The organism is Amycolatopsis sp. NPDC114503 (genome assembly GCF_055633655.1).
The window spans coordinates 388,163-503,505 of the sequence record NZ_JBVKDT010000003.1 but is presented as its reverse complement, the minus strand read 5'-3'; the positions used below and the strand labels follow the sequence as shown (position 1 = coordinate 503,505).

Below are 115,343 nucleotides of genomic sequence, written 5' to 3'. Positions count from 1 at the left end.
GCCGTTCCGGCTCGCCGAAGGCCATCCGGTGCCGCCCCCGCAAACCCCGGTCAGCAACCCGCTCGACGAAATCGCGGGACAGCTGGCGGATCCGGCGCGGCCGGTGTTCAGCTACCGCAGCACGGCTCCGGTCGACCGGTGGCGGCTGGTCGTGCTGAACGGGTTCGACGGCGCGGGCTGGTCGGCCGAACCGAAGCTGCGCCGGCTCGGCCGGAGTCTCGACGGCGTTCCCGGCGCGCCCGAGGTCTCCGCGGAGCTGAGCGTGCCGCCGCTGTCCGGGCCGTGGCTGCCGAGCCAGCCGGGCCTGACCAGCGTGACCGGTGCCGCGCCGCTCGTGGACCCCGGCGCGGGCGTCCTGCTGTCGGCGTCCCCGGGCGGGCAAACCGATTACCGGATGACTTGGTCAGCACCGGAAGCGGACGCGAAGTACCTGGCCACGGCACCGGTGGACGCAGACGCGCCGGGCGGCCTCGGCGGTGTCGGCGCAGTGCCCGACGACGTCGCCCGGCTCGCCTGGACGGCGGTGCGCGGATTGCGCCCGACGTTCCAATCCGCGTTGCAGCTGCAGCGATTTCTCCAGCAGAACTACCAGCTCGCGGTCGGCGACGACCTGCCGACCGGGGCTTCCTGGCCGCAGCTGCGGCAGTTCCTGACCGTCTCGAAACGGGGGACGAGCGAACAGTTCGCCGCCGCGTACGTGGCGCTGGCCCGGATCACCGGCATTCCCGCCCGGCTCGTGGTCGGCTACCGCGGCGCGGACACCGCCGGGGCGCACGTCGTGCACGCCGGAGACGCGCTGGCCTGGCCGGAGGTTGCCGTCGCCGGGGTCGGCTGGGTGCCGCTGGACCCGACGAAATCCGCGACCACGTCCGCCAAGTCGTCCGGACTGGCGGGCGCGGCCGGACGGGCGCAGTCGCAGCTGCCGCCGCTGGAAAAGCTCCAGCCGCCGGTGGCGCCGCCGGGCAGCAAGCCGGAAGCCGCCGCGTCCGTTTCCGGAACTGGCAGCTGGCCGTGGTGGATCGCGGCGGCCGTGGTGCCCGGGCTGATGCTGTGCGGGCTGGTCGCCGTGCCGTTGGCGAAGCTTCTCCGGACGAGACGCCGGCGTCGGCGTCTGGGCAAGGACGCGATTTTCGGTGCGTGGGCGGAAGCCCGGGACCGGCTGCGTGCGCACGGGGTCGCCTACCGGGTGGGCATGACGCCGCGCGACCTGGCGGAATCGGCGGGGTCGGAGCTGGGGGAGCGGGTGCGCGAGCCGGTGCTGAGGCTGTCCGGCGTGATGGATTCGGCGCTGTGGTCGCGATTCCCGCCGTCGGAGAGCGCGGTGGGGGTGGCGTGGATGGAGATCAGGGAACTGCGCCGGGCGCTGGCCGGACGTCCTTGGATGAGCCGGGTGCGCGCGGTGTTCGATCCGCGGCCGTTGTTCCGGAGGTCGGCTTAGCCCAGACGCCGCTGCCTCTTCACGTCCGTGAGGGGAACCCTGAGGGAATCAGATTCCTTCAGGGTTCCCCTCACGGACCGCATTTCCCGAGGCCCGGCGCGGTGGCGGTCGTCAGGAGGTGCAGACCGCGCCGCGGATCGGGACCGGAGGGGTTTCGTAGACGTGGCTGCCGTCCGTCGCGCGGATCTGGAAGCAGTACTTGCGCGCCGGATCGACCGGGACCGACATCGTGCGGTTGCGGTTGGCCACGAGGACCATCGGCGGGATGCGTTCGGCCCCGACGACGACCGCGAAGTCCAGATTCCCCTCGGCGGTCCAGGTGAGCTTGATCTGCGTGCCCAGGTCGGCGGGTGTCGCCAGGGCGAGGTGCACGTCCGGGACGGGGGCTCGTTCGGCGGGCGGGTGCTGGCCTGACGACGGCGCGGTCGCGAGGGGGAGCGCGGGGCGGGGGTCCTGCTTTGAGGTCAGCATCGGGACCGCGATCAGCGCACCGACTGCGGCGACCAGCCCGGCGGCGAGGGCGGGCCACCAGGCGATGCGTGGCAGCTTCCGGTCACGGCGGGGTTCTTTGGTGTCGTCGAAGGTGTGGAGGAGGGTTCGGCCGGGGGTGGGGGTTGGTGCGCTGGGGAAGTTGGCGGGCTGGTGCGGAGTGCCGGTTGGGCTGCCGGGTTGGTGGGGGGTGGTGAAGCTGCCCGGTTGCTGGGCGGGATTGGCCCAGCCGGAGGGTTGGTGCGGTGCGGCGGTGGGACCGCCGTTTGGTTGTTGTGGTGCGTAGCCGATTCCGGGCAGTTGCGCGGTGGGGCTCTGCTGGCTGCCGGGTTGCTGCGCCGCGCCGCTCGAACCGCCGGGTTCGTGCCCGGGCGCGGCGAAGTTGCCTGGCTGCTGGGCGGGGCCGGGCCAATCGCCGGGTTGCTGCGCCGCGCCGCCGAGATCGGGCAGGTGGGCGATGACAGATTGCGGTGCCGTGCCGCCCGGAGCGCCGGGTTGCTGTGGTGACGCGGCGAAACTGCCAGGCTGCTGGGCGGCACCGGACGAACCGGACTGTTGCGCCGCGCCCAACCCCCCGGGTTGCTGCTGGGCCGCGGCGAAACCCACCGCCTGCGACGCCGCACCAGACCAGCCGCCGGGTGTCGGAGCGCCGGGCTGGTGTGGAGAGGGCGCGAAATCGCCGTTCCGCGGCTCAGACCCAAGCCACCCGCCCGGCGACGGCACCCCGCCGAACCCGCCCGGCCGCGCTGCCGTCCCGAATCCCACCTGCTGCCCGTGCCCCGCGAAATCGTCGAATTCCACCTCGGCCGGGGCGGCGCTCGCCCGGTACAGCCGCTCCAGCGTCTCCGCCACCGCGGCCGGGTCCTGCGGGCGGTCCGCCGGGTCCTTGGCCAGCAGCCGTCCGATCAGGTCGGTCAGCGCGGGCGGCGTGCCGGGCACCCGGATCGGCGGCACGGGATCGCGGAAAACCTGCAGGATCCGTTCGGCGCGCTGCTGTCCGGTGTGGCGCGGGAACGGCGACGAACCCGTCAGCGCCGTGTAGAGCACCGCGCCCAGGCCGTACAGGTCGCTTGCCTCGGAGAGGGCGTCGTCCCGCAGCGTTTCCGGTGCGACGTAGTCCACCGCGTGCAGGGGGTCGCGCGGGAACCGGCGGCGCAAGGCCAGCCCGAAATCGGCTAGAGCGAGTTCCCCCGAACGGCGCAGCAGCACGTTGTGCGGCGTCACCCCGCCGTGCACGACACCGACCTGATGCGCCGCCGCCAGCGCGGCCGAGACGGTCCAGCCGACGGCGAGGACGTCGCGCACCGGCAATTGCCCGTCGAGCAGTTGCGCCAGCGACCGCTGGCACAGCTCCATCCGCACGCCGAGCCGGCCGCCCGACAGTTCGCCCGCCTCGTCGACCGGCAGGATCGCCCGTTCGCCGCGCACGGCGGCGAGCGCCTTGCGTTCCCGGTCGAACCGGGCCGTCGTGTCGCGGTCGAGGACGCCGTCGAACACCTTGACCGCCACGTCCTCGCCCGCCAGCCGGCCCGCGTAGACCTTGGCGACCGGTCCCTCGGCGAGCAGCCGCTCCTCGCCCACCCCGATGCTCATGGCTGCCATTCTCCCCTGTGCGGGCGCGTCCGGCGCAACGCCCGGGCAGGTTCCTGCCTCGCGGGCGCGTGTCATCGAAACCTCATCCGCCGCGACCTAGTTTCGATCCCGTCACCACAGCTTCGGCGGCCCGGCGCCGCCTGGAACGGACAGGAACCACCCATGGACATCTGGCACATTCTCGCCAAGCCGATCCTCACCGGCCTGATCATCTTCGGCGTCGGCTGGCTCAGCATGACCGTCCGCAAGCGCCGGGTCGCCCGCACGGAAGCAGCCGCGCCGGCCCCGGTCGAGGACCGCTCGCAGGCACTGCTCCGGCAGGCACAGCAGTTCGACGCCGAACGCGACCAGCTGGCCGCCCGCGGACAGGACGCGCTGGCCAAGGCGCGAGCGGCGGTGGACAGCTGGCAGGAACTCGCGCAGCTGCGGCCCGGCCGCTTCCAGCCCGAACTGCAAGCCGCTTCAGCGCGTTTCGCCGAGCTGAGCGGGTCCGCTCGCCCGGCCTGAAAACCGAAGGGGGAATTCCGATGCCCGCCGCCTTGTGGACCGGCCGTCGCGCCGAGCCCGCCACGGTTGCCGCTGATGTCGCCGCGACCGTGCAGAAGGAACTCGGCCTCGCCGCCGCCCCGGCGGCGATGAGCTTGCCGGGCAACAGCACCGGCGTCCCGGCAGGCAGTCTCCTGCCGCCGCGCGAACGCTTCAGCGGCATGCCCGCGCCGACCGACTGCTTCGTCTACCTCGACGCCCAGCAGCCGCGCCCGTTCGAACTCCGTGTTGCGGTCATGAGCGGCCGCACGGCGGTGCGCCGGGCGCTCGGCCTCGGCGCGCTGGTCTACGCGGTGCCGCTGCGCCTGCCGAACCCGGTCCGGGTTTCGCTCAGCGCGCCCGCCGGGAAGGGACTCGCCCCGTTCGAGGGCGATCCGGCGGTCGCGGGCCTGCTGAACGCCGACGCGGAGCTGCTCGAAGCCGCCAACCGCCTGTCGAGCACCCGTGCGGGCCAGACGAAAACACTGCCGAGCGGCACTTCGCACCAGACCTGGGACGTCGATCGCCTGCTGATGATCACGCCTGGTGCGGACGGCGCGGTTCTGGTGGTGCGCACCCTGCACCGCATTGTCTCGTCGGGTTGGCAACTGCGCGCGGACACCGTCCTGGACTTCGCGGCCCGGCTCGAAACCGCACTTCGCGGAGTGCGTGCCTGACGCGACCCATCGGCCTGCCCTTGCCCCGGGAAACATCGACGGGGCAAGGGCATTGCCGTGTCCATGATGTCCTTTGTGGACATACAACGAACCGTCCGGACGGGCGGCAGGTTCCTGCCTCGGTTCCCCGCGACGGCGGTTCCCGGAGGAAGGTGAGCGCATGCAGACAGCCGGCTTGATCAGAGTCACGGTCGCCGCCCCGAAACGACGGATCGACATGGCGCTCCCCGAGCACGCGAGTGTCGCGGAGCTGCTGCCGGGCCTGCTCGCCCGCGCGGGCGAAGGGCTGGCCGACGACGGCGCGGCGGGCGGCGGCTGGCAGCTGCGCCGTCCCGACGGGGCGCGGTTCGACCTCGGCCGCACGCTCGCCGGGCACCGGGTGCGCGACGGCGAGGTGCTGCATCTGCTTCCGGCGAGGGCCGACTGGCCGGAACCGGAGTACGACGACGTGGTGGACGCGATCGCGACCGGCGCGAGCGGGCTCGGCCGGGCGTGGGGGCCGCGGCACACGCGCACGGCGGGCCTGGCCGCGGGCGGTGCGACTGTCCTCTTAGGACTTGTCACGGTGCTGCGTGCCGGTGCGCCGTGGACCGGTCCGGCGGTGTGGTCGCTCGCGGTCGCCGGGCTGCTGCTGGTCGCGGGAGTCGTTCTCGCTCGTGCGGCCGGCGACGCCGGGGCGGGCGCGGTGCTCGCCGCCGCCGCGTTGCCGTTCGCGTTCCTCGGCGGCGGGTTGCTGCCGGCCGGGACGCACGCGTTGACCGACCTCGCGCCGGGGCAGGTGATGCTCGCGGGGGTCGCGCTGACGCTGGCGGCCGTGGCGGGCTACCTCGGGGTCGCGGCGGCCCAGTCGTGGTTCGCCGGCGCGGCTACCGCCGGAATCTTCGCCCTGATCGGCGGTTTCGTCGGCGCGAGCGGCGATTTCGCGGCGTACCAGGCAGCGGCCGCGCTCGCCGCCGGACTGCTGGCACTGTCCATTGTGTTCGCCCCGCTCGCGCTGCGGCTCGGCAAGGTGCCGATGCCGGTGCTGCCGCGCTCGACCGCTGATCTGGTCCGCGACGATCCACAGCCGCCGCTCGACCGCGTGCACGCCGCCGTGGCCCGCGCGGACGGCCTGCTCACCGGCATGCTGGCCGGCGCGGCCGCGGTGGTGGTGTGCTGCGAAGCGCTGCTCGTGCACGACGGCAGCGCGGCTTCGGTGACGCTGGTCGCGGTGGTCTCGGCCGGATTCCTGGTGCGGGCCAGGCTGTATCCGACGCTGCGGCAGCGAATTCCGTTGCTGGCGACGGGAATGGCCGGGGCCGCGGCACTGGCGGCCGGACCGGGCGCGGGGCTGGCGATGCCGCTGGTGTCCTCCGGGGCGATCCTGCTCGCGGCCGCGGCGGCCGTCGTCGCGGCGGGCCTCCTGTTCAGCACCCGCGCGCCGAACCCGTATCTCGGCCGGTTCGCGGAGTATTCCGAGATCCTCCTCGTGTGCTCGCTGGTGCCGATCGCGTGCTGGGTGCTCGGGCTGTACGGCTACGTGCGCGGGCTGGGGGGCTGAGGGCCGTGGCGTCGAAACGCGATCAGCTCCAGGCTTACCAATTCCTCGTCCAGCGCGCGATTTCCGCGCTGGTCACCCGGGAGACCGACCCCGAGCAGCCTCCGTTCCGCCGCTCCGGCGCCGCCGCGTTCGCCGGCCTCGCGCTGGCGATCGTGTCGCTGGCCTGCGTCGGCGTGTACGGGATGATCGTGCCGGGCGGCAACGATTCCTGGCGCGGCCAGGCCGCGGTGATCGTGGAGAAGGAGACCGGCACGCGGTACGTCTTCCAGAACGGCAGGCTGTATCCGGTCGCGAACTACACCTCCGCACTGCTGGCGCTCGGCCAGCACGCGGCGACCGAGCAGGTGTCCGGCAATTCGCTGGCCGGAGTTCCGCGCGGGCCGCGGATCGGGATCCCGGACGCGCCGGACGCGCTGCCCGGCCCGGACCGCCTGCGGACCGGATCGTGGTCGCTGTGCTCGACGCCCGCCCGCGACACGGCCGGGAGCGCGATCCAGGAATCGGTCCTGCTGGCCGGGGCCGAACCGGGCGGCGGGACCGGATTGGCCGACGCCGCACTGCCGGTGCAGCTCGTGTCCACTGGGGACCGCTACCTGCTCTGGCACGGCTATCGGCACAAGATCACCGACTACGGCACGGTCGGCACCGGCCTCGCGCTGACCACCGCCTCGTGGGCGAGAGCGGGACAGGCCTGGCTGGACGTCGTGCCCGAAGGCGCGCCGATCGGGCCGCTCCCGGCCGCGCAGGCGGGCCGCCCGTCCAGCGCTGTCCCCGGGCGCTCCGACGTGGTGACCGGCTCGCTGCTGGTCGTGCACACCGCGGGCGGCGGCCAGCAGTATTACGCGGCGGAGCCGGACGCGCTTCGCCCGATCACCGAACTGCAGTACCAAATCGAGCTGGCCGACGCTCAGCTCGCGCGTGCCGCCTACTCCGGTGCGCAGCCCCGCGCGCTCCCTCTCGCTCCGGCTGAAGCAGCCGCAGCCCGTCAGCTGGACCCGGTCCCGGCCACCGCGGACGCCGCGCCGGTCGCCCGTCCGCAGGTCGCCCGTCTGTCCGATCAGGACGCCACGCTGTGCGCGGTCTACGCCCCCGGCGCTAGCGCGCCGCAGCTGATCGTCGGCCCGGAGCTGCCGCCGGAAAACCGGCTGTTGTCGACCTCGGGCCGATCCGCCGCCGGCACCCCGCTGGCCGATCGCGTCTACGTGCCGCCGGGTTCGGCGGTGCTGGTCGAGGCGATGCCGTCGGCGCAGGCCGCGTCCGGCACGCTCACCCTGGTCACCGACCTTGGCCGGCGGTATCCGCTGGCCCGCCCGGACGTCGCGAAGACGCTCGGCTACCCGTCGGCCGCGCCGGTGCGGCTGCCCGGCGGGCTCGTGGCCCGGCTGCCGGAGGGACCCGGTCTCGATCCCGCCTCGGCGATGCGGCCCACCGTGGCCGGGTGAGCGGCCTATGCTGGCGCGGCAACGACCGTGAGCCTGGGGGGTTGTCATGCCGGAACGTCGTGCTGGACAGCGGATTTCGCGGGCGGCCGTGCTCGGGATCGCGCTTCTCGGACTGGCCGGATGCGGTTCGGGCCCGCAGCCCGCCGACAAGGTCGGCGCCAGCTCGTCGGCGGGGGCTCCTTCGTTCCTCGATCCGGTGCGGGCCGCCGGTCTGGCGAAGGGACTGCGGTTCCGGCCCGTCCTCGCCACGGCGGAGACCGCGTCCGCCGGCACGCCACCGAGCTCGCCGGATCGGCAGAGCACTGACCCCGCCGTGCAGCAGCGGACGCTGCAGAGTCTCGCCTGCGGATCCAGCCGCCCCGATCCGCTGACCGGCGAGGACGACGCCGGTCTTCCTCTGGTGACCTGTGACCGGTCGAGCGGTACCAGGTACCTGCTCGGCCCCGCGGTCCTCGACGGCTCGGCGATCAAGTCGGCGGGCCTGAACGACGCGCCGCGGAACGACGTGTCCACCGTCGACGTGACGTTCACCCCGGACGGCTCCGCCAAGTGGGCGGAGCTGACCGCGAAGAGCGTCGGCAAGCAGATCGCGATCGTGGTGGGCACGCGGGTCATGGTCGCGCCCTCCATCATGCAGGCGATCCCCGACGGCAGGGCGGAGATCACCGGTTTGCGCGACCGCTCGGAGGCCGAGGACCTCGCCGACTGGCTGAACGGCCACTGAGCGGCGGTTCAGCGGGTCTCCCTCGGATAGCGGGCCTCCCACTGCGCCGCGTACCGGGGATCAGCCTGCGGCGGATGCGCGGAAAAATGCCAGAACGCGTCGCCCGCAACGGTTTCCACCAGATCGCGGGACTCGAGCCGGTCCAGCCACTCGGCGGGCAGCCCGGGCATCCCGTACCGCGCGCCGAGCGCCGCACCGGCCAGGGCGCCGGTGATCGCGCTGCGGCCGGAGTGGCGGATCGCCGACACCAAAGTCCACCGCGGGTCGAAGAACCGGCGGAAGACCGCCGTCATGCTCCGGCCGACCGCGTCCGCGGCGGTGTGCCCGGAGCCGAGTGCGTCCAGTTCTTCGTGGTCAGCCCGGATCAACTCGACCCGCGCCCGGGCGGCGTGCGCCAATGCCCCGGCGACCGGGCCGGACACCGACCCCGACGCCAGCATCTGTTCGACGTGCACATGCGGGGGCAACACCGGATCAGCACGCCGGAACAGCCGCGCGAACAGTTCGGCGATCGCCGCGGCCGCGTCGGCGGCAGGACTGTCGGCACCGGCGCCCGCGGCGAGCAGACGGCCCGCTTCGGCCGCGGTGCGTTCGTCGGTGTCCGGTCCGCCTCCGCACAGTGCGGCGGCCAGGCCCGGGACGAGGAAACTGACGTCATCCGGCGCGTCGGGAACCCGGGAGCGCAATTCTTCGACCCGCGTCAGCCAGCCGTCGACGGTTTCCGTGTCCTGCCAGCGACGCTGGGCACGAGCGCCGGTCTCGCGCAGGTCAGGCAGCCCTCGCAGCAGACCGTCGGTGTGGAAGAGCAACTGCGCAGTAAGCGGTCCGATCCGCTTCGCCGGTTCCGGGGCGATCTCGCCGACGGGCGAGCGGTCCACGGAGAGCCCGAGCGATTCCCCCAGCGCGAACCCCACGAACGCGCCGGCGATGCGGTGCCACTGGAAGCCGACGCCGTCCGCGTCCTGCCGGAAGAACTTGCCCGAACCCGTCGCGTGCGGGCGAATGCGGCCGAGGGAGTCGTAACCGGCGGTCAGCCCGTTGGCGGCGAGGTCCGCGGGCCATTCCTGTCCCGCCGGCGCGTCGAGGTCGCCGGGACCGACGCCGTTGTGCCGCTCCCAAGCCCGGCCGACGACGAACCTCTCACACTCCACTTCGGACAGTTCGAACCCGGCTGCCCGGGCCTTCGCGACTGCCTCGGACAATCCGGCCAGCGGCTCCGTCAACCCGAACCGCTCGCCGACCGTCCGGGCGGTTTCGGCCACCTGCGCCGAGTGCTCCGGCGAGACCTCCACGACGCGCGGAGCCGGGCGCAACTGCGGCCACTCGCCGCGCGCCTGGGCCAATTCCGCGGCGGCGAGCCGGTCGGTCGGGAAGGATCCCGGGTTGATCAGCAGTCCGGCGCCGGGGAAGTCTTCGAGGATGGACAGCACGTCGGCGCGAAGCCACTGCGCCGTGCCGACCGGCAGCCTGCGCCGCGAGCTGTACACCCGCAGGATCGTCCGGTCGTCCTCCCACTGCTGCTCCAGCGGCAGCCCGCGGCCGGGGTCGAGCGGCACGAGCACCTCGGCGTTCAGCAGCCCGGCCAGGTAGCGGGGCCGGTCGTAGCGGCCGGTCGACGCGCAGCCGAGCAGGTACTCCAGCGGCGTGTCCGCCGTCGGGTACCCGAGCCGTTCCGGGCCCTGCCGGTATTCGGGGTTGATCCGGATCTCGCCGGTCGGCGCGCCGTCGGCGTATTCGCGCCAGGCGAGGACGGCTTCCTCCGGAACGCCGAGGTAGGCGACGCCGCTGCGTTCGAACTCGGGTTCCAGGACTTCGCGCCAATCCGGCTCCCCGCCCGCCGCCACCGGCGAACTCGGGAGCCGGCCCTCCGGGCTGAGGTCGGGCTGCCGCAGCGCGCCGTCCTCGCGCACCACGAGCGCGGGCTGCGGGACCAGGGACGCCAGCCAGTCGCCGGTCTCCAGCGCGCGGGCCGAGTCGTAGGGCACGTACCAGCCCTCCGGCACGCGCAGCACGTGCTCGCGGTCGACGCGCACGGCGTGCTCGCCGGCGGTCAGGTCGGCGGGCGTGCCGGTGCGCAGCCACTGGTCGACCATCGCCGCGGCTTCCGAGGCTTCCAACGCTGCTCCTTCGTCTGTCACCGGTAGTCCCTCGCCAATCCGTCGCGGCCGTTCCAGATCCGGCCGGTCCATTGCTGCCCGCCGATCCGGCCGAGCCGCTGGACTTCCTCGTGCCGGTCCCGGGCTTCGTCGGCCGCGTGCTCGCTCATCCCGCTCGCCCGGAGCATCCGCACCAGCCACCCGGGATCGATCGCCCGGATCCGGGCCAGCACCTCGGCGTCGAGCGGCCGGTTCAGCCACGTCGCGACGAACGGGGAGTTGATCCCGATGAGATCGTCGGCGTAGTCCGGGAAATTCTGCCCGTTGTCGATCGCGACGACATTCCCGTCCTTCGACAGCGCCTTGCAGTCGGAACTGGCCCCGACGTAGCCGAGGTACGCCATTTCCTGTTGTTGCTCGATCGGGTAGGCCGAGACGTCGAGCGCGGGGGAGAGGCCCTCGATCCGGCGCTGGGCGGAACCGGGACCGCGCGGGCCGTCGACGTGCGCGGTGACCGGCACGACGTCCGACCCGGCCGCACGGGCAAGGCGGTACATCGCGTTCTCCCGGAAGCCTTGCCCGCCATGGGGAATCGGCACGGCCAACGAGCGCGATTCGCCCGAGGCGGGCTTGTAGATGGCTTGCGAACCGTCGGCGTAGGTCAGCCAGTGGGTCTCGTTGGCGCTGGCGAGATTGTCGCCGAACTCGACGTGGCCGACTATCTCGGCGGCGGCCAGCACCGCCTCGTCCGGGTCCGCAAAGGACTCCGGTGAGGCGGGCGGCGCGGGCAAGCCGCGGCGCAGGGCTTCGTCGAAGAGTTCGCGCTGCCTTCGGCGCAGGACCGCCGCGACAGCCTCGTCGTGCGGCGTGCTCGGCTGCGTTTCCTCGACGGCACGGGCGAAATTGCCGAGCGCACGAGCGGTCCCGGCCACCTCGTCGATCGCGGTCAGCCCGAGCCGGAGTTCGGCGCGGCGTCCGTCGGGCAGGCGGAGGGAGACCCGGATCTCGCGGTGTCCGCTGGGCTCGGGAGCGGCGAATCCGTCCTCGACGCCGGTGATCCGTGCCGGGCCGTCCCGTCGCAGCACCTCCAGCGCCTGGTAGATCCAGGAGACCCGGTCGAATCGGACGGAGCCGGATCCTGCGGCGCCGCCGGTTTCGTCCGCGAGCCAACGGGCGAGATCGGCGACGGCCGGTCCGGCGGGCAGCGGATCGCCGACGGTTTCCCGGATCGAGTCGAGCGTCTGGGCCTGCGCCGGAGTCGGTGCGAGCGGCCGGGGCGGCGGCGCGAGAGCGTCCTCGCGCAGGATCGCCTCCGGGCCGCGGGCTTCCACCTCGGCCACCGCTTCGGCGAGGATGACGTTCTCTGCCGGTTCCGGGGCAGCCTCGACCTGCGTGTTCTTGGCGACCACGACATCCAGCTTCGCGAACTCGTCGTCCACGCGGACGCCCTGCGCCGCCCGCCATTCCCGCAGGCCGGACTTGGCGCCGTAGAAGAGCGGTTTGACGTCGGTGTAGAACTCGACCCCGCGCCGGTTCGACGGCAGCGGGCCGTTCCACGCCTGTACCGCCGGATTGCTGCCGTGCCGGGGCATCCTGCCCCAGACCTCGCTCGACTCTTCGATCAGCTTGGCCGTTTCCGGGGATTGGCTGCGGCTTTCCAACCGGTGATACGGGCCGTAGCGCGCCGGTTTTCCCGCGTCCGAAGGCGGTCCGGCGGGATGCGGCGCCTGGCGCATCGGCGGCCGGAGCGGGCGGCGCGGTCCGGGCGTCGAGAACTTGACGCCGCGTCCTTCGTCCGCTCCGAGCGTCAGCGGATCCTGGGCGAGGTCCCGGTGCCCGGGTGTCCACATCGGACCGGGTGCGGGAGCAGCGGGCGGTTCTCGGTACGGGCGGCGCAGGTCGACGCCTGGAGTCGGCGCCGGGGCGTCCGGCACGTACAGCTTGCCCGCCGCGGGCTGGTACTCCGGCGGCGCGTCGGGCCAGGGCAGGAAGGCGTCGGTGAACGGCAGCAAAGACAGCCGGGCGGGATATTCCGGCAGGTGCAGCAGTTTGCCTTGCAGCCGGTCGAAGAACGCGATGCCGTACCGGCCGTGGGCGACCCAGCCGAGCTGGTGGTATTCGTTGTCGTGATGGTCCGTCGTGACGATGTGCAGGAGAGCCCTGGCGCCGAGCGGCCGTTCCGCCATCGCGATGATCACGCTGTCGTAGGAATCGTGGCTGTGGAACCAGAATCCGCCGAACCAGTACGCGAGATAGCTCTGGTCCACCCGGCCTTCGCGGTCCCAGGCGGTGCCGTAGGCGTTCGGGTCCGGCCGGTCGTAGCCGGGCTCTGCCTCCCGCACGAAGCGGGCCGCCTGCGATTTCGACACGGTGCCGGCGTCGATCGCGGGCAGGGAATGCGTCCGGGTCGCCCGCGCGAGCGGCGATCGCCGCCAGAGCTGGAACACCGGATGCGTCAGGACGTGGACGGGCGGGCTCTGCTGTTCGGCGGGCAGCGGCGGGAGGTTCTTCCCCGCGAACTGCGGTGACTGCCGCAGCACGTCGTAGACCGCGCGCAGCCGTTTGCCGTGGTAGCCCTCGGTCCGTTCGGCCGGCCGGACCCGATCGAACCCGGCGGGCGGCAGCGCGACCGGTTCCGTCGAGCGCAGCGCGGCGAGATCGACCGGGAGCAGGTGGATCTCCAGCGCCCGGGCAGGCAGCTTCGTGGCGGATCCGATCATCGGGTCGGCGAAGATCGGCACACCGGTGCGCTCGCTGACGATCACCGCGCTCACATGCCGGGCGATGGTGCCGTCGTCGCTGAGCGAGCGGACGGCGACCGCGGCCACCAGACCCTTGCGGCCGGTGAGCGCGGCGATGAGCCGGTCGTACTCGCTGCCGTAGGCTTCCCACGTTCCGCCGAGCCGCTGCCAGAGCGCGGCCAGCGTTTCCGGCTCCGGCCCGGCGGGCACCGCGGTGGTGTCCCAGCCCGCCATGCGGTGGAAGAGGGCGCTCGTCGCGGAGACGCAGTTCGACCGGTACCGGTAGCGGTCGAGCCGGGCCGATCGGTAGTTCGGGTTGATTTCCCGCAGCAGCGGGACTTCTTCGCGCAGCAACGCTTCGAGCACGGCGGCGGGCGCGGTGTCAGCGGTGACTGCGGGAAGTGTGTACTTCCCGTTCTTCTTCCCGGACCAGACCGCCAGTTCGACCGCCTTCCTCGCTTCGGCGAGCTGTTCGGCGCTCCAGGTCCGTGCCCGCTTGGCCCAGTCTTCGGGCACGACGTCGGCGAGGAAGCGCAGTCCCAGCACCGTCCGGACGGGATCCGGCCGGTTCGCGAGACGGTCGGCGAGCAGCTGCCCGGGGCTTCGGTAGTCCGGTTCCGGCAGTTCGGCGGCCGGCGGTTCGAGGCGCGTGAACCGCATCGGATCGCTGGCGGCCTGGTACTCGTCGAGAAGTTCGTTGAGTTCCCGGATCGCGGCCACGGCGAGCCGGGCGGCTCGCGTACGGTCGTGCTCGAACGGGAGCAGCAGCCGCCGCAGTTCGCCGGGAAGCCGCTCGGGCTGCCGCAGCAGGTCGCGGACCTGCCGGGCGAGCTGGCCGTCGCCGCTGTTGCCGTGCCAGTGCACCAGGAGATTGACGTGCGCGGCGATTTCCTCGTCCCGGGGGTGAGATTTCAGCAGCTCCGTCACCCGGTCGACGAGCTGGCGGCTGCGGTCGTGCTCGCGTACGAGGTCTCCCAGCCGCTCGGCGAGCGTTCCGGTGCCTTGGTACTGCCGCACAACGGAAAACAGTCCTTGGAGCAGTTCCGCGTCGGCGGTTTCGTGCTGTCGCAGCACCTCCGTCACGTGCGCGGCGAAGTCTCCCTCGCCGGTGCGCAAGTACTCGCGCAGCGTCGCGTCCAAGTGGTTGGCGAGGAAGCCGTGCTCGTCGCCTTCGTACTGGGTCAGCTGCGCCCTTGCTCTCGCGGAGAGGCGCGGCAGTTCGTCGCGCAGCAAGGCTTGGCGGCGCTCCAGCGTCGGGCGGAAACCCCAGTGTCCCAGTTCGGCATCGACGGCCCGGTCCAGGGCGTCCAGCTTCTCCCGGAGTTCCGTTGCCCATTCGCCGGACCGGAGGCTTTCGTCGGCGAAAGTCAGCGGCTCGAATTCGGAAAGCGGCGTCACGGCGGGGAGCACCGGCTGTTCGCCTTGCTCCCGCCCGGCGGTTTCGAACAGGAGCCGGAGCACGTGCCCGTTGGCCACCGCGTCGCGATCGCTCTGCTGCTCGACCGGGGTGCCCGCGCGGTCGTCGGTCAGGATCTCGCGGATCCGGTAGTACGGCTTGCCGACGATCGCGAGCAGCCCGGCGACGCCCGCCGCGACAGCGCCCCACACTGAGGTGGCGGGCACTCCGGCGAGCACGCTCAAGCCGACCGTGAACCCGCCCACGGTGAACGATTTGGCGCCGATGACCACGGCGTACCTCAACCGGGAAACAGCGGCCTTGCGGGAGACCGGTTTCGGCAGCAATGGCGGCTTCGAACGAATTTCCGCGAGTGCCCGCTCCACTTCGGACGAGCGCGTGCCCGGCTGTGCGTGCGCCGTCCCCACCGCGGCGAGCGCTTCGCCCACGAGGTCCCGCAGCAACAGGTCCCGGTCCCGGATCTTCACCGGCAGCTGGGTTTCCCGTTCGGCGCGCATGCGCATCGCGATCCGGGTCAGCTTGTTGTTGACCTCGCCCACCGCGAGGTGGTTGTCGGCCAACGCGGAGATCCAGCCCGCGACCCCGAGTTTGGCGAGGTCCACGGCGGCCAGGATCTGCAGCGGGGTGAAGTGTTCGAGCAGGGCCTTGAGCGGCTGGAGCGTCGGATGGGTGATCTTGTACAGGTCGGGCAGGTAGGGAAGGAAGCTCGCGACGGCGTCCATCAGCTTCGAACCCGTGACGTGCTCCGCGAAATCCACCGCGGCGCGTTCGGCCGGCACCCGGGACAGCTCGGCCAGCGCGGCATCGGGGATCACGCCGTCGGCGAGCAGGCCCTCGATCGCGGCGCGGGCGTGCATCAGTTGCCGGTACAGCTCTTTGGCGTCTTCGAGGTCGTACTCGTGCAGTTCGCGCCGGATCGCGTCGTGCGCCGCGAGCTCCGCGCCCTTGCGCCGCCGCCGGGTGTAGCCCTCGGCGAGCGGCCGGAACACCGCCGTGCCCACGCCGGTCGCCACGAGCGCGAAGAACGAGCCGGTCGCGATGTCCAGCGGGAACCCGACCGCGGCGGCGGTTCCCAGCGCGACCAGCGGCGGGGTGCTGAACCGGACGATCCGGGTGCGCAGCGGCAGCGCGATGTCAGGTGCGTCGCTTTCGAGCTGCGCCGGGGCCGGCACCCCGGTGCTGAGCAGCGGGGTGCCGAAGTTCGCTTCGTGCCAGCTGTTGACCAGTTCGTGCTGGTCCCGGCCGCGGTCGGTGTTCGCGCGGATCTCGTCGTACTTCTTCTTCAGCGCGGCCTGTTTGTCGCTGGCGATGTCGTAGCGCCGGGTCATCGCCGCGCCCAGCACCGCGGACGTCGCGCCGAACACGAGGTAGCCGATGCCGTTTCCCGGGTGCCCGCTCGCGAAGCCGGAGATCGAAAGCGCGACAGTCATCGCGACAGTGGCGGGCTGCTCGAACACGACTGTGGTCGCGATGGTGAACGCTGTGGTCGGGTAAGCGGTGTCCTTCCGCTCCACGGCGAAGGTGTCCACTACGGCGCGCGCGTGGGCTCCGAGGGCGGCGACGCGGTAGGCGTAGTCCGGCAGTTGCTTTTCCAGGCCCGCGTGTTCGAGCAGGCTGCGCAACTGAGAGATCAGCTGCTGCCGGTGCCGCGGACGCCAGGCCGGGGTCGTGGTGATCCGGTCGCCGAGCACTTCGAGCCGGGCTTCCAGCGCCCGGTCCGCCGGGCCCTCCGGCAGGCGGTCCACGTCGGTGTCCGGGCGGAGCGTTCCCGGATCGCAGGTCGCGGTGCGGAAATAGCGCGTGCCGAAGGCGAGTGCGGCGCGGACGATCTCTTCGACGTCCTGCGTCCGGAGCCGGGCCGGAAGGTAACCCGACAGCACCCGGGTGCCCGGATGCACGGAAACCCCGGTCGATTCGAGGGTAGTGCGCGGCAGCACGCGGAATGCCGCGGTGAAGAGGTGCCGGCCGTCGTGGAACACGTCGTAGCGGAGATCGGGACCGGCGGGCACCAGCAGGATTCCGGTCCGTTCGGCGGCCTTGCCGACCTGCGCGCGGATCGCCGCTTCGACCGCCGTCGCACGGTCGAAACGACGCGCGGGGGTGTCCACCGGAAGACGGTGGCCGATTTCGACGGCGGGATCCGCTACAGGCCAGTGGGTGACGCGGTAGCCCTCGACCGCCTTGGCCGGGCGGTATCGGTCAGCCACCGTCAGCGCGCGGTCGATGCCTTCCGTGCGGACGCCGTCTGCGGCCAGCGCGGAGAAGCGGACGCTGGCGTGCGGATCGTCCGCGGCCATGCCGAGGTAGGACAGCAGCCGCGACAGGTGTTCGCGCATCCGCCGCCGGTCGCTCCGCCGCGTCCCGTCCCGGTCGAGTTCCGCGCCGAGCGCGGCGACCTGCGCGACGTAGCCGAGGTCGGTCGGCGTCGGCCTCGGGGCGGTGCCGGGGAACCGGTCGTGCCAGAAGTGCTGTTCCGGCAGGGAAACCGGGTCTCCGCGCCGGTGCGCCGCGATCAATGCCGCACCGGCGGCCATCGCGTGGGCCATCGGGAGGACGGCCAGGTCCGGGGCCAGCCAGTCGGGAAGCCGGAGGACGACCAGTGGCAGCGGCTGCCCGGCTGTGGGCTCCCGGAAGACCTGGAACGTGATCGGGTTTCGCGGGGAGTACCCGAGGTTCGGGGTGGGGACGACCTGAAAGGCGAACACGGTCCCGGACTGGTCGAGGAACACAGTGTCGTCCGACGGACGGGGGAACGGGCCGTTCTCCACGACGCGCACACCAGCAGCGACGGCCGCGGCGGGCAGCATCCGCCGGGCGATGTCCTCGGCGGTCGGCGTCTGGCGGGCGGCGGGGATCGTGCTGAGCGGCGTGTGGATCTCGATGGCGCCGGTGAGGAGCGGCGTCGCTGCTGCTTCCGCTTCGGGCTGTACGGCGCTGGGCCGGACGGTGCTGGGCGGCTGGGGCACGGCGGGGGAGCGTTCGGTCTCTTCCACCGCGCGCTGCGCCTGTTCGGCGAGACGGAGGTGCTGCTGGTGCCTGGCCGCCGCTTTGCCGGACAGCCATTCGGCGAGTCCCGGGGCGATCGTCGGACGGGGCGGGCCGACAGCGTGCGCGGTCAGGCTGGCGAGGAGGTTCGTCCGTGCGGCGAGGACGTCGAACGCCGAGCCGGGGCGGTGGACCGCGACCGCGTCGAAGCCCTCGGCGAGCAGCTGCTGGGACAGTTCACGCAGCGCTTCGGGATCCGCCGCCGTCACCTCGCCGGTGAGCACGACGAACTGGGGGTGCGCGCCGTTCGCGGCAAGATTCCGCCGCAACCGGGCGAAAACCGTGTCGCGCTCGCCGAGACTTTCCGCCCGCGCGACGACCACGTGATAGTCCGGACCGGTCGAAGTCGCGTCCCGCACGGGGAAATCCGGAAAGGCCGCCGGGTCGCCGTCCGGCCGGACCGGTGCTTCGAAGACCCCGGGCTGCCACAGTTCGCCCAGCCCGTGCCCGTGAAGGGCCAGTTCGGCCAGCACCGCCGCGGCCGCGACCTCCTCGTCCGGGCTCGCGTGCAACGGACCGAAATCCGGGGCGAACTGCCGGATGTCCTTAATGGACACTCCGGCGCTCAGAGCGGCGAACAGCGCGGACGCGGTCCACAGTCCTTGCGCGTCCTCGTAAGCCTGCTTCCAGGGCGGCCGTCCGTCGATCCATTCTCCGAGCCACTGCAGCTTGTCCCGCAGCGCTTGACGCTGATCTTCCGGAATCCGCGCCAGTTCCCGCCCCAGCGCGGCGAAATGCGTGTCCCTCGCTCCGGGTGTGCTGTCGGGCCGGAGCAGCAACGACAGGACGTCGACGGCGTCCTTCGCGGGCAGCTGTGCGATCTGCCGCAAGCCCGGTTGTCCGTTGGCCCCGGCGGCATTCCACAGCTCGGAGAAAACCTTGCCCAGCCAGGGTTTGTCCGAACGTGCCGGTGCCGCGAGCGATTCGGCGCGCACTGCGTCGTCGAGGTGCAGCGCGGTGACCCGAGGTTCCTCGGCGGGCCGGGTCGCGTCGCTGTACAGGACGGCGGCGAAGCCCATTTTCCGCAAGCTGTCCGTGAGTTCGGCAAGATCCGCTTCTCCGGCGTTGCGCCATTCGCGGCTGAGGACGAGGTAAGGCTTCTTCTCGCCGGACCGCTGGTTCTGCAGGTAACGCCGCGCGTTCTTGACCAGCCGCTCCCGGTCGGCGGAGCCGGGACTGCGCAACCGGGCCACGACGACGTTCCGCCGTCCGCCGTCGGCGTGGGAGAAGGAGAACTCGGCCAGTCCGATGGTTTCGCCGTGGTCGTGGACCTGGCCGCGCGGCCGGAAATCCGTCGCGCCGCCGAAGCCGAGCGCGGCTCGCTCCGCGTCGTCGGAAAGGCTCAGCGCGTGGAGGAAACCCAGGTCCGGGCCGACCAGGTCCAGGTATTCCTGAGCCAGCTTCACCGCCAGTTCGTACGCCCGTTCGGCGAGTTCCGGGCTGTCGGCCGCCGCGGACTTCGCGAGCGCGAGCTGTGCCTCGATGCGGTCGAGCAGGTCTCGTCGCTTGGCGAACTCGGCGTAAGCGAAGGACAACGTGGTGAGGACGCCGTAACGCAAGTAGATGCCCGCGGCGCCGTCGGCGGAACTTTCCTCCGGCTCGGCGACCTGGACGCGCACCTGCGGCTTGCCGGCGAGTTCCGCGAGCCGGTCGCCGACGAGAAGCCGGTCCGCTTCCCGTTCGGTAGCGAGGAACCGGAGCTTGTCCGCGAGGCTCGCGTCCTGGTGCGGCAGCCCGCGGCCCGGTTTGCGCACCCGGTTGTAGAGCACCTTGTCGACGATCCAGCGAAGCACGTCGCCGGGGCGGGCTCCGGTGGCGCGGACCAGCGCCCACAGGTCGGCGAGTTCCTGCTCGGTGAGCTGCTCGCGGACCTCGCGCGGGAGGTCGAAACGCTCGTCGGCGTCCTCGTCCGGAACCGGCGGCGATGGCTTCGTCTCGCCGGGATAGTCGTGCCGCAGCGGCACGACGCCGGTGCGCTCGCGGACCGGCCGGGCGACGGTTTTCTCGGCGGGGTAAGGGAAAGCGGCGGGAACTACGGGCGGAACTTCCGGTATGCCGGGCCGCGGGTAGCGCACTTCCGGGACGGACGGGTCGCTGCGGCCGGGGAAGTCCGGCGGGAGTTGCGGAATCGGGGCGGCGGTGACGTCGCCGGTGCGGAACGGCTCGCCCGGCGCCGCGGGTCCTGGGCGCGGATCGGGGGCCGGTGAGCCTGGACGCGGATCGCCGACCCGGACCGGCGCCGGGTCGCCCACCCGATGCGGGTGCGGATCGCCGGCGCCCGGGAACGGTTCCGTCCGCACCGGCGGCCGCGTGGGGAATCCGACCGACGGCCGCACCGGATCCGTCACGATCGCGGGCGCCGGTCCGACGACCGGACCGAGCAGGCTTTCGGCGAAGCTCACCGACTGTCCCAGCCGCGCCCGGGGGAGCGTCGGCTCGGCCCGGACCGGTTCCGGCCCGGCGGACGGCGAGTGCGGGCCGGTGCTCGGGTGCTCCAGCTGGTCGAAGGCGGCGCGGAACTGCGCGCGGAGCCCGCTTCCTTCCGGCGTCGGTGTGTCGGCGAGCCAGTCGCTTACCGCCAGGCGGAAGTCGTGGCGTCCGGCAGCGTCGAGGTTCCCGGTTTGGGCGTCGTGGAGGAGCGTCAGATGCGCGGACAACCCGCCGAAACGAGCCTCTGCGCGGTAGTTGTCCCACAGATCGGGGAGTGCCCGGACTCGGTCCGGAGAGGCCGGAGCCTCGCCGTCCGGCAAGTGCGCTCCGACAGCCTCCGGCATCCGGGTGCCGGCAGGCCGGTTCCCGACAGCCAGCGCTTCGCTCGCCCCGGTGACGACAGGAACCGAGCGCAACGCGGCCCGCGTGCCCGCCTCGCCATCCGAGACGCCCTCGCCGTGCAGGACAGTGAACGTCACCGGCTCCGGTCGCGGTTCGGGAGCCTGCGCGATTGCTTCGTGGGCTTTGGCTTCCAACGCTTTGGCCTCGGCAAGGAGATCGCCCGTCCTCGACAGCACTTCGTCGAACGCCGAGCGGGCCGGATGTCCTTCAGCGGAGGACAGATTGGTCCGCGCCACGAGCGCTTGCTTGAGTTCGGCTTCGCTGAGTTCCCGGTGCGCCATCCGGTCGGCGAGCGCGAGGTGCCGGGACGCCACGCCCTGCTCGGCCAGTTTCGGCAGTGAGTACCCGAGTCCGCGCAGCCGGCCGAGGACGTCGGCGAGTTCGGCCTCGGCGCGCCGGGTCTCGAGGGTGAACCACCGATCGCCCGGCCGAGGTCCGGCGGGGTGGCCGCCGAGCGAACCGAGCAGCTGATCGCCGAGCCAGCCGACGCCGCGGTCGCGCGCGTAGGCGGCGCGCTGGGAGAGTTCCGCCAGTTTCGCCTCGGGCTCGGACAGGAGAACCCGCTTGGCCCGCCCGGCGAACGTCTCCTTCGGCCGGAAGTCCTTGAGCTCGGTCGCCGGTTCGGCCTCGTCGCGGCCCTCGGCCTCCGATTTCGGCGGCGCGGGTTCGTTGTGGGTCGCGGTGGCGGTCTTTGTCGGTCGAGCGGCGGTGTCCGGCGTTGCGGTCGAGCGTTGCGGTGTGGATTCGTTGTGCGGGGTGGCGGTGTCTGGCTCTCGGGTCGTTCGGGCTGGTGCGGGCTCGTTGCGGGCCGCGGTGGCTCGGGTGCCGGTCGGCTGGGTGCTGGTCTCGGGCGATCGGGTCGTCCGCAGCGGCGTGGGTTCGGTGGTGGCCGCAGCGGTTCGTGTCGGCCGGGCACTGGTGTCCGGCGACCCTGCCGTTCGGGGTGGTGCGGTTTCGCTGGGGGTGGCCGCAGCGGTTCGTGTCGGCCGGGCGCCAGTGTCCGGCGTCCCGGTCGCCCGCGCCGCTTCCCTCTGGCTCTGGCCGGAGTCGGACGGTCCCTCCGGCCGCTGAACCGACCCCGGCGGATCATCCGGCGGGTTCTCCGCCTCGGGAGCCCGCTTCACCCCATCAGCCTCGACCGCCTTGTCTCCCACAGCGGGGTCCGGATTCCGCCGTGAGTCGAGGTCGATCACCTTCCCCGCCTTGGACTCCGACGCATCCGCAGTCGTCTCAGCGGCCGAGCGTCCGCGGCCCTCTTCCGAAGCATCGGAAGCGGCCGAATCCTCTCGGGCAGACGCAGACTTCTCCGGTGTAACAGCGCTGTCCTTGCCCGAAGCCGTCCCTTTCGAACCATCGCCCGCCCCAGCGTCCCTGACTGGCGCCGACGCAGGCCCGTCCCCAGACCGCACCGGCGCTCCGCTCGGGGGCGAATGCGGAGCGAGGGTAGCGGTCCGCGCAGGCAGCTGCGCCGGTGCCGAAGACGGCGACCGGACCAGGTTCGTCACCTCCGCCCCGGACGACCCGGCGTCGACCCTCGGGGCCAGCCCCGCGCCGGAATGAACGCCGTCTGTACCGGTGGCTCGCACTTCTGCGTGCTGCGCCGACGCCTGCTGTTCGGCAGAACTGTGCACCTCGGTGTGCTGCGACGTGCCAGTCTGCTCGGCGGAGCCGCGAGCTTCCCCGCCAGAAGGGGCGGGAGAGCCGTGGTCCGGGGGCGGCATCGGGGTGTTCGGGGGACCGCCGTCGGGCGGCGTCGGCAGGTGGGACCGGATCAGGTCGCGGATGGTCGGGTGCTGCTCCCCGGTCACGCGCTCGTAGGTGTTCTTCATGCCGTTCGCCCCGAGCGCGTGCATCCCGCCGCGCGCGGCGCCAGCGATCGCGCCCTGGTCCATGGGGCGATCGAGGAGGTAGTTCGTGCCGGCGCCGGTGATGGCCCCGGACACGCTCGCGCCGGCGACCGAGCCGAGCTGTTTCGCGGTGTCCTCGGACAGTTTCGGCAGTTTTCCGAGGCCCTTGGCCGCGGTGTCGGAGACGAACTTCCCCGCCGTGCGGTTCGCGGCGTGTCCGAGCGCCCCGCCGATCGCGCCTGCCTCGACGGCGTTCTTGACCTTGTCCAGGTCGACGTCCCCGTAACCGCGCCACGAGCTGAACTCCTGGCCCAGCAGATTACCGGCCCCGCCGCCGGCGGCCCCGCGCCCGATGTTCAGCGCCGCCTCGCCGCCGAATTTGAGCGCGCCGAGACCCAGCCGCGCCATCCGGCTGCCCGCGGCGATCTTCTCGACGGCCGCGGCGACCTTGGCCGCGATCTGGGCGCCGAGCCGCGCCGCGAAAAAGGCCTCGCCCGCCGGTCCGGCGATCATCGTGGACAGGGCGAAAAGCGCGACGTTGATGAGGATGTCCGCGACGATCTCGCCTTTGATGTCGGCGAGGTCCTTCGCGTAGTCCCGGCAGGCTTCGGCCAGTTCGTGGCAGTGCCCGGCGAGCTGGGACAGCCCCTCGCCGCCGGACGAACCGTCGAGGAAGCGGTGCAGCGCGTTGTACGCGGAAACGCCCGCGAGGTCGGTCCAGGTGTCGTGCAGGCTCTCGACGTGCGGACCGGCCTGGTCGTGCAGTGCGTTCAGCGCGTCGCGCAGGCGGTCCCAGGCGTCGCCCAGTTTCCGCGCGTCGGATTCGCTGTCCAGCGGCCAGATCGCGTCGATCCAGCCGGCGTGCCGCGAAAGCCAGTCGGATTTGACGCGGATCCACAGCTCTTCGGTCGGTTCCTGGACGTCGCCGGGGGCCATCTTCCCGCCTACTGCCCGGTCTGCGAGGAACGCAGCTCGGCGGCGTTCTTCGCGTCCGCGGTGCGGTATTCGGCGATCTGCCCGACGGCCTGGCCGGTCAGATGCTCGAGGCCGAGCGAGGCCAGCTGCGCGTTCCGGTCGAGGCTCTTCGCCCAGTCGCGGTAGGAATCCATGAACGCCTCGCCGGTCGCCCCGTTGCCGACGTGGTACTCCTGCTGCAGATCGTTCCGGATGCCGCCCAGCGTGTCGTGGTAGGTCTGCCGCAGTTGCGCCAGCGCGCGGAAGACCTGCTCGGTGGCGTCCGGGTACATTCCGGCGTAGCCGCCGGGGTCGGTGCGGTCGACGAGGTGTTCGCCGGGGGCGGGCTTCTCCGGCGGGGCCATCAGCGGCCCTCTCCGGCGAGCTGGCGGTCGAGCTCGTGCAGCATCGGATCCGCGCGCAGATCGGCGGTTTCCGGAGTGGCGTCGGGCGGCAGGAATCCGGACAGGATCGAGAAGGTCTCCTGGCGGGCGAGTTCCGCGGCCCGGTGCACGACTTCGGTGATGTCGGCGGCCAGCCGCGCCGAATCCGGTGCCCGGTAGATCCGGGAGTCCAGGCGCAGTTCGACGAGTTCGCCGGAACCGCCGACGACAGCGGTGACGAGATCGTCGTCGGACGAGGCTTCGGCGCGGACTTCGGCCATCCTGGACTGGGCGTCCCGGATGTCGGCGGCCAGCTGCCGGTATTCCTCGTACATATCGGGCGTGTCCATGCCGGTCCTCCTCGCTTCCGGACGCCAGTCTGGGGCCGCGCGGGCGGCTGTGGCGGATGGTGACCGGTAGCGGCCACGGAGCCGGGAACGAGCGCGAAGTGCCGCAGTATCGCGAGGGTGACCCGATTCCGTAAGGCTTCTGTCGCCACCGTGCTGACGGTGGCGTCGCTCCAGTTCGTCCTCGGCGGCGGCGCGGCGCGGGCCGCACCGCCTGCGGGAGTCTGCACCAACGCCCAACCCGCGCACCCGGAGATCACCGCTCAGCCTTGGGCGCAGCAGACGCTCGCCCCCGAATCGGCGTGGCGGTACACGCGCGGCGGCGGGGTAGTGGTGGCGGTGGTGGATTCCGGAGTGGACGCCGACCACCCGCAGCTGCGCCGACCCGGAAAGGTGTTGCCGGGACGCGATTTCGTGGCGAACCAGGACCTTCCCGGCTCCTTCGACTGCGATTCGCACGGCACCGCGGTGGCGAGCATCGTCACGGCGGACCCGTTGCCCGGCGTCGGCTTCCGCGGAGTCGCCCCGGACGCGACGGTCCTGCCGGTCCGGGTCAGCGACCAGGACCTCACCGACCAGGGCCAGATCCAGCGGATCAACCCGCAGACGGTCGCGAACGGCATCGTCTACGCGGTCGGGCAAGGCGCACGCGTGCTGAACCTCTCGATGTCCGGGACCGCCGACTTCCCGGCGATCCGCGAAGCAGTCGCCTACGCGGTGGCCAGCGACGTCGTGGTGGTCGCTGCGGCGGGCAACGCGCAGCAGGACGCGTCGACGAAACTCCCTTCGTATCCCGCGGCGTATCCCGGGGTCCTCGGCGTCGGCGCGGTGGACATCGACGGGGCGCGGGCGTCCAGCTCGCAGATCGGGCCGTACGTCGGACTGGTTGCGCCGGGCGCGAAGGTGCTCGCGGCGACCCGGGTGGATGGTCATGCTTACGACGACGGAACCAGTTTCGCCACGCCGTTCGTCGCCGGGACCGCGGCTTTGGTTCGTGCGGCTTGGCCGAACTTGTCCGCGCCGGAGGTGATCCGGCGGCTTGAGGCGACCGCCAGCCCGGCGCGGGGCGGGCAAGCGAGCGACGCGTACGGAGCTGGTTTGGTCAATCCGTACCGGGCGGTCACGGACGGGATGAACCTCGCCCCGTCGGCGGGGATTCCGGCGTATCACCCGGCTCCGGAGGATCGGGCCGCGGTCGCGCACGCCGCGTGGGTGCGCGGTGCGGCCTCGACGGCGTCCTGGCTTGCTTTCGGCGGTGCTGGAGTTCTGGTGCTGGCGGTGCTGGCCGTGGTGGTCGTGCGACGGGGCGGTCGTCGGGGGTGGCGAGCGGGGCGTGCCGCGGCTTTGCCTGCCGAGCCGGCGGGGGAGGAGTTGCCGGATCAGGTTTCGCTGCTTGGCCAGTCCTGATCGGACCGTCCTGATCAGACAGTCCATTCCGGACACCAGAAAGCGCGCCCCGTCCGCGAACGGGGCGCGCCTCGCAGTTTCACCGCGTGCGGATCACACCTGCCAAGTGGCAGCGCAGCTCTGCACGCACTGCTGCGACCGGTCCACCGAGTTCGAGGTGGCGCGGCCCATCGCCTGGGCCCGGTCGTTGTATTCGTTGTCCAGCTTGAACTTCTGGCCCATCGCCGCGTCCATCTCGTGCCCGTTGCCGTCGGTGAGGACGCTCGAGAACGCGTCCTTCGCGCGCTGGTACACGTCGCCGAACGACGTCGAGTCCTGGCCGGCGGTCTTGAAGATCTCCTGCGCCTGGCTCTGGACCTGGTCGAAATACATCAGGATCTGGTCGGTCACTGTGGTCTCCCTTCTCCGGTGCGGTGGCTCAGACGGCGCCGAAAGCGGAACCGAACGACCCGGTGTCGACCTGGAAATCGCCGGTCACGCTGAGCGCGCGGCCGTTTTCCGCGTCGTTCTCGAAATACTTGTTCGCCGACGTCGTCAGGGTGTCGGCCAGTCCGTGGCCGCTGGTCGTCAGCCGCTGGTTCTGGGAGAACCGGTCCGGCTCGATGCCCTGGAACATCCGCCCTCCGGCGCCCTTCCAGACGCCTTCCAGCCCGGTGTTCCCGGTGTTCAGGCTGGTGTTGCGGTTCGCGACCTCCTCGTAGAGGCCACGCCAGTTGTCCGCGATCCCGCGCATCTGCGTGGGATCGCCGTTCATGAAATTGAACCCTGTCACAAGACCCTCCATTCGCGGTCCCGGGAACGCGCCCCGGATTTCCCGGCCGCCTCCCCGCTTTCCCGAAGCTAGTTCCTCCGGCGGGCGACACCGGCCCGGCGGCACGTTCCTGCCACGGCCGCCCGCGACGCCCGCCGGGCGCGGAAGATCGGTGCCATGGCGACAGTCCTGGTCAAGCGGCCCGCGCGGAAACCGGCCCCGGAGATGCCGGCCGGCGAGCTGATGCTGCAACCGCCCCCGGCGATCCCGGCCCCGCCGGGACGGCAGTGGGCGCAGGTGTTCACGGTGCTGCCGATGCTCGCCATGATGGCCTCGACGCTGCTGCTCTACTCCGGCAACCTCGGCGGTTCCCTCCGGTTCGTGGTCTACGGGCTGATGGGCGTCGGGATGCTGGGGATGATCCTCACCGGGCTGCTGCAGGGCGGCGGCCCGAGCAAGCGGGAGATGGGGCAGGCCCGCCGAAAGTACCTGCGGCACCTGGCACAGCACCGGGTGCGGTTGCGTCGCGCGGTGCGCCGGCAGCGCACGGCCATGGACTACCTTCACCCGGAGCCGACGGCGCTGTGGTCCCTCGCGGCGAGCTACCGGCTGTGGGAGCGGCGCAAGGACGACGAGGATTTCGCGGTGGCGCGGATCGGTCGCGGTCCGCAGGGACCGGCGCTCGCGCTCGTCGCACCGGACACACTGCCGCTCGAAGAGCTCGAACCGCTGTCGGCGTTGGCGTTGCGGAAGTTCCTCTCCACCCATCGCACAGTCGACGGGCTGCCGCTGGCGATCGCGGTCAACGGCTTCAGCCGGATTCACGTGCGCGGGGACCGCACTGCGGCGCTCGGCATGCTGCGTTCGGTGCTGGCACAGCTCGCCGCGCTGCAGTCGCCCGACGATCTGCGCATCGCGGTGTGCGTGAGCGAGGACCGCCGCGCCGACTGGGAATGGCTGAAGTGGCTTCCGCATTCGCTGCACCCGGCGCGTTCGGACGCTCTCGGCCCGCTGCGGCTGGTGGTTCCGGCGGTGTCGGCGCTGGAAGCGATGCTGGAGGAGGAACTGGGGGCTCGCCCGCGGTTCGATCCCGACCAGCAGGTCAGCGTCCCCGGGCCGTACCTGGTCGTGGTGCTGGACGGCGGCGAGGTCGCCGGATCGGACCACCTGATGACCGGCGGCGGCGTGGAGGGCGTCACGGTGTTCGACCTGTCGACTCCGCCGCCAAGGGTGCCCGCGCGGACGTCCGTGCTGCTGTCGGTCGGTGCCGACGGCGCGCTTTCCAGCCGGACCGCCGACGGCGAAGCGCAGCTCGGCGAGGCGGATTTCCTCGACGGCGCCGCGGCCGAGGGACTGGCGAGGCAGCTCGCGCCGCTGCGGCTCAGCTCGGGGATCCGCGACGCGCCGATGAGCTCCGAACTCGGCCTCGCCGACCTGCTGGGGCTGGGCGATCCGTACGACCTGTCGCCGGAGGACACCTGGACGCCGCGGCCGAACCGCGACCGGCTGCGGATCCGGTTCGGCATCCAGGAGGACGGCGCCCCGATCGACCTCGACCTGAAGGAGTCGGCGCAGGAGGGCATGGGCCCGCACGGGCTCCTGATCGGGGCGACCGGTTCCGGCAAGTCCGAACTGCTGCGGACGCTCGTGCTGGCGCTGGCGATCACGCATCCGCCGAGTTCGCTGAACTTCGCGCTGATCGACTTCAAGGGCGGCGCGACCTTCACGCGGCTCGACAAACTGCCGCACACCAGCGCGGTGATCACCAACCTCGCCGAGGAACTGCACCTGGTCGACCGGATGACCGACGCGATCAACGGCGAGCTGATCCGGCGCCAGGAACTGCTGCGCGCGGCCGGGAACTTCTCCTCGCTGCGCGACTACGAGAAGGCCCGCCAGGCCGGAGCCCCGCTTCCGGAGGTGCCCACGCTGCTGGTCATCTGCGACGAGTTCTCCGAACTCCTTTCCGCCAAGCCGGATTTCATCGACATGTTCGTCCAAATCGGACGGCTGGGCCGGTCGCTCGGCGTGCACCTGCTGCTCGCGTCGCAGCGGCTGGACGAGGGGCGGCTGCGCGGGCTGGAAGGCCACCTTTCCTACCGGATCGGCCTGCGGACCTTCTCCGAGATGGAGAGCAGGGCGGTGCTCGGCGTGCCGGACGCGTTCAAGCTGCCGCGGGCGCCGGGGAACGGCTTCCTCAAGGTGGGCACCGAATCCATGGTGCGGTTCCGCTCGGCCTACGTTTCCGGCGTGCACCGCCGGATCAGCCAGTCCGGCGGACCGGCCGGCCCGCCGGAAGACCTGGTGCTGCACGAATACACGACCGCCTACCACGCGCCCGCGATCGACGCCGGGGACGCCGCCGAACCCGAGCCGGAATCCGACGCCGCGGTCGGCGAATCGCTGCTGGACATCATGGTCGACCGGCTGGTCGGCCGCGGCACGCCCGCGCACCAGGTGTGGCTGCCGCCGCTGGACGAATCGCCGTCCCTGGACGCATTGCTGCCGGACCTGGTCGCGCACCGCGAACGCGGGCTGACCGCCAACTCGACCGAACTGGCCGGTGCGCTGCGCCCGGTCCTCGGCCTGGTGGACCGCCCGTACGAGCAGCGGCGCGATCCGCTGAGCCTGGACCTGTCGGGCGCCGCCGGGCACGTCGTGGTCATCGGCGGCCCGCGGAGCGGCAAGAGCACGGCCTTGCGCACCCTGATTCTCAGCCTCGCGCTCACGCACACGCCGCGCGAAACGCAGTTCTACTGCCTCGATTTCGGCGGCGGAACGCTTGCCTCGCTGGAAGGGCTGCCGCACCTCGCCGGGGTGGCCGGACGGCTGGACACCGGCGCGGTCCGCCGCACGGTTTCCGAGGTGGCCACGCTGCTCGCCCAGCGGGAGCGGCTGTTCGCCGAGCACAAGATCGACAGCGTCGCGACGTTCCGGAAGCGCAAAGCCGCCGGCGAGTTCCCCGACGATCCGCACGGCGACGTATTCCTCGTGATCGACGGCTGGCTGACCCTGCGCAACGACTTCGACCAGCAGGAGGAGATCGTCAGCGACATCGCCTCGCGCGGTCTCGCCTACGGGATCCACGTGGTCGCCGCGTGTTCCCGCTCCTTCGACCTGCGGATGAACGTGCGCGACCTGTTCGCCAGCAGGCTGGAGCTGAAGATCAGCGACCCGATCGATTCGATCATCGACCGGCGCGCGGCGATGGGCGTGCCCGCCGAACGGCCCGGCCGGGGACTGTCGGCGAGCAAGCACCAGATGCTGATCGCGTTGCCGCGCATCGACGGCGGGCACAGCGTCGGCGATCTGCCCGAGGGGATCGCCGGCCTGGTCGCGGCGATCGCGGACGCGTGGCCCGGCGCCGCGGCGCCGCCGGTACGGCTGCTGCCCGGCATGCTGGACTACGGCGAACTCCCCGCCGCCGACGAGCTGAGCGGACCGGACGCCGGGCTGGCGGTCGGCGTCCACGAGCACGACCTGTCGCCGCTGCGGCTGGACTTCGCGAACGATCCGCACTTCTTCGTGCTGGCCGACACCCAGTCCGGCAAGACGTCGTTCCTGCGCACGGTGGCCCGCCGCATCTGCGCGGCGTACACGCCGGAGCAGGCGCGGATCGTGCTGATCGACCACCGGCGAGGGCTGCTCGGCGAGATCCCCGACGAGTACCTGCTCGGCACCGGCACCAACGACGCGCACAGCATCGCGCTGCTGAACGAGGTGGTCACCAGGCTGTCGCGGCGGCTGCCCGGCCCGGACGTCACGCCCGAGCAGCTGCGGGCGAAGAACTGGTGGCAGGGCGCGGAAATCTTCGTGCTCGTCGACGACTACGACATGGTGGCCACGCACCCGAACCACCCGCTCATGCCGCTGCTCCCGCTGGCCGCCCAAGCGGGCGACATCGGCCTGCGCATCGTGCTCGCCCGCCGCACCGGCGGCGCGGGCAAGGGCCTGTACGAACCGGTCCTCAACCGCATGCGCGAGGTCGGCGCGACCGGCGTGCTGATGTCCGGCGACCGGGACGAGGGCCCGCTGCTCGGCGGGATGCGCGCGCAGGTGCTGCCTCCCGGCCGGGGCTGGCTGGTCGACCGGCGCGGGAACAAGGGGCTGGTGCAGCTGGCCTGGTCGCCGCCCCGGGCCTGAACCGAAGAGACCACTGTGGACAGACGAGCGGAAGCAGGAGAGCGCGATGGCACCACCGGACAGAATGGACGGAATCCCGGCCGCGATGGAGCGGTTCGCCGAGACCGCGGGAAGCCTGGCCCGGGTCCCGGTCCCGGACCTGGTGGCCGGACGGGGCAGCGGCGGCTGCGGCAGCATGCTGAACGGCCACGAAACCGTGCTGGACGCGGACAGCGGGACCACCGATCGGCTGTACCGGTTCATCACCCAGTTCAAGGAGACCGTCAACGCGCTGGGCACTTTCGCCCACAACGCGGCGCAGAACTACCACTTCACCGACCAAGCCGCCAAGGATGAACTCGCGAGGGCGGCCTTCGACGACTTCACCCGCACGGCGTTCGGCAAGATGACCGGCGACGGCCTGCCCGCGGTGCTGCCGTCGCTCACGTCCGGGCACGAGCAGTAGGACGCGGGGGCCTGCCGTGACCGACTACCGCAAGATGCTGCTCGGCGACCTCCGCGCCATGATCGTGGCGGAGTGCGACCAGCACGTGCCCTTGCTCAGCGCCGCTTCGGCGATGTGGACCCAGGTTCGTCCCTGGCTGGCCGAACAAGCGTCCGATCTGGACACGATGCGCCTCGCTCTCGCCGACGGCTGGAAGGACTTCGCGGGCAGCGCCTTCGACGCCGAGGCGCTCAAAGTGGTGCGGGTCGCGCAATCCTGGACCGACGAGATGGCGGGCGGGGCCGAATCGGGCGGCCCGCTGACGACCAGCACGACCACCGACCAGATCAGCGCGGCGATCACCGCGCTGATCAACGGGATCCACGACGCGCGGGGCTTCGCGGACGCCAAAATCGCGAACCTGCCGTCGAACGCGTCGAACGACGACGTCGAGCGTGCGCGCAACGACGTCGCTGACAAGCTGGACGCCTTGGCGCCGCTGTACCAGGACGTGACGTCGAAGCTGCTCGCCGCTCCCGGCAGGCAGCTGTCGGGCGATCCGAAGGTCGGGCTGACCTCGTCGTCGGATCAGCCGGGACCGGGTTCGGCCACGCCGGTCAACGGCGGCGGCAACCCGGCGAGCCCGCAGGAAAGCCCGTCCCCGCAGGACGTTCCCGACACCGAGGAACCCGCCAAGGACCCTGCCGGCAACTCGCCCGAATCGCCGCTGGTGACCGCGAAGAACGCGGCGGACGTGGCGAGCAAGCTGCTCGACCTGGCCAAGAATGCGGGCGGAGGCGGGGGAAACGCCGCGCAGGTGCCGAATCCGGTCAGCAGTGCCTTCAACCCCGCTGATCTGTATCAGCCCGCGGATTTTTCCGCGGTCCCGCAACCGGATTCCGGACTGCCGGGGCTCGCTGGCTCGGTCGGCGGCGGGGCGGGAGCGGGAATCGGCGGTGTCGGTGTCGGCGGCGGTCCGGCCGGGGCGGGCGCGGGCGTCGGCGGGGCTGTCTCGCCGAACGCGGCGCAGGCCGGGCTTTCCGCTGGAGCCGCACCCGCCGGGACGGCGACGACGGCGGGAACCGGGAGCACCGGCAGCAGCGGCATGCCGCCGATGTATCCGCCGCAATCCGGGGCGGGGCGGGGAGGCTCCGGCTCCGGCGGGATCCGGCCGGGGGCGGCCGAACAGGTCAACGCCGTGCGGTCGCGCAAGACCGACGGCAAGACCGGGGTGGTGCTGGCCGGACGGGAAACCGGAGGCAAGCGCAGGAAACCGGCTCCGGCGAAGGCTCCCAAGAAGCCGCCGCCGCCGGTCGAGCAGGCGCCCGCCGAAGTGCTCGACGAAGAGTTGTGGCAGGTCGGCAGCGCCGGCCCGGAACGCAGTTACCGAACCTGAGGAGGGGAAAGATGTCCGACGCATCCTTCATCAAGGGGGACCCCGAGGCGATGGCGGTGTTCTCCGCGCAGACCAAGGCCCCGGCGCCGCCCGCGTCGCTGGCCAGGCTGGGGGAGCCGGTCAGCCCGCTGGGCACGGTCGAGGGAATCCTGATGGCCGTGCTGGACAAGGCCGCGACCGGCGTGGTCGGCGCCTACATCGGCAACACCAGCGAGGACATGACGACCATTTCCGCGAAGGTGAAGGCCGCCGCCGCGCAGTACAAGGCGACCGATCTGATCAACAGCATCGACCTGGCGACGTCCACGATGAAGGTGGCCGACAAGGGAATCGGCGTGCTGAAGCAGTTCTCCGGCACCGGGAAAACGCCGAGCACCGGTACTGACACCGGCACGGGCACTGGTACCGGCACTGGTACCGGCACTGGTACCGGCACCGGCGGAGCCTCCTTGCCCGAACACCCGTCCGCCCCGAAATCCGTCTGAAGAGGAGTTGACCGGTGATTCCCTACAACGTGCTGCTTCCCGATTTCCACAAGGCGATGATCGACGCCGAACAGGCGCACATCCCGACGCTGCGCTCCGCGGCGACGATGTGGTCGGAGGTCCATGCCTGGAGCCAGACCGCCGCCGCCGAACTGCGGCGCAACGCGGGCACCGTGACCTTGGCCGGCTGGCAGGACAAGGCCGCGGATTCGTTCGAGGCCAAGGTCGGCCGGTCGATCGCCGACCTGACGACGTGGGGCGATCGCATCGGCGCGTCGCAGGTCTCGACCCACCTGAACGCGCTCGCGGACACCCTGCCGGTGACGCAAGGCCTGGTCGAAGGCTTCTACGCCGAATACGCGGCCACCCGGATGAACCCGCTCACCTGGGAATTGGCTTTGCAGGCCTGGCAAAGCTCCGCGACGGTGATGAACGAGCTGGGCGCGCAGTACGACGGCGCGATGCTGGCCGTGTGCGGGGCGGCGGGCGTCACGAACCCGGCGGACCTGATCCCGAACTTCAATATCTCCTCGGCGGACGCGGTGAAAACAGCGGACGCCGCGGTGAATTTCCTGACCGAGGTGCAAAGCCTGGCTCAGGCGGCGGGAATCGGCGGCGGGTCGGGCAGTTCCCCGGACCTGTCGAAGCTCACCAGCGGCCTGCCCGGAGCCGTCGGCGGCAACGGGCACGGACTGAGTCTGGACCCGAAGGATTGGACGTCGGGGCAAGGCCTTTCGCTCGCCGGGCTGGGCCCGGGCTCGCTGTCGCCGGGCGACCTGGGCGGCGCGCTCGGCGGAATGCCTTCCCCGGCCGGCTCCGCGCCGGTGGCCTCGGGATTGCCCTTCGGAGCGCTCGGTGCCGCTGGCGCTGGGCTGGGTGCGATGCCCGCCATGCGTTCCACCGGGGCGAAACGGAGCAGCGTGGAACCCGAGGGCGCCGCGAACGGTTCCGCCCGGGGCGGTGCCGGCGGGATGATGCCGCCGATGACGCCGCACGGCATGAGCGCCGGAGCCGCCGGAACCCTGCGGCCCGGCAGCGCGGAGAACACGGATGGCCAATCGGCCAACGGACGTCGCCGTTCCACCGCGAACGACGGCGTGACGGTCGCGCTGCGGGGCCGGTCCAATGGCGCGCAGGACGGGTTCGCGGCGCGGCCTAACCGGTTCGGCGAGTCGGGGAGCGGCACCGTGGAACTGATCAATACGGCGGATTAGCGCCGGGCGGTGGCGGCCGGGCCGAAAGTCTCGGTCCGGCCGTCACGCCGCCTGCGGAAAGCGCAGCTCGAAGATCGCCCCGCCCTCGTCCGCGTTGTACACCGACAGCACGCCGCCGTGAGCCTGCGCCACCCACCGGACGATCGACAGCCCCAGCCCGGAGGATCCGCCAGTGCTGCTGAACCGGTCGAACGCGTCCGCGGCCGTCGACGGGTCGATGCCGGGCCCGTGGTCGGCCACGGTGACCGTCCCGCCGTAGACCGTGATGTGCACGATCGCTTCCGCGCCCGGCTGCCTGCCGTAGCGGACGGCGTTGTCCAGCAGGTTGCCGACCGCGCGGCGGATGAGCGTCGGGTCGGCGTTCACCTTCGTCGGGGCTGCGGTCACGGTCACCTGCGCGCCTCCGGTGTGCGCGCTCTCGGCGATGTCGGTGACCAGCTGGTCGAGCCACACCGGTTGCAGGTTCAGCTGTTCGACGCCCGCCGCGAGCCGGGCCCGGACCAGCAGGCTGTCGATGATGCTGCCCATGTCGGACGCCAGTTGCACGGTCCTCGGCAGCAGCGCGGCCCGCTGATCCGGGTTCGCCTGGGCGGTTTCGGCCAGCGCGCGCAGGGCGGCGACCGGGCTGCGCAGGTCGTGCGCGGTCTCGGCGAGCAGCACTTCCTGTTCCTGCAACGCCGCCGCCGCGGGCCGGATCGACCGGCCGGACAGCAGATGTCCGGCGAAGCCCAGCACGGCGATCAGCAGCACGCAGCCGCCGACCACCAGCAGCACGAACCGCGTGTGCGCGGACTGAGTGTCGGTCAGGTCGGCGACCGCGACGACTGCACCGAGGTACTTCCCGGACGGGTTCAGCAACGGCTGCGCGTGCACCAGCACCGACCGGCCGTCGGTGCTTTGCTGGTAACCCTTGACGGGGCCGCCGGTGTGGATCGCGTCGGCGGCGAGACCGTTGAGCACGCCGGTGTCCATCGGCACGCAGGAGCGGCCGGACAGATGCGGCCGGAAGGTCTGCGCGCCGCCGGGCAGGATCGCGAACTGGGGGCAGTCGGCGTTCAGCAGGTCGCTGTTGACGAGCGCGAAGCTGACCACGCCGCCGTCGTAGCCGACCAGCCTGCTGACCGACGACGTGACGCGGTCGAGGCTCGCGGTGACCTCGGCGGTCCCGCGATCGGCGTCCTCGTTGACGACGATCCAGGCGAGCACGATCAGCCCGATCGCGTTCATCGTGGTGAACAGGGCGGTCAGGACCCAGCGCAGCCGGCGCAGCCGGTCGGCGGCGGAGCCGTTCACTGAGCGCCGAACCGGTAGCCGAGACCGCGCACGGCGTGGATCAGTTCCGGTTCCCGCAGCTTGCGCCGCAGCCGCTTCACCACCGCGTCGACCGGATTGGACTTGTCTCCCATTTCCTCGGGAGCCGCGGCCCAGCAGTGTTCGAGCAGTTCGGCCCGGCTCACCGCCTGTCCCGACCGGACGAGCAGGTACTCCAGCACGGCGAACTCCTTGTTGGACAGGGTGAGCAGCACGTCGGCCCTGCGGACCTCGCGCCGCGCGCAGTCCATCACGAGGTCGTCGTGGCGGAGCACCGAGGGCCGGTCCGACCCGCTGCGCCGGCACAGGTTCAGCACCCGCTGGGTCAGCTCGGCCATCGCGAACGGTTTGACCAGGTAGTCGTCCGCGCCGTGTTCGAACCCGGCGACGCGGTCGGCGGGCGAATCGCGCGCGGTGAGGAACAGCACGGGCGTGTGCCAGCCCTGGCGGCGGAGCGCGTCGACGTACCCGAGGCTGTCGCCGTCGGGCAGCATCCGGTCGAACACCGCGCAGTCGTAGGAGCGCACGCGGAGCGCTCTTCCGGCTTCGGCGAGGTCTCCGCAGACGTGCACGCCGAGTCCGGCCGCGCTCAGCTGCGCGGCGACCGCGACCCGCATGTTCTCGTCGTCCTCGACGACCATCACCGTTGTCATCCAAACCTCAGGTGTCCCGATGGAAAGTTAGCGCATGCAGTTTCAACTACTCGGTCCGCTCGAGGCGCGCCCGTCGAGCGGCACCCGCATCGAGCTGAGGGCGACGAAACCGGGCGCGCTCCTGGCGTTGTTGCTCCTGCACGCTAACGCCTGGGTCCGAGTCGATCAGCTGATCGGCGGAATCTGGCATGAACAGGCCGCGCCGGCCTCCGCGCTGCGCAATCTGCGCAGCTACGTGTGGCAGCTGCGGCAAAGCGTGGGGGAGCGGCTGGAAAGCCGGCCGGGCGGCTACCGGATCAAGGTGCTGCCGGGCGAGCTGGACACCGAGCTGGTCGAAACCCTGGCGGAATCCGGTCGTGCGGCGCTGGCCGACGCGGCGTACGACACCGCTGCCGAGCGGCTGTCCGCCGCATTGGGGCACTGGCAGGGCGAGCCGTTCGAGGGTCTCGAGTTCGACGGCGCGCGGGCGGCCGCGGCGAAATGGGAAGAGCGGCGCGCCGAGATCCTGTCGCTGCTCGCCGAGGCGTACCTCGCGTCGGACCGCGCGACGGACGCGATCACGCTGCTGCGCGAGGTCGCCGATCACGACCCGCTCCGCGAAAGCAGCTGGGCGCGGCTCGTGCTGGCGCTGCAGCAAGCCGGTCGTCCGGCCGAAGCGCTCGCCGCCTTCGAGCACGCGCGGAAGCTGCTGGCCCGCGAACTCGGCTGGGAACCGGGGCCGGAACTCGTTGCCGCGCAGCGGAAGGTGCTGCAGGCGCGGCAGCCGGGCACGGGCGCGAAGCTCAGCCTCGTCGCGGGCGGCGGATCCGCGCCGCGCCCGGCCGGGATCGACGGGCTGCTGGCGTCCGCCGCGAGCGAGGTGCTGATCATGTGCGCCACCGCCGGGCCGGGACCGGCGGACGCGGTGCGCCGCCTCGGCCAGGCCACGCTGCGGCCCGGCGTGCGCTACCGCGTGCTGTGCCCCGATTCGGTCCGGCTGTCCGGTGCGCTCGGCGGCCTGGCGCTCGCCGGAGCGGACGTGCGGACCGTGGCCGACGTGCCGATGGACGCGGTGGTCGTCGACCGTTCGGCCGCGGTGCTGCCGGACGACCGGGCCGGACAGGGGAGCACCTCCGCCGCGGTGTTCCGGCTGCCCGGCGTCGTCGCCGCGACGGCCGGGCTGTTCGACCGGATCTGGCCCGAGGCCGTGCCGCTGATCCCGACCGGCCTCGACGACCGCGACGGCGCCGCCGGGCTCACCCGCCGCGAACGCGATCTGCTGACCCTGCTGTGTTCCGGCAGCACCGACGAATCGGCCGCGGCCCGGCTGGACATCTCGGTGCGCACGGTCCGGCGGATGGTCGCCGACATCATGAACCGGCTCGGCGCGCGCAGCCGGTTCCAGGCCGGGGCGAAGGCCGCCGGCCGGGGCTGGCTGATGGCCGAGGCGGGCTGATGACGACCCCGAACGCACGACGCCTCCTGGTCGCCGACCGGCCCGGCGCGTACCCGACGATCGGCGACGCGCTCTCCGTTGCTCCGGACCACGCCGTGATCACTGTCGCCGAGGGCCGGTATCGCGAGGTGCTCGCCCTGTCCGGCCTGCACGTGACGCTGACGGCGGAGGCCGGGGCGCAGGTGATCGTCGATGGTGCCGGAGCGGATCATCCGGTGCTGCACGCGGTCGGCGGATCCCTGACGCTGCAAGGGATCGAGCTGCACGCCGGCGAGTCGGCCGCGCTGTCCGCGGAAAACGTTGAGCTGGTCGTGCGCCGCTGTCTGATCACTGGCGGGCGCGGGCCTGCGGTGCGGATCGAGGGCACGGCGGCGTTCGAGCTGACGGGCTGCTCGCTCAAAGCTGTCGAGCAGGGCGTGGTGATCGAAGGCAGCCCGGGACGGTTGGCGGACACCGTCATCGAGGACGTGACCGGCGACGGCGTCGTGATCGGCATGGGGGCCGCACCCGTGTTGCGCGGCTGCACCGTGACCGAGTGCGGACTGCGCGGGGTGTATGTCTACCAATACAGCCGTCCAGTCTTGGAAAACTGCGTCATTTCGCGGACCGGCTCGGACGGGATCGCCGTGGCCCAGCACAGCGCGCCGGTGCTGCGGCAGTGCACGGTCCGGGACTCGCGCGGCGCCGGCATCGCGTTCGCGGCCGGATGCGGCGGCAGCATTGAGGAGTGCCGGGCGGAAAACACCGCGGAACCGGGCATTTCCCTGGCAGACGGCGCGAGCCCGGTCGTAGTCGAAGCCACCGGACCGGCCGGCTCCGGCGGCGGGGCGCCGGACGAACTGCTCACCGAACTCGACACGATGGTCGGCCTCCCCCGGGTCAAGGCCGAAGTGCGCTCGCTGGTGGACGAACTGCAGGTCAACGAATGGCGGCGCAACGCGGGCCTGCCGGTCGGCGGCGCGAGCCACCACCTGATCTTCGCCGGCGCGCCCGGCACCGGGAAAACGACCGTGGCCCGGCTGTACGGGCGGCTGCTTCAAGCACTGGGGGTGCTGCCGCACGGCCAGTTCAGGGAGGTGTCGCGTCGTGATCTCGTGGGCCAGTACATCGGGCACACCGCGGAGAAGACGGCGCTGATCTTCGAGGAGGCGAAAGGCGGGGTGCTGTTCATCGACGAGGCCTACACGCTGTCGCGGGCGGGCTCGGCGGGCGGCGACTTCGGCCAGGAGGCGATCGACACCCTGGTCAAGATGATGGAGGACCACCGGGACGAGGTGGCCGTGATCGTGGCCGGGTACACGAAGGAGATGGCCGGGTTCCTGTCCGCCAACCCCGGGCTCGCGTCGCGGTTCGGCAAGACGATCGAGTTCGAGAACTACACCCCCGGCGAACTGCTCGGCATCATCGGCCGGATGGTCTCCGGCCAGGACTACGAACTGGACGCGGCCGCGGAACCGGTGCTCGTGGACCATTTCGCGCGGATCTCCGGCGAGGAGAACTTCGGCAACGCCCGCGACGCGCGGCGGTTGTTCGAAGGCGTCCGGAAGTCGCAGTCCCAGCGGTTGCGGCTGCTCGGGCGGGTGCCGACCCTCGAGGAACTGCGGACCCTGAGCATCGCCGACATCGAGGCGGCGGTCGCCCGCTAACCTGGGTTTCGTGCGAGTGCTGGTGGTCGAAGACGATGACAACGTGCGGATAGCCCTCGACGTTTCGTTGCGCAGCGCCGGATTCGCCGTGGACGCGGCGGCCGATCTGCCGGTCGCCGACGAAGCGCTCTTCGTCAACGCCTACGACTGCGTGGTCTTCGACCGGATGCTGCCCTCCGGCGACTCCCTCCGCTACGTGCAGCACCGCCGCCGGTCCGGCTGGCTGGTCCCGGTGCTGTTCCTGACCGCGCGCGACAGCACCGCCGACCGGGTCGAAGGCCTGCAACTCGGCGGCGACTACCTCGTCAAACCGTTCGAAATGGCCGAACTGGTCGCGCGAGTCCGCAGCCTGTGCCGCCTGAGCCCCGCGCCGCGAACCCGCCCGGCCGTCCTGCGCCGCGGCGACGTGGAACTCGACGCCGGCACGCGCGAGGTGCGCCGCGCGGGCGTCCTGCTCACCCTGGCCCCGAAGGAATTCCTGGTCCTCGAACGCCTGATGGCCGCGGCGGGCGCGCCGGTGCCGCGCAGGGAACTGATCGAGCACGCGTGGGACCGGATGGCCGATCCGGACTCGAACGTCCTGGAGGTCGTGGTCCGGCAGCTCCGGCGCAAACTGCGGGAGCAGACTTTGATCGAGACTGTCCGAGGGGTCGGCTACCGGTTCGCGGGGTAGCGGTCCGTGTGCGCGGGTTGCGGTCATTCGGCTGCGCCTTTGGTGGCAGGCGTGCGGATTCTGCGGCACAGCCGGATGGTTCAGCCTTCCGCGCCCTCACCTTGAACCCGCCAGCTCCGCCTCGATCAAGTCAGCAGCCCCGGTCTCGCCCTCCACCTGACCCCAAGCCGCACCAAAGCGTCGGCATTGTCGGCTGGCCGGTACGCGGATCCTGGGGTACCGCGATCATCGGCACGCCGTGCAGCAACCCCTCCGCGCACCCGCCCGTCCCGCCATGGGTGACGAACGCGGAAGCACTCTCCGGCACCGCCATCTGCGGCAGCCAATCCCGCACCTCAACCGTCCCCGGCAGCTCCCCGAGTGCCGCCGGATCGACGTGTTTGCCGATCTGCAGCACCACATGCCATCCCGGAAGGCCGCCGAACGCCGCGACCAACGTGGACAACGGGCGTGCCTCGGCGTCGAGGGTGGCGGCACCGGTCCCTCAGCGCACAGCCGCTGATCCTCCCCTCAGCCGTCCTCGTCGATCGTGATGACCATGCCCGGGCACGATTCCGCCGCGTCGCGCACCGCGTTGTGATGTTCTGCGGGCGGGTTCGGGGTCAGCAGCACCACCGTGCCGGTGTCTTCGTGCTGGTCGAAGACATCCGGAGCGAGCACCGCGCACTGGCCTGCCGAACAGCACCGGCGTTCGTCGATCTCCACCTTCATTTCGGTTCTCCTCCTCGGGTTCGGCCGTTCTCGTCCAGGATCAGATCGGCCAGTTCGGCGTGCAGCCCTGGCTCGGCGAAGGATTGGGCCCGCCGGTACAGCGCCGCGATCGGGTGGTCGGCGAGGAATCCCTGTGCGCCCAACGTCTGGACCGCCGCCTCGGTCGCGTGCGCCGCGGCCGAGGCGGCGGCGAGCAGAGCGGTTAGCGGTGGTTCGTCGGCACTGGCCCCGTCGAGCGCGGGGAGTGCGCGGGGGATCAGCGCGGCTGCGGTTTCGATCTCGGCGTAGACGTCGGACAGCCGGTGCGACACCGCCTGGAAACTGCCGATCGCGCGGCCGAACTGGATGCGGTTCTTCGCGTGTTCCGTCGCCAGTGTAAGCGCGGCTCGCGCGACTCCGATCGCTTCGCAGGCCGCCAGAGTCCGGTAGCGGCGGTGCAATCCGGGGACGACGTCGAGTCCGGCGACGCGTTCCGCCGGGGTGTCTTCGAGGGCGACCTCGGCGAGCGGTCTTGTGGGGTCCATTGTGGACATAAGTCGGGCGTCTGCGTCGGCGCAGCGGACTGCGAACAGCGCGGAGCCCGGAACCAGCAGCACGCCGTCGGGGCCTGGCCACCGGACGCGGAATCGGCCGCGCAGGCGAGTCGAACCAGTGGCGGAGCCGCTGATCGCTAGGGAGGCCGGGAGGCCGAGGCGCAGCGGCGCGACGGCGGCGGTGATCAGCCAGGGCTGGGGGAGGACCACCGTGCCGCTTTCCTCGGCGAGCGAAGCCAGTGCGGCCGGGCTCAAGTCCTCGTCGAGCCAGCCTTGCTGAACCAGAGCCGCCCAGTCCGGGCCGCTGGCGAGCAGGTCGCGCGCGGCTTCGACCAGCGCGCGATGTTCGGCGGCGAGCACGTTCACCGTCCCCTCGGCAGGCCGAGCACTCGCTCGGCGAGGACGTCGCGCAGCACCTCGGAGGTGCCGCCTTCCAAAGTGGCGCCCCGGCTGCGCAGCCGCGCGTGCCGCCATCGGGCATGATCGGCGGAATCGCCGTCGCCGAGCACTCGGAACGCCAGCGCGGCCAGCCGCTGCTCGGCCTGCGACCAGCGAAGCTTGACGATCGAGGCTTCCGGGCCCGGTTCCGCGCCCGCGACCCGGTGTGCGGCCGCGCGCACCCCGGCGATCTCGATCCACACTCGTGCGGCCTGGTCCCGCGTCACCGGGTCGCGGTCGAGTCCGTGCCGCCGCAGCATGGCCGTGAAATCCTCGAACTCGGCCGAAAGCGCGGCGGCGAGCCGGACGCCGAAGGTGCCGCGTTCGTGCGCGAGGGTGGTCATGGCGACTCGCCAGCCGCCGCCGACCGGTCCGAGCACCGCGTCGGCGGGCACCGGCACTCGGTCGAACAGCAGCTCGCCGAACCGGGTCTCGCCGGACAGCTGGCGCAGCGGCCGGACGGTGACTCCCGCCGTGCGCAGGTCCACCAGCAGGCAGCTGAGCCCGCGATGCCCGCGGGAGCCCGGTTCGGTGCGGGCGAGCAGCAGGCAGTGGTCGGCGACCGGCGCGCCGGTGGACCAGAGCTTGTGCCCGTCGACCACGAACGTCCCGTCGCGTTCGGTCGCGGTGGTGCGCAGCGCGGCCAGGTCCGAACCCGCCTCCGGTTCGGAGAATCCTTGGCAGAACAGGGTTTCCCCGGTCAGGATCCGCGGCAGGAAACGGTTGCGCTGCTCGGGGGTGCCGACGGCGAGGACGGCCGGGCCGACCATGCCGAGCCCGATGATCCCCACGTGGTCGCCCCGGCCGGCCCGCACCAGCTCTTCGGCGACGACGGCGTCGAACGCCGCGGGCAGCCCGCGCCCGCCGTGCTCGACGGGCCAGCTGACCCCGGCGAACCCCGCCGCGTGCAGCGCGGAGCTGAACTCGCGGATCTCCTCCCTGGCGGGGAAACCGGCGGACCGCGCGGCGGGCGCGGGCGTCGCGGCGAGCCAGCGCCGCAGCTCGTCGCGGAACTCGGATTCGGCCGGGATCACGAAGCTGCCTCCGGGAAGAAACGGTGGTGGGCGCAGCCGGTGACCTCGTAGATCGCGGTGCCGTCGCGGCCGTCGGACGTGTGCACGGAAATCTGGTGCAGGCCGCCGCCCCGGCGTCCGTACGGCGCGATCCAGTGCCCTCGTCCGTCGACGGTCACCGAGCGGCCGTCGGAGAGCACGAAGACGACGCGGCCGCCGAGCCCGTCCGCTCGCTGTGCGGCGCCGGCGCCGCGCACCGGCTCGCCTGCTGAATCCAGCCAGTCGAGGTCGTAGCTCAGATCCGCGAGCGGCACCGGCTCCTCGCCCCCGTCGGGGGCCCAGCAGCCGTCGAGGTAGTGCCTGCGGCCGTCGGCGTGCTCCCACAGCCAGGCGCCGAGCATCCCGTCCGGCAGCTGCACCGCCAGCCAGATCCACAAGGGACAGCGCGGGTGGCGGCGGATGCCCCAGGAATGGTCGCGCTGCCCCCACCACCGCTCGACCGCGACGGTGCGGCCGGAGCTGACGTACTCGCCGTCGAACCAGCCGGATTGCATGACCTGGCGCTGGTCCCACACCGGCGCGCCGTCGACGACGAGGGTGCCGCGGCGGGTCAGGTACGGCCGGGTCCGCGCGGTCCAGGTCAGCTCCATCCCGCCGAACCCGCGCGCGCCGGGGCCCGCGCGCAGCACGATCTCCTGATAAGGACGGACTATCTCCACCGAAACCGGGCCGGCGACCGGGGTGTGCGGATCGTCGCCGAACGGCCGCGACGTGCGGGAGAAGAACAGCTCCCCGCCGAGCCGGCCCATCTGGTAGCTGTCCATCGTGCGCCGGGCCGGGTTGGCCGCCATCGTCAGCACCAGCGCGTCGTCGAGCCGTTCCGGGTGGTGCGCGGCGAAGAAGTAGCTTTCCCGCCAGTGCCGGTCCGGGCCGGCTACCGCCGGCAGCGGTTCCGGGATCTGGTGCGCGAGACGTTCGTCGGCGTCGGTCAGCACATCGACTCCAGCAGTCGGAGGGCGTCGTGGTCGGCGGCGTGCGCGGCGTGCCGTTCGGCCATCGCCGCGAACATGCGGTCAGCGTCCGTGCCGGATTCCACCAGCATCGCGCCGACTACGGTCATGTGCAGGCCGGACAGCGTGCCCAGCCGCAGCGTCCGCCGCAGCCAGCCGGAGGGCACGGCGGTCCCGTGCGCCCGCAGCGTGCGGACGTACCGGTCCACCAGCGCGGATTCGCAGGTCCGGCGCAGCCGCGGGTCGAGGCTGCCGCCGAGCAGGTAGGCGAGGTCGCGGGGACCGGGGCCGGCGGACATCGTCTGCCAGTCGAGCACGGTGACCGAGCGGTGCCCGCGAACGGTCCGGAACAGCAGGTTGTCGAGCCGGTAATCCCCGTGCAGCAAGGTGAACGGCGGTTCCCAGAGCGCGGTCCAGCCGCGCACCGACCGCTTGAACCGGGCTACCGTCGACGCGGTTTCGGCACTGATCCGATCGCCGAAGCGGTCCAGGAACCGGTCGCACAGCAACTGGTAGAGCGCCGCGGTACGCCGATGCGCAGCGGCATCCGGGGGCGTCGGCAGCTCGGCGGAGCCCGTGAACTGGGCGTGCAGCCGGGCCAGCGCGTCGACCGCGGCCTCGGCCTCCGGCAGGCTCGCGCCCGCGGCCTGGTCGCCCGCCGCGCCGTCCACCCAGTCCAGCACCAGCACGAACCCGCCGTCGTCGTGCGTCTCGGCGACGTGGCACCGGGGAACGTCGACGCACACCCGTTCGCCGAGCGTGCGGTAGAACCCGACCTCGGTGGCGTACTGGTTGCCGATCGTCCCGGTCTGCCTGCTCACCGGTCCCGCCGCGGGGAATTTGCCGACCACCGCCGCCGGGCCGCCCGGCCCGTCCCAGGACAGTCCGAACCGGACACAGCGGCCGAGCCTGCCTCGGGTGAGCTCGGTGCGGGTGATCCCGGTCAGCACGCTCCCCGGCGCGGCCCGGCGCAGGACCGCGCCGAGCCATTCCGGGGTCACGTCGTCCGGGCCGGTCACCCGGCGCGTCTCAGCGGAGGCCATCGGCGGGCACGGCGACGGCCGTGACGATCCGGCCGCAGGCGACGGCGTAGCGCCCGCGCACGGGCTCGAACGGCGCGGGCAGTTCGACCACGAAGCGGCGCCGGAGCGGGTCGAGGCTCAGATGCACGTCGGTGAACCCCAGGTCGGTGCCGGTCATCGGGAACCACGCTTTGTAGACGCTTTCCTTGGCGGAGAACACGATCCGGTCGACGTGCGCGCCGGTCGAGGGCAATGCGGCCAGCTCCCGCCGTTCGGCCGCGGAGGTGATCCGGGCGAACATCCGGGGCGAGAGCGGGCGGTGCGGTTCCGCGTCGATCCCTATCGCGCGCACCCGGCACGCGCGGGCCACCGCGGCCGCGCGGTAGCCGGGGCAGTGCGTGATGCTGCCGACGATCCCGGGCGGCCAGCGCGGTTCCCGGTGCGGTCCGCGGCCGACCGGTCCGGCGGGCGCGCCCAGTTCCCGCAGCGCCGCCCTGGCACAGCTGCGTCCGGTGGCGAACTCGGCGAGCCGGGGCCGCCGCGTCCGCGACGCCAGCGCCCCGCGTTCCAGAAAGTCCGAAGTGGACGGATCGACGTCGGCCGTCGTCTCCGCCCCGGCCGCCGCGGCGGGAAGAACGTGCTCGATCAACGGGGCTCCCTCCCAGCGCTTGCGGGCCGATTGAAGGCGAGCCGCCCGCGCGCTGTCAATCCGTGCAACCCGTTGCCGCGCAGGGGAACCCGGGTTGACCGAGGCGGCCCGGCGATGGTCGACTGACCGCCGCGGCAGGCACTTTTTCCTTCACCGGGACGGTTTTCCATGGCCTTGCACCTGTATTGGTTCATCCCCGGACACGGCGACGGCCGGGACGTCGAGCGCGACGGCGCGCCGAACGTCCGGCGCGATCCTGACGCCGGCTATCTCGCCCAGGTGGCGCGCGCCGCCGAACAAGCGGGCTTCACCGGCGCGCTGGTGCCGTTCGGGCTGTTCTGCGAGGACCCGTGGCTCGTCGCCGCCGCGCTGAGCCGGGAAACCGCGCGGCTGCGGTTCATGGTCGCGTTCCGGCCGGGCGCCGCGAGCCCGACGCTCACCGCGCAGATGGCCGCGACCTGCCAGCGCCTGACCGGCGGCCGGCTGCTGCTGAACGTGGTCTCCGGCGGCGATCCCGAGGAACTGCGCCGCTACGGCGATCACCTCGGCCACGACGAACGCTACGCGCGGGCCGGGGAATTCCTCGGCGTGCTGCGCGGGGCGTGGACCGGTTCGGTCGACCACGAAGGCGAGTACTACCGGGTTTCGGGCGCGACGGTGATCCGGCGCCCGGACCCGCTGCCGCCGATCTTCCTCGGCGGCAGTTCGGAACCCGCGATGCGCACCGCGATCCGGCACGCGGACGTGTACCTCGCCTGGGGCGAACCGCCGGACGGGATGGCCGCGCAGGTCGCCCGGGTGCGGGAGGAGGCCGCGGCGGCGGGCCGGGTGCTGCCGTTCGGCACCCGGATGCACGTCATCTCCCGGGACACCGCGGCAGAGGCGTGGGCCGAGGCCGACCGGATCGTGGCCGGGATGAGCACGGGTTTGGTCGAGCGGACCCAGCGGAGGTTCGCCGCGAGCGATTCCGAAGGACAGCGGCGGATGGCCGCGCTGCACAACGGCAGCCGCGACGGGCTCGAGGTGTACCCGAACGTCTGGACCGGCTACGGCCTCGGCAGGCAAGGGCCCGCGGTGGCGCTGGTCGGTTCGCACGAGGAGGTCGCCGACCGCATCGCCGAGTACCACGAGCTCGGCGTCGAGCACCTGATCCTGTCCGCGCAGCCGCATCTGGAGGAGGCGTACCGGCTCGGCGAAGGCCTCATGCCGCACCTGCGCCGCCGCGGCGTGCTCGCCGCGCCCGAGGACGAAATCGCCCCGGCGCGGCCGCCGCTCGCGGCCGGCACGCTCCGATGACCGCGGCGAAAACCCGGACCGCGGAAGAGGAATTGCTGCACCGCAAGCAGCGGCTCGCGGCGACGCTGCGGCTCTTCGCCCGGTTCGGCCTCGCCGAGGGGGTGGGCGGGCACGTGACCGCGCGCGACCCGCGGCGTCCGGACCGGTTCTGGATCAACCCGTTCGGCACGCCCTTCGGGCACGTGCGGGTCAGCGACCTGCTGCTGGTCGACGAAGACGGCGCGGTGGTGGAGGGCGAGGGCCGGGTGAACCCCGCCGGGTACACCATCCACTCGGCGATCCACCGGGCCCGGCCCGAGACCGTCGCCGCCGCGCACACGCACTCCCTGCACGGGCGGGCGTTCGCCAGCCTCGGCCGTCCGCTGCTGCCGATCTGCCAGGACGCCTGTGCGTTCTTCGAGGACCACACGGTGTTCGACGGCTATTCCGGAGTCGTGCTCGCCGAAGAGGAAGGCGTGCGGATCGCCGAGACGCTCGGGGCGGGCAAAGCGGTGATCCTCCGCAACCACGGCCTGCTCACCGTCGGGGGTTCGGTCGAAGAGGCCGCGTGGTGGTTCATCGCGATGGACCGGGCGTGCCAGGTGCAGTTGCTCGCCGAGGCAGCCGGAACCCCCACGACCGTCAGCCGCGAAGCGGCGTTGAGCGCGCGAGCCGACATCGGGGCGCCGTGGCTCGCGCGGCTGAGTTTCCGTTCGCTGTACGCGGATCTCGTCCGCGCCGAACCCGATTTCCTGGACTGACCTGACCCGAAGGGGGAGCGGTGCACGTGCCCGAACGGACCGGGATCGCGGATCCTGCGGCCTATCGGAGCGGTCCGCCGCACGCCGAGTTCGCGCGGCTGCGCGCGGAGGAGCCCGTCAGCTGGGTCGAGGAGGCCAGCCTGCGCCGCCGCGGCCGCGGCGGCGAGGTCGTGCAGCGCGGCGACGGGTTCTGGGCGGTCACGCGGCACGCGGCGGTGGTCGAGGCGTCGCGCGCGCCCGAGGTGTTCTCCTCGGCGGCGGGCGGGCCGTTCCTGACCGACGCGAAATCGCCCGCGGACCTCGACCGGACCCGCCAGCTGCTGGTCGGGATGGACGCGCCGGAGCACGCGAAGCTGCGCAAAGCGGCCACCGGCGCGTTCACGCCGAGAGCGGTGCGCGCGCTGGAGTCTTCGATCGCGGAGCACGCGAAACGCCTGGTGGCGGACGCGGTCTCGGCCGGCGGAGCGGACGCGGTGGCCGGCCTGGCCGCCGAACTGCCGCTGCTGGTGCTGGCCGACCTGCTCGGCATGCCGAGGCAGGACCGCGGCCTGCTCTACCGCTGGAGCAACAACCTGGTCGGCTTCGACGACCCGGAGTACGGCGGCGGGGACGTCGAGGCGTTCCAGCGGACCTTCTTCGAAGCGTTCGCGTACGCGATGGAGGCGGCGCGGGAGCGCAAGCGGCGGCCGGGCGACGACCTGGTGAGCAGGCTCGTCGCCGCGGACGTGGACGGCCGGAAGCTCACCGAGAAGGAGTTCTGCCACCTCTGGCTGCTGCTCGTCGTGGCGGGCAACGAGACGACCCGGCACCTGCTGTCCGGAACGCTGGAGCTGTGCGCGGACGACCCGTCGCTGCCGCGCGCCCTGCGCGAGGGCGCCGACCCCGCGCTCGCGGTGGAGGAACTGCTGCGCTGGATCACGCCGATCATGCAGTTCCGCCGGACCGCGACGCGCGACACCGAACTCGACGGCCGCCGGATCGCGGCCGGGGACAAGGTCGTCCTCTACTACATCTCCGCCAACCGCGACGAGCGCGCGTTCGCCGGTCCCGAGCGCTTCGACCCGGCCCGCCCCGACGTCCGGCACCTGGCCTTCGGGGCGGGGCCGCACTACTGCCTCGGCGCGCACCTGGCCCGCGCCGAGGGGGTCGCGTTCCTGCGGGAGCTGGCGCCGCATCTGCCGCTGCTGCGCCGGGCGGGCGAGACGGTGCGGCTCGAATCGAACTTCATGAACGGCATCAAGGCGCTCCCGCTCGTGTTCGGGTGAGCAAACGCGGAAATGTGGCAGTTGCACGTGGCTGCACGTGGCGGGGTCAGCGGAAGCGCACCGGCAGCCGGGCGAAACCGCGGAAGCTGGGGTGCTCCCGCCGCCGCGGCGGACCGGCCGGGACGAACCGGTCGCGCCGGGCGGCCACCTGCGCGAACACCGCGGCCCCCTCGATCCGGGCCAGCGTCGCGCCGAGGCAGTGGTGCACGCCGGAGCTGAACGACAGGTGCGGATTGGGCGAGCGCGCGAGGTCGATCCGGTCCGGGTCGGCGAAGCGCCGCTCGTCGCGGTTGGCCGAGGCCAGCAGCAGCAGGACGAGCCTGCGGGCGCGCAGCACCCGCCCGCCGATCTCGACCGGCTCCCGCACGACCCGCGCGGTCGCCTGGATCGGGGCCTCGAACCGGAGGAACTCCTCGACCGCGGACTCGGCCAGCGCCGGGTCCCCGCGCAGCGTCTCCAGCAGCGCGGGGCTCTCCAGCAGCGCCGCGCAGCCGTTGGCGATGAGGTTCGTGGTCGTGTCGAACCCGGCGAAGAACAGGAAGATCACGTTGTCCACGATCTCCGCGGCCGCCAGCCCGGCGTCCCGGCCCGCGGCCAGCACCCCGGACAGCGGGCCGTCGCCCGCGCGTTCGAGCAGGCCCCGCACGTAGCCGCGCAGCCAGTGCACGGCGGCGATCGCCGCGTCCCGGTCCCCGGCGGGCTGGATGCCCGCCCCGAAGGCGCGGCCGAGCGCGACGGCGTGCGGGCGCAGCCGGTCGCGGTCGGCCGCGGGGATGCCGAGCAGTTCGGAGGAGACGATCACCGGCAGCGGGTAGGCGAGCCCCTCGACGAGGTCGCCGGTCCCCGCCTCGGCCAGGTCCCCGAGCAGGCGCGCGACGAGCTCGTCGATCCGGGGCCGCAGGCGCGCGACGGCCCGCGGGGCGAGGAGCGCGGCCATCGCCCGCCGCAGCACGGGATGGCTCGGCGCGTCCCGGTTGAGCACGGTGGCGCGGAAGAACTCGGTCAGCACGTCGGGCTCGCCGGAAAGCCGGTACATGACGTTCGGGAACTCGTGCCCGAGCCGCGGGTCGCGCAGGAGCGCGGCCACGTCCTCGTAGCGCGGGACGGCCCAGGCGCCGGGGCCCGCGGGCAACAGCCGCCCGCGGGCCCGCAGCGCGGCGTAGGCCGGGTACGGATCGGCCATCGCCGCGATCCGGCCGGCGTCGTAGCGCTCGATGCCGGGTGCGCTCATCGGGCGGCCGCTCCCGCGGTCACCACGGCGGAGGGATCGGCCGCCGCCGCGGCGGCCATGGCGGCGTAGCCGGCGAGGAAGTCCTTCGCCCACTGAGGGCTGATCCGGTCGGTGGTGTAGAAGAGCATCGCCTGGCAGTCGCCGGTGTGCTGCGGGATCAGGCCGAGTTCGAGCCCGAACCGGCTGCCCAGCACGTCCGGCGTGTACAGCTCGAAGTCCACGCCCCTGGCGTGCACCTTCGTGCCCGGCGGCGGGGTCAGCAGCATCTGGAACACGACGTCGTCGACGCGGCCGCCGTTGTCCTGGAACGACAGCGGGAGCATCTGGTACGGGATGCACTCGTGCAGGAAGCCGTCGATGACGGTGGGCCGCACCGACCGCACGACCTCGGAGAACGGGGCGTCCGGGTCGACCTTGCTGCGCAGCACCACCATGTTCGCGAAGAAGCCGACGGTGGACTGGACCTCTCGCCCGGACCGGTTCGCGAACAGCGACGCGACCGGCAGGTCGGTCTGGCCGGTCGTGCGGGCCAGCAGCAAGTAGTAGAGCGAAAGCATCACGGTGAACAGCGTGGTGCGTTCGGCGCGGGCCACTTCGCGCAGTTTCCCGAAAACTGCCGGGGGCAGCACGGCGGTTTCGATGCCGCTCGCGCGGCCCTCTCCCGGCGCCTGCCTTCCCGTCTCGGGAAGCCGCACCAGGCGCATGTCGCGGAGCTTGCCGACCCAGTAGTCCTGATGGGCTTTCAGGCCCCCGTTTTTCGCCTGCTCGTGCTGGCGGCGGGCGAAGGCCGAATACGGGAATGCGACCGGCGGCAGTCCCGGATCGTTTTCCGGTCCCGCGTCCAGCAGCTTTATCAGGTCCTGCAGAATGATTCCGCAGGACCAGGCGTCGGACACCAGGTGGTGCATGGTCAGGCACAGCGCGTGCTCGTCCGGGCCCAGCCGCCAGAGCGTGCAGCGCAGCGGCCACGAGCCGACATCGACCGGGACCTGCAGTTCGGCCTCCAGAGCCCGTTCGAAGGCAGTCTCCGGGGCCGCGGCGTCCTCGGCGGCGAGGTCTTCCTCGCGCAGCGGCGGCTCGCCGCTTTCGTGAATGCGCTGAACCAGTTTCCGGCCGTCTCGGACCAGGGTGGTGCGCAATGCCTCGTGCCGTTCGGTCAACCGGCGGAGCGCGATTTTCAATTCGCCGACGTCGAGCGGGCCGTGCAGTTTGCATACCACCGGGCAATTGAGGGAAGCGGTATCCGGTCGGTAATGTTCGAGAAACCACAGAAGTCGTTGTCCGATAGAAGCGGGCGCCTCGTGAAAAGTCATGTCGGCAATATAGGGCCAGTATTCGGGGAAAATCGAATGCGCGGACGGCGCGGGAGGCGCGGATGAACAGCGGGGAAGCGGCGTTCGCCGGACGGCTCTTCGCCGCCGGCATCGCCGCCGCCGAGCTGCTGACCATCGGCCTCGGCCTGCGGCTGGGGCTCTACGAGCACCTGTGCGAGCGGCCGCTGACCGCCGGGGAGCTGGCCGGGCGGGCCGGCATCGGGCCCCGGTACGCGCGGGAGTGGCTCGAACAGCAGGCCGCGGCCGGGATCGTGACCTGCTCCGGCGAGCCGCCGGAGCGCCGGTTCCTGCTTCCGGACGCCCACCGGGCCGCGCTGACCGGAGACCCGCCGCCCGCGCTGTCCTCGGTGCTTCCGGCGGCCGGGATCGCGCCGGTGCTGCCGCGCATCGCCGAGGCGTACCGCCGGGACGGCGGGCTCGGCTACCACGAGTACGGCGAGGACTTCCGCGGCGCGCAGACCGAGCTGAACCGGGCGGTGTTCGAGGGCGAACTGGCCGGCTGGATCCGTTCCGCGCTGCCGGACGTGCACCGCAGGCTCGTGCGCGGAGCGGGGATCGCCGACGTGGGCTGCGGGAGCGGATGGTCGTCGATCGCGCTGGCCAGGGCCTATCCGCGAGCGGCGGTGACCGGGTTCGACTCCGACGAGGCCGCGGTGCGCGAAGCGAAGGCCAACGCGGCCGCCGCCGGTGCGCCGGACACGCTGGCCTTCGCGCGGGCGGCCGCGGACGGGCCTGCCGAAGCGCCCGGCGGCGGATACGCGCTGGTGTGCGTCCTGGACGCGTTGCACGACATGGCGCGGCCGGTGGAGGTCCTGCGCTGGTGCCGCCGGGCGCTGCGGCCAGGGGGCGGGGTGCTGCTGATGGAGCCGAAAGCGGCCGAGGAGTTCGCCGCGCCCGCCGGAGAGGTCGAGCGATTTCTCTACGCGGTGAGCGTGCTGCACTGCCTGCCGGTCGGGTTGTCCGAGCGGCCGTCGGCCGGAACGGGCACGGTCATTCGGCCTTCCGTCGTACGCGGTTATGCACACGCCGCAGGGTTTCAGTCTGTCGCGGTCCTTTCTGTCGAACACCCATTGCACCGCCTTTACTGGTTGCGGTAAGCGCGCGGGCCGGATATTTCCGATGGCGCCCACGGTGACTCGACGCCTCCGTACCGCCAATCACCTGATTGTCCGATTGCTCGTATTTTCTCCCTGTGGTTGCGAAAAACGTGGCATCGTGTGCCGTCGGCAGGTGTTTGCGCGGTGGCGGACGCTTTGCAATAGTTGGGCGGGGGGCGGCAGATATGCGGAAATCCGCACTGCCGAGTACGACGCAGTTTCACGGCGAGTTCATTCCTGGGGGAATAGCCCATGCACGACTCGAACGGACGATTGTGGCCTGCCCGCTGCGCGGCGGACAACGGGCGCCCCGACGAAGTGGAACCGTTCGCCGCGGTCCTCGGCCAGTGCGAGAAGCGGATGGTCGAGATCAGCTCGCTGCTGCCGGCGGACAGCCCGCGGCTCGGCGGCGAGAACCTCGAGCACGCCAGGACTCTCGTGGAGAGCGGGGCGGACCTCCCGCCGATTCTGGTCAACCGGTCGGACATGCGGGTGATCGACGGCATGCACCGGGTCCGCGCGGCCGCGCTGCGCGGGGCCGACCGGATCGAGGCATACCTGTTCAGCGGCAGCGCCGAGGCCGCGTTCATCCTTTCCGTGCAGGCCAACATCAAGCACGGGCTGCCGCTGACCCTGCGGGAACGCGAGGTCGCCGCGCAGCGCATCGTGAAGCTGCGCCCGGACTGGTCCGACCGCGCGGTCGCCGAGGCCTCCGGAATCTCCGCGAAAACCGTGGGAGCGCTGCGGAAACGGGTCGGCTGCGACCTGCCGCAGCTGCACGCCAGGGTCGGCCGGGACGGCCGGGTGCGGCCGTTGAACCACGCCGAAGGACGGCGCCGGGCCAGCGAGATGATCCGGCAGAACCCGGACGCCTCGCTGCGGGAAATCGCCCAGAGCGTCGGTATTTCCACCGGCACCGCACGGGACGTCCGGGAGCGGATCCGCCGCGGCGAGGATCCCTTGCCTCCCCGCCAGCGAACGGGGGAGGACGGCGTCGCGCCGCAACGGCTGCCGGCGCAGCGCACCGTTCGCGGCACGGCGCAGCGGGCCGTGCACGACAGCGTGCGCATGTTGCAGAATCTGAAAAAGGATCCGTCGCTCAGGTTCACCGACGCCGGCCGCGCGTTGCTGCGCTGGCTCGACGTGCACGCGCTCACCAGCGACGAATGCGCCAGTCTCGCCGCTTCGGTTCCCTCGCATTGCACGAATGTGGTCGCCGAAGTGGCCCGCGGTTACGCGGAGACGTGGAAGCAGTTCGCCGAGGAACTGGACGATCGCGGCGAAGCAACTGCTTGAAAGTTCAGCTTTAAGCCCGGCAACTGCTTGAGAGTTCAGCCTTTAGTCGGCAACTGCTTGAGCGTTCAGCATTAGTCGAATTGGTGACGGCATTTTTTCCGTCCCCGCGAATCCCGGGAGCGTGATGGACGGCCACAGCGACGCGGCGGAGCCCGCGGCGGCGGTGCTCACCGAAGAGAACATCCGCGCGGACGTCGCCGCGATGCTGCCGGACGCGGACCGGCTCGCCGCGACCGGCGGCGACCTGATCGCGTGCGGGCTGGATTCCCTTTCGGTGATGCGGCTCGCCGCGCGCTGGCGGGCGCGGGGGAAGCAGGTCCGGTTCGCCGAGCTGATGGAACGGCCGACCCTGCGGGAATGGTGCGATCTGCTGGCGGGCGGCGGCACGGCAGGCAGCGCGGCAGGTGAGCCGGCCGGGGAACCGCAGCCGGAGATCGACGAGAGCGAGCCGTTCGAACTCGCTCCGATGCAGTACGCGTACTGGGTCGGCCGCGACGAGACCTTCGCACTCGCCGGCGTGACCACGCATTTCTACGCGGAGTTCGACGGCAGCGGGGTGGAACCGGCCCGGCTGGAGCGCGCGGTGCGCGCGCTCGCCCGGCGGCACGGGATGCTCCGGATGCGCGTGCTCGGCGACGGCACGCAGCAGATCCTTCCCGAACCGGCGTGGCGCGGGCTCGCCGTGCACGACCTGCGCGAGCTGCCCGAGGACGAGATCCGCCGTCGGCTGGGGGAAATCCGGGAACGGCTTTCGCATCGGACGTTCGCCGTCTCCGAGGGCGAGGTGTTCGACCTGGCCCTCTCGCTGCTGCCCGGCGGGCACACGCGCATGCACCTCGACCTCGACATGATCGCGGCCGACGCGCTGAGCTTCCGGATCATGCTGCGGGACCTCGCCGCCTGCTACGCGGGCGAGGCCGACCTGCCGCCGCTGGAGTTCAGCTTCCCGCGCTACCTGGCGCGGCGCCGCGAAGAACGCGAACAGGCCCGCGAGCGCGACCGGGAGTATTGGCAGGAGCGGCTGCCGCGGTTGCCGGGCGCGCCCGCGCTGCCGCTCGCGGTCGCGCCGGAACGGCTCGACCGGCACCGGGTGGCCCGGCGCTTCGCCACGCTGAGCGCCCGGCAGCGCGAGGTGCTGGCCGGGCACGCGGCCGAGCACGGGGTGACTCTGCCGATGGTGTTCGCGGCGGCGTTCTGCCACGTGCTGGCCGCGTGGAGCGAGGAACCGGATTTCCTGCTGAACGTCCCGCTGTTCGACCGCGAGCCGGTGCACCCGGACGTCGACGGGCTGGTCGGCGACTTCACCAACCTGCTCCTGGTCGGCGTGCACGCGGGCGGCGCGCGCACGGTGCCGGGGCTGGCTCGGCAGCTGCAGGACCGGATCCGGGAGGACGCGGCGCACTCCGGGTTCACCGGGCTGGACGTGCTGCGCGAGCTGACCCGGGCCAGGGGGCTGGCGCGCCAGGCGGTCGCGCCGGTCGTCTTCACCAGCGCGATCGGGCTCGGCGAGCTGTTCGGCGACCGGATCCGCGAGTGTTTCGGGGACGCGGGCTGGAACATTTCCCAGGCCCCGCAGGTGTGGCTCGACTTCCAGGTCACCGAGCAGGCCGGAGGTCTGCTGCTGAACTGGGACGCGGTCGAGGGCTTGTTCGCCGAAGGCGTGCTGGACGCGATGTTCGACGCCTATGCCGGCCTGCTCGACGAACTGCTGGCGAGCCGGCGGTGGACCGAGCCGGTGGACTCGCTGCTGCCCGCGGACCAGCTCGCCCGGCGGGCGGAACTCGGCGACACCGCGGGCGACGAGCGCGAAACCGTGCTCGGCGCGGGGTTTTTCCGTGCGGCGGAAGAGAATCCGGCCGCGCCGGCGTTGTGCTGGGGCGATCGGGAAGGCTGGGACCGCGGCGAGCTGGCGGCCCGGGCCCGCACGGTGTCCGGATTGCTGGCGGAACACGGCGTGCGCCGGGGCGACGTCGTCGCGATCACCCTGCCGAAGGGGCCTCAGCAGATCGCCGCGGTGCTCGGAGCGGTGCACGCGGGCGCCGTGTTCGTTCCGGTCGGCGTGGACCTCCCGCCGTCGCGGCGGCACGAGCTGTATCTCGACTCGGGTGCGGCGGTCGTGCTGGGCGAAGCGGCCGAGCCGGACTCGCCGGTGCCGGTGCTCGCGGTGACCGCCGCGGCGCCCGAACGCGCGGACCGGGTTCCGGCCGACCCGGAGTCCTGCGCGTACCTGATCTACACCTCCGGTTCGACCGGACGGCCCAAAGGCGTGCGCATGTCGCACCGGGCGGCCCGCAACACCGTCGAGGACATCGGCGACCGGGCCGGGATCGGCCCGGACGACCGCGGGCTCGCCGTCTCGGCGCTCGACCACGACTGGGCGGTGTACGACATCTTCGCCTTCCTCGACGCCGGAGCGAGCCTGGTGGTGCTCGACGACGGCATCCGCCGGGACGCGCACGCCTGGCTCGAACTCGTCGGCAGGCACCGCGTCACGGTGTGGACCTCGGTGCCCGCGCTGCTGGACATGCTGCTGGTCGTCGCGGAGGCGGCGGGACAGCCGCTGCCGCTGCGGATCGCGCTGGTCGGCGGCGACTGGGTCGGCCCGGACCTGTGGGCGCGGCTGCGCGCGCTGGCCCCCGGCGCGCGGCTCGTCGCGCTCGGCGGCGCGACCGAGGTCGGCATCCACTCCACCTGGCACGAGGCGGGGCCGCCGCTGCCGGGCTGGCCGTCGGTGCCTTACGGCGGGCCGCTGCGCAATCAGGCGATCCGCGTGGTGGACCGGCTGGGCCGGGACTGCCCGGACTGGGTGCCGGGCGAGCTGTGGCTCGGCGGAACCGGGGTCGGGCTGGGCTATCACGGCGATCCCGAGCTGACCGCGCAGCGGTTCGTCGCGCACGCCGGGCGGCGCTGGTACCGCACCGGCGACCTGGTGCGCCTGCGGCCCGGCGGCGAGCTGGAGTTCCTGGGCCGCACCGATTTCCAGGTCAAGATCCTCGGCCACCGGATCGAGCTCGGCGAGATCGAGCACGCGCTGGCGGCGCTTCCCGAAGTCGCCAGGGCGGTCGCGGTGGCGGACGACCGCGGCGACCGGCCGGTGCTGGGCGCGGCGGTGGTGCCCGCCGCCGGAGCCGGGGCGAAGACGGACGAGCTGGCCGGAGCCTTGGCCCGGGTGCTGCCGGAGTACCTGGTGCCGCGGCGGATCGTCGCCGTGCCGGCGCTGCCGCTGAACGCGAACGGCAAGATCGACCGGCGCGCGGTGCGGGAACTGCTCGGCGAGGAGGCGCCGCGGGACCGGGGCGGGCCGCCGTCGGGCGCGACCGAGCTGGCGGTCGCCGGGATCTGGACGCGGCTGCTGAACGCCGAGCGGATCGAACGTGACGACGATTTCTTCGAACTCGGCGGCAACAGCCTGCTGGCCACCCGGCTGCTGGTCGCGTTGCGCGAGGCGGAACTGGGCGGAGCCGGGCTGGCGGACCTGTTCGCCGCGCCGACACTGCGGGAGTTCGCGCGGCTGCTGTCGCCGGAGGAAGCGCCCGCGGCGGCGGTGCTGGCCGCGGATCCGGAGCACCGGTACGACCCGTTCCCGGCGACCGGCGTGCAGTGGGCCTACTGGGTGGGCCGGCGCGCCGAATTCGCGCTGGGCAGCGTCGGTTCGCTGTGGTACTGGGAGTTCGACGGCAACGGGATCGACGCGGCCGCGCTGGAACGCGCGTGGAACGCGGTGGTCCGGCGGCACGACATGCTGCGCGCGGTGTTCGACGACAACGGGGACCAGCGCGTGCTGCCCGAGGTCCCGGACACCCGGATCCCGGTCTCGCACGGCGAATCCGAACTCGCCGCGATGCGGGAACGGTTGAGCCGCCGGGTGTTCGACCCGGCGGTGTGGCCGATGTTCGACCTCGCCGTCGTCGAGTACGGCGACGGGCGCGCCCGGCTCGGGGTGGCCCTGGACTTCCTGGTGCTCGACGCGCTCAGCATCATGACCGTGTTCGCGGAGCTCGCGCAGCTGTACGCCGACCCGGCCGCGCCGCTGCCGCCGATCGGAGTGTCCTTTCGCGACTGCGTGCTCGGCGGGGCCCCGGACCCGCGGAAGCGCGAGGAGGACCGGGCCTGGTGGCTCGAGCGGATTGAGACGCTCCCGGCCGCGCCGCGGCTGCCCGCGGTCGCCTCGGCGGTTCCGGCCGGGCCGGAAGCCTTCACCCGCCGCGAGTTCCGGTTGTCCGCGCAGCAGTGGCAACGGATGTCGCGGACGGCCGCCCGGCACGGCGTGACGCCGTCCACGGCGGTCCTCGCCGCGTTCGCGACGGTGCTGCGGCACTGGAGCGAGGAGCGGTCGGCCACGCTGAACCTGACCCTGTTCGACCGGCCCCCGCTGCACCCGGACATCTCCCGGGTGGTCGGCGACTTCACCTCGCTGCTGCTGGTCGCCGACGAACCGGAAGCGGGGGAGAGTTTCCGCGACGCGGCGCGGCGGCTGCAGGAACGCGTGTGGACCGACATGCAGCACACCGCGTTCTCCGGCATCGACGTGCTGCGCGAGCTGGCGCGCCGCTCCGGCGGCCCGTCGGCGGCGATGCCGGTGGTGTTCACCAGCACCATGGGCATGGGGCAGCTCTCGGCCAGCCCGTTCGACCTGCGGATGCCCTTCGGCGAGTACTGCTGGGGCCAGTCGCAGACCCCGCAGGTCTGGCTCGACCACCAGGTCAGCGAGTACCGGGGCGGGCTGCTGCTCAACTGGGACGTGCTGGAGACCGCGTTCCCGCCCGGGCTGGTCGACGCGATGTTCGCGGCGTACCGGGAGCTGCTGGACCGGCTCGCGGACGACGGCGCGGACTGGTCGGTCCCGGTGCGCCCGGAGCTGCCCGAGGCGCAGCGCCGGCGCCGGGCGGAGGTCAACGACACCCGGGGCCCGCTGCCGGAAGGCTTGGTGCACCACGGCTTTCTCGCGCAGGCGGACGCCCGGCCGCAGCGGACGGCGGTGTGCTGGGGCGTGGACCGGAGCCTGAGCTACGGCGCGCTGCGCGACCGCGCGCTGCGGGTCGCCGGGGCGCTGGCGGCGCGCGGCGTCCGGGCCGGAGACACGGTCGCGGTTACCCTCCCGAAGGGGCCGGCCCAGATCGCCGCGGTGCTCGGCGTGCTCTGCGCGGGCGGGGTGTACGTGCCGGTAGGCGTCTCGCAGCCGGAGATCCGCCGGGACCGCATTTACCGCACCGCCGAAGTGAAAGCGGTGCTGGCCGAAGCCGGCGCCGAGGCGCAGCCGGGCTGCCCGGTCGTCCTCCCCGACGAAATCGACGCCGCGCCGCCGCTGGCCGAACCGGTCGGGCGGCGGCCGGAAGACCCGGCGTACGTCATCTTCACCTCTGGTTCCACCGGCGTGCCGAAGGGCGTCGTGGTGGCGCACCGGGCCGCGCTGAACACCGTCGCGGACATCAACGACCGGTTCGCGGTCGGCCCCGAGGACCGGGTGCTCGCCGTTTCGGCGCTGGACTTCGACCTTTCCGTCTACGACATCTTCGGCCTCCTCGCCGCGGGCGGAGCCCTCGTGCTCCCGGCCGAGGACGAGCGGCGCGATCCCGGCTCCTGGCTCGACCTGGCCCGGCGGCGGCGCGTCACGCTGTGGAACTCGGTGCCCGCCCTGCTGGAGATGCTCGTCGCCGAAGCAGGCGGCACCCCCTTGCCGCAATCGCTGCGGGCCGCGCTGGTCTCCGGCGACTGGGTGGGCCTCGACCTGCCCGGCCGCCTCGCCGCGAGCACCAACGGCCGCTGCCGCCTGGTCGCGCTGGGCGGCGCCACCGAAGCGGCCATCTGGTCCAACGCCTTCGAGGTGTCCGAGCCCGATCCGGACTGGGTGTCCGTGCCGTACGGATTCCCGTTGCGCAATCAGCGGTTCCGCGTGGTCGGGCCCGACGGCGAGGACCGGCCGGACTGGGTGCCCGGCGAGCTGTGGATCGGCGGGGCCGGGGTGGCCGAGGGCTACCTCGGCGACCCGGCGCAGACCGCCGAGCGGTTCGTGCGCGGCGACGGCGGGCGCTGGTACCGGACCGGCGACTCCGGCCGGTACTGGCCCGACGGCACGCTCGAATTCCTCGGCCGCACCGACCACCAGGTCAAGGTGCGCGGGCACCGGATCGAACTCGGCGAGATCGAGGCCGTGCTGGGCACGCACCCGGCGGTGCGGGCCGCGGTGGCGGTGGACGTGCGCGCGGCGGGCGTCCGGCTCGCCGCGGCGGTCTCGCTCCGGCCCGGCGAGACTCCGCCGGACTCCGGAGAGCTGACGGAGTTCCTGGCCGGACGGCTGCCGGACTACATGGTCCCGCAGCGGTTCTCGGTGCTGGAGCGGCTGCCGCTGACCGCGAACGGGAAGGTCGACCGCGCCGCGGTCCGCGCCGGGCTGGCGGAAGCGGAGCCCGCGCCCGCCGAGCCGCCGTCCGGTCCGGTGGAAACCAGCGTCGCCCGGCTGTGGTCGAGCCTGCTCGGCGTCGAGTCGGTCGGCAGGCACGCGAGCTTCTTCGCGCTCGGCGGGGACAGCCTGCTCGCCACCCGGCTGCTCGAACTGACCCGGACCCGATTCTCCGTCGAGATCACCCTGCGCCAGCTGCTCGGCTCGCCGAGCGTCGCGGAGCAGGCCCGGATCATCGGCGAACTGACCGAACGCCCGGTCGCCACCGTGGAAGAGGGAGTGCTGTGACGGACGCGCTGGACACCGCAACTGCCCCGGTCGACGTGCCGCGGCTGGTGGCGGAGCTGGAAGGGCTCGGCGTCGAGCTGTGGCAGGACGAGAGCGGCGGGCTGCGGTTCCGCGCGCCGCGCGGAGTGCTGACCGAAGACCGCAAAGCGGCGCTGCGCGCGGCCAAACCGCAATTGCTGGACTACCTGCGGGAGGCGGCCCACGAGCGCGCGGAACCGGATCCGGCGGCGGCCGGGAAGCCGTTCCCGCTCACCGGCATCCAGGCCGCCTATCTGCTCGGCCGCCGGGACGTGATCGCCTACGGCCGGGTGGGCTGTCACGCGTACGGCGAACTGGACTTCCCCGATCTGGACGGCGAGCGCGTCGGCGAGATCTGGCGGGCGCTGGTGGCCCGGCACGGGATGCTGCGCGCGGTGGTCGACGCGGACGGGTCCCAGCGGGTGCTCGCCGAGGTCCCGCCGCTGGCCGTGCCGGTCGCGCAGGCGCGCGACGAGGCGGAGTTCGACCGGGCCCGGGAGCGGACCCGCGAGGAACTGGACCACCGGGTGTACTCGCCGGGCGAATGGCCGCTGTTCGACGTGCGGGTCACCCGCGGCGCGGGCCGGGCGACGCTGCACCTGTCGATCGACTTCCTGATCGCCGATTTCGTCAGCATCCAGGTGCTGCTGGACGAGTTTTCGCGCTGCCTCGCCGATCCGGGCCTGGTGCTGCCGGAGCTGGAGATCGGCTTCCGCGACTACCTGCTCGCCGAGCGGCGGCTGCGCGGCACCCGCCGCTACCGCGCCGACCGCGAGTACTGGCTGTCCAGGGTGGACAGCCTGCCGCCCGCGCCGGAACTCCCGGTCCGCCCGGAGGTCCGCGACGGTGCGCCGGTGCGGTTCGCCCGGCACACGGCGACGCTGGACGCCGAGCGGTTCGCGGAGCTGTCGCGGATCGCGGGGACGCACGGGGTCACCGCGTCCGCCGCGGTGCTGGCCGCGTACGCGGAGGTCATCGGCCGGTGGAGCAGGCGCCGCCGGTTCACCCTCGATCTGACCGTGCTGAGCCGGCTTCCTCTGCACGAGCAGGTGGACCGGCTGGTCGGCGACTTCACCGGCGTCCTGCCGCTGGAGGTGGACGCGGGCGCGAAACCGCGGTTCGCCGAACGGGCCGCGGCGCTGCAGGACCAGCTGTGGGCCGACCTCGACCACCGGCTGTTCAGCGGCGTCGAGGTGCTGCGCGAGATGGCGCGCCGCCGCGGCCAGGACGCCGCGCTGATGCCGGTGGTGTTCACCAGCGCGCTCGGCCTCGGCTCGGCTTCGAGCGGGCCCGCCGCCCCCGGCTACGGCATCAGCCAGACCCCGCAGGTCTGGATCGACTGCCAGGTGCTCGAACACGCGGGCGCGCTGACGGTCAACTGGGACGTGCGCGAAGGCGTGTTCCCCGACGGAGTCGCCGCGGACATGTTCGGGGCCTTCGCCGATCTGCTGCGCGGGTTGGCGGACGGCGAACAGTGCTGGACGGCGGATTCGCCGGTCGCGCTGCCCTCGGCGCAGGCCCGGCGAAGGGCCGAGGCCAACGCCACCGCCGGGCCGCTGCCGGACGGACTGCTGCACGGCGAGGTCGTCGAGCAGGCGCGGCGCACCCCGGACCGGCCCGCGGTGATCACCCCGGCCGAGACGCTGACGTATCGCGAACTGGTCGGCCGGGCGGCCGGCGTCGCACTGAGACTGTCCGAAAAGGGTTGCGGCGCGGGGGATCTGGTCGCGGTGGCGGAGGAGACCGGAGCCGGGCAGATCGTCGCGGTGCTCGGCGCGCTGCTGGCCGGGGCCGCCTATCTGCCCATCGACGTCCGGCAGCCGCCCGCTCGCCAGCAGCAGCTGGTCGAACGGTCGGGAGCGCGCTTCGCGGTCGTCGGGCCGGGCGCGGCGGAGCTGGCCGGACCGGTGGTGCTCGAAGCGGACGGTTCGACCGCGGAGCCGCCGCCGGTGACCGGCGACCCGGACGAACGCGCGTACGTCATCTACACCTCGGGCTCGACCGGCTACCCGAAGGGCGTGGTGGTGACCCACCGCGCCGCGGGCAACACCGTGGCCGACATCAACCGCCGGTTCTCCGTCACCGGCGACGACCGCGTGCTCGGCGTAGCGAGCCTCGCGTTCGACCTGTCGGTGTACGACGTGTTCGGCCCGCTTTCGGTCGGCGGGGCTCTGGTGCTGCCCGAGCACGGCCGCCGGGGCGATCCCTCGCACTGGGCCGAGCTGATGCGCGCGCACCGGGTGACGCTGTGGAATTCGGTGCCCGCGCAGATGCAGATGCTCGCGGAATACCTGCGGGTGGACACCGCCGCCGCCCCGCCGCTGCGGCTGACGCTGCTGTCCGGCGACTGGATCCCGGTGCGGCTTCCCGGCCGGATCCGCGAACTGCTGCCCGGCGCCGAGGTGATCAGCCTCGGCGGGGCGACCGAAGCGGCGATCTGGTCGATCTGGCACCCGGTCGGCGAGGTGCCCGAGGACGCGGCGTCCGTCCCGTACGGGCGGCCGCTGACCAACCAGACCTTCCACGTGCTGGACGAACTCGGCCGTCCGTGTCCGGAGTGGACAGTCGGGGAGCTCTTCATCGGCGGGGCCGGCGTGGCCGTCGGCTACCTCGGCGACGAGGAGCAGACCCGGCAGCGGTTCGGCCCCGATCCGGCGGGCGGGCGGCGCTACCGCACCGGCGACCTCGGCCGCTGGCTGCCGAGCGGGGACATCGAGTTCCTCGGCCGCGAGGACCAGCAGGTGAAGATCCGCGGGCACCGCATCGAACTGGCCGAAATCGAAAGCGCGCTGGCCGAGCACCCCTCGGTGGGCGCGGCGGCGGTGCTCGTCGAAGGCGAAGGCGCGCTCGATCGCGGGCTGGCCGCGTTCGTGGAGCCCGCGCCGCGCGACGAGCCCGAGCCGGACCGGCTCCCGGCCGTGCTCGCCTCGGCCGCCGCGGCGGAACTGGCCGCCGTCCGGTCCGAAATGGACGCTTCGCGGGCGGTGTCGTTCGCCAGGCAGCTGGACCGCACCGCGTTGCTGGCCATGGTGCGCGCCCTGCGGGAGCAGGGATTGTTCGCCACGGCCGATTCCCGGCACACCGTCGAGGAGGTGTTCCGGACGGCGGGCGTCACCGCCAAGCACGAACGGCTTGTCCGGCGGTGGATCAACGCGCTGGAGCAGAACGGAATGCTGGTCCGGGACGACGGCGCGCTCACCGGGGTGCCGCCGGTGACCGCGGCGGACGTCGAACAGGCGTGGCGCGAGGTGGACGAGCTTCAGCCCGGCGGCGGGCAGCGGGCGGAGCTGGTCGAGTACTTCCACACCGCCTGCAGCCATCTGCCGGAGCTGCTGCGCGAGGACGCCGATCCGGTGCAACTGCTGTTCCCCGAAGGCCGGGTGGACATCCAAGAATCGGCCTACCAGGGCAACTTCCTGAGCAACTCGCTCAACCGGCTGGTCGAAGCCGCGGTCACCGGGCTGGCCGCGGACCGCGACGGCCCGCTGAGCCTGCTGGAGGTCGGCGCGGGCGTGGGCGGGGCGAGCATCGACCTGATCCCCGCGCTGGCCCGGTACGACGTGGACTACCTGTTCACCGACGTTTCGCGGTTCTTCCTCAACCAGGCGCGCGAACGGTTCGGCGAGCAGTACCCGTGGGTCGGCTACGGCCTGTTCGACCTGAACGAGGACTACCGGGCGCAAGGGCTGCGGGCCAACAGCACCGACGTGATCCTGTGCGCGAACGTGCTGCACTACGCGCGCGACGCGGCGCAGGCGCTCGGCCGTCTCCGCGAGCTGCTGCGGCCCGGCGGCTGGCTGGTGTTCATCGAGACCACCCGCGACAACTACCAGATCCTCACCTCGATGGAATTCCTCTTCGACGCCAAGTCCGGCGATTTCGCCGACGTGCGGGCGGGCCGCGACCAGACGTTCATTTCCCTGCCGCAATGGCGGGAACTGCTCGCCGGGGCCGGGGCCGACGCGGTGGTGCAGCTGTCCGCGGGCGACGAGGCGCTCGACCGGATCGGCATGCACGCGTTCGCCGCGCGGTTCAAATCCGGCCGCGAGCCCGCGCACGATCTCGACCTGCTCGACGATCTCGCCGAACGGCTGCCGGACTACATGGTCCCGGCCCGGCTGGAGGTGCTGGACGAACTCCCGCTGACCGGCAACGGCAAGGTGGACCGCGCCGCGCTGGCGAAGCTGCTGCCGGACCGGGCGGCCCCGGCGGGCCCGGTCGCGCAGTCCCGTCCGGAGGGCGAGCTGGAGGCCGCCGTGGCGCAGGTGTGGTGCCGCGTGCTCGGCCGGTCCGAGGTGGGCCGCGACCAGGACATCTTCGAACTCGGCGGGGACTCGCTGGTCGCCGCGCAGATCGTCGGCGAGGTCAAGGAGCAGCTGCCGCAGGCGGCCGGGCTGTTCTTCGACGAGTTGCTGCGCGACGTGCTGGAGGGCGCCACCGTCGCGGAACTGGCCGGGCGGCTCTCCGGCGGGAGCGACGCGACGGCCCCCGCCGCGCACACCGGTCCCGAACTGGTCGAGCTGGCAACGGGGTCCGGAGAGCGCACCTGGGTGGTCGTGGCCGACGGCACCGGGGAACCGCGCTGGGACCCGGGGCTGGTGTCCGGCCCGGTGTCCGGGCTCCGGCCGGGAAGCGGCCCGGTGCCCGCGCCGATGGCGCAGCGGCTCGCCGACGCGTACGCGCCGCTGCTGCCGGACTCCGGGGAAATTGCCTTGTACGGCACGGATTCCGGCGGACTGGTGGCGCTCGAACTCGCCCGGCGGCTCGCCGAGGCCGGACGGCCGCCTGCCGAGCTGACCATGGTGGTGCGCTGCCCGATCGGCTACCGCGACGACGAACCGGCCGGCTACTTCTTCGCCCGCACGCTCGGTCTCGACCTGCCGGCGGACCCGGACGACGCGGAGGTCGCGGCGGCGCTGGAAACGGGCGCTCCGGCAGGCGCGGCGTGGAACCCGTCCGGCTTCGGGCCGGAGCTGGACGAACGGTTCGACGCCTACCGGCGCGCGGCGAGGGAACAGGCGAGCGCGGAACCGGAGCTGTACACCGGCGACGTGACGCTGGTGCTCGACTTCGACACCGGCGCGTGGCCGGCGGCGGCGAAGCGGGTCAGGGACTACTGGCAGCGGGTCTGCCTCGGCGAACTGGCGGTCAAGGAATGACCCGGCGGATCGGTGTCCTCGGCGGATACGGCGCGGTCGGCAGCGCGGCGGTCCGGCTGCTCGCCGCGCGGTTCGACGGGATCGTGCGGGTCGGCGGACGGGACGGGAAACGCGCCGAGGCGGCGGCGGACGCGCTAGCGGCGGGCGAAGCGGCCGAGGTGGACCTCTGGGACGACGCGGCGCTCGCGGCGTTCTGCCGGGACTGCGCGGTCGTCGTCCACGCCGGCGGGCCGTCGTACCAGGTGGTCGACCGGGTGGCCCGCGCCGCGTTCGCCGCCGGTGCGGATTACGTCGACGCGGGCGGCGATCTGCCGCTCTACGAACGCCTCGCCGGAACGGAACGCCGCGCGGTGGTGACGGCGGGCATGATGCCGGGCCTGAGCGGCTTGCTGCCGCGATGGCTCGCGGCGCGGACCGGTCCGGTCGCGCGGCTGGAGACCTACGCCGGCGTGCTGGACCGGCTCACCCCGGCCGGCGCGGTGGACTATCTGCTGAGCCTCGGCGGGCGCGACGCCGAATCGCAAGCCGTGTGGCAGGACGGGCGCCGGGTCACGCGGTCCGCGGCGCCGCAGGTGGACGTGCGGCTCCCGTTCTTCCCCGGCGTGGTCAGCGCGTTCCCCTACTTGGGCTACGAACCCGAGCGGCTGGCCCAGCAGCTCGCGATCCCGGACGTGCGCTGGTATTCGGTGTTCGACGGCGGAGCCGCGATGATGTCGACGCTCGCCCGGCTGCAGGGCGCGATGTCCGGCGAAGGCGACCTGGCCGCCGCCGCGGCCGAGCTCGCGGAAGCCGCGGAGCTGGACATGTTCGGCCGCGAGCCCTACCAGCGGATGGTGTTCACCGCGCATCCGGCCGACGGTTCGGCCCCGAGCACGCTGGTGGCGGGGTCGCGGGACACCTCCGTGCTCACCGGCACCGTGTGCGGGCTCGCCGCGCTGCAAGTCCTGTCCGGCGCGGTCGCGCCCGGCCGGGCGTTCGCGGCGGAGGCGCTGGACGCGGAATCCCTGGTGGCCGACCTGCGCGAGACGGACGCGCTGAACGTGTTCGAGCTGCTGACCGACGCGGCCGAGCTGGACGAAGCGGCCGAGGAGGGCGTGTTGTGAGCGTCCGGCCGAAGGCGGTGGTGTGCGGGACCGGATTCGGTCGCGTGTACCTCGCCGGGCTCGCCGCGCCGGACTCCCCGGTCGAGCTGGCCGGGGTGCTGGCGCGCGGGAGCGAGCGGTCGCGGGCGTGTGCGAAGCGGTACGGAGTGCCGTTGTGGCACCAGGTCTCGGAGGTGCCGGGCGATGTCCGGCAGGCGTGCGTGGTGGTGGGTTCGGCGGTCACCGGCGGCCCCGGCGCGCGGCTCGCGCAGGAGCTGATGGAGCGCGGCCTCGATGTGCTGCAGGAGCATCCGGTGCACGGCGACGAACTGGCCGGGCATCTGCGGACCGCGCGCCGGTGCGGAGTCCGGTACCAGGTGAACAGCCATCACGTGGAGGTAGCGCCGATCCGCCGGTTCATCGCCGCGGCACAGGCGTTGCGGCGCACCCAGCGACCGCTCTTCGTCACCGTGACCACCAGTGTCCAAGTCCTGTACACGGTTTTCGACATCCTGGGCCGGGCGCTGGGCGGGATCCGGCCGTGGGGGTTCGACGAACCCGTGCGTGCTTCGGCCGCGTTGCGCGAACTGACCGCCGCGGACCATCCGTTCACGACCGTCGAGGGCGCTTTCGCCGGAGTTCCGCTGACCTTGCGGGTGCAGAATCAGCTCGACCCGCGCGAGCCGGACAACCACGCGCACCTGTGGCACCGCATCACCGTGGGCGCCGAAGGCGGAACGCTCACGCTCGTGGGCAGCGCCGGTCCGGTTCTGTGGTGCCCCCGGCCGCATTTGCCGGCGTCCGCGGGCGAGGCGACCGGATTCGACGAACTGGCCGCACCGCATCTCGGCTTCCCGGCCGCGTGCGCGCTCGGTCCGGCGGAGGCCCCGGACTGGGGCACGGTGCTGCGCGAATTGTGGCCCGCCGCGGTGGTCCGCGCGCTGGCCGGGTTCCGCTCCGGCGACTGGGTCGCGGCGGGGCAGTACCACCTGGCGCTCAGCGCGCTCGTGCAGCGGCTGACCGGTTCGCTGGGCCCGCCCGAGATGGTGCGCCGGGCGCCGCCGGCGGTGCTGTCGGCCAAGGACTTGGAGAACGCGGCGACCGAGAGGGAACGGGAAGAGAGGACCGGATGAGCGCGCAGCACTGGCTCCGCCGCTACGAGCAGGTCCGCGACCCCGTCGCGCGGGTGGTGTGCTTCCCGCATGCCGGCGGCGGGGCCCGGTTCTTCCGGTCCTGGTGCGCAGGCCTGCCGCCCGGCGTGGAGCTGTGCGCGGTGCAGTATCCCGGCCGGGAGGACCGGATCCGGGAGCCGCACGCGACGGACCTGAGCCAGATCGCCGACGCGGTGGCGGCGGAACTGCTTGTCGGGCATCGGGTCCCGACCGTCCTTTTCGGACACAGCCTCGGCGCGGCGGCGGCCTACGAGACGGCGCTGCGGCTGCGGCGGGCGGGGGAGGCTCCGGCCGCGCTCTCGGTGTCCGGACGGGCGGCCCCGCACGACCCCGGCCGGATGCTGCATCAGACGAGCGACGACGAGCTGTGGGACGACGTCTGCCGCAGCGGCGGGACCAGCGAGGAAGTGCTGCGCAGCGCGGAAATGCGGGAGCTGATGCTGCCCGTGCTGCGGGCCGACTACCGGCTGAGCGAGCGCTATCTGCCTGGCGCCGCGCGGCCGCTGGACTGCCCGGTGCTGGCCTGCAACGGCGACCGGGACCCCGAGGTCGATCCGGATTCGCTGCCGGGCTGGCAGGCCGTCGCCGCGCGTCCGCTGCGGTACCGCACGTTCCCCGGCGGGCATTTCTATCTCGCGGACCAGCGGCCCGGCGTCGTCGCCGCGGTGCTGGACCTGGTGTCCGCCACGACCCCGGCCGCCGCGCGCTGGCCGAGCATGCCGTGACCGCCGCACCGCTGGAGGCGGGACCCGCCGGGGCGTGGCAGGACGGATTCGCCGCGCTCACCGCCTCGGATCCGATGCTGGTGGATCTCGCGCGGCGCCAGCACGCCGCCCGCCGCACGCGGCTCAATCTGGTGGCCGCCGCGGGGCCGACCCTGTCGGAAGTCGTGACGGCACAGGCGCTGGGCTTCGGATCGGTGACCGCGGAAGGCTACCCCGGGCGGCGTTACCACCCCGGCGCCGAGCAGGTCGACGAGGTGGAACGGCTGGCCGTGCGCCGCGCGGAGGACTTGTTCGGCGCGCGGGGCGCGAACGTGCAGCCGCTGTCCGGCTCGGCGGCGAACCTGGCGGCGCTCACCGGGCTGCTGCGGCCCGGTGAACCGGTGCTGTCGCTGGAGCTGTCGCACGGCGGCCACCTGTCGCACGTTTCCGGGCGGGCCAATCTTTCGCGGTGGGTCGAATCCGCGCATTACCACCTGAACAGCGCCGGCGAACCGGACGAGGACGAGTTGTTCTCGCTGGTGCGCAAAGTCCGGCCGCGCCTGCTCATCTGCGGCGGCTCGGCCTGTCCGCGCAAGATCGACTTCGCGGTGTTCCGCCGGGCCGCCGACGAGGCCGGGGCGCTGCTGATGGCCGACATCAGCCACATCAGCGGACTGGTGGCGGCCGGAGCGCACGCGTCGCCGATGCCGTATTGCGACGTGGTGTCGACCTCGACGTACAAACAGCTGTGCGGTCCGCGCGGCGGGCTGCTGATGTGCGGCCGCCGGTCGCCGGTGACCCGCGCGATGCTCGACCGGGCGGTCTTCCCCGGCCTGCAGGGCACCCCGGACTTCGGCGCGATCGCGGCGAAAGCCGTCGCGCTGCGGTTCGCGGCGGGCCCGGTTTTCGCCGAGGCGATGCGCCGGGCGACGCGGTACGCCGGGGTGATCGCCGACGCGCTGACGGCCAGCGGCGTCCCACTGGTCGGCGGCGGCACGGACACCCACCTGACCCTGGCCGACCTGCGCGGCGCCGCGGCGACCGGGGCGCAGGTCGAGGACGCGCTGCGCGCGTGCGGGGTGCTGGTGAACAAGAACCTGGTCCCGGACGACCCCCGGCAGGCGGCCGAGACGAGCGGCATCCGGCTGGGGACGAACGAACTGGCCTTCCGCGCGGTGACCGACGACCAGGTGGCGGCGTTCGCGGCGGAACTGGCGGAGGTGGTCGCCCGTCTCCGCGACGGGGAATCGCCCCGCGAGTGCCAGGCGGCGCGACGGCTGACGGCGACGGCGGAAGGGCTGGCCGCGGAAGGGTTCTTGGCGGGTTTCAGCGGCTAGCCGGGGGAGCGGCCCGGAGTGTCCACAATGGACTATCGGAGCGGGCTTCGTTCAGGGACGGCGGGAACCGCCGCGCAGCCCGGTCGGCTCGCCCGGTGTCCGGCGACCGCGCGTTCGGTCGCCTCGCAGCAGTCGCCGACTGCTTCGCGGAACGGCAACTGCGGGCCGCGCCGCGACCGGCCGCCAGCGGGAGGCGCGAGCGTGGTCGCTCTCACGCGATCCGCAGCGGAAGTTTTTCCAGCCCCCGCAGGCTGAACGACGGCACCCGCCGCTCCTCGGGCCCTGCCTGTTCCAGCACCGGGAAGCGCGTGATCAGCTCGCGCAGCGCCGCCGCGGTCTCCACCCGGGCCAGCAGCCCGCCGACGCACGCGTGCGCACCGCGGCCGAAGCCGAGGTGTGCTTTGCCCGAGCCGCGGTCGAAGCGGAGCTCGTCCGGGTCCGGGTAGCGTTCCGGGTCGCGATTCGCGGCGCCCAGCAGCAACATCACCGTGCTGCCCTCCGGGATCACCGTGTCGCCGATCGGATAGTCGCAGGCGGTCACCCTGGTCGCGGTCTGCACCGGGCTGTCGTAGCGCAGCAGTTCGTCCACCGCGACGTCGACGAGCGACGGATCGGCCCGCAGCTGCGCGAGCCGTTGCGGAGCGCGCAGCAGGGCGAGCATTCCGTTCGCGATCAGGCTGACTGTGTTGTGGTGCCCGACCATCAGCAGGAACACGCCGTTCACCAGCAGCTCCGGCAGGCTCATCCGGCGGTCGGCGCGCATTGCGGCCACCCACCGGCTCAGCAGGTCGCCGCCGCCGCGCCGCCGGACCAGCCGGCCGAAGTACGCGCCGCATTCGCGGGTCGCCTCGGCTCCCGCGGTCCGGGCCTCCTCGGTGAGCAGCCAGTCCGGGTCCGAGACCGCGCCGAACGCGCGCGACCAGCGCTCCAGCAGCGGCCAGTCCGGCTCGGGGATGCCGAACAGCGTGCCGATCAACGAGATCGGCAGCGGATAGGCCAGATCCGCGACCAGGTCGACGACGCCGGGCGCGCGGGCGGCCAGCCGGTCGACCGCGGTCCGCGCCGCGGCGGCGATCGCCGGGCGCATCCGCTCGACCGCGGCGGGCAGGAACTCGGCCGAGACCGCGGTGCGGATGCGCGGGTGGTCGGGCGGGTCCAAAGCGTTGAGCGGCAACGGGAACCGCTCGTCGATGCCGCGCGAGCGGAAGTACTCGGCGTATCCGGCGCCGCGGGCCAGATCGCAGCTGAGCCGCGGGTCCCGCAGCCCCGCCGCGACGTCCGCGTACCGCCCGGCCAGCCAGACCCCGGTTTCCGTGCGGACCGCCGCGCAGCGGCGGATCCCGGCCAGCCGCGGGTACGGCTGGTCCGCGTAGCCCGCGGTGACCGCGTGGTCGAAGAAGTCGCTGGCGTTCATATTCGCGTCCCCAGGAAGTGGCGGTGCACGGACCGGTCGTAACACGATGTCCGGCGGAACCGTTCCATCATCCCGGAAAGGGCGGCCGATTGTGAAAATCGTGGTGACCTGCCAGCCCGCCGTCGGGCACTTCCACGCCGTCGCCCCGCTCGCGCGCGCAGCCGTGCGCGCCGGGCACGAGGTGGTGGTGGTCACCGGGCGGGGCATGGGAAAGTGGGTGCGCGACGGCGGTTTCGACGTGGTCGAGACCGGGCCGGAGTGGCTCTCCGGACGGCCGCGCGCCGGGTCGTTCGACAACGAGAGCCGCCGGCTCCGGCTGATGAGCATGGGCACCGCGGCCCTGCTGCCCGGGATCGTCGACGCCCTGCGCACGCTCGGCGCGGACCTGCTCGTGCACGAATCGCTGGAATGGGCGGGCCCGCTGGCCGCGGACGTCGCCGGGGTTCCGTTCGCGTCGCTCGGCCAGCTGCCGCGGATGCCGCGGGCCTTGCAGGCCGAAGCGCTTGCCCGGCCGTGGAATTCGGCGCGGGAACGGCTGGGCCTTCCGGCCGACCCGAAGCTGGAGCGGCTGTGCCCCTACCTCTACCTCGACGCGTATTTGCCGAGCATGCAACCGCTTTCCGAGGATCCCTTGCTGTGGTTCGGGTCGCGGGAAGAGGACGCGATCGCGCATCCGGTCCGGCCGCCGCTGTGGCAGGCCGCCGCCGCGACGCTGCCGGACTGGCTGTCCGAACCGGACGGACGGCCGCTGGTCTACGTGACCATGGGCACCGCGTTCAACACCGAGCCGGAATTGTTCGCCACCGTCGCGAACGCGTTGCGCGGCGGGGATTTCCGGGTCGTGCTGACGGTCGGCAAGGGCGTCGACCCCAGCGGGCTGGACGGCGACGGAGTGCACGCGCTGGAGTACCTCCCGCAGTCGCAGGTGCTGCCGAAGGCGGACGCCGTCGTCCACCACGCCGGCTATCTGACCACCGTCGGCGCGCTCGCGCACGGACTGCCGATGGTGCTGCTCCCGGTCGCGGTCGACCAGCCCTACCACGCGCACCGGCTCTCGGCCGCGGGCGCGGGAATCCGGCTGGACGCCCGGAAACTGACCGCCGGCCTGGTGCGGGCCGCGGTCGAGGAGACGCTGCGCGAACCGCTCTACCGGGCCAATGCGAACCGGCTGCGCGCCGAGCTGTGGTCGATGCCCGCCGAGGAAGAGGCGGTCGGCCTCCTCGAAACGCTGGGCGCGAGCGGCGAACCGGTCCGCCGCGACGACGCGCGGGCGCCCGTGGCATCGCCGAGTTAGGTCTATCCCGCGGATTTCCACTGGACAGAGGAGTTGGACATGGATGCGGTTGCCGGAACCGAGCCGGTCGCGGCCGGGCTGCCGGTGCGGCGGGTCCTGCTGACCGGGGCCACCGGACGGGTGGGCGCGCGGTTCCTGCCCCGGCTCAAGCAGCTGGGCGCGGAAACGCGGCTCATGGTGTGGAGCCCCGGCCCGGGAGTGCGGGGCAGCGCCACGATGATCGTCGGCGACCTCGCCGACGCCGGCGCCTGCCGGGCCGCGGTCGAGGGCGTCGACGCGGTCGTGCACATCGCCGCGGCTTTCCAAGGGCTTCGGCCGGACCAGTCCGAGGACGTGAATTTCCAGGCGACCCGGCAGCTGGCCACGGCTGCCCGCGACGCCGGGGTGCGGCGGTTCGTCCAGCTCAGCAGTTCCCTGGTCTACGCCGACGGGGCCGGTGCCGCGGCCGAGGACACCCTCGTGCGCGAAAGCGCGGCGGCGAGCTTCCCCGCGGCCAAGCTGGGCGCCGAGCGGGCCCTGTCCACTGTGGACGGACTGGAAAGCTCGGTGCTGCGCTTGGCGTTCACCTACGGCGAGGGAGATCCGCACCTCGCCGAAGCGATCAGCTGGGCGCGGCGCGGCGGTACGGGGCGGATGCACCTGGTGCACCACGCCGATGTCCGGCAGGCGATTCTGTGCGTCCTGACCGCTCCGAAACTGCCGCGCCGGGTGTACAACGTCGCCGACGACCGTCCGGTCGAACCGGCAGAATTGCTCGCTGCTGCAGAAGGATTCGCGGTACGGGGGCAGGTCGAGGAAGGTGCGGTGACGGAGACGGAGCCGGGTGCGCAGCCGTTCGGGCGAGTGCTGGCCGCGGAGGCGATCCGGGAGGAGCTCGGGTTCGCGCCTGAATTCCCGGGTATCGGCGCGGCTGCGGAGAGGGGGGCGTTGTGAGCGTGCTCGACGTGTACAACCCGGCCGACGGTTTGGTGGCCGGGCAAGTGCCGGTCTGCGACGAAGCGCGGCTGGGAGAGGTGATCGAGCAAGCGCATCGGGCCTGGCCGGCCTGGCCCCCGGAGGCCCGGCGGGAAGCGCTGCTCGCGGCGGCGAAAGCCGTGTCGGCGCAGGCGCGTGCGCTCGGCGAGCTGATCACCCGCGAACAGGGGAAGCCGCTGGCGATGGCGGTGGCCGAGGCGTTCGCCGCCGCGGCATTTCTCCGGTACAACGCGGGCCTGGCGCTCGAGCCGGAGGTGCTGCGCGACGATCGCCGCGGCTACGCCGAACTGGTGCGCCAGCCGCTCGGGGTGGTCGCGGCCGTGACCCCGTGGAACTTCCCGGTCGCTGTCGCGGCCGCCAAGCTTGCCCCGGCGCTGCGGGCGGGCAACGCGGTGGTGCTCAAGCCGTCCCCGTACGCGCCGCTGGCGACGGTGCGGCTCGGCGAAATCCTGGCCGAGGCGCTGCCGCCCGGACTGTGCACGGTGGTCTGCGGCGACGGTGCGCTCGGCAGCGCCTTGGCGACGCATCCGTTGGTGCGCAAGGTGAGTTTCACCGGATCGACGGCGACCGGCCGGGCGGTGGCCGCGCAGGCCGCCGACGGGATCAAGCCGGTGCTGCTGGAACTGGGCGGGAACGACGCCGGGATCGTCCTCGACGACGCGGACCCGGCCGCACTGGCCGAGCAGGTGTTCTGGGACAGTTTCGCGAACAACGGCCAGGCCTGCGTGCTGATCAAGCGGCTGTACGTCCCGCGGTCGCGGGCCGCGGAGTGGGTCGAAGCGCTGGCCGCGCAGGCGGATTCGGTCGTCGTCGGGGACGGGATGGTCCGCGGCACGCAGCTCGGCCCGGTGAGCACCCCGGCACAGCACGAGCGGATCGCCGCGCTGGTCGACGCGGCGCTGCGGGACGGGGCGCTGGCCGCCGCGGGCGGGAAACCCGGCGAAGGCCCCGGCCTGTTCTACCCGCCGACGATCCTGGCCGGCGTCACGGACGGCATGGCGGTGGCGGCGGAGGAACAGTTCGGCCCGGCGCTGCCGGTGCTGGCCTACGACACCGAGGACGAGGCGCTGGCGCGCGCCAACGAGAGCAGCTTCGGCCTCGGCGGCTCGGTCTGGTCGGCCGACCCGGAGCGGGCGTGGCCGCTGGCCCGCCGTCTCGAATGCGGCACCGCGTGGGTCAACGCGCACGCGGACTTCGCGCCGGACCAGCCCTTCGGCGGGCTCAAGCACAGCGGGATCGGGGTGGAGAACGGGACAGCGGGCCTGCACGAGTACACCGCCGCGCAGGTCCGCTGCCGTCCGGCGGATCAGGTCAGTCCGCTGTAGAACATCGCGCCGATCACCGCGTGGTCGTTCTGCGGCAGCCGCGCGTGCGGCGTGGCCCGGCCGACCAGCGCGAGGCACTCCCGCGGCTGGTAGACGAAATCCTTGCCGCCGCGGGGGAACTGCCCCTCGGAGACCACCCACTGCCCGAGCGAGCTCGCGGTGTCGGTCGCCTGGTCCAGATAGGACCGCATCGGGCCCGCCTCGCCCTCCACAGTGAACAGCAGCGACACCTCGCAGGTCGGCATGTCGGTGTGCACGCCGAGGAAATCGCCCTTGCGGTAGCGCAGGTAGGTGCAGCGGGTCGGGTACATCGCGCGGCCCATCCGCCTGCTCACGTCCGCCACCAGCACCGGGTCCTCGTGGATCTGCACGAGCGTGGGGCCCGCGCCGAGGTACATGTTGCTGGACTTGCTGGTGAGCGCGTCGTGCAGGACGTCCCAGCCGGGATCCGGGCCGCCGGCGAAGGCCATTCCGGCTCCGGGGTCCAGCTCGTCCAGTTCGGCCGCGCACCGGCGCAGCGTCTCCGCGGAGACGAAATCGTCGATGTGCCACCAGAACGAGTCGTTGTCCAGTTTGGCCAGATAGGCGTCGCGGCGGCGGGTGGACTCGGCGAGCAGCCGCGCGTAGTCCTCGTCGTCGCGTTCCCCCGGCGCGCGGACCACCCGGCCCTGCAACGCCTTCGTCACGAGCGGGCCCTGCGGGAACATCGCGTCGTAGCCGTCGGTGAGCGGGGCGATCCCGGCGCTTTCGAAGTCCATCGCGGACACCGCGGGCCCGCCGCCGGACACGATCAGCTTTTCGAAGAGGCCGATCGAGGCGGGCGGGTCGTCGGAGGCCCCGAGATGGCGGCGGATGCGCCACCGCCGCCATTCGAGCTCGACCTCGTTGACCCGGAACCGCGGCCACCGGTACTTGCCGCCGGCGTCGTGCAGGAGTGCGCGGACCGGGCCGGCGTCGATCTGCTGGTTGAGTGCGGCCGACATGGCCACAGCTTCGGGAGAAAAGGTCGGCATGCCCCCAGTTTCCCGCTATGGCAACGAAAAGTCAGCAGCGTGCGACGTCAGGAACTGAGCAGCGCGACGACGTCGGCGGCGCAGCCCCACGAGTACATGACGCCGCTGCCGCCGTGGCCGTAGTTGTGCACGACCACCGAGCCGCCGTCGCGGTCGGCTTCCAGCCGGACCTCGTCGCGGCCGGGCCGGAACCCGACGCTCGCCTCCAGCAGCTCCGCGCCCGCCAGCCGCGGCTCCACCCGCGCGCAGCGCTCCAGGATCGCGGCCACCTCGGCGTCGGACGGTTCGGGGTCGTCCCCGCCGGTCTGGACGCCGCCGAGCACGACGTGGTCCCCGTGCGGCAGGTAGGTGGCCCACTCCGGGTTGATCGGGGCCTCGAGGAAGAAGGTTTCGAGCCCGGGGTCGGCGACGACCACCTTGATCCCGCGCACGGGCTCCACCCGGTCGTCGGCGGCCAGTTCGCGCGCGGCCAGCCCGGTGCAGTTGACCACTGCGGGGCACTCGGCGCTCGCCTCGGCGAGCGACGCCGCCGGCCGCACCTCGAGGGTCCCGCCGCCCGCCTCGAACTCCGACCGCAGGTGCCGCAGGTACTTCGGGGTGTCGACGATCGGCAGCGTGACCCAGAATCCGGTGCCGTAGCCCTCGGGCAGTTCGGCGGGCTCGCACAGCCGGAACCCCTCGGTCTGGTCGGCGCCGGGCGGGACCGCGCCCGCCGGACGGGCGGCCAGCCTGCCTTCGAGCACGCGCACGCCGGGCGGCGCGGAGCGGAGCCGGCGCAGGGTCTCCTGCTGCCAGCGGTGCCCGGGGGAGCCGGGCGGGTCGAGGTTGGGCCCGACCATCGCCGCGGCCTTCGTGGAGGTGGTCTCCTCCGGCGGCGCCGCGGTCCGGATCCGCACCCGGCTCCCGGCCTCCTGCAGGGCCAGCGCGGTGGTCAGGCCGATGATCCCCGAGCCGAGCACCAGCGCGTCGGGCGCTGCGGTCATGTCAACCTCCCTGGAGCCGACCGGCTCCTTCCCGCGGGAGGTTCCCGTCGGCGAATCGTCGCCACAGTTCGCGGCGCCGCGGCTTCCCGCTGGTCGTGCGCGGGATCGTGCCCGTCGCCGCGGACAGCATGATCAGCTCGGCGCCCTCGGCCAACCTTGCCAGGTCGGTGCGGGCCAGGTCGAGCAGCGCGGGGTCGGCGTGTTCCGCGACGACCACCGCCACCTGCGCCCCGTCGACCGCCCCCAGCAGCACCGCCTGCTGCCGCCGCGGCAGTCCGTGCGCTTCGAGCGCCGCTTCGAGGTCCTCGGCGAACACCGGTTTCCCGCGCACCTTCATGCTGTCGCCCATCCGGCCTAGCACGTAGAGCTGTCCGCCGCTCAGGAAACCCGCGTCCCCGGTGCGGACCGCGCCGCCGTCGAACCGGGTCGTCTGCGCGACGGCTCCGGCGTGGTAGCCGTCCGCGACCGAAGGCCCGGCCACCGCGATCTCGCCGACGCGGTCCTCCGGCAGCGGATCGCCGCGATCGTCCAGCACCGTCACCGAAACGCCGGCCAGCGGGCGGCCGCAGCCCACGAGCGTGACCGCTTCGCCCTCGTCGGCGGGCCCCGTCCCGGCCGGGACGATCGAGCGGGCGGTCCACCGTTCGTCGAGCCGGGAACCGGTGACCGCGAGCGTCGCCTCGGCGAGGCCGTAGGCGGGCAGCAGCGATTCCGGGGCGAACCCGTACGGCGCGAGCAGGTCGGCGAAGGCCCGGAGCGTCGGCTCGGCCACCCGCTCGGCGCCGACGATGACCGCGCGCCACTCGGAGAAATCGCAGCCGGACAGTTCGGCGGGCCGGACCCGGCGCAGGATGTGTTCGAGGCCGAACGTGGGCATCGCGGTCAGCCGCGCGCCGGATTCGCCGAAGCAGCGCAGGTAGCGCGAAGGCCGCCGGAGGAACTGCTGGGGCGAGCACAGCCACAGGTCGGTCTGGTGGGTCACCGGCGTGAGCAGGCAGCCGATCAGGCCCATGTCGTGGTGCATCGGCAGCCAGGACGCGGTCGGGTCGTCCGGCTCCATCGCCAGCCACTCCCGGATCGCGCGCACGTTCGCGGTGAGCGCGGGGAACGGGACGCGGACGCCGCGCGGGCGGCCGCTGGACCCGGAGGTGAACTGCAGCATCGCGAGGTCGGCGGCGGGGATCGGCGGCACCGGTCCGCCGCCGGGCGCGCCGTCGAGCAGCACCGGTTCCGGGCCGACCGCCTGGCGCACGGTCTCGGCGAATCCCGGTGCGGTGCAGACGAACCGGGGCCGGGCCGTCTCGGTCAGCGAGGCCAGCAGCGTTCGCCACTGCGCGAGATCCTGGCCGAACAGCGGCGGGCTGGCGGGGGCGGGCACCGCGCCGGCCAGCATCGCACCGAAATACCCGGTGAGGAAACCGGGTCCGGTCGGTTCGACCACCAGCACCACGTCGCCGCGCGCCGCGCCGCGCTCCAGCAGTTCGGCGGCGCGCGCGTGCACGGCGGCGGCCAGCCGCGGGTAGTCCCAGCGGCTCCACTCTTCCTCGTCCCCGGCGAACCGGATCCCGGCGTCCGGCCGCGGTTCCCACAGCCACCGCAGGAGCGCGAGCCGGTCGGTTCTCGGTGCGTCCATGCGGCAATCGTCGCGCACGGGCGTCCCGCGCGTCTCGCGTGCAACCGGGCCGCCCGACGTTGCGGGTGCCGCGACCGGTCCGGCACCGTTCCCTGCGCGCGTCCCGCGCTCGCCGCGGGCGCCCGGCGGGTGTCCGACTGGGGGATTTCCCCACTTGCACGTCCCGCCGGCAGTCCTCCAGGGAGGTAGTCAAGTGTCGCGATCGGACGTCGTCTGCGGGCTCAAGCTCACCCATGACGGTGCGGTGGCGGTGATCGGCGGCACCCGGCTGGTGGCGTCGGTCGAGGCGGAGAAGATCGGCAACCGGCCGCGGCATTCGGCGCTCGACGACGCGGCGGAGATCGTGCGGGAGCTCGCCCGCAACGGATTCGGCCCGGACGCGATCGACCGGGTCGCGGTCGACGGCTGGGCGGCCGAACAGAACGGTCCGCCCGCCGTCGGGTTCACCGCGCTCGACGGGCAGCGGATCGCTCTTCCGGTGGCCGGCTACGCCGACGAACCCGGCCCGGCCGCGCCGCCCGCGGCGTTCTCCGGGACGCACCCGGTGCTGGGCGAGCGGGGGCCGCGCGGCTACGCCGGCTACACGCACGCCACCGACCACCTGCTGTCCAGTTACTGCACCAGCCCGTTCGCCAAGGAAGGCCGCGCGGCGCTCGGCATCGTCTGGGACGGCGGGATGCCGCCGTTTCTCTACCTGGTCGACCCGCGCGAGTCGGCGATCACTCCGATCGGGACGCTCACCGGCGTTTCCGGTGCGCTGTACCCGGTTTTCGCCTCGCACTTCGAGCCGTTCCGGGTGGACCGGCGGACCGCGGACCCGGACCGCCGGTTCGGGATGGAGGCGCTGTTCCCGGTGTCGGGCAAAGCGATGGCGTACGCCTCGCTCGGCAAGCCGATCGAGGCGGCGGTCGACCGGTTCGAAGAGGTCACCGCCTCTACCGCGCCCGCGACCACCCCGATGCGGTGCTACCAGTGGAGCGCGGAGGCCCTGCGCCGGGTGCGCCCGCTCGGGCTGTCCGACGCGGAACTGCTCGCCTCGTTCCAGGAAGCGCTCTACCGCGGGCTGGAACGGGGCCTGCGCGAGGTTTTCGCCGCCCGGCCGGAGCTGGCCGGGCTGCCGCTGTGCGTGTCCGGCGGCTGCGGGCTGAACATCAAATGGAACGCGCGGCTGCGCGGCAGCGGCCTGTTCCCGGACGTGTGGGTGCCGCCGTTCCCCAACGACGCCGGGTCCGCGATCGGGGCCGCCTGCGCCGAAATGGCGCGGACCACCGGGAAATTCGCGCTGGAGTGGACGGAATTCGCCGGACCGTCGGTGCGCTGGGACGGCGCGGTGCCCGACGGGTGGTCGGCGCAGCCGTGCGACGTCGCCGGACTGGCCGCGCTGCTGGCGCGCACCGGGGAGCCGGTCGTGGTGGTCACCGGCCGCGCCGAGCTGGGTCCGCGGGCGCTGGGCAGGCGCAGCATCATCGCGCCGGCGACCGACCCGGCGATGCGGGATCGCCTCAACGAGATCAAGGGCAGGGAGTCCTACCGCCCGGTGGCCCCGATCTGCCTCGAGCACCGCGCGCCGGAAGTGTTCGATCCCGGCACCAGGGACCCGTACATGGTGTTCGACCACTCGATCCGGCCGGGCTGGCAGGACCGGGTCCCGGCGATCGTGCACGTCGACGGCAGCGCCCGGCTGCAGACCGTCGGACCGGACAACCAGCCCGCGCACGAACTGCTGTCCTGCTACGAACGGCTGACCGGGATCCCGGTGCTGTGCAACACCAGCGCGAACTTCTCCGGCCGCGGCTTCTTCCCCGACCCGGGCTCGGCGATGAGCTGGGGCGGCACCTCCTATGTGTGGTCGGAAGGCACGCTCTACTGCCGGGACGGGCGGCAGTGAACGGCGAACTGGCCCCGCTGAGCGCGGCAGGGGAGAAGCTGGCCGGGCTCGCACACCGGCACGCCGCGGAGTTCGAGCCCGAGGCCGCCCGGCACGACGCGGAAAACTCCTTCGTCGCCGAGAACGTCGAAGCCATGCAGGCGAGCAGGTTCCTGGCCGGGACGGTGCCCGAGAGCTTCGGCGGCCTCGGCGTGACGTCGCTGCACGACCTCGCGGTCGCGGTGTCGCGGCTGGCACGCGGCTGCCCGGCCACTGCGCTGTCGGCGAACATGCATCTCGGAGCCGCGCTGCTGCTCGCCCGCAGCGCGGACGCGCCCGGCCTCGACCCGGCGCACCAGCGCGGCCTGCGCGGTCTGCTCATGCTGCTCGGCCGGTGCCGGCTGGTGCTTTCGCACGCGGGCACCGAGCCGGGCGCGAGCCTGTTCGCCCCGGCGACCGAGGCGGTGCCCGGCCCGGACGGCTACCGGGTGACCGGGCGGAAGTCCTTCGCCACCAACGCCGAAGTCGCCGACGTGTTCACGGTTTTCCTGCGCGTGCCCGGCGCCGACGGCGAACCGCGCGCGGGCACCGCGATGATCCGCCGGGACACGCCGGGTCTGCGCGTCGAACGCACCTGGGACGCATTGGGCATGCGCGGCACCGGAAGCCACGACGTCGTGTTCGACGACTGCCCGGTCCCGGCGGACGCGGTGCGGGTGCGCGGCAGGCTCGGCGTCGCCTCGGCCGAGGAATGGATCGGCGTCCTCGCGGTGAACTACCCGATGCTGGGCGCGTATCTCGGGATCGCCGAAGCCGCGGCCGAACGGGCGCGGCAGGCGGTGCGAGCCAGGGCGCGGCCGGGTTCGGCCGAGCAGCTGGCCGAACTGCGGCTGCTGCTGACCGGGGCCCGGTCGGCGCTGTCGCGCACCGGGCAGCTGCTGGACGAGCACCTCGCCGGGCCGCTCGGGGACGGCGAAGCCGAGCAGCTGATGGCGGAATTCCAGTGCGCCAAGCTGATCCTCAACCGGGCCGCGGTGGACGCGGCGGACCTCGCCATGGCGGTGGTCGGCGGCCGCTCCTACCGGTCCGGCGACCCGCTGTCCCGGCTCTACCGCGACGCCCGCGCGGGCGGGTTCATGCAGCCGTTCTCGCCGGGCGAGGCGCGCGCGTTCATCGGCGCGGCCGCGTTGGCCGATCCGCGCGAAAAGTGTTGATGCACAGAGGTTTTCGCTGACGCCGGAGGTTCGTAGGATCACCGTGTGACGACGCGAACCGAAGCGGAGGTCCGCAGCCAGATCCGGGAGATCGTCCTCGAACTGGCTCCGGGCTCGCCGGAAGAGACATCCACCGACCCGATGCTGGTCGAAGAGCTCGAGTACCACTCGCTGGCGCTGCTCGAGCTCGCCTTCGCCCTCGAGGACGAATTCGACCTGCCGCCCATCGACGAGGCCAGCGTGCAGACCATCAAGACGGCGCGGGACATCGAGGACTACGTGCTGAGCCAGCTCGGCAAAGCCGGGTCCGGAGTTCCCGCCGAGCCCGCGCCGGCGGAGTGAGCCCGCGATGGCCGGGCAGGAGATCGTCTGCGGCCTGAAGGCCACCCACGACGGAGCGCTCGCCGTGTTCGAGGGCGACCGCCTGGTGTTCTCGGTCGAGGCCGAGAAACTGGAGAACCGGGCCCGGCATTCGCGGCTGGCGGAGATGTCCGACGTGGTCGCGCTGCTGGCCGCGCACGGGCTCGAAGCGGGCGATCTCGACCGGGTGGCGGTCGACGGCTGGGTGCAGTCGGGCGACGGCCGCAACGCCGTGGAGGTGCTGCACAACGGGCCGCATCTGCTCGACGTCGCCGGGTACAGCGTGCTCGGCTCGCCGGAACAGCCGCTGGACGCGCTGGTGCGCACCGCGGGCAGCGGGCTGCCGATCGGGGAGAAGACCTTCGAGTACTCCAGCTACACGCACGCCACCGGGCACGCGATGGCGAGCTACTGCACCAGTCCGTTCGCGAAGACCGGCGAACCCGCGCTGGTGCTGGTGTGGGACGGCGGGATGCCCGCCACCGTCTTCCGGTTCGATCCGGATTCGGCCTCGCTGCGCTCGTACGGCGCGGTGCTGCCGGTCGCCGGCTCGCTGTACCCGATCTTCGCGTCGTTGTTCGACCCCTTCAAGGTTTCCGGGAAACAGCGCCGGGACAAGGGAGAGTTCGGCGATTTCGCCCAGCTGGAGGCGCTGCTGCCGGTTTCCGGCAAGGCGATGGCTTACGCGGCGCTGGCCGAGCCGGACGAACGCGCGGTCGAGCTGATGATCGAGCACACCGCGAAGGCCGGGCAGATCGGAGTCGCCGGCGCGTTCGTCTGGAGCCACCGGGTGCGCGCCGCGCTGGCCCCGCTCGGCTTGTCGGACGCTGCGGTGCTCGCTTCGTTCCAGGAACACCTTTTCCGGCTGCTGCTGCGCGGATTGCGCGACGGCCCGGTCGCGCGGATGGTCGCCGACGGCCTGCCGCTGTGCCTGTCCGGCGGCTGCGCGCTGAACATCAAGTGGAACGCGCAGCTGCGGGAGAGCGGCGTCTTCTCCGCGGTGTGGGTGCCGCCGTTTCCCAACGACGCGGGTTCGGCCATCGGCACCGCGTGCGCGGAACTGGTGCGCACCACCGGGAATCCGGCCGTGCAGTGGTCGGTGTTCTCCGGTCCGGACGCCGGGCCGGTGTCCGGGCCCGAGCCGGGATGGCGGGAGCGCGAGTGCCCGATCGAGGACGTCGCCCGGCTGCTGCACGAGGTCGGCGAGCCGGTGGTGCTCGTCAGCGGACGTGCCGAGCTCGGCCCCCGCGCGCTCGGCCACCGCAGCATCGTGGCCCCCGCCGCGCCCGCGGCGGTGCGCGACCGGCTCAACGAGATCAAGCTGCGGGAGTCCTACCGTCCGGTCGCGCCGATCTGCCTCGAAGCGCACGCGCCGGAGATCTTCGACCCGGGCGTGCCCGATCCGTACATGCTGTTCGAGCACCAGGTCCGGGCGCAGTGGCGCGAGCGCGTGGCCGCGGTGGTGCACTCGGACAACAGCGCGCGGCTGCAGACGGTCTCGCCGGAACACCCGCTGCTGTACCGGCTGCTCACCGCCTATCACGCGCTGAGCGGGGTTCCGGTGCTGTGCAACACCAGCGCCAACCATCCCGGCAGCGGCTTCTTCCCCGACGCCGCTTCGGCGATGCGCTGGGGCGGGACCCGGTACGTGTGGTGCCGCGACCGGCTCTACCACCGGCCGGACGCGCCGGTGCCGGACGCGCCGTGACCGGCCCGCCGCGCCGGGCGCAGATCTCGCAGCGGCTGGAGATGCTGCCCCCGATCGCGTTGCGGGTGGCCGCGACGCTCGGGCTCGCCGACCTGATGGAATCCGGACTGTCCGATGTGGAGGAACTGGCCGCCGCGGCGGGCTGCGACGCGGACGCGCTCGGCCGCCTGCTGCGCTACCTGGCGCAGCTGAACGTGTGCCGGGCCGAGGACGGCGGCTACCGGGTGACGCCCGCGGGGCGGCTGCTGCGCAAGGACCATCCGGCCGGGCTGGCCGGATGGCTCGACCTCGACGCGGCGGGCGGGCGGATGGACCTCGCGCTGACCGGGCTGCTGCACGCGGTGCGCACCGGGGAACCGGGCTACGACGCGGTGTTCGGCCGCTCGTTCTGGGCGGATCTCGGCGCGGACGAGAACCTGTCGGACTCGTTCGACCGGCTGATGGCGGGCAAGGCCGCCGCGGTGGCCGCCGAACTCGCCGCGCACGCGGATTTCTCCGGCGGCGGCGAGGTGGTCGACGTCGGCGGGGGCAGCGGGCAGACGCTGGCGGCGATCCTGCGGGCCCATCCGGACCTGCGGGGCTGCCTGTTCGACCAGCCCGGTCCGGTGCGCGCCGCGCGACGGACCGTCGAAGCGGCCGGGGTCGCGGCGCGGTGCCGGCTGGTCGAGGGCAGTTTCCTCGACGGCGTTCCGGCGGGCGGCGGGGTGTACCTGCTGGTGGACATCCTGCACGACTGGGACGACCGGACCGCGGAACGGATCCTGCGCGCTTGCGCGGCCGCGGCCCGTCCGGGCGCGCGGATTCTCGTCGTCGAACGCATTCCGGACGAGGACATGGGCGGCGACGGCGCGGCCGCGGATCTGAAGATGCTGGTGCTGTTCGCCGGGCGGCAGCGCAACGCCTCGCGGCTGCGGGAACTCGTTGCGGCAGCGGGGATTTCGCCCGGAACCGTGCAACTGCTTCCGTCCGGATTCTCGGTTTTCGAGGGTAGAGTCGAAGCATCGGCGATCGCCGGCTGAATTCCGCAGAAAACACACTTGTCGCGAAGAAATCCGGGAATGTGAGTGCGCAATGGGTCGAATGCTGGTCACCGGGGCGTCCCGGGGCATCGGGCGCGCGATCGCGGTGCACCTGGCCGGGCAGGGGCACGACATCGCGGGGTGCTTCCGCACCGGGAGCGAGGAGGCCGCCGCCGTCGAGGCCGAGGTGACCCGGCGTGGCCGGCGGGCGTTCTTCGAACCGTGCGACGTCGCCGACGCGGACGCGGCGGACGCGTTCTTCGCCGCGGCGGAGGAAAAACTCGGGCCGATCGACGCGCTCGTGACGAACGCGGGGATCACCCGGGACGCGATGAGCGCGCTGATGTCCCCGGCTGACTTCGCCGAGGTCGTCTCCGTGAACCTCACCGGGGCCTGGAACTTCTGCCGCGCGATGGCGTTCCGCATCGTCAAGCGGCGCGGCGGCGCGATCGTGGCGATCTCGTCCGCGGCGGGCGTGTACGGCCACGCGGGCCAGTCGAACTACGCCGCGGCGAAGGCCGGGATCATCGGCATGACCAAGTCGATCGCCAAGGAGATCGGCCCCTACGGCGGCCGGGCGAACGTGGTGGCCCCCGGATTCATCGAAACCGACATGACCGCCGTGCTCGGGCCGAAATCGCGCGAGCAGGCGAAGCGGGCGATTCCGTTGCGGCGCTTCGGTTCTCCCGGCGACGTCGCCCCGCTGGTGTCCTTCCTGCTCTCGGAGGAGGCCGGCTACATCACCGGCGGGGTCTTCCCGGTCGACGGGGGGATGGTGCTGTGAGCGGGCAGACCGCCGCGGCGCGCCCGGCGAGCGCGTGGCCGGAGCTGCGCGAGGTCGAGGTCGTGCCGGGCGACCCGGTCCGGGTGACCGCGTCCGCGGTCGTGCGTCCCGCCGGGAACCCTTATCTGGAAGCGCATTTCCCGGGCCGGACGATTCTGCCCGGGGTGTTCGTCCTGGAGGCGGTGGCGCACGCGGTGCGCGCGGCGGCAGGCGCCGGACCGGAACTGCTGGAACTGACTTCGGCCCGGTTCACGCGCCCGGTGCGCGAGCACGACCGGATCGAGCTGGAAGTGCTGGTGTCGCGGGAAGAATCGGGACGGCTGAAGGTGTCCGCGAGCTGCGGGCTCGCCGCCGGACCGCGCACCGCGACCGTCGAAGCGGTTTTCGGCAGGCGATCGTGAGCGGCGGCGTGCACCTCGGCTTCGGCGACATCAGCGCGCTGCTGCCGCACGGGCGGGCGATGGTGCTGGTGGACCGGATCTGGATCGCCGGCGACGGCCGGTCGGCGGTCGCGACGAAAGCGGTCAGCGGCACCGAATACTGCTTCCGCGAGGCGGACGCCGGATGCGGATACCCGGAATCGCTGGTGGTCGAGTCGTTCGGCCAGGCGGCGGCGGTGCTGTGGCTGCACGGCCGGGCGGGCGACGGGCGGCTGCCGATGTTCGCCGCCGCCCGCGACTGCGTGTTCGCCGGGCGGGTGCCGCCGGGGACCACGCTCACCCACGAACTGGAACTGGAACACGCGTCGGACGGTTCGGCGATGGTGTCGGGCCGGACGAGGGCGGGCGCGGAGCAGGTCGCGGCCTTCGGGTCGCTGATCGCCGTCGCCCGCGAAGCGCCCGGAACGGACGCGGCGGACGGCCCGCCAGGGCGGGAAGAAAGGTGAGGGCAGGGATGAGCACGGCGAACGAACGGCTGGAGGAACTGCGCGACGTGGTCGCGGAGGTCCTGGAGGTGGAGACCGAGGAGCTCACCGACGAGGGGGACTTCCAGGCCGACTACGAGGCGGACTCGCTGCGCGCGATCGAGATGCTCGCGCGGATCGAGAAGAAGTACCGGATCGAGATCCCGCAGAAGGAACTCGCGGAGATGCGGAACCTGAAGACGGTCTACGAGGTGACTGCCCGCCACGCCGGATGGCAGCCGGTGACCGCTTGAGGCACTGACGGCCACTGCGCGCGCACGCGCGCCGACGGCGGGCGGGAGGCCCATGAACCGGGTATTCATCACCGGACTCGGCCCGATCTCGAGCATCGGGGTCGGTTCGGCCGCGTTCGAGAGCGGCCTGCGGGCCGGGCACAGCGGCATTTCGCCGATCACGTCCTTCGACACCGCGGGTTTCCCGAAGGTGCTGGCGGGCGAGGTGAAGGCGTTCCGCCCGGAGACGGTGCTGCGCAGGCTCGACGTCAAGGCGTGGGGCCGCAGCAGCGTGTTCGCCGCCGCCGGCGCGCGGCTGGCGGTGCGCGACGCGGGCCTCTCGACCGACCAGGCGCAGCCGCACCGGGTGGCCGTCGTCGTCGGCACCACCAGCGGCGAAGCCAAGATCACCGAGGAGTTCGGCCGGGCGCTGGCCGAGGGCGGGTTCCCGGCGGTGCCGGCGGAGGTGTTCGAGCAGCTGCCCGCCGACCGGCTCGCCGCGGCGGCGAGCGAGGAACTGGCGGTCACCGGCGAATCGATCACCTTGGCGACCGCGTGCTCGGCGAGCAACTACGCGCTCGGCTACGCCTACGACCTGATCCGCCAAGGCGAAGCCGACGTCGTGGTGAGCGGCGGCGCGGACTCGGTGTGCCGGTGGGCGCACGCGGGTTTCCTGCGGCTCGGCGCGGTCGCCGACGAGGTGTGCGCGCCGTTCGACCGGGACCGGTCGGGCATGGTCACCGCGGAGGGCGGCGCGATGCTGGTTCTGGAGAGCGAGGACTTCGTCCGGGCCCGCGGCGCCTCGCCGTACGCGGAGGTGCTCGGCTACGCGACCAATTGCGACGCGACGCACATGGTGGCGCCGGACGCCGCGTCGATCGCGAGGTGCATGCGGCTGGCGCACGCCAACTCCGGCGTCCGGCCCGAGGACGTGGACTACGTGTGCGCGCACGGCACCGGAACTCTGGCGAACGACGCGACCGAAGCGGCGGCGCTGTACGAAACGTTCGGCGGCGCGGTGCCGCCGGTGAGTTCGATCAAATCGATGCTCGGGCACGCCATGGGCGCCGCGAGCGGCTTCGGCGCGATCGCGTCGGCGCTGGCGCTGTCGCGGGGATTCCTGCCGCCGACGGCGAACTGGCGGAGCCGGGATCCGGAGATGGCGTGGCTCGACCCGGTGCCCAACCGGGCGCGCGCCGCGGACGTGCAAGTGGCGCAGAACAACGGTTTCGCCTTCGGCGGGAACAACGCGATCGTGATGCTGGGGGCGGTGTGATGGGCTTGCTGGCGATCACCGGGTTCGGCGTGGTGAGCCCCGCCGGGGCGAGCGCGGCCGAACTGGCGGGCGCGGTCGCGGCGGGCCGGTCCACCGCCCGCGCGGTGGAGTGGCCGGAGGTCACGCTGCCCACCGGGACCGCGCACCATCTTCCGGAGTTCAGCGCGCGGGCCGAGCTCGGCCGGCGCGGGACCGGGTTCTTCGACCGGCGCACCGGGCTGGCCGTGGTCGCCTGCGGCCGGGCGATCGAGGACGCCGGGCTGGACATCGGCGAGGACGGGCACCGGACCGGGCTGGTGCTGGGCACCACGGTCGGCAGCGCGCAGGCGGCGGTCGACTACGCGGCGGAGACCTTCACCGAGGATCCGCCTTATCTGGTCAATCCGGCGCTGTTCCCCAACACCGTGCTGAACGGCGCGGCCGGGCAGGCGGCGATCCGCTTCGGACTGCGCGGGGTGAACGCGACGGTCGCGGGCGGACCGGTCGCGCTGCTGTCCTCGCTTCGCTACAGCGCCAACGTTTTCCGCACCGGGCAGGCCGACGTCCTGCTGGCCGGCGCGGTCGAAGAATTCACTCCGCACTCGGCGTGGCTGTGGGCCGGGCTGGGCGGAGCCGGCGCGCCCGGCGAGGGCGCGGCGGTGTTCGTGCTGCGCCCCTCCGAAGAGCTCGAGCACCGGCCGGACGCGGAGATCCTGGCGACTGCGGCCGGGTTCTGCCCGAGCGGGGAGGACCGGGTGTACGCGCTGGCCGACTGTGCGCGGCGCGCGCTGGAGCAGGCTCGCGTCGGAGCGGAGTCCGTCCGGACGGTGGCTTCGGCCTCCGGAGCGGACGAGGTGGCCGCCTGGCGGGCACGGAACGAGCTGGAGGGGCTGCTCGGCGTCGAGGGCGCGGAGCATCTGGCCGCGGGCGAGCTGGCCGGGAACTCCCCGTCCGCGACGCCGGCGATCGAGCTGGCGCTGATCCTCGCCCGGCACCGGGCCGAGCCCGCACGCGACGGCGAGATCGCGCTGCTGGTGGCGAGCAGCCCGGCCGGCGCGGTCGCGGCCGCCGTGGTGAGGGGGTGGAGCCGTGGCGGCGATCGCGGCTAGCGCGGTGCGCAGCTGCCTCGGCGACGGCCCGGCCACGTTCGCCGCGCTGCTGGCCGGTCGCGGCGGAGCCGCCCCGCTGCGGTACGTCGACGCGGATCTGGTCAACGTCGGCGCCGCGTACGAAATCGACGAGGAGACTTCGCACCGGAGAGCGGGCACTTGGCTGGCCGGCTGTGTCCGGGAAGCCTTGCGCCAGGCCGATCCGCGGGCGCCGCGGGCTTCGATCCCGGTGCTGGCGGGCACCGGGCTGCGCGAGCTGGGCGCGGCCGAGAAGTGGTCGGCGGGCGCGGTCGAGATGACCGTCGAGGACCTGCATTTCACCGGTGTGCTGCGCGGAACCGACGACCGGCTCGGGCCGGTGGTGACGGTGTGCAACGCCTGCTCGGCGACGGGGCACCTGCTCGCGCTGGCGCAGGACCTGGTCGACAGCGGAGCCGCGCCCGCGGTGGTGGTGGCCGGGGCGGACTCGCTCACCGTGTCGATGCTGGCGATGATCGGGCGGGTCTCGCCGGACCGCACCGAGCGGATCCGCCCGTTCGACGCGGACCGCACCGGCGTGCTGCTCGGCGAGGGCGCGGCGGCGGCGGTCGTGGTGCCCGACGGCGCGGCGGCGGCCCCGCTGGGCCGGTTGCTGGCCACCGGGATGTCCTGCGACGCCGCGCACGAAACCGCGCCGGACGCCGGCGGCATCGCACGGGCGATGCGCGAGGCGCTGGACCGCTCCGGCCGCAAGGGCGAGGAAGTGGACCTCGTCCTCGCGCACGGGACCGGCACCGAGCTGAACGACCGTGTGGAAGCGCGGGTGCTGCGCGAGCACCTCGGCGAGAACGGCCCCCTGGTGACCGCGATCAAGGGCGCGACCGGGCACACGTCGGGCGCGTCCGCGCTGATGAGCCTCGACGTGGCGCTGCGCTGCCTGGCCACCGGCTGGGTGCCGCCGGTCGCCGGGCTCGGCCGCCCGGCCGCCGACTGCGGCGGGGTGCGGCTGGTGCGGTCCGGGCCGGTGCGGGCCCGGCCGCGGCTGGCGCAGGTGGACGCCTTCGGGTTCGGCGGGGTCAACGCCGTGACGCTGGTCGGGGCGGCCTGATGCGGCCGGTCGCGATCCGCGCGTGGAGCGCGCACCTGCCCGGGCAGTCCGGGCCGCTGCCCGGCGGATGGTCGCCGGGCCCGGCGTGCCCGCCGGAGCGGGCGGCGGACCTGCTGGGGCGCAAGGGATTGCTGTACAAGCAGCCGGCCGAGCGGCTCGGCCTGTGCGCGGTGCACCGGGCGCTGGGCCTGGCCCCGGTGACCGGGCGCTGGACGCCGCCGGAGCCGGATCCGCGCACCGCGGTGGTCGCGAGTTCCAACCTGGGCAGCCTGGAGACGGTCTGCGCGGTGGCGCGCACCGCCCGCGCCGGGTCGCTGTCCGACGTCAGCCCGCTGGACGCGCCGAACGTGTCGAGCAACGTCCTGGCCTCGACGGTGGCGATCCGGTTCGGCTTCGGCGGCCCGAACCTCATGGTGTGCTCGGGACATCCCGCCGGACTGGACGCGGTGCGCCTCGCGCAGCTGCTGCTGGCGGCGGGCCGGGCGGACCGGGTCGTGGTGGTGGGCGCGGAGCCCGCCGACGAGACCGCGGCGGCGCTGGCCGGGCAGGACCTGCGGGCGGGCGCGGCTTGCGTGGTGCTCGAACCGGCCGCCGAGGACAGCGCGCTGGTGCTGCACCCGGTGCACGACCACGCCGATCCGGAATCGTGCGAGCCGGCCCGGCCGGTCCGGTTAGGACAGTTCTACGGCGCCGCGGGCGTGCTGGCCGTGGCCGCCGCCGCGGCGGCGAACCGGACCGCGCGGGTGGTCGCGGGCAGCGACGCCGACGGCTGGCGTTGCGCGGTGGTCGAAACCAAGGGGGACCGGTGAAACCCGACGCACCCAAGGTGCATCCGTTGAACGAAGGCACCGGCCCGGTGCTGGTTTTCGCGCACGGGCTGGAGGACCACTGGCGCACCTGGAGCGCGGTGGCCGAGAGGCTGCCGCACTGGCGGGTGCTCTCGATCGATCTCCCGTGGCGCGCGGGCAACGACTACCGGTGGCGCTTCGCCGGATCGCCCTCGGACTGGATCGCCGCCGCGCTCGACACCGTCGACGACCCGGCCCCGGTGCTGGCCGGGCATTCCTTCGGGGCCAACGCGCTGCTGGAACTGCTGTCGCGCGAGCCGGAACGGCCGTGCCCGGCCGCGGTGCTGGCCATGCCGTTCTACCGGCGGGCGGAGGCGACGGTGACGTGGCGGACGCTGGAACGTTCCCGGGAGACCTTCGAACGGCAGATCCGCGGCGGCCTGCTGACCCGGCTCGGCTCCCGCGCCGCGGGCCTGTGCGGCGAGGTGCTGGAGAAGATGCACGCCAAGACCGCCGAGCGGATCGGCCCGGTCGGGTTCCTCGCGGTGTTCGAGCAGTACGTGGCCAGCGGGCACCTGCCGCTGGCCGAGACGACGGCGCCGGCCCTGGTGCTCGGCGGCGAGCAGGACATCGGCTTTTCCCTGCGGGACCTCGAAGCGCTCTCCGGGGCGCTGCCGAGGGGACGGCTGCACTGCGCGCCGCACTTCGACCATTTCTGCCATCTGCACAGCGCCGCGGAGGTGGCCGCGATCGTGGACGGGTTCGCCCGCGACCGGGCCGCCGCGCCGGAACGGGAGAGAGGAAGCCGGACATGACGTCGCTGGCCGACGAGCGGACCGGGTTCGCGCTGCGGCCCCGGTACGCGAGCGCGAACATCCGCACCTGGATCGGGTTCAAGCAGTTCATGGCGATGGCCGAGGAAGCGGTGCTGTGCTGGTTCCGCGAACGCGGCCTCGGCCCGCAGGCGCTCTACCACGACCACGGGCTCGGTCTGTCCATTGTGGATTCCTCGGTGCAGCTGCCCGCGGTGCTGGAGATCGACGACGAGGTGTGCGCGCGGGTCGAACCGGCCGGGCCGGGCCGGTTCCGGGTCGTCTTCGAGGTGGCCGGGAACCGGGTGCTGCGCGGCAAGACGACCGTCGCGCTCGTGCGCGAACAGGAGACGGCCCGCGCGTGTCCGGACGAGCTCGCGCCGCTCGTCGGCCCGGCCGCGGCCGAAAGCGACCGCCCGGCCGAACCGGACCCGGCGGCGTTCTCCTGGGACTGGACCGCCCGCTATTTCCACTGCCAGTTCTCCGAACGAGTCCAGCACGGCGCCTACGTGGCCGTGCTGGAGGAAACGGTCGACCGGTTCCTCGCCGAGCGCGGTCTCGGGGTGCCGCGGCTGCTCGCGGAGCGCGGCTGGATCCCGGTCGTGTCCCGGGCCAGGGTCCGGCTGCTCGGCGACGCGCACATGGGCGAGACCGTGCGCACGACGTTCGCGGTGACGGATTTCGTGAAGGACCGCGCGTTCGACGGCGTCATGGACTGCTGGACGCTGGGCGCGGGCGGGGCCCCGCGGCTGGTGGCGACCGCGAGCATCCTGCACGGCTACGCGGTCAGCCGGGGGCCGGAGGCAGGCACGCTGGCGACCCTCGACCCGGAGACGATCGCCGCGCTGGCCCCGGGAGCGCCGCGATGACCCGCCGCCGGGCGCCGCGGGTGCACTTCTCGTTCCGCAGCCCGTTCAGCTGGATGGCGCTGACCGAGCTGTACCGCAGGATGCCGGACGCGGACGAGGTGCTGGAGTTCGTCCCGTTCTGGGACCCCGACGAGCAGACCGCGGCGGCGCTCGCGGACCGGGGCGCGGAGATCCCCTACACCCCGATGAGCAAGGCGAAACACCTCTACATCCTGCAGGACACCCGCAGGCAGGCCGCGCGGCTCGGGCTGTCGATGACCTGGCCGGTGGACGACGACCCGTGGTGGGAGCTGCCGCATCTCGCGTGGCTGCGGGCCCGGCGGCTCGGCGTGGCGCGCCGGTTCTACGAGGCGGTCGTCGAGGCGCGCTGGGAGCACGGGCGCGACGTGTGCGAGCGCCCGGTGCTGCGGGAGGCGGCCGCGGCGGCCGGGCTCGACCCGGAACCGCTGCTGTCCGCGCCGGAGTCGGCCGACATCCGCCGCGAGAGCGTTGACTGCCTCGAGCGGGCGTTCGAGGACGACATCTTCGGCATCCCGTACTTCCGGGTGGGCCGGCACCGGTTCTGGGGCCTCGACCGGCTCGACGGGTTCCTTGCCGAGCTGGCCGTGCCCGGACCGCCCGCGCCGCCGGAACCCGCGGCGCCGGCGGCGCTGGTCGGCGCCTACGACACCGACACCGCGGGAGGCTGCGGATGAGCACTCCCGGCCAGGTGTCCGGAGCCCCGGCGGTCTTCGACCCGTTCGACCCGGCGCTGATCGAGGACCCGTACCCGGTGTTCGCCCGGCTGCGCGAGGAAGCGCCGGTGCTGCACCTGCCGGACTACGACGTGTGGGCGGTGACGCGGTACGCGGACGTGCTGCGGATCGTGCGCGATCCGGTCTCCTTCTCGTCCAAGACCGGGATGAGCCCGGAGTTCGCCGCGCGCGGCGGCGCCTCGACCGGCGTCGGCTACCGGATCGGCGCGCCGAAGGTGCGCGTGCTGATCGCCACCGACCCGCCCGAGCACCAGGTGTTCCGGCACGCCGTCGCGGCCGCGTTCACCCCGGCGTCGGTGCGGTCGCTGGCGGCCAAGGTGCGGGAATTCGCGCGGCAGCGGGCGGACGCGCTCGTGCGGGCGGGCACCGGAGATTTCTTCGGCCTGGTCGCCGAACCGCTGCCGGTGCTGGTGCTCGCCGAACTGCTCGGCGTGCCGGAGGAGATGCACGACGAGTTCCGGCACTGGTCGCGGGTCATCACCGGAGACCTGGACCAGGTCGGTCGCACCGAGGAGCACCTCGGCCGGGGCATGGGCATGTTCCGCTACTTCAGCCACCAGCTGCGCCGCCGCCGCGGCGACGGGCGCACGCTGTTCGACTCGATCGCCCGCGCCGGCCGCAGCGGCATCAGCTCGCAGGAGGTGCTGGCGTTCTGCGCTTTCCTGCTGGTCGCCGGGATCGAGACGACGACCAACCTGCTCACCAATGCGATGTCCGTGCTGCTGCGGGAACCGGAGGTCCAGCAGCGGCTGCGCGAATGCCCGGAACTCATCGACACCGCTGTGGACGAGGCGATCCGCTACGACACCTCGGTGCAGGCGCTGTGGCGCGGCACCACCGTCGAAACGGAGCTGTCCGGAGTCCGGATCCCGGCCGGGCAGCGCATCCTCGTCGTGTTCGGCGCGGCCAACCGCGACGGCGCGAAGTTCCCCGAACCGGACCGGTTCCTGCCCGCCCGGGGCGCGACCGACCACGTCGGCTTCGGCGCCGGGCCGCACTTCTGCCTCGGCGCGCACCTCGCGCGGCTGGAGATCGCGGAGGCGCTGCGGGCGGTGCTCGGCGCGACCCGGTGGATCGAGCCTGCGGGGCCGGGGAAGCGCACGCGCAGCGTGGTGCTGCGGGGATTTCTGGAACAGCCGGTGCGAGCGGAGCCGAGATGACCGAAGAACGAACCGGCGCGGTGCTGGTCGACGCCGTGCGGACGCCGATCGGGCGGCGGGGCGGCGCGCTGAGCGGGCTGCGGCCCGCGGAACTGCTGCGCCAGGCCCTGCTGGCCCTGCTCGACCGCAACGGCCTGCCGCCGGGCGCGGTCGAGCAGATCATCGGCGGATGCGTCACCCAGGTCGGCGAGCAGGGGCTCAACGTCACCCGCAACGCGTGGCTGTCCACCGGGCTCGACTACGGCGTCGCCTGCTCCACAGTGGACGTCAGCTGCGGTTCGTCGCAGCAGGCCAGCCATCTGGTGTCGGCGCTGGTCTCCAGCGGGGCGATCGAGATCGGGATCGCCTGCGGGGTCGAGTCGATGAGCCGGGTGCCCGCCGGGGCGAACATCCCCGGCGGCCGGACCGACTACCAGACCCCCGACTACCCGTGGGACGACCCGCCCGGGCTCCAGTTCGGCGGCGCCGAGCGGATCGCGCGGCGGCAGGGGCTTTCGCGCGAGGATCTCGACGCCTACGGCGCGCTTTCCCAGCAGCGGGCGGCGAAAGCCTGGGCGGACGGGCGGTTCGACCGCGAGATCGTGCCGGTGGCCGTCGAGGGCCCGGACGGCGCCGCGACGGTGGACCGGGACGAAGGGCTGCGCGAGACGACGCGGGAAAGCCTGGCCGCGCTGCGTCCGACGGTGCGCGAGGGCAGGCACACCGCGGGCACCACGTCGCAGGTCTCCGACGGCGCGGCAGCGGTGCTGTGGATGTCGCCCGCCGCGGCGGAACGGCACGGGCTGGCGCCGCGGGCGGAGATCGCCGGCCAGGTCGTGACCGGAGCCGATCCGTACTTCCTGCTGGACGGCCCGGTGACGGCGACCGAGCGGCTCCTGCGCCGCACCGGGCTGAAACTGTCCGATGTGGACGTCGTCGAGGTGAACGAGGCCTTCGCGGCGGTGGTGTTGTCGTGGCTGGAGCGCACCGGGGCCGATCCGGACCGGGTGAACGTCAACGGCGGCGCGATCGCGCTCGGGCATCCGATGGGGGCCACCGGATCCCGGCTGCTCGCCTGCGCGCTCGGCGAACTCGAGCGCCGCGACGGCGAGTACGCGCTGGTGACCATGTGCTGCGGCGGGTCGATGGGCACCGCGACCCTGCTGCGGAGGCGGTGACCCGGCGATGCGGATCGGACTTCTGCTGCAGCGCTTCGGCTGGCCGCCGGGCGAGGCCGGGCCCGCGCTCGCGCGCCTCGGCCGCGACGCCGAACAGGCCGGGCTGTCGAGCATCTGGGTCAACGACCACTTCCGGCAGATCCCGATGTTCGGCGATCCCGGCGAGCCGTTCCTCGAGGCCTACACCGCGCTGAGCTTTCTCGCCGCGGCCACCGAAAGGATCGGGCTGGGCACCATGACCACCGCGGTCACCCACCGGCATCCGGCGCTGCTGCTCAAGATGCTCACCTCGCTCGACGCGCTGTCCGGCGGCCGGGTGTGGCTGGGGCTGGGCCCGCCGTGGCACGAGGAGGAACACCGCGCGTTCGGCCTGCCGCTCGGCCCGTGGAGCGAACGGTTCGAACGGCTGGAGGACACCCTGGCGCTGACCCGGCAGGTGCTGTCCGGGTCGAAGGAGCCGTTCGAGGGCAAGCATTACCGGCTGCCGGAGCCCTGGTTCGCGCCGTCGTTCGTGCGCCCGCCGCCGGTGCTCGTCGGCGGCGCGCACGAACGCCGCGTCCTGCGGCTCGTGGCCAGGTACGGAGACGCGTGCGGCCTGCACGAGGAGGGGAATCCCGCGGTGGTCGGGCTGAAGCTGCGGATGCTGCGCGACTACTGCGCCGAACTGGGCAGGCCGTTCGAGGAGATCACCGTGACCACCTACGGCACGGTGCGGCTGTCCGCGACCGGGAAACCGGGCACGAGCACAGTCGCCGAGGCGGCGCAGCGCTACGGCGAACTGGCCGCGCTCGGAGTCCATCTGTCCATTGTGGACCCAGGGGAGACCGCCGGGCCGGAAACCGTAGGGCTGCTCGGCGAACTGGCCGCCGCGGCGGCTCCGCCGTGACGGCCCTTGCCGTCGCCGCGCCGGGCGGCCAGACTCCTTTCCGGGGGTCCGGCGAGGCGAATTCCGCAGCACGCCAACCACTTTCTTCTGACTGGAGGACCGGCATGACCGTGACCGTCGAGCGCGCCCGGTCGAGGACCGAGGTCCTGGCCGCAGCAGCCGCATTGGCACCGCAGATCAGCGATCGGGCGCTGGAGGGGGAGCGGGAGGGGCGCGTCCCGCCGGATCTGCTCTCCGCGATCTCCGACGCCGGCCTGCTCGACCTGCTGCTCCCGAAGAGCCTCGGCGGGCTCGAGACGGACCCGGTGACGGTGATGGAGACGATCCGGGAGATCTCCCGCGCGGACGGCTCCGCCGGCTTCGCCGCGCTGAGCCTCAACGCCACGTTTTTCGTCGCCTGGCTGGAGCCCGAGATCGCGCGGAGCATCCTCGCCGCGCGGCCGCGCGCGGTGGCCACGGTGTTCGCTCCGCTGGGCAAGGCCGAGCCGCGCCCGGACGGCGGCCTCCTGGTCAACGGGCGCTGGCCGTTCAACACCGGGGCCCGCAACGCCTCGTGGTTCGCCAACGGGGTCATGGTGCAGAACGGCGGGAAACCGGCGATCGTGGCGCCGGGGCGGCCGGACTGGCGGCTGGTGTTCGTGCCCGCGTCCGATGTGGACGTTCTCGACACCTGGCACGTCGCCGGGCTGAAGGGCACCGGGAGCAACGACGTTTCGGTCAGCGACCTCGTGGTGCCGCCGGAGTACACCGCCAACCCGATCTTCGAGCGCGCCCGGCACGACGGCGCGATCTTCAACTGGTCGTTCTTCGCGCTGATGGGCGTGCTGTTCGCCGGGTTCCCGCTGGGCATCGCCCGGCGCGCGCTCGACGAATTCCGCGAGCTGGCCCCGAACAAGTCGCGCGGCAGCCGTCCGCTGGCCGAGGAGCAGTCGGTGCAGATCGCCTACGCCAGGGCCGAAGCGGGACTGCGCTCGGCCGAGGCGTACGCGCGCGACGTGCTGGGCACGGCGTGGGAGCGCACGCTCGCCGGCGACGAGACGACGATGGAGGACCGGGCCTCGGTGCGGCTGGCGACCGGCCAGGCGATCCGCACCGGCGTGGACGTCGTGAACACCGTGTTCCAGCTGTCCGGCGGCGGCGCGCTGTTCGACCGTTCGCCGATCCAGCGCTGCTGGCGGGACATCAACGCGGGCAGCCACCACGGCTATTTCTCCGAATACCACGAGACCCGGGTGGGCCGGTCGCTGTTCGGCCTCCCGGTCCCGGACCCCTGGATGATGTGAGCGGATTGCGCAGGAGGGAAGAGACACCATGACCACTCGACCGAGCGAGCAGGTGGCCGGAGCGGGAGATCCCGCCCCGGTGGTGGCGAAGGTCGTGAGCGAGGTGGCGGAGGTCGAGGTCGCGCCCGACCAGAGCTTCTTCGACCTCGGGCTCGACTCGATCCAGCTGATGGACATCTGCAACCGGCTGAACGAGACCTACGGCGAGGTGATCGACCTGTTCCTGTTGTTCGAGAACCCGACGGTGACCGAATGCGCGGCGATCATCCGCGAGCACCAAGCCGCGGGCTGAGCGGCGCGGCCGGCGAAGGGCGGAGGACGACATGCCAGAGCACGAGGTCATCTGCGGGCTGAAGCTCACCCACGACGGCGGGTTCGCCGTGATCGAGGGCAACCGGCTGCTGGTCTCGGTCGAGGCCGAGAAGCTGGGCAACAACCCGCGGCACAGCCCGTTCGCGGAGCCCGCGGAGATCGCGCGGCAGTTGCGCGCGCACGGGATCGAGGACGTGCGCGCGCCGGTGTTCGCGGTCGACGGCTGGGCGCGCGGCCGCGAGGGCGAGAGCTGGGTGGAGATCCGCGACGGGCAGGGCGCGGTCCAGCCGGTCGAAGTCGCGCTGTACCACGACGAACCGGGCGCGGGCGCGGCGATGCTGGCCGGGGTGACCGGGCACAGCCCGCTCGTCGGCGGCGAGCCGGTGGCGTTCCGCAGCTTCACCCACACCACCGACCACGTCATGTCCGCCTACTGCACCAGCCCGTTCGCGCGGGAGCGCCAGCCGGCGCTGATGCTGGTGTGGGACGGCGGGGTGCCGCCGGTGCTGTACCGGTTCGACCCGGCCGGACCGCGGCTCGAGTGCTTCGGCCCGGTGTGCGGGGTTTCCGGCGCGCTGTACCCGATTTTCGCGTCGCACTTCGGCCCGTTCCGGGTGGACCACGACGCCCGCCGGGCCGCCGACGCGGGTCCGGGGCTCGAGGCGCTGCTCCCGGTTTCGGGCAAGGCGATGGCGTACGCCGCGCTCGGCCCGTCTTCGGAGGAAGCGATCGCGGTGATGGCGGAGGTCGACGCTCAGGTGGGCGAGATCGACGGCGCGATCCGCGCGTACCTGTGGAGCAGGCGGGTGCTCAGCGGCGTGGCGAAGCTCGGGCTTTCCGACGCCTCGATCCTGAACTCCTTCCAGGAGCACATGTTCCGCCGGCTGCGGGACGGGCTCGGCGAGGTGCTGCGCGCCCGGCCGGAGCTGGCCGGGCTGCCGTTGTGCCTGTCCGGCGGCTGCGCGCTCAACATCAAGTGGAACTCCGGGCTGCGCGCGAGCGGGCTGGTGCCGGAGGTGTGGGTGCCGCCGTTCCCGAACGACGCGGGGTCGGCCATCGGCGCGGCGTGCACGGAAATGGTGCGCCGCACCGGGAATTCCTGGCTTGACTGGTCGGTGTTCTCCGGCCCGCCGGTGCGCGAAACCGCCGCGGCCGAACCGGGCTGGACCGCGAAACCGGCGTCGGTCGAGGACCTGGCGGCGCTGCTGGCCGAAGCAGGCGAACCGGTGGTGATCGTCGACGGACCGGCTGAGCTGGGTCCCCGCGCGCTGGGGCACCGCAGCATCGTCGCGCCGGCCGGGGACGAAGCGATGCGGGACCGGCTGAACGCGATCAAGGGCCGCGAGTGGTACCGCCCGGTGGCCCCGGTCTGCCTGGAAAACCGGGCGCCGGAAGTGTTTTCTCCGGGCACCCGGGATCCGTACATGCTGTTCGACCACTTCGTCCGGCCGGAATGGCAGGGCAAGATCCCGGCGGTGGTGCACCTCGACGACAGCGCGCGGCTGGAAACGGTCGGCGCGGACAACCCGTTGCTGGAACGGCTTCTGACCGCTTACGAGGCGCGGACGGGGATCCCGGTGCTGTGCAACACCAGCGCCAACCATCCGGGCCGGGGCTTCTTCCCCGACGCGGCCTCGGCGATGCGGTGGCACGGCACGCGTCACGTGTGGTCGGCGGGCACGCTGTACTCGACCGACGCGGTCCCGGAGTCGTGGTCCCGCACGCCGCGCGGAGCGGCCGGATGAGCGGGACGGCGGCGATCGTCTCCGAAAGCGGGCAGATCAGCCGCGACGAGCTCGAACGGGAAGTGACCCGCTGGGCGGCGCTGCTGCGGTCGCGCGGCGCCGGCCCGGCGGGCCGGGTGGCCTGGCTGCTGCCCAACCGGCCCGAGGTGCTGACGGTCGCGCTCGCCGCGCGGCGGATCGGCGCGCAGGCGGTCGCGCTCGGCGGCCGCTCCACCCCGGGCGAACTCGCCGGGCGGCTCGCGGTCGCCCAGCCCGCGGTGGTGGTGGCCGACGGCGCCTCCCGGGAGCTGCTGGAGCTGTTGCACGGCAAGGAGAACGTGCTCGACGCGGACGATCCGGCCGAGCCCGCGGGCGACGCCGGGATTCCGCCCGCGCCCGCGGACGGCGGACGGCTGGGCGCGGGAGCTTCGTTGCTGTTCACCTCCGGGACCACCGGCAGCCCGAAGGCGGCGCTGCGCACCCGCGGCGACCGGCGGCTGTCGGACGCGATCGCCCGCGGGTTCCGGCTCGGACCGTCCTCGCGGTTCCTCGTCGGCGGGCCGCTGTACCACTCGGGCCCGTGGACCTGCGCGCTGATGACGCTGTCGCTCGGCGGCACCGTCGTCCTGCTGCCCCGGTTCGACGAACGGTCCTGGCTGGACTCCGCGGTCGAACACCGGTGCAACAGCGGGTTCCTCACCCCGACCCAGCTGGCCCGGCTGGTCTCCTTCGCCCGCGACCGGCCCGGCCCGCGCCCGCCGCTGAGCCATGTCGTGGTGTCCGGCGAGCCGTTCCCCGACCGGCTCAAGCGCGCCGCGCTGGACGTCTTCGGCGAGGGATTCGTCGAATGCTACGGCTGCACCGAACTCGGGCCGATGTGCGCGTTGCCCGCGGAGGAGTTCCTGTCCCGCCCCGGGTCGTGCGGACGGCCCTTCGACGGGGTGCGGATCGCCGCTTTCCGCGGCGCTCGGAGGCTGCCCGCGGGCGAGGTCGGGACGCTCCGCGCGCTCACCCCGCTGGCGTTCGACGGTTACGTTTCCGGTCCCGGCCAGGCGCCCGCCGGGCGCGACGGCGACTGGGGGAGCGTCGGCGACGTCGGGTTCGTCGACGAAGAGGGCTACGTGCACCTCGGCGGCCGGGACGACGATTTGATCATCACCGGCGGCGTGAACGTCTTTCCGTCCGATGTGGAGGAAGTGCTGGCCGGGCATCCCGACGTCGAGGCGTGCGCGGTGTTCGGCCTGCCCGATCCGCGCTGGGGCCAGGTGGTCGCGGCCGCCGTGCGCAGCGGACGGCCGCTGGAGCTGGCCGAGGTGCGCGAGTGGCTGCGCGGCCGGATCGCCGACGACCGCCGTCCGCGCCGGTTGTTCCTCGTGGACGAACTGCCGGTGACCGGAACCGGGAAGCTGGCGAGGCGGGTGCTGAGGGAACGCGTGGCGCGGGAACCGGTGGCCGGGTGAGCCGCGACTGGACCGGCCAGTGGATCTGGTGCGCCGACGGCCGGATCGCCAAAACCGGGGAGTTCTCCGACGTGCCGCTGGTGCCCTCCGCGGCGCACGACCGGCGGGTGCAGTTCCGGCGCGTCTTCCCGCTCGACGTCGTGCCCGCCGCCGCCCCGCTGCGGATCACCGCGGACTCCCGGTACACGGTGTGGGTCAACGGGCACGAGGCGGCGCGCGGTCCGGGTCGCGGCGCGGCCGGACGGCTGCTGTACGACGTCGTCGACGTTGCCCGGTGGCTGGTGCCGGGGGACAACGCGATCTGTGTTCTGGTGCGCTTCTACGGCGAAGCGAACGCGTGGTGGCGACCGGTCACGCCCACCTTCAGCCACGGCGCGGGCGTGCTGCTCGCCGAACTCGAGCTGCCGTCCGGAGTGCTCGGCACCGACCGAAGCTGGCGGCACCAGACGAGTCCGGCGTGGACGCCGCAGAAGCCGTCCGGGGTCGGGCACGCGGTGCCGGAAGTGCTCGACGGCGCGCTGTGCGATCCGGCCTGGCTCGAACCCGGCTTCGACGACACCGGCTGGGCGCCCGCACGCGTGCTCACCACGCTGCACCTCGGCGGCACGGCCCGGTCCACGCCGCCCGCCGACCCGTACGGCCCGCTGCTGGAGAACCCGGCGCCGCCCGGAGAATCGGTCGAACGTCCGGTCCGGTGGCTGCGCGAGCGGCGTGGCTCGGATCCCGGCGGCGAGCACGGACCGGCTGACCTCGTCGCGAAAGTGGACGCCGAAGCCGAGCCCGGCTCGGTCCCGGCCGAACTGCCCTTCACGACCGTGCTGGAACCCGGCGTCGCGGTGTTGCTCACCGCGGGCTGGGACGAGGTGGTCGCCGGCACCCTGGTGTTCGAACTGGACGCGCCGCCCGGCGTGACGGTCGACGCCCGGCCCGCCGAGGACCTCGACGAGCACCTGCGGCTGCGCCCGTTCCAGCACGGGTACGCGGCGCGCTACCGCACGCGCGGCAAATCCGACCGGTTCTGCTCGGCCGATCCGGTCGGCGGCCGGTTCGCGCTGCTGGTGCTGCGCGGCGAGGGCGAGGTGACGGTGCGCGGGATTTCCGTGGTCGAGCGCCTTCGCCCGCGTCCGCCGGGCCCGTACTTCGAATCCGGCGACCCGGTGCTCGACGCCGTCTACGCGACCGGGCTGCGCACGGTGGACCTCACCGCGCAGGACGCGTACATCGACTGCCCCACTCGCGAACAGCGAGCGTGGACCGGGGATTCGGTGGTGCACCAATCGGTGGACCTGCTGTCCAATCCGGACTGGCGGCTCGCCCGGTGGCATCCCCGGCTGGCCGCGTCGCCGCGCCCGGACGGCATGCTGCCGATGGCGGTCGCGGGCGACTACGAGCACCGCGACGGGGTGTACATCCCGGACTGGGCGCTGCATTGGGTGCGTTCGGTGCACAACCTGTACCGGTGGACCGGCGACGCCGAACTGGTCGGCGAACTGCTCCCGGTCGCCGAACGGGTGGTGCGCTGGTTCGAGCCGTTCCTGCGCGACGGCCTGCTGACGGACGTGACCGGGTGGGTCCTGCTGGACTGGGCGAGCGTTCAGGGCCGGGGCGCGAGCAGCGTGCTGAACGGGCTGTGGGGCCGGGCGCTGCGGGACTTCGCGGAGATGGCCGAGTGGCTCGGCGACGCGGGCCGGGCGCGCTGGGCGCGCGGGCGGCACGGCGAACTGGCCGCCGCCTTCGAGCAGTACTGGGACGAGGACCGGGGCGGCTACCGCGATTGGCTGACCGCGGCCGGGGTCGTGCCGTCGATGAGCGAACACGCCACCGCCGCTGCGGCGGTCGGCGGCCTGATCCCGCCGTCGCGCCATAGCCGGGCACTGGCTTTCCTGCTGGACCGAACGGCTTTGGTGCGGCGCGCGTGGTCGTTCGGCCTGATGCCGCTGCGGGCCGCGATGGGCCCGCCCGCACCGGATTGGGACGTGGAGCGGGAAGTCGTCGCCGCACAGCCGTTCTTCCGCTACGTGGTGCACGACGCCGTGGCCCTGCTCGGCGGAGCGGACCACATCGCCGCCCTCTGCCGGGACTGGTCGGAACTGGCCGGCGACGGCACGCGCACGTGGCGCGAGGTGTGGAGCGGCGGGTCGTACTGCCACGGCTGGTCGAGCACCCCGAGCCGGGATCTGCCGCTGTACGTGCTGGGCGTCAGCCCCGCCGAGCCCGGCTTCGCGAGAGCGAGGATCGCACCGCGGCCGGGCGCGCTGACCCGGGTGGCGGGCGCGGTTCCGACGCCGTTCGGGCTGGTGGAGGTCCGGCTGGACCGGTCCGAGGTGGCGGTGTCGAGCCCGGTGCCGTTCACGGTGGAGCTGGACGGCCGGGTGCGCAGTTGCCCGGCGGGGCGGTTCTCGTGGTCGCGAGAGCAGTCCGGCTGAGCGGGGTTTCCTGCCGTGGCAAGGGTTTTCCTGCCTTGCGGAGCGGGCCGGGCAAGGGTTTCCCGGTCGTGGCCGGGAAACTTGTCGCTGAGGTTCCGGAGGACCGGTGCGCTTTCTGCGCCCGGCATGGCTGTCGGGGCATTGTCGCGCTCGCCCTTGTCCGCGCGCAGCTGGACCGGTCCGAGGCGGCAGTGGAGCTGGGTGCCCGGGGTTTTCCCGTCGCACCAAGGACATTCTCGCCCAGAGAATCACGCTGGACGAGAGTTTCCCTGCCACGACCGGGAAACCCCGGCGAAGCTCACGAAGCCCGGCGCGCCTTCCGCACCCGGTACGGCTGCCGGGGCACCGTCCCGATCGCCTCGGCCGCGCGCAGCGTCGCCAGTTCCTCCGCCGGCGTCCCGAGCCATTCCGTCAGCACCTCGTCCGTGTGCTGGTCGTAGCACGGCGCCGGACGGACCGTCGCCAGTCCCTTCCCGTCCATGCCGACCGGGATGCCGAGGTATGCGCGTTCCCCGGTGACCGGATGGCGGACCCGCTCGGCCCAAGGCAGCTCGCCGTTCTCGAACAGCTCGCGCACAGAACGCATCCGCTCCGCGCGGAAACCCTTCTGTCGCAACGCCTCCACCACCGTCGCGCCGTCGCGCTCTTCCGCCCACCGGGTATCCGCGGCTCCGCCGACGTAGGCCACGTACCCGTCCGCGGTCGCCAGCACGCCTGCCGGGACGTCCGGTTCGCTGTTGCCGATCCGCCGCGGCGGACGTCCTTCGCGCGAAGCCAGCACGATGCCTTCGCCGAGTTGCAGCCACAGCGTTTCCTGTTGGGACAGATCGATTTCGCGGCCCCGCCCGGTCGCCGTCCGCGCCGCCAGCCCGGACAGCACCGCGACCGCCGCGTGCGCGCCGGCCACCGCGTCCGGGTAGTAGGTCGGGCTCACCTCGGCGCCGGCGGAGGGCGGGCCGTAACGGGCGGCGAACCCGCCCATCGCCTCGGTCAGCATGCCGAAGCCCGGCATCGCCCGGTGCGGGCCGCTGCTGCCGAGCGCGGGCATGGTCACCAGCACCAGCCCCTCGGCCACCCGCGCGCGCACGTGCGCGGCGACGCCCCGGTCCTCGAGCACGCGGTGGTTCATGTTCACCACCAGCACGTCCGCGACGTCCACCAGATCGCGGAAGACCCGGTTCCCGTCCGGCGAGGACAGGTCCAGCGACACGGCGCGCTTGTTGCGGTTCACGCTGTTGAACTGGGCCGCGGCGTCCCAGGTGTACTCGTCCGGGGCGGCGCCCTCGGGCAGCGGGGCCCCGGTCTCGGCGAAGCGGAACCGGGTGCGCCAGCCGTCGGGATGCCGTCCGGACTCGACCCGCACCACGTCCGCGCCCAGCGCGCCCAGCAGCCGGCCGGCGAGCGGTCCGGCCCAGGCCCAGGTCAGTTCGAGCACCCGCAGCCGGCGCGGGTCCGGCAGCCGGGGCGGCCGGCCGCGGGCCGCGCGGGAGCGAAACCATCCGTTGTCCTCGGCGGGTTCGGAGAGCCGCGCCGAGCGGGGCGCCGGCGCGGCCGGATCCCGCCACGGCCGCACGATCGCGCGGCCCGCCGAGGCGCCGCGGACCGTGCCGAGGAACTCGCGGGCGGCCAGGTGCGGGTCGTCGAGGGCGTCGGCGGCGTCGAGCACCTTGCCGACCGACCAGCCCGCGGCCAGACCGGCGTCGAAGACCTCGCTCCGGGTGCGCCCGGCGTACCAGCCGGCCAGTTCGCCGCGCAGCAGCTCCCGGTTGGCCCACCGGCGCGCCCACACGAAGCGTTCGTCACGCAGCAGGTCGCCGCGGTCGTAGAGCAGGCACTGGCGGTTCCAGTCCTCGCCGCGGACCGTGCCCGGCACCACGAACCCGTCGGCGCAGCGGAACACCCCGGACGGGAACGTGCGGGTCTGGAAGCCGGCCTGGCGCCGTTCCTCTTCAGGATCGTCGGCGTTGGCGGAAGTCGCGGCGTACAGCGCGGCCGCGGCCTGCGATTCCACCGCGGAGGCCGCGGCGGCCCGCCAGGTCGTCTCCGCGTGCCCGCCGGGCCGTCCGGCCAGCGCTGCCGCCGCGGCGTACGTTCCGGCCAGATACTGCGTTTGCCAGCCGGGGAACCGGTCTGGGCCGCCGTCCTCGTGACAGGTCGCGGCGAGCAGCCCGGAGGCCGCCTGCACCAGCATCTCGTCGGACGGCTCTCCCGCGCTCTCGGCGTCGACGCCCCACGCGGTCACCGACACCAGCAGCGGCGGATCGGCGACGCCCGCGCGCAGTTCCCACGGACCGAACTCGCGGCGCACCCGGTCGCTGAGCACGACGTCGGCCCATTCCAGCAGTTCCGGGACCGCGGCCGCGTCCGCGGAGAGCAGCCGCTTCCCGGCGTTGAGATGGACGAAAACCGGGCTCGGGTCCCGCTGCGGCTCCCCGTCGGCCGAAAGCCGCCGCGCCGGGTCCCCGCCCTCGGGTTCGACCTTGGCGACCGTCGCCCCGAGCATGGCCAGCAGCCGTCCCGCGTAGGGACCGGCCACTCCGGTCGCGGTCTCGAGCACCCGGAGCCCGCGAAGCGGCCCGAACTGACTTTCGTGTTCCATTGTCTTCCTTGCGCGATAAGGGAAAGCATCTGAATGCTGGTGACCGTCGAAGTTCTGGTCGATCTCTTACGCGGGGTGAGCAACGAGTATGGATCGGGTTCCGGCGGGTGCGCAAACCTCCACTGTCCACAACGGATCCGCGGCCGCGCGGCTGCGCGCCGAGCTGGCCGCGCTCGCCGAATCGGCCGCCCTCGACGCCGGGACGACCGGCGCGGACGACGCGCTGCTGGCCGCGATCCAAGCCGCGCAGCACCTCGCCGACGCGCGGAGCGCGCCGGGCCCGGCGCGGCCGGAATGCCTGCGCGCCGCCCAGCACTGTCTCCGCGCGGCGTCGCTGGCCACCCGGTTCGCCATCGTCGCGGCTGCCGACGACTGCCGCCGGCCCCGGTGACCGTTAGGCTCGCGGCATGGGCCGACCGGACTCCGCGACCAGAAAACGCGCACGCGTGACAGAACTCGCCGAGGCGCTGCCGGAAGTGCAGAGCAAGGGCGAGCAGCATGTCGCGTACTCGGTGCGCGGGAAGAACTTCGCCTATTTCCTCGACGACCACCACGGCGACGGCAAGATCGCGATCGCGTGCAAAGCCGCGCCGGGCGCGCAGGCCGAGCTGATCGAGCAGGAGGGGGAGCGGTTCTACGCGCCCGCCTACCTCGGCTCCCGCGGCTGGGTGGCCCTCGACCTGGAAGCGGGCGCCGTCGACTGGACCGAGGTGCGCACGATGCTGACCGACGCCTACCGGCTGCTGGCGCCGAAGAAGCTGTCGGCACAGCTGGCCGAGTAGCTCCGCCGGGTGCATCGACCCGGCGGGTTGCGGCTGGCGCGGCGAACTTGAGGCTTGGACGTGACGTTCGGCCGGGCGCATCGACCTGGCGGGTTCCGGCTGGCGCGGCGACCTGACGCCCGGACCCGCGCCCCGGCCAGGCAGTGCCCCCGGCTCCCGGTCAATAGCCCGGCGGCGCCTCGAACCCGCCCGTCAGCCGCTCGACGACCCGGGCCACCGCGAGCGCCTTGCGGTCGTGCCACCGGGGCGCGATCACCTGCACCCCGAAGGGCAGCCCGGCGGCGCTGCGGCCGAGTGGGACCGTCGTCGCGGGCAGGCCGGACAGGCTCGCCGGCGTCGCCCAGGCCATCTGGGCCAGATACGGCACCGTCCGGCCGTTGACCTCGAGTTCCCGGGTGAGCGGGGTCCCCGCTGTCTGATGGGCGAAGGCGGTCAGCGGCGCGGCGGGCGTGAGCACCGCGTCCGCCTCGGCGAAGACCGCGGCCCACCCGGCGGTGATCCGGGCGCGCCGCTCGTCCAGGTCCTGCCATTCCCGGTAGGTGAGCGTGACCGCCCGGCCCAGTTCCACCGCCGGACGGCGGTCGTCGGGCGACGCGTGCCGGGCGATTCGCCGCAGCCGCCGGAAAACCGGTTCCGGGAAGCTCGGGGCCAGGACCGCGAGCAGCAGCCGCGCGTAGGTCTGGTGGATCTCGTACAGCGGGCGCGGCGGGCGCAGCTTGCGCAGCACCCGCACGCCGAGGCCGGCCAGTTCCTCGGCGAGTCCGTCGAGGGCCGCCCGGATCTCCGGGTCGGTGCGCAGCGCCGGATGCTCGGCCCACACCGCCAGGCGCAGCTCGTCGGCGCGCACCGCGGCGGCGGGGAGCGTCCCGCCGGGCACCCCGGCGAGGTCGGGGCCGACGAGCACGTCCAAGGCGAGTTCGAGGTCGGCCACGCACCGCGCCATCGGGCCGGGCGAGCCCAGCGGCGGAACGGCGAGGGCGCCGGGCGCGCCGGGGATGTGCCCGCGCGCCGGGACCGCTCCCCAGGTCGGGAGATGCCCGCACACCCCGCAGAAGTGCGCGGGGGAGCGGATCGACCCGGCGACGTCGCTGCCCAGCTCCAGGGGCGTGAGCCCGGCGGCCAGCGCGGCGGCCGAACCCCCGGACGATCCGCCGGGCGTCCGGGCGAGGTCCCACGGATTGCCGGTGGCGCCGTAGACGTCGTTGAAGGACTGGAAATCCCCGGCGTAAAGCGGCGCGTTGGTCTTGCCGAACACGACGGCTCCGGCGGCCCGCAGCCGGGCCACCGCGTCCGCGTCGCGGTCGGGCAGGTGTCCCGCCAGTTCCGGGGCTCCGGCCGCGGTGACCAGGCCGGCGGTCTCGAAAGTGTCCTTCACGGTCATCGGGAGCCCGTGCAGCGGGCCGAGCCGGATCCCGCGCGCGGCGGCCGCGTCGGCGGCCTCGGCCTGTGCCCTGGCGCCGGCGACGTCGAGAGCCACCACGGCGTTCAGCGCGGGATTGTGCTCCTTCACGCGGCTCAGGAAGTACTCCAGCGCGGCGGAGCTGCTGACGCGCCCGGCGGCCAGGTCGGCGACCAGTCCGGTCGCGGTCGTGCGCACCGGCTCAGTTCGCGACGCAGGCGAACAGCACCGGGTCGACCGGCGACTCCGAACCGCCCGCGTACTGGCCGGCGATCCGCAGCCCGGCTTCGGCGAACAGGTCGCGGTACTGGTCGACAGTGCGCTCCCGCCCGCCGACGGTCACCAGCATGCGCAGGTCCAGCGCGGTCATCGCGAACCGGTTCCCCGGCGTCACCGGAGCCTGCATGACCAGCACCGTGCCGTGCGATCCGGCCGCCTCCGCGCATCGGCGCAGCAGCGCGACCGCGCGGTCGTGCGGCTCCTGGTGGACGATCAGCGAGAGCAGGTAGGCGTCCGCCCCTTCCGGCAGCGGGTCGAAGTAGCTGCCCGGCGCGCCGCTCACCCGGTCGCCCAGCCCCGCTTCGCCGAGCGATTGTTCCGCCCTGGCCACGATTTCCGGCAGGTCGACGAGCGTCGCCCGCAAATGCCCGAAGGCCAGCAGCAGCCGCCGCAGCACCGCGCCGTGCCCGCATCCGACGTCCACCACCTGCTTCGCCGACGCCCAGTCGAAGCCGCCGGTCACCGTCGGCTCCGACCACGCGCCGAACATCTCGTGCAGATGCTCGAAGCCCGCCACCAGTTCCGGGTGCGCGACCGTGTCCGTCCACAGTGGAGCGCCGAAGGTCTTGTGGTACCCCGGTTCCCCGGTGCGCACCGAGTGCAGCAGGTTGGCACAGGAAGAATCGCTGCGCCCGACGAAGGTTTCCAGGTCGAGGGTGGCCCGCAGCCCGGCCGGGTGGTCGTCGCGCAGGATGGTGCCCGCTTCGGTGACCCGGTAGGAATCGCCGTCGGCGGCGAAGAGGCCGACCACGCAAAGGTGGTCCAGCAGCCGCGAGAGCGCAGAGGGATCGGCCCCGGCCGCTTCGGCGAGCGCGGCGGCGTCGCGGGAGCCGTCGCCGATCAGGTCGGCGATGCGCAGGGTCGCCGCGCAGCGGACGGCGAACGGCGTGACCACGTCGGTCAGCGCGGGGAAATTCACCGCCGGGGCCTCCTCGGACCCGGCGGCGCTCTGCTCGGTGGTCGACATGACACCTCGGTTTCGGCACGGGAAAACGGGAACTGGCAAGCGAAAGAGCGCGGACCAGGATGGGACGAGCGTATCGGCGCGGCCGCCCGACTGGGGACAATCGGCAGTTGCACACCGCGCGGTTTTCCGGGGACGGGCGGGTGTTCTACCTTCAGCACCGGTTGTTTGTCGCGGTTCGCGTCCGGCCGCGCCCCTGCAGAGGAAGCGGAAACTCCATGACCTCAGTGCACACGTCCCCGGCCGGTGTCTCGGCCCCGCCCGGGCCGGCCGCGTCGAAATTCGGCCAGACCCGCAATTTCGTCCGGGACCCGATCGACTATCTCGACGGCCTGCACCGCCAGTTCGGCGACATCTTCAAGGTGACGCTCGTCGGCATGCCGCCGATCGTCTACGTGGCGAACCCCGAGCTGGCCCGGCAGGTCTTCGCGACCGACCGCACCGTCGGCGAGGCGGGCAAGACGCGGGCGGATTTCCTGCAGCGCATGGTCGGGGACAACTCGATCCTCGTCGAGGACGGCGAAAGCTGGCTGCGCCACCGGAAACTGCTCGGGTCCGCCTTCCACGCGCGCTACCTGCAGCGCTACCGCGAGCAGATCGCCGAGATCGCCGCGGCGGAGGTGGCGCAGTGGACCCTGGAACAGGAACTGGTGCTGCGGCCCCGGATGCAGGTGATCGCGCTGGACGTGCTCCTGCGCGTGGTGTTCGGCATCCACGACCTCGAGCGGGTCGCGCAGCTGCGCGAGATGCTGCCCCGGCTCACCGCGGCCGCGGCGCGGATGGAGACCGTCGCGTTCGTGCTGTCGCGGGCGGCCTGGACCGGCCTGGAATCGATGCTGCGCAAGATCCCCGGCAGCGCGGCCGCGCGGTTCGCGGTGGCCAGGGCCGACGTCGACCGGATCCTCTACGACGAGATCGAGCGGCGCCGCAACGCGCCGGACATCGCCGAGCGCACCGACCTGATGTCGCAGCTGCTGCGCGCGTCCGACGACGACGGCGAGAAGATGACCGACCTCGAACTGCGCGACGGGCTGATGACGTTGCTGGAGGCGGGATACGAGACCACCGCGACCGCGATGGCGTGGGTGTTCGAGCGGCTGGTGCGCCATCCGCAGGTGCACGACCGGCTGGTCGAGGAGGTCGACAAGGACGACAAGTACCTGGAAGCGGTGATCAACGAAACGCTGCGCACCCGCCCGATCGTCCCGGTGATGCCGCGGGCGCTGTCGGGCGATCTGGAGCTGGCCGGCTATCACATCCCCGCCGGCTGGTGGGTGGCGCCGTCGGTGCCGCTGCTGCACGGGCGCGAGGCGTCGTTCGACGACCCGGAGGTGTTCCGCCCGGAACGGTTCCTGGACAGCGACCTGCCGCGCGGGACGTTCCTGCCGTTCGGCGGCGGACGGCGGCACTGCCTCGGCGCGCAGTTCGCGATGCTGGAGATGAAGGCGGTGATCCCCGAGGTGATCAAGCGGGTCCGGCTGCGCACGCGGGCCGGCGCGCCGCCCGAGCAGCAGCGCGGCTCGCACGTGCTGCTGACGCCGTCCGAAGGGTGCTTGGTGATTCCCGGAAAGCGGTGACCACGCGACGAAAAAAAGGGGACCTGCCCGGGCAGGTCCCCTTTTTCGCGGCCGGGTCAGCGCAGCGCGGCGGTCAGCTTCGCGGCCGGCGCGTCCGGCGCGGCGAGCATCCCCTCGGCGAGCACGCGATACGAGCGCAGCAGCCCGCGCACCCATTCGCGGTCGAGCTGGTTGCGGTCGTAGGAGAGCCGGACGTCGAACCGGTCCTCGCGGGGGATCACGGTGAGGTTGAGCCCGAACCGGCTCAGGCCGTGGTCCGGGCGGAACGTGTCGATGCGCAGCCCGGTGCCGGAATCGATCGGCGACCACGAACCGGGCTTGCGGTCCGGCAGCATCTGGAAGACCACCTCGTTGACCCGTCCCGGCGTCCGCTGCAGCCGCGACATCGGCAGCATCTGGCAGGGCACTGCCTGGTGGGTGGTGGCGTCGAGCACGGTGCGGCGGGTCGTGCCGAGCAGTTCGGCGAACGGCCGGTCCGGATCGACTTTCGCGCGCAGCACCAGCATGTTCGCGAAGAACCCGACGGTCGAGGTCACCTCGCGGCGGGTCCGGTTGGCGAAGAACGACGCCACCGCGAGGTCGTCCTGCCCGGTTTCGTGGTTCAGCAGCAGGTAGTACAGCGCGAGCAGCACCGAGAACAGCGTGTGCCGCCTCCGCTGCGAAAACTCGCGCAGCCCGTCGGCGGTCTCGGCCGACAGCGAAAGGGTTTCCAGCCCGGGGGAGGGCCGGGGCGAGCCCTCCGGGGCCAGCCACGGCAGGGGAGCCAGCCTCATGCCGTCGAGCTGTTCGCACCAGAAATCCTGGTGTGCGCGCAGTTTCCCGGATTTCTCTTGGTCGGCCTGCCAGGTCGTGAAGTCGGAGTACTGCCACGGCGGGGCGTCCGGGCGGCGGCCGCCCAGCAGCGCGATCAGGTCGGCGATCACGACGCCGCAGGACCACGCGTCGGAGACGAGGTGGTGCATGTTCACGCACACCACGTGGTCTTCGCGGCCCAGCCGCCACCAGCTGGTGCGCACCGGCTCGCGGCCGGGTTCGAGGTCGGCCGCCTGTTCGGCGCGCAGCAGCGCGAGCATCTCCTCCTCGCCGCCGGAAACGTCCACAACGGACAGTGCGGCGCGGCCGTCGTCGTGCACGTGCTGCAAGAGGTTCCGGCCGTCGCGGGAAAGCGTGGTGCGCAAGGCGTCGTGCCGGCGCACCAGGTCCGCGAGCGCCCCGCGCAGGAGGTTTTCGGAAAGCTTCCCGGAAATCCGGAAGGTGGCGGGGCAGTTGACCGAGGAAGTCTCGGAACGGTAATGCTCGAGAAACCACACCAGCCGCTGGCCGATCGAGGCCGGGAAATGCGCAGTGCCCATTTCCCGGAGTCTAGCCGGATCGCGCGGAGATTCCGGCGAAGTCGTTGCCCGCCAACCTGAACGCTTCATCGGCGGCCCGCGCGGTGGTACTGATGAGCTATGTCTGATGCCACGCCGGTCGGCCGGCGCACTTCCGTCCTCGTGGTCGGCGCCGGCTACGCCGGGCTCACCACCGCGCTCTTCCTCGCCTGGCGGGGAATCCGGGTCACGCTCGTCGAGCGCCATCCCGACACCTCGGTCCAGCCGAAGGCGTTCGGGATCGTGCACCGCAGCATGGAACTGCTCCGCCAGATCCCCGGCCTGGCGGAGCGGATCGCGGCCGCGAACGTGCTCGACTTCGCCGCCGAGGCCACCATCACCATCGGGCGCGACCTGCGCGACGAGAACCAGTTCGAACTGCTCGTCGGCGGCGACGACGTGATGAAGGAACTGGCTTCGATGACGCCCGCCGAGTTCGGCGCGCTGCCCCAGTCGAAGATCGAATCCGTGCTGCGCGCGACTGCCGAGGAGAAGGGCGCCGAGCTGCTTTTCAGCCACCGCCTCGAATCCTTCGAGCAGGACGCCGACCAGGTGCGCGCGCGGGTGCGGGACCTGGGTTCCGGCGAGGAGTTCGCCGTCGAGGCCGACTACCTCGTCGCGGCCGACGGCTGGCAGGCCCCGGTGCGCGAGCAGCTGGGGATCGGCACCCACGGGCTCGGCGAGCTGTGGCGGTGCCGCACCATCCTGTTCAACGCCGATCTCGACGAACTGCTCGCCGGGCGCAAGGCGCTGCTGACCTACATGCAGAACGACCATTTCTCCGGCCTGTACTCGTATCTGGAGAACGCGATCGAGGTGTTCGGCGTCTCCGGCGCGCACCTGCTGGGCGTGAACTACTACCCGGAGCGAGGCGACCGCGACGAAGACTTCACCGACGAGCGCTGCGTCGAGCTGATCCGCGTCGCGACCGCGACGCCGGACCTCGAGGTGGAGATCACCGACCAGTCGACGTTCGTGATCGCGCACCGGGTGGCCGACGAGATGCGCCTCGGCCGGGTGTTCCTGGCGGGCGACGCCGCGCACGTGATGCCGCAGACCGGCGGGCTCGGCGGCGCGACCGCGCTGCAGGACGGCCACGACCTCGCCTGGCGGCTCGCCGCGGTGCTGCACGGGCACGCCGGTCCGGCGCTGCTCGACGGGTACGCCGCGGAACGGCAGGCGATCGGCGAGTCCACCGCGGACCGCCAGCTCGCCCGGCTGGCCGACCGGATGGCCCCGCACCTGCAGGGCAAGTACCCGTTCCCGCCGGAGGTCCCGGCGCAGTGGGAGCACCTGGGCTACCGGGTCGCCTCGGCGGCGGTGCCCGGCGCGGAACGCGGGCCGGAGACGCTGCTGGAGGACCCGGCGAAGGCGACCGCGGAGCCGGGCAGCCGGGCCCCGCACGTGCTCGTGGACAAGGACGGCGCGCGGATCTCCGTGCTGGACCTGATCGGGCGCGGGCACGTGCTGTTCGTCGGCTCGCCCGGTTCCGGCTGGCTCGCCGCGGCCAAGGAGGCCGCCCGGACGCTGGACGTGCCGCTGCCCGCCTACAGCCTCGGCGGGGACCTGACCGACGACACCGGGAGCATGCTGCGGCGCTACCGGCTCGAGCCGGGGGCCGCGGTGCTGGTGCGCCCGGACGGGTATGTCGCGTGGCGGGCGGACGAGGAATCCGCGGACGCGGCGGCGGAGTTCGGCCGGGCATTGGCGACAGTGCTGGCCAGGACCGCCGCGGGCTGAGGAGGACGCGACGTGGTGCGGATGGTCATCGTCGGCGCCGGGATCGCCGGTCTGTCCGCGGCGTTGTTCGCGGCCCGGCGCGGGCACGAGGTGGTGCTCGTGGAGCGCGACGCGGCGCGGCCCGAGGGCGGCGCGGACGAGGTGTTCGCGTCGTGGCGGCGGCCCGGGGTGCCGCAGTTCCGGCATTCGCACAAGTTCCTCGGCCGCGCGGTGGGCGTGCTGCTCGAAGAGGAACCGGAGCTCGTCGCCGAACTGCTGGCGGCGGGGGTCCGCAAGACGCCGGTGAACCGGTTCGACGCGGGCCGCGGAGAACCGGCCGAGTACGCGCTCGCCGCGCGCCGCCCGGTGTTCGAGGCCGTGCTGCGGCGGGCCGTCGAGCGGCGGGCGGGCGTGGACCTCGTGCTGGGGCGCCGGGTGACCGGACTGCGGGCCGACCGGAGCGGCGAGTCGGTGCTGGTGCGCGGCGTCGAACTGGACGACGGCCGTCGGCTGGGGAGCGATCTGGTGGTGGACGCGTCCGGGCGGCGGTCGCCGGTGCTGCGCCGGATGCTCGGCGCGCGGCTGCCGCCGCCGGAGGTGCAGCACTGCGGATTCGTGTACCTGAGCCGGCACTACCGGCTCAGCCCCGGACGCGAGCTGCCGCCGATGGACCGGCCGCTGGCGTTGCACCTCGGGTACGCCGCGGCGCTGGTCTTCCCCGGCGACAACGACACGTTCTCCCTGTCGCTGACCTTCGCCACCGAAGACCGGCTGCGGCACGCGTTGCGCGATCCGAAGGTGTGGGACCGGTTCGTCGCCGCGGTGCCGCACACCGCGCGCTGGGCCGAACGCGGCGTGCCGCGCGGCGGCGTGGACGGCATGTCCGGCATCGACAACCGCTGGCAGCGGATGCCCGCCGCGGACGGTCCGGCGATCGGCGGGCTGGTTTCGATCGGCGACGCCGCGATCCAGACGAATCCCACCTACGGCCGCGGGGCCGCGATGGCGATGATGCACGCGCAGCACCTGGCGCGGAGCGCGGGAGAGGCCGAGGGCGATCCGGCAGGCTACGTCGCCGGGTTCGCCGCGTGGACCGAACGGCATCTCGGCGTGTGGTTCCGGGCGCAGCTGGCCGCGGACCGGACCGGCGTCGCCAAGATCGAGGCCGGGCTGCGCGGCGCCCGGCACGAGGACGCGCGCGATCCGTTCGCCCGGCTGATGGCGGGCATGGAGGCGATGGCGAGCGAGGACGAGGTCGTGGGACGGGGGCTGGGCCGGATGGCGCATCTGCTGATCACCCCGGCCCAGCTGCTGTCGGACCGGGAAGTCGTCCGCCGGGTCACCCGCAGGCTGGGCGAGACGGCCGTGCCGGAACCGCGCGCGCAAGGGCCCAGCAGGGCCGAATTCGAATCGCTGGTCGCC

At 73.0% G+C, this 115,343-nt stretch carries 83 protein-coding genes and 1 pseudogene (2 of these 84 running past the window's edge); 58 read left to right on the top strand and 26 right to left on the bottom strand.

Annotated elements, in window-relative coordinates; translation table 11 throughout:
- On the top strand, positions 1–1,438 hold the 3' portion of the coding sequence (locus ACZ7OI_RS14950) for a transglutaminase TgpA family protein (RefSeq protein WP_470264743.1). Its footprint begins 680 nt before the window's first position; only the last 1,438 of its 2,118 coding nucleotides appear in the window; its start codon lies off the left edge, out of view; the stop codon is at positions 1,436–1,438.
- Positions 1,439–1,549: 111 nt separating this feature from the next.
- Here the strand turns inward: ACZ7OI_RS14950 and ACZ7OI_RS14945 are convergent, their stop codons facing one another.
- Positions 1,550–3,520 carry a serine/threonine protein kinase gene (locus ACZ7OI_RS14945; RefSeq protein WP_470264742.1) on the bottom strand — a complete coding sequence of 657 codons (1,971 nt, stop codon included), beginning with the start codon at positions 3,518–3,520 and terminating at the stop codon, positions 1,550–1,552.
- Between the two features lie 162 nt (positions 3,521–3,682).
- Between ACZ7OI_RS14945 and ACZ7OI_RS14940 the strand changes: the two genes are divergently transcribed.
- From ACZ7OI_RS14940 to ACZ7OI_RS14920, 5 genes are all read left to right on the top strand, one after another.
- Complete coding sequence (locus tag ACZ7OI_RS14940) at positions 3,683–4,027, top strand: hypothetical protein (RefSeq protein WP_470264741.1); 345 nt, start codon at positions 3,683–3,685, stop codon at positions 4,025–4,027.
- A 20-nt stretch (positions 4,028–4,047) separates the two neighbouring features.
- The gene (locus ACZ7OI_RS14935) at positions 4,048–4,722 is read left to right on the top strand and encodes a hypothetical protein (protein WP_470264740.1); all 675 of its coding nucleotides are present in this window, start codon (positions 4,048–4,050) and stop codon (positions 4,720–4,722) included.
- 160 nt (positions 4,723–4,882) lie between these two features.
- Positions 4,883–6,262, top strand: a complete 1,380-nt coding sequence (eccD, locus tag ACZ7OI_RS14930) for a type VII secretion integral membrane protein EccD (RefSeq protein ID WP_470264739.1) — start codon at positions 4,883–4,885, stop codon at positions 6,260–6,262.
- Positions 6,263–6,267: 5 nt separating this feature from the next.
- Complete coding sequence (gene eccB / locus ACZ7OI_RS14925) at positions 6,268–7,704, top strand: type VII secretion protein EccB (RefSeq protein WP_470264738.1); 1,437 nt, start codon at positions 6,268–6,270, stop codon at positions 7,702–7,704.
- 46 nt (positions 7,705–7,750) lie between these two features.
- Positions 7,751–8,428, top strand: a complete 678-nt coding sequence (locus tag ACZ7OI_RS14920; RefSeq protein ID WP_470264737.1) for a SecDF P1 head subdomain-containing protein — start codon at positions 7,751–7,753, stop codon at positions 8,426–8,428.
- Between the two features lie 8 nt (positions 8,429–8,436).
- Here the strand turns inward: ACZ7OI_RS14920 and ACZ7OI_RS14915 are convergent, their stop codons facing one another.
- The 4 genes from ACZ7OI_RS14915 to ACZ7OI_RS14900 are packed head-to-tail and all read right to left on the bottom strand — an operon-like array spanning position 8,437 to position 24,093.
- Complete coding sequence (locus ACZ7OI_RS14915) at positions 8,437–10,566, bottom strand: YrhB domain-containing protein (protein ID WP_470264736.1); 2,130 nt, start codon at positions 10,564–10,566, stop codon at positions 8,437–8,439.
- Positions 10,563–23,342, bottom strand: a complete 12,780-nt coding sequence (locus ACZ7OI_RS14910) for a WXG100-like domain-containing protein (protein ID WP_470264735.1) — start codon at positions 23,340–23,342, stop codon at positions 10,563–10,565. The genes ACZ7OI_RS14915 and ACZ7OI_RS14910 overlap by 4 nt, the downstream gene beginning before the upstream one ends.
- Positions 23,343–23,350: 8 nt before the next feature.
- On the bottom strand, positions 23,351–23,725 hold the full coding sequence (locus ACZ7OI_RS14905; RefSeq protein WP_470264734.1) for a hypothetical protein: 375 nt from the start codon (positions 23,723–23,725) through the stop codon (positions 23,351–23,353).
- Positions 23,725–24,093: a YbaB/EbfC family nucleoid-associated protein gene (locus tag ACZ7OI_RS14900; protein ID WP_470264733.1), complete on the bottom strand. Its 369-nt coding sequence runs from the start codon at positions 24,091–24,093 to the stop codon at positions 23,725–23,727. The genes ACZ7OI_RS14905 and ACZ7OI_RS14900 overlap by 1 nt, the downstream gene beginning before the upstream one ends.
- A 117-nt stretch (positions 24,094–24,210) precedes the next feature.
- Here ACZ7OI_RS14900 and mycP point away from each other — a divergent pair, with 117 nt between their 5' ends.
- Positions 24,211–25,497 (top strand): type VII secretion-associated serine protease mycosin, encoded by a 1,287-nt coding sequence (gene mycP / locus ACZ7OI_RS14895; RefSeq protein ID WP_470264732.1) that lies wholly within the window; start codon positions 24,211–24,213, stop codon positions 25,495–25,497.
- Between the two features lie 93 nt (positions 25,498–25,590).
- On the opposite strand, the gene ACZ7OI_RS14890 is transcribed toward mycP, so the two are convergent.
- Both ACZ7OI_RS14890 and ACZ7OI_RS14885 read right to left on the bottom strand, forming a co-directional pair.
- Positions 25,591–25,887 carry a hypothetical protein gene (locus tag ACZ7OI_RS14890; RefSeq protein ID WP_470264731.1) on the bottom strand — a complete coding sequence of 99 codons (297 nt, stop codon included), beginning with the start codon at positions 25,885–25,887 and terminating at the stop codon, positions 25,591–25,593.
- Positions 25,888–25,915: 28 nt separating this feature from the next.
- A complete protein-coding gene (locus ACZ7OI_RS14885; protein WP_470264730.1) occupies positions 25,916–26,251 on the bottom strand; it encodes a type VII secretion target in 336 nt (111 codons plus the stop codon).
- A gap of 174 nt (positions 26,252–26,425) precedes the next feature.
- On the opposite strand from ACZ7OI_RS14885, the gene eccCa reads away from it, so the two are divergent.
- From eccCa to ACZ7OI_RS14860, 5 genes are read left to right on the top strand one after another with little or no spacing between them, the layout of a single operon-like run.
- A complete protein-coding gene (gene eccCa / locus ACZ7OI_RS14880; protein WP_470264729.1) occupies positions 26,426–30,391 on the top strand; it encodes a type VII secretion protein EccCa in 3,966 nt (1,321 codons plus the stop codon).
- A 46-nt stretch (positions 30,392–30,437) separates the two neighbouring features.
- The gene (locus ACZ7OI_RS14875; RefSeq protein WP_470264728.1) at positions 30,438–30,836 is read left to right on the top strand and encodes a hypothetical protein; all 399 of its coding nucleotides are present in this window, start codon (positions 30,438–30,440) and stop codon (positions 30,834–30,836) included.
- A gap of 16 nt (positions 30,837–30,852) precedes the next feature.
- Entirely contained in the window at positions 30,853–32,211 is a 1,359-nt protein-coding gene (locus ACZ7OI_RS14870) for a hypothetical protein (protein WP_470264727.1), read from the top strand.
- An 11-nt stretch (positions 32,212–32,222) separates the two neighbouring features.
- Positions 32,223–32,696: a hypothetical protein gene (locus ACZ7OI_RS14865; RefSeq protein WP_470264726.1), complete on the top strand. Its 474-nt coding sequence runs from the start codon at positions 32,223–32,225 to the stop codon at positions 32,694–32,696.
- 14 nt (positions 32,697–32,710) lie between these two features.
- Positions 32,711–33,910 carry a hypothetical protein gene (locus ACZ7OI_RS14860; RefSeq protein ID WP_470264725.1) on the top strand — a complete coding sequence of 400 codons (1,200 nt, stop codon included), beginning with the start codon at positions 32,711–32,713 and terminating at the stop codon, positions 33,908–33,910.
- Between the two features lie 42 nt (positions 33,911–33,952).
- Here the strand turns inward: ACZ7OI_RS14860 and ACZ7OI_RS14855 are convergent, their stop codons facing one another.
- Both ACZ7OI_RS14855 and ACZ7OI_RS14850 read right to left on the bottom strand, forming a co-directional pair.
- Positions 33,953–35,203: a sensor histidine kinase gene (locus tag ACZ7OI_RS14855; protein WP_470264724.1), complete on the bottom strand. Its 1,251-nt coding sequence runs from the start codon at positions 35,201–35,203 to the stop codon at positions 33,953–33,955.
- Positions 35,200–35,874, bottom strand: a complete 675-nt coding sequence (locus ACZ7OI_RS14850) for a response regulator transcription factor (RefSeq protein ID WP_470264723.1) — start codon at positions 35,872–35,874, stop codon at positions 35,200–35,202. The genes ACZ7OI_RS14855 and ACZ7OI_RS14850 overlap by 4 nt, the downstream gene beginning before the upstream one ends.
- 34 nt (positions 35,875–35,908) lie before the next feature.
- Between ACZ7OI_RS14850 and ACZ7OI_RS14845 the strand changes: the two genes are divergently transcribed.
- Genes ACZ7OI_RS14845 through ACZ7OI_RS14835 form a run of 3 tightly spaced genes read left to right on the top strand, consistent with a single transcriptional unit; the run spans position 35,909 to position 39,628 of the window.
- Entirely contained in the window at positions 35,909–37,309 is a 1,401-nt protein-coding gene (locus ACZ7OI_RS14845) for a BTAD domain-containing putative transcriptional regulator (protein WP_470264722.1), read from the top strand.
- Positions 37,309–38,955 (top strand): right-handed parallel beta-helix repeat-containing protein, encoded by a 1,647-nt coding sequence (locus ACZ7OI_RS14840; RefSeq protein WP_470264721.1) that lies wholly within the window; start codon positions 37,309–37,311, stop codon positions 38,953–38,955. Before ACZ7OI_RS14845 ends, ACZ7OI_RS14840 begins: the two co-directional genes overlap by 1 nt.
- A 10-nt stretch (positions 38,956–38,965) precedes the next feature.
- Positions 38,966–39,628 (top strand): response regulator transcription factor, encoded by a 663-nt coding sequence (locus tag ACZ7OI_RS14835; protein ID WP_470264720.1) that lies wholly within the window; start codon positions 38,966–38,968, stop codon positions 39,626–39,628.
- A 211-nt stretch (positions 39,629–39,839) separates the two neighbouring features.
- On the opposite strand, the pseudogene ACZ7OI_RS14830 reads toward ACZ7OI_RS14835, so the two are convergent.
- From ACZ7OI_RS14830 to ACZ7OI_RS14800, 7 genes and pseudogenes are all read right to left on the bottom strand, one after another.
- Positions 39,840–40,061, bottom strand: a pseudogene (locus ACZ7OI_RS14830) (nucleotide disphospho-sugar-binding domain-containing protein); the annotation flags it as partial.
- Between the two features lie 77 nt (positions 40,062–40,138).
- Positions 40,139–40,339, bottom strand: a complete 201-nt coding sequence (locus tag ACZ7OI_RS14825) for a ferredoxin (protein WP_470264719.1) — start codon at positions 40,337–40,339, stop codon at positions 40,139–40,141.
- Positions 40,336–41,238: an acyl-CoA dehydrogenase family protein gene (locus tag ACZ7OI_RS14820; protein ID WP_470264718.1), complete on the bottom strand. Its 903-nt coding sequence runs from the start codon at positions 41,236–41,238 to the stop codon at positions 40,336–40,338. Before ACZ7OI_RS14820 ends, ACZ7OI_RS14825 begins: the two co-directional genes overlap by 4 nt.
- A complete protein-coding gene (locus tag ACZ7OI_RS14815; RefSeq protein ID WP_470264717.1) occupies positions 41,235–42,344 on the bottom strand; it encodes an acyl-CoA dehydrogenase family protein in 1,110 nt (369 codons plus the stop codon). Before ACZ7OI_RS14815 ends, ACZ7OI_RS14820 begins: the two co-directional genes overlap by 4 nt.
- Positions 42,341–43,318, bottom strand: a complete 978-nt coding sequence (locus ACZ7OI_RS14810; RefSeq protein WP_470264716.1) for a hypothetical protein — start codon at positions 43,316–43,318, stop codon at positions 42,341–42,343. The genes ACZ7OI_RS14815 and ACZ7OI_RS14810 overlap by 4 nt, the downstream gene beginning before the upstream one ends.
- Positions 43,312–44,376 (bottom strand): phosphotransferase family protein, encoded by a 1,065-nt coding sequence (locus ACZ7OI_RS14805; protein ID WP_470264715.1) that lies wholly within the window; start codon positions 44,374–44,376, stop codon positions 43,312–43,314. The genes ACZ7OI_RS14810 and ACZ7OI_RS14805 overlap by 7 nt, the downstream gene beginning before the upstream one ends.
- Entirely contained in the window at positions 44,363–45,004 is a 642-nt protein-coding gene (locus ACZ7OI_RS14800; protein ID WP_470264714.1) for a 4'-phosphopantetheinyl transferase family protein, read from the bottom strand. Before ACZ7OI_RS14800 ends, ACZ7OI_RS14805 begins: the two co-directional genes overlap by 14 nt.
- Positions 45,005–45,172: 168 nt before the next feature.
- Between ACZ7OI_RS14800 and ACZ7OI_RS14795 the strand changes: the two genes are divergently transcribed.
- Genes ACZ7OI_RS14795 through ACZ7OI_RS14785 form a run of 3 tightly spaced genes read left to right on the top strand, consistent with a single transcriptional unit; the run spans position 45,173 to position 48,305 of the window.
- Positions 45,173–46,300, top strand: a complete 1,128-nt coding sequence (locus ACZ7OI_RS14795) for an LLM class flavin-dependent oxidoreductase (RefSeq protein WP_470264713.1) — start codon at positions 45,173–45,175, stop codon at positions 46,298–46,300.
- The gene (locus ACZ7OI_RS14790; protein WP_470264712.1) at positions 46,297–47,040 is read left to right on the top strand and encodes a class II aldolase/adducin family protein; all 744 of its coding nucleotides are present in this window, start codon (positions 46,297–46,299) and stop codon (positions 47,038–47,040) included. The genes ACZ7OI_RS14795 and ACZ7OI_RS14790 overlap by 4 nt, the downstream gene beginning before the upstream one ends.
- Before the next feature lie 26 nt (positions 47,041–47,066).
- Positions 47,067–48,305 (top strand): cytochrome P450, encoded by a 1,239-nt coding sequence (locus ACZ7OI_RS14785; protein ID WP_470264711.1) that lies wholly within the window; start codon positions 47,067–47,069, stop codon positions 48,303–48,305.
- 46 nt (positions 48,306–48,351) lie between these two features.
- Here ACZ7OI_RS14785 and ACZ7OI_RS14780 read toward each other — a convergent pair whose 3' ends face one another.
- Both ACZ7OI_RS14780 and ACZ7OI_RS14775 read right to left on the bottom strand, forming a co-directional pair.
- A complete protein-coding gene (locus tag ACZ7OI_RS14780) occupies positions 48,352–49,536 on the bottom strand; it encodes a cytochrome P450 (protein ID WP_470264710.1) in 1,185 nt (394 codons plus the stop codon).
- On the bottom strand, positions 49,533–50,849 hold the full coding sequence (locus ACZ7OI_RS14775) for a condensation domain-containing protein (RefSeq protein WP_470264709.1): 1,317 nt from the start codon (positions 50,847–50,849) through the stop codon (positions 49,533–49,535). Before ACZ7OI_RS14775 ends, ACZ7OI_RS14780 begins: the two co-directional genes overlap by 4 nt.
- Before the next feature lie 62 nt (positions 50,850–50,911).
- Between ACZ7OI_RS14775 and ACZ7OI_RS14770 the strand changes: the two genes are divergently transcribed.
- The 8 genes from ACZ7OI_RS14770 to ACZ7OI_RS14735 all read left to right on the top strand — a co-directional run bounded on the left by ACZ7OI_RS14770 (position 50,912) and on the right by ACZ7OI_RS14735 (position 69,423).
- Positions 50,912–51,967, top strand: coding sequence for a methyltransferase domain-containing protein (locus tag ACZ7OI_RS14770; protein ID WP_470264708.1), 1,056 nt, complete (start codon positions 50,912–50,914; stop codon positions 51,965–51,967).
- Between the two features lie 252 nt (positions 51,968–52,219).
- Positions 52,220–53,263 (top strand): ParB/RepB/Spo0J family partition protein, encoded by a 1,044-nt coding sequence (locus ACZ7OI_RS14765; protein WP_470264707.1) that lies wholly within the window; start codon positions 52,220–52,222, stop codon positions 53,261–53,263.
- Between the two features lie 124 nt (positions 53,264–53,387).
- Positions 53,388–59,951: an amino acid adenylation domain-containing protein gene (locus ACZ7OI_RS14760; RefSeq protein WP_470264706.1), complete on the top strand. Its 6,564-nt coding sequence runs from the start codon at positions 53,388–53,390 to the stop codon at positions 59,949–59,951.
- Positions 59,948–65,128, top strand: a complete 5,181-nt coding sequence (locus tag ACZ7OI_RS14755; RefSeq protein WP_470264705.1) for an amino acid adenylation domain-containing protein — start codon at positions 59,948–59,950, stop codon at positions 65,126–65,128. The genes ACZ7OI_RS14760 and ACZ7OI_RS14755 overlap by 4 nt, the downstream gene beginning before the upstream one ends.
- Complete coding sequence (locus ACZ7OI_RS14750; protein ID WP_470264704.1) at positions 65,125–66,231, top strand: saccharopine dehydrogenase NADP-binding domain-containing protein; 1,107 nt, start codon at positions 65,125–65,127, stop codon at positions 66,229–66,231. Before ACZ7OI_RS14755 ends, ACZ7OI_RS14750 begins: the two co-directional genes overlap by 4 nt.
- Positions 66,228–67,343 (top strand): Gfo/Idh/MocA family oxidoreductase, encoded by a 1,116-nt coding sequence (locus tag ACZ7OI_RS14745; RefSeq protein WP_470264703.1) that lies wholly within the window; start codon positions 66,228–66,230, stop codon positions 67,341–67,343. Before ACZ7OI_RS14750 ends, ACZ7OI_RS14745 begins: the two co-directional genes overlap by 4 nt.
- The gene (locus tag ACZ7OI_RS14740) at positions 67,340–68,107 is read left to right on the top strand and encodes a thioesterase II family protein (protein ID WP_470264702.1); all 768 of its coding nucleotides are present in this window, start codon (positions 67,340–67,342) and stop codon (positions 68,105–68,107) included. Before ACZ7OI_RS14745 ends, ACZ7OI_RS14740 begins: the two co-directional genes overlap by 4 nt.
- Positions 68,104–69,423, top strand: coding sequence for a serine hydroxymethyltransferase (locus tag ACZ7OI_RS14735; RefSeq protein WP_470264701.1), 1,320 nt, complete (start codon positions 68,104–68,106; stop codon positions 69,421–69,423). Before ACZ7OI_RS14740 ends, ACZ7OI_RS14735 begins: the two co-directional genes overlap by 4 nt.
- Positions 69,424–69,634: 211 nt before the next feature.
- On the opposite strand, the gene ACZ7OI_RS14730 is transcribed toward ACZ7OI_RS14735, so the two are convergent.
- Complete coding sequence (locus ACZ7OI_RS14730; protein ID WP_470264700.1) at positions 69,635–70,837, bottom strand: cytochrome P450; 1,203 nt, start codon at positions 70,835–70,837, stop codon at positions 69,635–69,637.
- Between the two features lie 91 nt (positions 70,838–70,928).
- Here ACZ7OI_RS14730 and ACZ7OI_RS14725 point away from each other — a divergent pair, with 91 nt between their 5' ends.
- Genes ACZ7OI_RS14725 through ACZ7OI_RS14715 form a run of 3 tightly spaced genes read left to right on the top strand, consistent with a single transcriptional unit; the run spans position 70,929 to position 74,431 of the window.
- Positions 70,929–72,131: a glycosyltransferase gene (locus tag ACZ7OI_RS14725; RefSeq protein WP_470264699.1), complete on the top strand. Its 1,203-nt coding sequence runs from the start codon at positions 70,929–70,931 to the stop codon at positions 72,129–72,131.
- 39 nt (positions 72,132–72,170) lie between these two features.
- Positions 72,171–73,064 (top strand): NAD-dependent epimerase/dehydratase family protein, encoded by an 894-nt coding sequence (locus ACZ7OI_RS14720; RefSeq protein WP_470264698.1) that lies wholly within the window; start codon positions 72,171–72,173, stop codon positions 73,062–73,064.
- Positions 73,061–74,431, top strand: coding sequence for an aldehyde dehydrogenase family protein (locus ACZ7OI_RS14715; RefSeq protein ID WP_470264697.1), 1,371 nt, complete (start codon positions 73,061–73,063; stop codon positions 74,429–74,431). Before ACZ7OI_RS14720 ends, ACZ7OI_RS14715 begins: the two co-directional genes overlap by 4 nt.
- Here ACZ7OI_RS14715 and ACZ7OI_RS14710 read toward each other — a convergent pair.
- The 3 genes from ACZ7OI_RS14710 to ACZ7OI_RS14700 are packed head-to-tail and all read right to left on the bottom strand — an operon-like array spanning position 74,413 to position 78,060.
- Positions 74,413–75,444, bottom strand: a complete 1,032-nt coding sequence (locus tag ACZ7OI_RS14710) for a hypothetical protein (protein WP_470264696.1) — start codon at positions 75,442–75,444, stop codon at positions 74,413–74,415. The genes ACZ7OI_RS14715 and ACZ7OI_RS14710 overlap by 19 nt on opposite strands.
- Before the next feature lie 47 nt (positions 75,445–75,491).
- Complete coding sequence (locus ACZ7OI_RS14705; RefSeq protein WP_470264695.1) at positions 75,492–76,427, bottom strand: FAD-dependent oxidoreductase; 936 nt, start codon at positions 76,425–76,427, stop codon at positions 75,492–75,494.
- A gap of 1 nt (position 76,428) precedes the next feature.
- A complete protein-coding gene (locus ACZ7OI_RS14700) occupies positions 76,429–78,060 on the bottom strand; it encodes an AMP-binding protein (protein WP_470264694.1) in 1,632 nt (543 codons plus the stop codon).
- Positions 78,061–78,253: 193 nt separating this feature from the next.
- On the opposite strand from ACZ7OI_RS14700, the gene ACZ7OI_RS14695 reads away from it, so the two are divergent.
- The 24 genes from ACZ7OI_RS14695 (at position 78,254) to ACZ7OI_RS14580 (ending at position 103,232) form a co-directional block, all read left to right on the top strand.
- Positions 78,254–79,948 (top strand): carbamoyltransferase N-terminal domain-containing protein, encoded by a 1,695-nt coding sequence (locus ACZ7OI_RS14695; protein ID WP_470264693.1) that lies wholly within the window; start codon positions 78,254–78,256, stop codon positions 79,946–79,948.
- Positions 79,945–81,141: an acyl-CoA dehydrogenase family protein gene (locus ACZ7OI_RS14690; RefSeq protein ID WP_470264692.1), complete on the top strand. Its 1,197-nt coding sequence runs from the start codon at positions 79,945–79,947 to the stop codon at positions 81,139–81,141. Before ACZ7OI_RS14695 ends, ACZ7OI_RS14690 begins: the two co-directional genes overlap by 4 nt.
- A 45-nt stretch (positions 81,142–81,186) precedes the next feature.
- Positions 81,187–81,483, top strand: a complete 297-nt coding sequence (locus tag ACZ7OI_RS14685; protein ID WP_067588350.1) for a phosphopantetheine-binding protein — start codon at positions 81,187–81,189, stop codon at positions 81,481–81,483.
- Between the two features lie 7 nt (positions 81,484–81,490).
- Positions 81,491–83,209, top strand: coding sequence for a carbamoyltransferase N-terminal domain-containing protein (locus ACZ7OI_RS14680; RefSeq protein WP_470264691.1), 1,719 nt, complete (start codon positions 81,491–81,493; stop codon positions 83,207–83,209).
- The gene (locus ACZ7OI_RS14675) at positions 83,206–84,228 is read left to right on the top strand and encodes a methyltransferase (protein ID WP_470264690.1); all 1,023 of its coding nucleotides are present in this window, start codon (positions 83,206–83,208) and stop codon (positions 84,226–84,228) included. Before ACZ7OI_RS14680 ends, ACZ7OI_RS14675 begins: the two co-directional genes overlap by 4 nt.
- A 52-nt stretch (positions 84,229–84,280) precedes the next feature.
- Positions 84,281–85,012 carry a 3-oxoacyl-ACP reductase FabG gene (gene fabG, locus ACZ7OI_RS14670; RefSeq protein ID WP_470264689.1) on the top strand — a complete coding sequence of 244 codons (732 nt, stop codon included), beginning with the start codon at positions 84,281–84,283 and terminating at the stop codon, positions 85,010–85,012.
- The gene (locus ACZ7OI_RS14665) at positions 85,009–85,413 is read left to right on the top strand and encodes an ApeI family dehydratase (RefSeq protein WP_470264688.1); all 405 of its coding nucleotides are present in this window, start codon (positions 85,009–85,011) and stop codon (positions 85,411–85,413) included. Before fabG ends, ACZ7OI_RS14665 begins: the two co-directional genes overlap by 4 nt.
- The gene (locus tag ACZ7OI_RS14660) at positions 85,410–85,898 is read left to right on the top strand and encodes a 3-hydroxyacyl-ACP dehydratase FabZ family protein (RefSeq protein WP_470264687.1); all 489 of its coding nucleotides are present in this window, start codon (positions 85,410–85,412) and stop codon (positions 85,896–85,898) included. The genes ACZ7OI_RS14665 and ACZ7OI_RS14660 overlap by 4 nt, the downstream gene beginning before the upstream one ends.
- An 8-nt stretch (positions 85,899–85,906) precedes the next feature.
- Positions 85,907–86,170: an acyl carrier protein gene (locus tag ACZ7OI_RS14655; RefSeq protein ID WP_067588342.1), complete on the top strand. Its 264-nt coding sequence runs from the start codon at positions 85,907–85,909 to the stop codon at positions 86,168–86,170.
- 52 nt (positions 86,171–86,222) lie between these two features.
- A complete protein-coding gene (locus ACZ7OI_RS14650) occupies positions 86,223–87,425 on the top strand; it encodes a beta-ketoacyl-[acyl-carrier-protein] synthase family protein (protein ID WP_470264686.1) in 1,203 nt (400 codons plus the stop codon).
- The gene (locus ACZ7OI_RS14645) at positions 87,425–88,513 is read left to right on the top strand and encodes a beta-ketoacyl synthase N-terminal-like domain-containing protein (RefSeq protein WP_470264685.1); all 1,089 of its coding nucleotides are present in this window, start codon (positions 87,425–87,427) and stop codon (positions 88,511–88,513) included. The genes ACZ7OI_RS14650 and ACZ7OI_RS14645 overlap by 1 nt, the downstream gene beginning before the upstream one ends.
- Positions 88,494–89,600: a beta-ketoacyl synthase N-terminal-like domain-containing protein gene (locus ACZ7OI_RS14640; RefSeq protein ID WP_470264684.1), complete on the top strand. Its 1,107-nt coding sequence runs from the start codon at positions 88,494–88,496 to the stop codon at positions 89,598–89,600. Before ACZ7OI_RS14645 ends, ACZ7OI_RS14640 begins: the two co-directional genes overlap by 20 nt.
- Positions 89,600–90,409: a beta-ketoacyl synthase N-terminal-like domain-containing protein gene (locus ACZ7OI_RS14635; RefSeq protein ID WP_470264683.1), complete on the top strand. Its 810-nt coding sequence runs from the start codon at positions 89,600–89,602 to the stop codon at positions 90,407–90,409. Before ACZ7OI_RS14640 ends, ACZ7OI_RS14635 begins: the two co-directional genes overlap by 1 nt.
- Positions 90,406–91,203 carry an alpha/beta fold hydrolase gene (locus ACZ7OI_RS14630; RefSeq protein WP_470264682.1) on the top strand — a complete coding sequence of 266 codons (798 nt, stop codon included), beginning with the start codon at positions 90,406–90,408 and terminating at the stop codon, positions 91,201–91,203. Before ACZ7OI_RS14635 ends, ACZ7OI_RS14630 begins: the two co-directional genes overlap by 4 nt.
- Entirely contained in the window at positions 91,200–92,069 is an 870-nt protein-coding gene (locus tag ACZ7OI_RS14625; protein WP_470264681.1) for a thioesterase family protein, read from the top strand. Before ACZ7OI_RS14630 ends, ACZ7OI_RS14625 begins: the two co-directional genes overlap by 4 nt.
- Positions 92,066–92,764 (top strand): DsbA family protein, encoded by a 699-nt coding sequence (locus tag ACZ7OI_RS14620; RefSeq protein WP_470264680.1) that lies wholly within the window; start codon positions 92,066–92,068, stop codon positions 92,762–92,764. Before ACZ7OI_RS14625 ends, ACZ7OI_RS14620 begins: the two co-directional genes overlap by 4 nt.
- Positions 92,761–93,984, top strand: coding sequence for a cytochrome P450 (locus tag ACZ7OI_RS14615; RefSeq protein ID WP_470264679.1), 1,224 nt, complete (start codon positions 92,761–92,763; stop codon positions 93,982–93,984). Before ACZ7OI_RS14620 ends, ACZ7OI_RS14615 begins: the two co-directional genes overlap by 4 nt.
- A complete protein-coding gene (locus ACZ7OI_RS14610) occupies positions 93,981–95,141 on the top strand; it encodes a steroid 3-ketoacyl-CoA thiolase (protein ID WP_470264678.1) in 1,161 nt (386 codons plus the stop codon). Before ACZ7OI_RS14615 ends, ACZ7OI_RS14610 begins: the two co-directional genes overlap by 4 nt.
- A 7-nt stretch (positions 95,142–95,148) precedes the next feature.
- On the top strand, positions 95,149–96,027 hold the full coding sequence (locus tag ACZ7OI_RS14605) for an LLM class flavin-dependent oxidoreductase (protein WP_470264677.1): 879 nt from the start codon (positions 95,149–95,151) through the stop codon (positions 96,025–96,027).
- A 104-nt stretch (positions 96,028–96,131) separates the two neighbouring features.
- Positions 96,132–97,310 (top strand): acyl-CoA dehydrogenase family protein, encoded by a 1,179-nt coding sequence (locus tag ACZ7OI_RS14600; protein WP_470264676.1) that lies wholly within the window; start codon positions 96,132–96,134, stop codon positions 97,308–97,310.
- A gap of 28 nt (positions 97,311–97,338) precedes the next feature.
- A complete protein-coding gene (locus tag ACZ7OI_RS14595; protein WP_067588314.1) occupies positions 97,339–97,602 on the top strand; it encodes an acyl carrier protein in 264 nt (87 codons plus the stop codon).
- A 31-nt stretch (positions 97,603–97,633) separates the two neighbouring features.
- Entirely contained in the window at positions 97,634–99,367 is a 1,734-nt protein-coding gene (locus tag ACZ7OI_RS14590; RefSeq protein ID WP_470264675.1) for a carbamoyltransferase N-terminal domain-containing protein, read from the top strand.
- On the top strand, positions 99,364–100,806 hold the full coding sequence (locus ACZ7OI_RS14585) for a class I adenylate-forming enzyme family protein (protein WP_470264674.1): 1,443 nt from the start codon (positions 99,364–99,366) through the stop codon (positions 100,804–100,806). Before ACZ7OI_RS14590 ends, ACZ7OI_RS14585 begins: the two co-directional genes overlap by 4 nt.
- Entirely contained in the window at positions 100,803–103,232 is a 2,430-nt protein-coding gene (locus tag ACZ7OI_RS14580; protein ID WP_470264673.1) for an alpha-L-rhamnosidase-related protein, read from the top strand. Before ACZ7OI_RS14585 ends, ACZ7OI_RS14580 begins: the two co-directional genes overlap by 4 nt.
- Positions 103,233–103,530: 298 nt before the next feature.
- Here ACZ7OI_RS14580 and ACZ7OI_RS14575 read toward each other — a convergent pair whose 3' ends face one another.
- Positions 103,531–105,831, bottom strand: a complete 2,301-nt coding sequence (locus ACZ7OI_RS14575) for a CoA transferase (protein WP_470264672.1) — start codon at positions 105,829–105,831, stop codon at positions 103,531–103,533.
- A gap of 88 nt (positions 105,832–105,919) precedes the next feature.
- Here ACZ7OI_RS14575 and ACZ7OI_RS14570 point away from each other — a divergent pair, with 88 nt between their 5' ends.
- Together ACZ7OI_RS14570 and ACZ7OI_RS14565 are read left to right on the top strand one after the other, a co-directional pair.
- On the top strand, positions 105,920–106,222 hold the full coding sequence (locus ACZ7OI_RS14570) for a hypothetical protein (protein WP_470264671.1): 303 nt from the start codon (positions 105,920–105,922) through the stop codon (positions 106,220–106,222).
- Between the two features lie 16 nt (positions 106,223–106,238).
- Positions 106,239–106,613 carry an MmcQ/YjbR family DNA-binding protein gene (locus ACZ7OI_RS14565; RefSeq protein WP_470264670.1) on the top strand — a complete coding sequence of 125 codons (375 nt, stop codon included), beginning with the start codon at positions 106,239–106,241 and terminating at the stop codon, positions 106,611–106,613.
- Between the two features lie 160 nt (positions 106,614–106,773).
- Here ACZ7OI_RS14565 and ACZ7OI_RS14560 read toward each other — a convergent pair whose 3' ends face one another.
- Both ACZ7OI_RS14560 and ACZ7OI_RS14555 read right to left on the bottom strand, forming a co-directional pair.
- Positions 106,774–108,210 (bottom strand): amidase, encoded by a 1,437-nt coding sequence (locus ACZ7OI_RS14560; protein ID WP_470264669.1) that lies wholly within the window; start codon positions 108,208–108,210, stop codon positions 106,774–106,776.
- Positions 108,211–108,214: 4 nt separating this feature from the next.
- On the bottom strand, positions 108,215–109,258 hold the full coding sequence (locus tag ACZ7OI_RS14555) for a methyltransferase (protein ID WP_470264668.1): 1,044 nt from the start codon (positions 109,256–109,258) through the stop codon (positions 108,215–108,217).
- Positions 109,259–109,473: 215 nt separating this feature from the next.
- On the opposite strand from ACZ7OI_RS14555, the gene ACZ7OI_RS14550 reads away from it, so the two are divergent.
- A complete protein-coding gene (locus tag ACZ7OI_RS14550; protein ID WP_470264667.1) occupies positions 109,474–110,832 on the top strand; it encodes a cytochrome P450 in 1,359 nt (452 codons plus the stop codon).
- A gap of 56 nt (positions 110,833–110,888) precedes the next feature.
- Here the strand turns inward: ACZ7OI_RS14550 and ACZ7OI_RS14545 are convergent, their stop codons facing one another.
- Positions 110,889–112,184: a condensation domain-containing protein gene (locus ACZ7OI_RS14545; protein ID WP_470264666.1), complete on the bottom strand. Its 1,296-nt coding sequence runs from the start codon at positions 112,182–112,184 to the stop codon at positions 110,889–110,891.
- 99 nt (positions 112,185–112,283) lie between these two features.
- Here ACZ7OI_RS14545 and ACZ7OI_RS14540 point away from each other — a divergent pair, with 99 nt between their 5' ends.
- Together ACZ7OI_RS14540 and ACZ7OI_RS14535 are read left to right on the top strand one after the other, a co-directional pair.
- Entirely contained in the window at positions 112,284–113,942 is a 1,659-nt protein-coding gene (locus ACZ7OI_RS14540; protein ID WP_470264665.1) for an FAD-dependent oxidoreductase, read from the top strand.
- 21 nt (positions 113,943–113,963) lie between these two features.
- Positions 113,964–115,343: the 5' portion of an NAD(P)/FAD-dependent oxidoreductase gene (locus ACZ7OI_RS14535; RefSeq protein WP_470265173.1), read on the top strand. The gene runs 6 nt beyond the window's last position; the window shows 1,380 of its 1,386 coding nt (coding positions 1–1,380); its start codon is at positions 113,964–113,966; its stop codon lies beyond the right edge, outside the window.

Bases quoted from the DNA above. Each gene is read 5' to 3' on its own strand.
- ACZ7OI_RS14780 (WP_470264710.1), bottom strand. From the start codon at position 49,536: ATGAGCGCACCCGGCATCGAGCGCTACGACGCCGGCCGGATCGCGGCG.
- ACZ7OI_RS14730 (WP_470264700.1), bottom strand. From the start codon at position 70,837: ATGAACGCCAGCGACTTCTTCGACCACGCGGTCACCGCGGGCTACGCG.
- ACZ7OI_RS14550 (WP_470264667.1), top strand. From the start codon at position 109,474: ATGACCTCAGTGCACACGTCCCCGGCCGGTGTCTCGGCCCCGCCCGGG.
- ACZ7OI_RS14740 (WP_470264702.1), top strand. From the start codon at position 67,340: ATGAGCGCGCAGCACTGGCTCCGCCGCTACGAGCAGGTCCGCGACCCC.
- ACZ7OI_RS14540 (WP_470264665.1), top strand. From the start codon at position 112,284: ATGTCTGATGCCACGCCGGTCGGCCGGCGCACTTCCGTCCTCGTGGTC.
- ACZ7OI_RS14910 (WP_470264735.1), bottom strand. From the start codon at position 23,342: ATGGCCCCCGGCGACGTCCAGGAACCGACCGAAGAGCTGTGGATCCGC.
- ACZ7OI_RS14850 (WP_470264723.1), bottom strand. From the start codon at position 35,874: ATGACAACGGTGATGGTCGTCGAGGACGACGAGAACATGCGGGTCGCG.
- ACZ7OI_RS14775 (WP_470264709.1), bottom strand. From the start codon at position 50,849: ATGACTTTTCACGAGGCGCCCGCTTCTATCGGACAACGACTTCTGTGG.
- ACZ7OI_RS14825 (WP_470264719.1), bottom strand. From the start codon at position 40,339: ATGAAGGTGGAGATCGACGAACGCCGGTGCTGTTCGGCAGGCCAGTGC.
- ACZ7OI_RS14610 (WP_470264678.1), top strand. From the start codon at position 93,981: ATGACCGAAGAACGAACCGGCGCGGTGCTGGTCGACGCCGTGCGGACG.
- ACZ7OI_RS14650 (WP_470264686.1), top strand. From the start codon at position 86,223: ATGAACCGGGTATTCATCACCGGACTCGGCCCGATCTCGAGCATCGGG.
- ACZ7OI_RS14865 (WP_470264726.1), top strand. From the start codon at position 32,223: ATGTCCGACGCATCCTTCATCAAGGGGGACCCCGAGGCGATGGCGGTG.
- ACZ7OI_RS14635 (WP_470264683.1), top strand. From the start codon at position 89,600: ATGCGGCCGGTCGCGATCCGCGCGTGGAGCGCGCACCTGCCCGGGCAG.
- ACZ7OI_RS14940 (WP_470264741.1), top strand. From the start codon at position 3,683: ATGGACATCTGGCACATTCTCGCCAAGCCGATCCTCACCGGCCTGATC.
- ACZ7OI_RS14700 (WP_470264694.1), bottom strand. From the start codon at position 78,060: ATGGACGCACCGAGAACCGACCGGCTCGCGCTCCTGCGGTGGCTGTGG.
- ACZ7OI_RS14595 (WP_067588314.1), top strand. From the start codon at position 97,339: ATGACCACTCGACCGAGCGAGCAGGTGGCCGGAGCGGGAGATCCCGCC.
- ACZ7OI_RS14600 (WP_470264676.1), top strand. From the start codon at position 96,132: ATGACCGTGACCGTCGAGCGCGCCCGGTCGAGGACCGAGGTCCTGGCC.
- ACZ7OI_RS14875 (WP_470264728.1), top strand. From the start codon at position 30,438: ATGGCACCACCGGACAGAATGGACGGAATCCCGGCCGCGATGGAGCGG.
- fabG (WP_470264689.1), top strand. From the start codon at position 84,281: ATGGGTCGAATGCTGGTCACCGGGGCGTCCCGGGGCATCGGGCGCGCG.
- ACZ7OI_RS14845 (WP_470264722.1), top strand. From the start codon at position 35,909: ATGCAGTTTCAACTACTCGGTCCGCTCGAGGCGCGCCCGTCGAGCGGC.
- ACZ7OI_RS14790 (WP_470264712.1), top strand. From the start codon at position 46,297: ATGACCGCGGCGAAAACCCGGACCGCGGAAGAGGAATTGCTGCACCGC.
- ACZ7OI_RS14585 (WP_470264674.1), top strand. From the start codon at position 99,364: ATGAGCGGGACGGCGGCGATCGTCTCCGAAAGCGGGCAGATCAGCCGC.
- ACZ7OI_RS14805 (WP_470264715.1), bottom strand. From the start codon at position 44,376: ATGGCCTCCGCTGAGACGCGCCGGGTGACCGGCCCGGACGACGTGACC.
- ACZ7OI_RS14545 (WP_470264666.1), bottom strand. From the start codon at position 112,184: ATGGGCACTGCGCATTTCCCGGCCTCGATCGGCCAGCGGCTGGTGTGG.
- ACZ7OI_RS14905 (WP_470264734.1), bottom strand. From the start codon at position 23,725: ATGGCCCCGCCGGAGAAGCCCGCCCCCGGCGAACACCTCGTCGACCGC.
- ACZ7OI_RS14945 (WP_470264742.1), bottom strand. From the start codon at position 3,520: ATGAGCATCGGGGTGGGCGAGGAGCGGCTGCTCGCCGAGGGACCGGTC.
- ACZ7OI_RS14620 (WP_470264680.1), top strand. From the start codon at position 92,066: ATGACCCGCCGCCGGGCGCCGCGGGTGCACTTCTCGTTCCGCAGCCCG.
- ACZ7OI_RS14720 (WP_470264698.1), top strand. From the start codon at position 72,171: ATGGATGCGGTTGCCGGAACCGAGCCGGTCGCGGCCGGGCTGCCGGTG.
- ACZ7OI_RS14840 (WP_470264721.1), top strand. From the start codon at position 37,309: ATGACGACCCCGAACGCACGACGCCTCCTGGTCGCCGACCGGCCCGGC.
- ACZ7OI_RS14920 (WP_470264737.1), top strand. From the start codon at position 7,751: ATGCCGGAACGTCGTGCTGGACAGCGGATTTCGCGGGCGGCCGTGCTC.
- ACZ7OI_RS14570 (WP_470264671.1), top strand. From the start codon at position 105,920: ATGGATCGGGTTCCGGCGGGTGCGCAAACCTCCACTGTCCACAACGGA.
- ACZ7OI_RS14625 (WP_470264681.1), top strand. From the start codon at position 91,200: ATGACGTCGCTGGCCGACGAGCGGACCGGGTTCGCGCTGCGGCCCCGG.
- ACZ7OI_RS14765 (WP_470264707.1), top strand. From the start codon at position 52,220: ATGCACGACTCGAACGGACGATTGTGGCCTGCCCGCTGCGCGGCGGAC.
- ACZ7OI_RS14710 (WP_470264696.1), bottom strand. From the start codon at position 75,444: ATGCCGACCTTTTCTCCCGAAGCTGTGGCCATGTCGGCCGCACTCAAC.
- ACZ7OI_RS14885 (WP_470264730.1), bottom strand. From the start codon at position 26,251: ATGAACGGCGATCCCACGCAGATGCGCGGGATCGCGGACAACTGGCGT.
- ACZ7OI_RS14615 (WP_470264679.1), top strand. From the start codon at position 92,761: ATGAGCACTCCCGGCCAGGTGTCCGGAGCCCCGGCGGTCTTCGACCCG.
- ACZ7OI_RS14575 (WP_470264672.1), bottom strand. From the start codon at position 105,831: ATGGAACACGAAAGTCAGTTCGGGCCGCTTCGCGGGCTCCGGGTGCTC.
- ACZ7OI_RS14770 (WP_470264708.1), top strand. From the start codon at position 50,912: ATGAACAGCGGGGAAGCGGCGTTCGCCGGACGGCTCTTCGCCGCCGGC.
- ACZ7OI_RS14565 (WP_470264670.1), top strand. From the start codon at position 106,239: ATGGGCCGACCGGACTCCGCGACCAGAAAACGCGCACGCGTGACAGAA.
- ACZ7OI_RS14935 (WP_470264740.1), top strand. From the start codon at position 4,048: ATGCCCGCCGCCTTGTGGACCGGCCGTCGCGCCGAGCCCGCCACGGTT.
- eccCa (WP_470264729.1), top strand. From the start codon at position 26,426: ATGGCGACAGTCCTGGTCAAGCGGCCCGCGCGGAAACCGGCCCCGGAG.
- eccD (WP_470264739.1), top strand. From the start codon at position 4,883: ATGCAGACAGCCGGCTTGATCAGAGTCACGGTCGCCGCCCCGAAACGA.
- ACZ7OI_RS14645 (WP_470264685.1), top strand. From the start codon at position 87,425: ATGGGCTTGCTGGCGATCACCGGGTTCGGCGTGGTGAGCCCCGCCGGG.
- ACZ7OI_RS14655 (WP_067588342.1), top strand. From the start codon at position 85,907: ATGAGCACGGCGAACGAACGGCTGGAGGAACTGCGCGACGTGGTCGCG.
- ACZ7OI_RS14900 (WP_470264733.1), bottom strand. From the start codon at position 24,093: ATGGACACGCCCGATATGTACGAGGAATACCGGCAGCTGGCCGCCGAC.
- ACZ7OI_RS14750 (WP_470264704.1), top strand. From the start codon at position 65,125: ATGACCCGGCGGATCGGTGTCCTCGGCGGATACGGCGCGGTCGGCAGC.
- ACZ7OI_RS14705 (WP_470264695.1), bottom strand. From the start codon at position 76,427: ATGACCGCAGCGCCCGACGCGCTGGTGCTCGGCTCGGGGATCATCGGC.
- ACZ7OI_RS14760 (WP_470264706.1), top strand. From the start codon at position 53,388: ATGGACGGCCACAGCGACGCGGCGGAGCCCGCGGCGGCGGTGCTCACC.
- ACZ7OI_RS14680 (WP_470264691.1), top strand. From the start codon at position 81,491: ATGGCCGGGCAGGAGATCGTCTGCGGCCTGAAGGCCACCCACGACGGA.
- ACZ7OI_RS14605 (WP_470264677.1), top strand. From the start codon at position 95,149: ATGCGGATCGGACTTCTGCTGCAGCGCTTCGGCTGGCCGCCGGGCGAG.
- ACZ7OI_RS14590 (WP_470264675.1), top strand. From the start codon at position 97,634: ATGCCAGAGCACGAGGTCATCTGCGGGCTGAAGCTCACCCACGACGGC.
- ACZ7OI_RS14795 (WP_470264713.1), top strand. From the start codon at position 45,173: ATGGCCTTGCACCTGTATTGGTTCATCCCCGGACACGGCGACGGCCGG.
- ACZ7OI_RS14555 (WP_470264668.1), bottom strand. From the start codon at position 109,258: ATGTCGACCACCGAGCAGAGCGCCGCCGGGTCCGAGGAGGCCCCGGCG.